Annotated in this window: 95 protein-coding genes and 1 riboswitch (1 of these 96 running past the window's edge); of the genes, 61 read left to right on the forward strand and 34 right to left on the reverse strand. The window is 71.8% G+C overall.

The window, feature by feature from the left end; genetic code table 11:
- Positions 1 to 687, forward strand: the 3' portion of a protein-coding gene (locus AB0E24_RS18315) for a 6-phosphofructokinase (protein ID WP_069869351.1). 342 nt of this gene lie to the left of the window's left edge; 687 of the gene's 1029 nt are visible here — the last part of the coding sequence; its start codon lies beyond the left edge, outside the window; its stop codon occupies positions 685 to 687.
- 171 nt (positions 688 to 858) lie between these two features.
- On the opposite strand, the gene AB0E24_RS18320 is transcribed toward AB0E24_RS18315, so the two are convergent.
- Together AB0E24_RS18320 and AB0E24_RS18325 are read right to left on the reverse strand one after the other, a co-directional pair.
- Positions 859 to 2880: an anthranilate synthase family protein gene (locus AB0E24_RS18320; RefSeq protein WP_079257299.1), complete on the reverse strand. Its 2022-nt coding sequence runs from the start codon at positions 2878 to 2880 to the stop codon at positions 859 to 861.
- 93 nt (positions 2881 to 2973) lie between these two features.
- Complete coding sequence (locus AB0E24_RS18325; RefSeq protein WP_107119202.1) at positions 2974 to 3030, reverse strand: trp operon leader peptide; 57 nt, start codon at positions 3028 to 3030, stop codon at positions 2974 to 2976.
- A 129-nt stretch (positions 3031 to 3159) separates the two neighbouring features.
- Between AB0E24_RS18325 and AB0E24_RS18330 the strand changes: the two genes are divergently transcribed.
- Complete coding sequence (locus AB0E24_RS18330) at positions 3160 to 4509, forward strand: class II 3-deoxy-7-phosphoheptulonate synthase (protein WP_069869403.1); 1350 nt, start codon at positions 3160 to 3162, stop codon at positions 4507 to 4509.
- Between the two features lie 163 nt (positions 4510 to 4672).
- Positions 4673 to 4939 (forward strand): (2Fe-2S)-binding protein, encoded by a 267-nt coding sequence (locus tag AB0E24_RS18335; protein ID WP_079257298.1) that lies wholly within the window; start codon positions 4673 to 4675, stop codon positions 4937 to 4939.
- 28 nt (positions 4940 to 4967) lie between these two features.
- Here AB0E24_RS18335 and bfr read toward each other — a convergent pair whose 3' ends face one another.
- Entirely contained in the window at positions 4968 to 5483 is a 516-nt protein-coding gene (gene bfr / locus AB0E24_RS18340; protein WP_069869354.1) for a bacterioferritin, read from the reverse strand.
- Between the two features lie 158 nt (positions 5484 to 5641).
- Between bfr and AB0E24_RS18345 the strand changes: the two genes are divergently transcribed.
- On the forward strand, positions 5642 to 6265 hold the full coding sequence (locus tag AB0E24_RS18345) for a sulfite oxidase-like oxidoreductase (RefSeq protein ID WP_079257297.1): 624 nt from the start codon (positions 5642 to 5644) through the stop codon (positions 6263 to 6265).
- 80 nt (positions 6266 to 6345) lie between these two features.
- Here AB0E24_RS18345 and AB0E24_RS18350 read toward each other — a convergent pair whose 3' ends face one another.
- Entirely contained in the window at positions 6346 to 6870 is a 525-nt protein-coding gene (locus AB0E24_RS18350) for a DUF4396 domain-containing protein (protein ID WP_102934326.1), read from the reverse strand.
- Between the two features lie 81 nt (positions 6871 to 6951).
- A complete protein-coding gene (locus AB0E24_RS18355; RefSeq protein ID WP_180990617.1) occupies positions 6952 to 7827 on the reverse strand; it encodes a deoxyribonuclease IV in 876 nt (291 codons plus the stop codon).
- An 89-nt stretch (positions 7828 to 7916) separates the two neighbouring features.
- On the opposite strand from AB0E24_RS18355, the gene AB0E24_RS18360 reads away from it, so the two are divergent.
- Positions 7917 to 8726, forward strand: a complete 810-nt coding sequence (locus tag AB0E24_RS18360; protein ID WP_283886940.1) for a maleylpyruvate isomerase family mycothiol-dependent enzyme — start codon at positions 7917 to 7919, stop codon at positions 8724 to 8726.
- A gap of 57 nt (positions 8727 to 8783) precedes the next feature.
- Here AB0E24_RS18360 and pknB read toward each other — a convergent pair whose 3' ends face one another.
- The 5 genes from pknB to thiO form a co-directional block, all read right to left on the reverse strand.
- Positions 8784 to 10718, reverse strand: coding sequence for a Stk1 family PASTA domain-containing Ser/Thr kinase (gene pknB, locus AB0E24_RS18365; RefSeq protein WP_283886942.1), 1935 nt, complete (start codon positions 10716 to 10718; stop codon positions 8784 to 8786).
- 88 nt (positions 10719 to 10806) lie between these two features.
- The gene (locus tag AB0E24_RS18370) at positions 10807 to 11265 is read right to left on the reverse strand and encodes an SRPBCC domain-containing protein (RefSeq protein WP_359378197.1); all 459 of its coding nucleotides are present in this window, start codon (positions 11263 to 11265) and stop codon (positions 10807 to 10809) included.
- Between the two features lie 152 nt (positions 11266 to 11417).
- A complete protein-coding gene (locus tag AB0E24_RS18375) occupies positions 11418 to 12161 on the reverse strand; it encodes a thiazole synthase (protein ID WP_237288250.1) in 744 nt (247 codons plus the stop codon).
- 182 nt (positions 12162 to 12343) lie between these two features.
- Complete coding sequence (thiS, locus tag AB0E24_RS18380) at positions 12344 to 12544, reverse strand: sulfur carrier protein ThiS (protein WP_069869358.1); 201 nt, start codon at positions 12542 to 12544, stop codon at positions 12344 to 12346.
- Positions 12541 to 13728, reverse strand: coding sequence for a glycine oxidase ThiO (gene thiO / locus AB0E24_RS18385; protein ID WP_283888835.1), 1188 nt, complete (start codon positions 13726 to 13728; stop codon positions 12541 to 12543). The genes thiS and thiO overlap by 4 nt, the downstream gene beginning before the upstream one ends.
- A gap of 66 nt (positions 13729 to 13794) precedes the next feature.
- Positions 13795 to 13908: riboswitch (TPP riboswitch) on the reverse strand.
- A 527-nt stretch (positions 13909 to 14435) separates the two neighbouring features.
- Between thiO and AB0E24_RS18390 the strand changes: the two genes are divergently transcribed.
- The 5 genes from AB0E24_RS18390 to AB0E24_RS18410 all read left to right on the forward strand — a co-directional run bounded on the left by AB0E24_RS18390 (position 14436) and on the right by AB0E24_RS18410 (position 19267).
- Positions 14436 to 15617, forward strand: a complete 1182-nt coding sequence (locus AB0E24_RS18390; protein WP_359378493.1) for an NAD(P)/FAD-dependent oxidoreductase — start codon at positions 14436 to 14438, stop codon at positions 15615 to 15617.
- A 113-nt stretch (positions 15618 to 15730) separates the two neighbouring features.
- Positions 15731 to 16096, forward strand: a complete 366-nt coding sequence (locus AB0E24_RS18395; RefSeq protein WP_069870214.1) for an Rv2175c family DNA-binding protein — start codon at positions 15731 to 15733, stop codon at positions 16094 to 16096.
- A 190-nt stretch (positions 16097 to 16286) separates the two neighbouring features.
- A complete protein-coding gene (gene thiE / locus AB0E24_RS18400) occupies positions 16287 to 16940 on the forward strand; it encodes a thiamine phosphate synthase (RefSeq protein ID WP_079257292.1) in 654 nt (217 codons plus the stop codon).
- Between the two features lie 319 nt (positions 16941 to 17259).
- A complete protein-coding gene (gene metF, locus AB0E24_RS18405) occupies positions 17260 to 18177 on the forward strand; it encodes a methylenetetrahydrofolate reductase [NAD(P)H] (RefSeq protein ID WP_069870210.1) in 918 nt (305 codons plus the stop codon).
- 67 nt (positions 18178 to 18244) lie between these two features.
- Positions 18245 to 19267, forward strand: a complete 1023-nt coding sequence (locus AB0E24_RS18410) for a hypothetical protein (RefSeq protein ID WP_232639861.1) — start codon at positions 18245 to 18247, stop codon at positions 19265 to 19267.
- A gap of 149 nt (positions 19268 to 19416) precedes the next feature.
- On the opposite strand, the gene AB0E24_RS18415 is transcribed toward AB0E24_RS18410, so the two are convergent.
- The 4 genes from AB0E24_RS18415 to AB0E24_RS18430 form a co-directional block, all read right to left on the reverse strand.
- Positions 19417 to 20973: a phytoene desaturase family protein gene (locus tag AB0E24_RS18415; RefSeq protein WP_359378207.1), complete on the reverse strand. Its 1557-nt coding sequence runs from the start codon at positions 20971 to 20973 to the stop codon at positions 19417 to 19419.
- 403 nt (positions 20974 to 21376) lie between these two features.
- Positions 21377 to 21997 carry a TetR/AcrR family transcriptional regulator gene (locus AB0E24_RS18420; protein ID WP_359378210.1) on the reverse strand — a complete coding sequence of 207 codons (621 nt, stop codon included), beginning with the start codon at positions 21995 to 21997 and terminating at the stop codon, positions 21377 to 21379.
- Positions 21998 to 22032: 35 nt separating this feature from the next.
- Positions 22033 to 24117, reverse strand: coding sequence for a YhgE/Pip family protein (locus AB0E24_RS18425; RefSeq protein WP_359378212.1), 2085 nt, complete (start codon positions 24115 to 24117; stop codon positions 22033 to 22035).
- On the reverse strand, positions 24089 to 24943 hold the full coding sequence (locus AB0E24_RS18430; protein ID WP_359378215.1) for an ATP-binding cassette domain-containing protein: 855 nt from the start codon (positions 24941 to 24943) through the stop codon (positions 24089 to 24091). Before AB0E24_RS18430 ends, AB0E24_RS18425 begins: the two co-directional genes overlap by 29 nt.
- A gap of 192 nt (positions 24944 to 25135) precedes the next feature.
- Here AB0E24_RS18430 and AB0E24_RS18435 point away from each other — a divergent pair, with 192 nt between their 5' ends.
- From AB0E24_RS18435 to AB0E24_RS18445, 3 genes are all read left to right on the forward strand, one after another.
- Complete coding sequence (locus AB0E24_RS18435) at positions 25136 to 25669, forward strand: SAV_6107 family HEPN domain-containing protein (protein WP_079257287.1); 534 nt, start codon at positions 25136 to 25138, stop codon at positions 25667 to 25669.
- A gap of 270 nt (positions 25670 to 25939) precedes the next feature.
- Positions 25940 to 26722 (forward strand): methyltransferase, encoded by a 783-nt coding sequence (locus tag AB0E24_RS18440; RefSeq protein ID WP_069870196.1) that lies wholly within the window; start codon positions 25940 to 25942, stop codon positions 26720 to 26722.
- A gap of 271 nt (positions 26723 to 26993) precedes the next feature.
- Positions 26994 to 27389, forward strand: coding sequence for an SCO2097 family morphological protein (locus tag AB0E24_RS18445; RefSeq protein ID WP_069870194.1), 396 nt, complete (start codon positions 26994 to 26996; stop codon positions 27387 to 27389).
- 247 nt (positions 27390 to 27636) lie between these two features.
- On the opposite strand, the gene AB0E24_RS18450 is transcribed toward AB0E24_RS18445, so the two are convergent.
- The 4 genes from AB0E24_RS18450 to AB0E24_RS18465 all read right to left on the reverse strand — a co-directional run bounded on the left by AB0E24_RS18450 (position 27637) and on the right by AB0E24_RS18465 (position 33273).
- Positions 27637 to 30069, reverse strand: coding sequence for a transglutaminase TgpA family protein (locus AB0E24_RS18450; RefSeq protein ID WP_359378219.1), 2433 nt, complete (start codon positions 30067 to 30069; stop codon positions 27637 to 27639).
- Positions 30066 to 31454, reverse strand: a complete 1389-nt coding sequence (locus AB0E24_RS18455) for a DUF58 domain-containing protein (RefSeq protein ID WP_193524963.1) — start codon at positions 31452 to 31454, stop codon at positions 30066 to 30068. Before AB0E24_RS18455 ends, AB0E24_RS18450 begins: the two co-directional genes overlap by 4 nt.
- The gene (locus tag AB0E24_RS18460) at positions 31454 to 32506 is read right to left on the reverse strand and encodes an AAA family ATPase (protein WP_069870188.1); all 1053 of its coding nucleotides are present in this window, start codon (positions 32504 to 32506) and stop codon (positions 31454 to 31456) included. The genes AB0E24_RS18455 and AB0E24_RS18460 overlap by 1 nt, the downstream gene beginning before the upstream one ends.
- A gap of 212 nt (positions 32507 to 32718) precedes the next feature.
- Positions 32719 to 33273, reverse strand: coding sequence for a beta-class carbonic anhydrase (locus AB0E24_RS18465; protein WP_069870186.1), 555 nt, complete (start codon positions 33271 to 33273; stop codon positions 32719 to 32721).
- 410 nt (positions 33274 to 33683) lie between these two features.
- Between AB0E24_RS18465 and rsmH the strand changes: the two genes are divergently transcribed.
- From rsmH to AB0E24_RS18550, 17 genes are all read left to right on the forward strand, one after another.
- Positions 33684 to 34646: a 16S rRNA (cytosine(1402)-N(4))-methyltransferase RsmH gene (gene rsmH, locus AB0E24_RS18470; RefSeq protein WP_069870184.1), complete on the forward strand. Its 963-nt coding sequence runs from the start codon at positions 33684 to 33686 to the stop codon at positions 34644 to 34646.
- On the forward strand, positions 34643 to 35266 hold the full coding sequence (ftsL, locus tag AB0E24_RS18475; protein WP_359378224.1) for a cell division protein FtsL: 624 nt from the start codon (positions 34643 to 34645) through the stop codon (positions 35264 to 35266). Before rsmH ends, ftsL begins: the two co-directional genes overlap by 4 nt.
- A gap of 8 nt (positions 35267 to 35274) precedes the next feature.
- Entirely contained in the window at positions 35275 to 35487 is a 213-nt protein-coding gene (locus AB0E24_RS18480) for a hypothetical protein (protein ID WP_359378227.1), read from the forward strand.
- Positions 35484 to 37466: a peptidoglycan D,D-transpeptidase FtsI family protein gene (locus AB0E24_RS18485; protein ID WP_359378229.1), complete on the forward strand. Its 1983-nt coding sequence runs from the start codon at positions 35484 to 35486 to the stop codon at positions 37464 to 37466. The genes AB0E24_RS18480 and AB0E24_RS18485 overlap by 4 nt, the downstream gene beginning before the upstream one ends.
- Before the next feature lie 12 nt (positions 37467 to 37478).
- Positions 37479 to 39239, forward strand: coding sequence for a UDP-N-acetylmuramoyl-L-alanyl-D-glutamate--2,6-diaminopimelate ligase (locus AB0E24_RS18490; protein ID WP_069870180.1), 1761 nt, complete (start codon positions 37479 to 37481; stop codon positions 39237 to 39239).
- A 62-nt stretch (positions 39240 to 39301) separates the two neighbouring features.
- Positions 39302 to 40741: a UDP-N-acetylmuramoyl-tripeptide--D-alanyl-D-alanine ligase gene (locus AB0E24_RS18495; RefSeq protein WP_069870178.1), complete on the forward strand. Its 1440-nt coding sequence runs from the start codon at positions 39302 to 39304 to the stop codon at positions 40739 to 40741.
- The gene (gene mraY, locus AB0E24_RS18500; protein ID WP_069870268.1) at positions 40738 to 41805 is read left to right on the forward strand and encodes a phospho-N-acetylmuramoyl-pentapeptide-transferase; all 1068 of its coding nucleotides are present in this window, start codon (positions 40738 to 40740) and stop codon (positions 41803 to 41805) included. The genes AB0E24_RS18495 and mraY overlap by 4 nt, the downstream gene beginning before the upstream one ends.
- Entirely contained in the window at positions 41802 to 43253 is a 1452-nt protein-coding gene (gene murD / locus AB0E24_RS18505; protein ID WP_359378233.1) for a UDP-N-acetylmuramoyl-L-alanine--D-glutamate ligase, read from the forward strand. Before mraY ends, murD begins: the two co-directional genes overlap by 4 nt.
- Before the next feature lie 54 nt (positions 43254 to 43307).
- Entirely contained in the window at positions 43308 to 44759 is a 1452-nt protein-coding gene (gene ftsW / locus AB0E24_RS18510; protein ID WP_208972992.1) for a putative lipid II flippase FtsW, read from the forward strand.
- A gap of 6 nt (positions 44760 to 44765) precedes the next feature.
- Entirely contained in the window at positions 44766 to 45860 is a 1095-nt protein-coding gene (gene murG, locus AB0E24_RS18515) for an undecaprenyldiphospho-muramoylpentapeptide beta-N-acetylglucosaminyltransferase (protein WP_069870176.1), read from the forward strand.
- A 13-nt stretch (positions 45861 to 45873) separates the two neighbouring features.
- Positions 45874 to 46671 carry a cell division protein FtsQ/DivIB gene (locus AB0E24_RS18520; protein WP_351386262.1) on the forward strand — a complete coding sequence of 266 codons (798 nt, stop codon included), beginning with the start codon at positions 45874 to 45876 and terminating at the stop codon, positions 46669 to 46671.
- 276 nt (positions 46672 to 46947) lie between these two features.
- Positions 46948 to 48180, forward strand: coding sequence for a cell division protein FtsZ (ftsZ, locus tag AB0E24_RS18525; RefSeq protein WP_069870172.1), 1233 nt, complete (start codon positions 46948 to 46950; stop codon positions 48178 to 48180).
- A gap of 43 nt (positions 48181 to 48223) precedes the next feature.
- The gene (gene pgeF, locus AB0E24_RS18530) at positions 48224 to 48964 is read left to right on the forward strand and encodes a peptidoglycan editing factor PgeF (RefSeq protein ID WP_359378239.1); all 741 of its coding nucleotides are present in this window, start codon (positions 48224 to 48226) and stop codon (positions 48962 to 48964) included.
- Positions 48965 to 48967: 3 nt separating this feature from the next.
- Positions 48968 to 49687 carry a YggS family pyridoxal phosphate-dependent enzyme gene (locus tag AB0E24_RS18535; RefSeq protein ID WP_079257281.1) on the forward strand — a complete coding sequence of 240 codons (720 nt, stop codon included), beginning with the start codon at positions 48968 to 48970 and terminating at the stop codon, positions 49685 to 49687.
- A 123-nt stretch (positions 49688 to 49810) separates the two neighbouring features.
- Positions 49811 to 50431 (forward strand): cell division protein SepF, encoded by a 621-nt coding sequence (locus AB0E24_RS18540; RefSeq protein WP_069870166.1) that lies wholly within the window; start codon positions 49811 to 49813, stop codon positions 50429 to 50431.
- Positions 50432 to 50513: 82 nt separating this feature from the next.
- Positions 50514 to 50810 (forward strand): YggT family protein, encoded by a 297-nt coding sequence (locus tag AB0E24_RS18545; RefSeq protein WP_014060001.1) that lies wholly within the window; start codon positions 50514 to 50516, stop codon positions 50808 to 50810.
- 49 nt (positions 50811 to 50859) lie between these two features.
- A complete protein-coding gene (locus tag AB0E24_RS18550) occupies positions 50860 to 52059 on the forward strand; it encodes a DivIVA domain-containing protein (protein WP_069870164.1) in 1200 nt (399 codons plus the stop codon).
- Between the two features lie 251 nt (positions 52060 to 52310).
- Here the strand turns inward: AB0E24_RS18550 and ileS are convergent, their stop codons facing one another.
- Complete coding sequence (gene ileS, locus AB0E24_RS18555; RefSeq protein ID WP_099013434.1) at positions 52311 to 55448, reverse strand: isoleucine--tRNA ligase; 3138 nt, start codon at positions 55446 to 55448, stop codon at positions 52311 to 52313.
- 597 nt (positions 55449 to 56045) lie between these two features.
- Here ileS and AB0E24_RS18560 point away from each other — a divergent pair.
- The 4 genes from AB0E24_RS18560 (at position 56046) to AB0E24_RS18575 (ending at position 59081) form a co-directional block, all read left to right on the forward strand.
- Positions 56046 to 56867: a TraR/DksA family transcriptional regulator gene (locus tag AB0E24_RS18560; protein WP_069870160.1), complete on the forward strand. Its 822-nt coding sequence runs from the start codon at positions 56046 to 56048 to the stop codon at positions 56865 to 56867.
- Between the two features lie 71 nt (positions 56868 to 56938).
- Positions 56939 to 57523: a signal peptidase II gene (locus AB0E24_RS18565; protein ID WP_069870157.1), complete on the forward strand. Its 585-nt coding sequence runs from the start codon at positions 56939 to 56941 to the stop codon at positions 57521 to 57523.
- A 155-nt stretch (positions 57524 to 57678) separates the two neighbouring features.
- Positions 57679 to 58620 (forward strand): RluA family pseudouridine synthase, encoded by a 942-nt coding sequence (locus AB0E24_RS18570; protein ID WP_069870155.1) that lies wholly within the window; start codon positions 57679 to 57681, stop codon positions 58618 to 58620.
- The gene (locus AB0E24_RS18575) at positions 58617 to 59081 is read left to right on the forward strand and encodes a GNAT family N-acetyltransferase (protein WP_093706715.1); all 465 of its coding nucleotides are present in this window, start codon (positions 58617 to 58619) and stop codon (positions 59079 to 59081) included. Before AB0E24_RS18570 ends, AB0E24_RS18575 begins: the two co-directional genes overlap by 4 nt.
- Positions 59082 to 59104: 23 nt before the next feature.
- On the opposite strand, the gene AB0E24_RS18580 is transcribed toward AB0E24_RS18575, so the two are convergent.
- Positions 59105 to 60241 (reverse strand): mechanosensitive ion channel family protein, encoded by a 1137-nt coding sequence (locus tag AB0E24_RS18580; protein ID WP_079153551.1) that lies wholly within the window; start codon positions 60239 to 60241, stop codon positions 59105 to 59107.
- A gap of 131 nt (positions 60242 to 60372) precedes the next feature.
- Between AB0E24_RS18580 and AB0E24_RS18585 the strand changes: the two genes are divergently transcribed.
- Positions 60373 to 60963, forward strand: a complete 591-nt coding sequence (locus AB0E24_RS18585; RefSeq protein ID WP_102934310.1) for a dienelactone hydrolase family protein — start codon at positions 60373 to 60375, stop codon at positions 60961 to 60963.
- A 37-nt stretch (positions 60964 to 61000) separates the two neighbouring features.
- Here AB0E24_RS18585 and AB0E24_RS18590 read toward each other — a convergent pair whose 3' ends face one another.
- From AB0E24_RS18590 to AB0E24_RS18605, 4 genes are all read right to left on the reverse strand, one after another.
- Positions 61001 to 62632 (reverse strand): alkaline phosphatase D family protein, encoded by a 1632-nt coding sequence (locus AB0E24_RS18590; RefSeq protein WP_232640040.1) that lies wholly within the window; start codon positions 62630 to 62632, stop codon positions 61001 to 61003.
- 251 nt (positions 62633 to 62883) lie between these two features.
- The gene (locus AB0E24_RS18595; protein ID WP_069870147.1) at positions 62884 to 63711 is read right to left on the reverse strand and encodes a thioredoxin domain-containing protein; all 828 of its coding nucleotides are present in this window, start codon (positions 63709 to 63711) and stop codon (positions 62884 to 62886) included.
- A 63-nt stretch (positions 63712 to 63774) separates the two neighbouring features.
- A complete protein-coding gene (locus AB0E24_RS18600) occupies positions 63775 to 64473 on the reverse strand; it encodes a hypothetical protein (protein ID WP_099013430.1) in 699 nt (232 codons plus the stop codon).
- Between the two features lie 109 nt (positions 64474 to 64582).
- Entirely contained in the window at positions 64583 to 65908 is a 1326-nt protein-coding gene (locus AB0E24_RS18605; RefSeq protein ID WP_069870143.1) for a DUF2252 domain-containing protein, read from the reverse strand.
- A 214-nt stretch (positions 65909 to 66122) separates the two neighbouring features.
- On the opposite strand from AB0E24_RS18605, the gene dnaE reads away from it, so the two are divergent.
- Positions 66123 to 69668, forward strand: coding sequence for a DNA polymerase III subunit alpha (dnaE, locus tag AB0E24_RS18610; protein WP_069870141.1), 3546 nt, complete (start codon positions 66123 to 66125; stop codon positions 69666 to 69668).
- Between the two features lie 159 nt (positions 69669 to 69827).
- Here the strand turns inward: dnaE and AB0E24_RS18615 are convergent, their stop codons facing one another.
- The gene (locus AB0E24_RS18615) at positions 69828 to 70007 is read right to left on the reverse strand and encodes a hypothetical protein (protein ID WP_069870139.1); all 180 of its coding nucleotides are present in this window, start codon (positions 70005 to 70007) and stop codon (positions 69828 to 69830) included.
- Between the two features lie 290 nt (positions 70008 to 70297).
- Between AB0E24_RS18615 and AB0E24_RS18620 the strand changes: the two genes are divergently transcribed.
- The 4 genes from AB0E24_RS18620 to AB0E24_RS18635 all read left to right on the forward strand — a co-directional run bounded on the left by AB0E24_RS18620 (position 70298) and on the right by AB0E24_RS18635 (position 75610).
- Entirely contained in the window at positions 70298 to 71629 is a 1332-nt protein-coding gene (locus tag AB0E24_RS18620) for an NYN domain-containing protein (protein WP_107474668.1), read from the forward strand.
- Positions 71630 to 72797: 1168 nt separating this feature from the next.
- Positions 72798 to 73838 carry an ABC transporter ATP-binding protein gene (locus tag AB0E24_RS18625; RefSeq protein WP_079257271.1) on the forward strand — a complete coding sequence of 347 codons (1041 nt, stop codon included), beginning with the start codon at positions 72798 to 72800 and terminating at the stop codon, positions 73836 to 73838.
- A 180-nt stretch (positions 73839 to 74018) separates the two neighbouring features.
- On the forward strand, positions 74019 to 74822 hold the full coding sequence (locus tag AB0E24_RS18630) for an ABC transporter permease (protein ID WP_069870135.1): 804 nt from the start codon (positions 74019 to 74021) through the stop codon (positions 74820 to 74822).
- A gap of 59 nt (positions 74823 to 74881) precedes the next feature.
- Positions 74882 to 75610, forward strand: coding sequence for a magnesium transporter (locus tag AB0E24_RS18635; RefSeq protein WP_359378253.1), 729 nt, complete (start codon positions 74882 to 74884; stop codon positions 75608 to 75610).
- Between the two features lie 281 nt (positions 75611 to 75891).
- Here the strand turns inward: AB0E24_RS18635 and ybaK are convergent, their stop codons facing one another.
- Genes ybaK through AB0E24_RS18650 form a run of 3 tightly spaced genes read right to left on the reverse strand, consistent with a single transcriptional unit; the run spans position 75892 to position 78771 of the window.
- Positions 75892 to 76389, reverse strand: a complete 498-nt coding sequence (gene ybaK, locus AB0E24_RS18640) for a Cys-tRNA(Pro) deacylase (RefSeq protein WP_359378255.1) — start codon at positions 76387 to 76389, stop codon at positions 75892 to 75894.
- A gap of 11 nt (positions 76390 to 76400) precedes the next feature.
- Positions 76401 to 77141, reverse strand: a complete 741-nt coding sequence (locus AB0E24_RS18645; protein WP_069870130.1) for an LON peptidase substrate-binding domain-containing protein — start codon at positions 77139 to 77141, stop codon at positions 76401 to 76403.
- A gap of 34 nt (positions 77142 to 77175) precedes the next feature.
- The gene (locus tag AB0E24_RS18650) at positions 77176 to 78771 is read right to left on the reverse strand and encodes an oxidoreductase (protein ID WP_069870128.1); all 1596 of its coding nucleotides are present in this window, start codon (positions 78769 to 78771) and stop codon (positions 77176 to 77178) included.
- 156 nt (positions 78772 to 78927) lie between these two features.
- On the opposite strand from AB0E24_RS18650, the gene hisD reads away from it, so the two are divergent.
- The 9 genes from hisD (at position 78928) to AB0E24_RS18695 (ending at position 85894) form a co-directional block, all read left to right on the forward strand.
- Complete coding sequence (hisD, locus tag AB0E24_RS18655) at positions 78928 to 80253, forward strand: histidinol dehydrogenase (protein ID WP_079257270.1); 1326 nt, start codon at positions 78928 to 78930, stop codon at positions 80251 to 80253.
- Positions 80250 to 81368, forward strand: coding sequence for a histidinol-phosphate transaminase (locus tag AB0E24_RS18660; protein ID WP_069870124.1), 1119 nt, complete (start codon positions 80250 to 80252; stop codon positions 81366 to 81368). The genes hisD and AB0E24_RS18660 overlap by 4 nt, the downstream gene beginning before the upstream one ends.
- Entirely contained in the window at positions 81365 to 81958 is a 594-nt protein-coding gene (hisB, locus tag AB0E24_RS18665) for an imidazoleglycerol-phosphate dehydratase HisB (RefSeq protein WP_069870123.1), read from the forward strand. Before AB0E24_RS18660 ends, hisB begins: the two co-directional genes overlap by 4 nt.
- 118 nt (positions 81959 to 82076) lie before the next feature.
- On the forward strand, positions 82077 to 82241 hold the full coding sequence (locus tag AB0E24_RS18670) for a CG2302 family histidine operon protein (RefSeq protein WP_167459905.1): 165 nt from the start codon (positions 82077 to 82079) through the stop codon (positions 82239 to 82241).
- Positions 82232 to 82876, forward strand: coding sequence for an imidazole glycerol phosphate synthase subunit HisH (hisH, locus tag AB0E24_RS18675; protein WP_069870121.1), 645 nt, complete (start codon positions 82232 to 82234; stop codon positions 82874 to 82876). The genes AB0E24_RS18670 and hisH overlap by 10 nt, the downstream gene beginning before the upstream one ends.
- Positions 82877 to 82968: 92 nt before the next feature.
- Positions 82969 to 83700, forward strand: a complete 732-nt coding sequence (gene priA, locus AB0E24_RS18680) for a bifunctional 1-(5-phosphoribosyl)-5-((5-phosphoribosylamino)methylideneamino)imidazole-4-carboxamide isomerase/phosphoribosylanthranilate isomerase PriA (RefSeq protein ID WP_283886972.1) — start codon at positions 82969 to 82971, stop codon at positions 83698 to 83700.
- On the forward strand, positions 83697 to 84107 hold the full coding sequence (locus AB0E24_RS18685) for a RidA family protein (RefSeq protein ID WP_093703829.1): 411 nt from the start codon (positions 83697 to 83699) through the stop codon (positions 84105 to 84107). The genes priA and AB0E24_RS18685 overlap by 4 nt, the downstream gene beginning before the upstream one ends.
- Positions 84104 to 84886, forward strand: coding sequence for an imidazole glycerol phosphate synthase subunit HisF (gene hisF / locus AB0E24_RS18690; RefSeq protein WP_079257268.1), 783 nt, complete (start codon positions 84104 to 84106; stop codon positions 84884 to 84886). The genes AB0E24_RS18685 and hisF overlap by 4 nt, the downstream gene beginning before the upstream one ends.
- Before the next feature lie 264 nt (positions 84887 to 85150).
- Positions 85151 to 85894 carry an SDR family oxidoreductase gene (locus AB0E24_RS18695; protein WP_079257267.1) on the forward strand — a complete coding sequence of 248 codons (744 nt, stop codon included), beginning with the start codon at positions 85151 to 85153 and terminating at the stop codon, positions 85892 to 85894.
- A 98-nt stretch (positions 85895 to 85992) separates the two neighbouring features.
- Here AB0E24_RS18695 and AB0E24_RS18700 read toward each other — a convergent pair whose 3' ends face one another.
- Genes AB0E24_RS18700 through AB0E24_RS18715 form a run of 4 tightly spaced genes read right to left on the reverse strand, consistent with a single transcriptional unit; the run spans position 85993 to position 90526 of the window.
- The gene (locus tag AB0E24_RS18700) at positions 85993 to 88059 is read right to left on the reverse strand and encodes an iron ABC transporter permease (protein WP_359378265.1); all 2067 of its coding nucleotides are present in this window, start codon (positions 88057 to 88059) and stop codon (positions 85993 to 85995) included.
- A 6-nt stretch (positions 88060 to 88065) separates the two neighbouring features.
- Positions 88066 to 89046 carry an iron-siderophore ABC transporter substrate-binding protein gene (locus tag AB0E24_RS18705; RefSeq protein ID WP_232637160.1) on the reverse strand — a complete coding sequence of 327 codons (981 nt, stop codon included), beginning with the start codon at positions 89044 to 89046 and terminating at the stop codon, positions 88066 to 88068.
- Complete coding sequence (locus AB0E24_RS18710; protein ID WP_093703835.1) at positions 89043 to 89909, reverse strand: ABC transporter ATP-binding protein; 867 nt, start codon at positions 89907 to 89909, stop codon at positions 89043 to 89045. Before AB0E24_RS18710 ends, AB0E24_RS18705 begins: the two co-directional genes overlap by 4 nt.
- A 53-nt stretch (positions 89910 to 89962) precedes the next feature.
- Positions 89963 to 90526 (reverse strand): MSMEG_1061 family FMN-dependent PPOX-type flavoprotein, encoded by a 564-nt coding sequence (locus tag AB0E24_RS18715; RefSeq protein WP_351374373.1) that lies wholly within the window; start codon positions 90524 to 90526, stop codon positions 89963 to 89965.
- 145 nt (positions 90527 to 90671) lie between these two features.
- Here AB0E24_RS18715 and AB0E24_RS18720 point away from each other — a divergent pair, with 145 nt between their 5' ends.
- Positions 90672 to 91535, forward strand: a complete 864-nt coding sequence (locus AB0E24_RS18720) for a polysaccharide deacetylase family protein (RefSeq protein ID WP_351374376.1) — start codon at positions 90672 to 90674, stop codon at positions 91533 to 91535.
- Between the two features lie 178 nt (positions 91536 to 91713).
- A complete protein-coding gene (locus tag AB0E24_RS18725; RefSeq protein ID WP_359378271.1) occupies positions 91714 to 92544 on the forward strand; it encodes an endo alpha-1,4 polygalactosaminidase in 831 nt (276 codons plus the stop codon).
- Positions 92545 to 92586: 42 nt separating this feature from the next.
- On the opposite strand, the gene AB0E24_RS18730 is transcribed toward AB0E24_RS18725, so the two are convergent.
- The gene (locus AB0E24_RS18730) at positions 92587 to 93219 is read right to left on the reverse strand and encodes a TIGR03085 family metal-binding protein (RefSeq protein ID WP_069870103.1); all 633 of its coding nucleotides are present in this window, start codon (positions 93217 to 93219) and stop codon (positions 92587 to 92589) included.
- A gap of 78 nt (positions 93220 to 93297) precedes the next feature.
- A complete protein-coding gene (locus AB0E24_RS18735) occupies positions 93298 to 93933 on the reverse strand; it encodes a hypothetical protein (protein WP_359378274.1) in 636 nt (211 codons plus the stop codon).
- On the opposite strand from AB0E24_RS18735, the gene AB0E24_RS18740 reads away from it, so the two are divergent.
- The 10 genes from AB0E24_RS18740 (at position 93905) to trpA (ending at position 101530) form a co-directional block, all read left to right on the forward strand.
- Positions 93905 to 94180, forward strand: a complete 276-nt coding sequence (locus AB0E24_RS18740; RefSeq protein WP_359378276.1) for a hypothetical protein — start codon at positions 93905 to 93907, stop codon at positions 94178 to 94180. The two genes, AB0E24_RS18735 and AB0E24_RS18740, sit on opposite strands and share 29 nt — an antisense overlap.
- A 442-nt stretch (positions 94181 to 94622) precedes the next feature.
- Positions 94623 to 95000, forward strand: a complete 378-nt coding sequence (gene hisI / locus AB0E24_RS18745; protein ID WP_069870097.1) for a phosphoribosyl-AMP cyclohydrolase — start codon at positions 94623 to 94625, stop codon at positions 94998 to 95000.
- A gap of 39 nt (positions 95001 to 95039) precedes the next feature.
- Positions 95040 to 96575 carry an anthranilate synthase component I gene (locus tag AB0E24_RS18750; RefSeq protein WP_283886982.1) on the forward strand — a complete coding sequence of 512 codons (1536 nt, stop codon included), beginning with the start codon at positions 95040 to 95042 and terminating at the stop codon, positions 96573 to 96575.
- 72 nt (positions 96576 to 96647) lie between these two features.
- Positions 96648 to 97334: a TIGR02234 family membrane protein gene (locus AB0E24_RS18755; protein ID WP_069870093.1), complete on the forward strand. Its 687-nt coding sequence runs from the start codon at positions 96648 to 96650 to the stop codon at positions 97332 to 97334.
- A 129-nt stretch (positions 97335 to 97463) separates the two neighbouring features.
- Positions 97464 to 97724 (forward strand): HGxxPAAW family protein, encoded by a 261-nt coding sequence (locus AB0E24_RS18760; protein WP_069870091.1) that lies wholly within the window; start codon positions 97464 to 97466, stop codon positions 97722 to 97724.
- A gap of 120 nt (positions 97725 to 97844) precedes the next feature.
- Complete coding sequence (locus tag AB0E24_RS18765) at positions 97845 to 98255, forward strand: DUF2752 domain-containing protein (RefSeq protein WP_251771678.1); 411 nt, start codon at positions 97845 to 97847, stop codon at positions 98253 to 98255.
- 163 nt (positions 98256 to 98418) lie between these two features.
- On the forward strand, positions 98419 to 99228 hold the full coding sequence (gene trpC, locus AB0E24_RS18770; RefSeq protein WP_069870087.1) for an indole-3-glycerol phosphate synthase TrpC: 810 nt from the start codon (positions 98419 to 98421) through the stop codon (positions 99226 to 99228).
- Between the two features lie 23 nt (positions 99229 to 99251).
- On the forward strand, positions 99252 to 99404 hold the full coding sequence (gene trpM / locus AB0E24_RS46005; RefSeq protein ID WP_370685001.1) for a tryptophan biosynthesis modulator TrpM: 153 nt from the start codon (positions 99252 to 99254) through the stop codon (positions 99402 to 99404).
- Between the two features lie 60 nt (positions 99405 to 99464).
- Positions 99465 to 100712 carry a tryptophan synthase subunit beta gene (trpB, locus tag AB0E24_RS18775; RefSeq protein ID WP_079257255.1) on the forward strand — a complete coding sequence of 416 codons (1248 nt, stop codon included), beginning with the start codon at positions 99465 to 99467 and terminating at the stop codon, positions 100710 to 100712.
- Positions 100712 to 101530 carry a tryptophan synthase subunit alpha gene (gene trpA / locus AB0E24_RS18780; RefSeq protein ID WP_069870083.1) on the forward strand — a complete coding sequence of 273 codons (819 nt, stop codon included), beginning with the start codon at positions 100712 to 100714 and terminating at the stop codon, positions 101528 to 101530. Before trpB ends, trpA begins: the two co-directional genes overlap by 1 nt.
- Positions 101531 to 101801: the final 271 nt, after the last annotated feature.

Below are 101801 nucleotides of genomic sequence, written 5' to 3' on the forward strand. Positions count from 1 at the left end.
GACTACGGCATCCGCTGCGTCGGCGTCCCCAAGACCATCGACAACGACCTCTCCGCCACCGACTACACCTTCGGCTTCGACACCGCCGTCAACATCGCCACCGAGGCCATCGACCGGCTCCACACCACCGCCGAATCCCATATGCGCGTCCTCGTGGTGGAGGTGATGGGCCGTCACGCCGGATGGATCGCCCTGCACTCGGGGCTCGCCGGCGGGGCCAACGTCATCCTCATCCCCGAGCAGCGCTTCGACGTCGACCAGATCTGTGCCTGGGTCGAATCCCGCTTCAAGATCCGCTACGCCCCGATCGTCGTCGTCGCCGAGGGCGCCATGCCCAAGGACGGCGACGCGGTCCTGAAGGACGACACCCTGGACTCCTTCGGCCATGTCCGGCTCTCCGGGGTCGGCGAGTGGCTGGCCAAGCAGATCGAGAAGCGCACCGGTAAGGAGGCCCGCACCACCGTCCTCGGCCATGTCCAGCGCGGGGGCACGCCCAGCGCCTTCGACCGCTGGCTCGCCACCCGCTTCGGGCTGCACGCCATCGACGCGGTGCGGGACGAGGACTTCGGGAAGATGGTCGCGCTGCGCGGCACCGACATCGTCCGGGTTCCGCTCGCCGAGGCGACCGCACGGCTCAAGACGGTCGATCCCTCGCTCTACGCCGAGGCCGAGGTCTTCTTCGGCTGAGGCCGTCTGGGTGCAGTACGACGATGGGCCGGGTGCGTACCCCGCACCCGGCCCATCGCCACGCCGCCCGCCGGGCGGGCTCCTCGGGGCCGTTCGGGCCCACCGCGCCCCGCAGCGCGGCGCCCACCGCCGGGCCCTTGGAACCGGCCGCACTCCGGGCCGGTGCGCCCCTCAGACCAGCACGGCCGCCAACAGCTCCGCCACCAGCGCCGCACCGTCCCGTGACAGCACCGACTCCGGGTGGAACTGCACCCCGGCGAAACCCGGTCCGCGCAGCGCGTGCACATCGCCGGTCACCGGGTCCCGGCTCAGCTCCACGCGGTGCGTCGCCAGCTCCGCCTCCGCCGCCTCGTCACAGCGCGCCGTGAAGGTGTTGTAGAAGCCGACGGTCTCCTCGCGCCCGAAGAAGTCGATCCGCTCCTGTGCGCCCTGGAACGGCACGTCCTTGCGTACGATCTCCAGCCCCAGCTCGGCCGCGATCAGCTCGTTCCCCAGGCACACACCCAGCAGCCCGTGCCGGTGCCCGGCCACCAGCTCGGCGGTCAGCGCCCGCAGGAACCGCATCTTCGGGTCGGCCGTGTCGCCCGGGTCGCCGGGGCCCGGGCCGAGCACCACGGGCCCCTGATGCGCCGACGCGGCCTCCCGCACCCCCGGCTCGTCGTACCGCCGCACGGTCACGGTCAGCCCCGAGGTGCGCAGCAGATGCGCCAGCATCGCGGTGAAGGTGTCCTCGGCGTCGATCACCAGGGCGTGCCCGGACAGCCCGCCGGCCACAGGCCCATCCGCCGACCCCCGCCCTCGCCGCGGCGGCTCCTGCATCCGCAGCCAGAACGGCGCGAGGTCCGCCCGTCGCGCGTCCAGCGCCGCCCGCACCCGCGGATCGTCCGCGAGCCGCGGCCGCGGGCCCTCCGCCCCGGACCGTACGGGCGCGGGCCGCACGCCCAGCGCGGTCAGCACCCCGGCCGCCTTCGCATGGGTCTCGGCCACTTCGCCGCGCGGGTCCGAGTGGCGCACGAGCGTCGCGCCGACCGCCACCTTCAGCGATCCCCGGGCGTCGATGTCGGCGGTCCGGATCAGGATCGGCGAGTCCAGGGTCTGCGCACCGCCGCCGTCCCGTCCGATCAGCGCGAGCGCCCCGGCGTAGTAGCCGCGGCCGGCCCCGTCCGGTCCGACGGGCTCGTAGCGCTCGATCACCCGGCAGGCGTTCTGCACCGGCGAACCGGTGACCGTCGCGGCGAACATCGTCTCGCGGAGCACCTCCCGGACATCGAGCGAGGAGCGGCCGCGCAACTCGTACTCGGTGTGCGCGAGATGCGCCATCTCCTTCAGCCGGGGCCCGATCACCGTCCCGCCCATGTCGCCGACGGTGCACATCATCTTCAGCTCCTCGTCCACGACCATGGACAGCTCCTCCACCTCCTTGCGGTCGTGCAGGAACGCCAGCAGCCCCTCCGCGCTCGGCCCGCCCTCGGGGTAGCGGTACGTCCCGCTGATCGGGTTCATCACGACCGTGCCCGCCCCTCGCCCGCCACCGCCCTCCAACGAGGTCGCTTCGCGCTCGCCCCTCCCTCCCGTCATCCGCACATGCACCTCCGGGCTGGCGCCCACCAGCGTCCGCCCGTCCGCCAGCCGCACCACATATGTCCAGTAGGCGCCGCGCTCACCGGCCAGCAGCCGCCGGAAGAGCGCGAGCGCGTCGCTTCTGCCGAACCCCGGGATCTCGCCCCGGAACGTCCGCCGGATGACGAAGTTGGCGCCCTCGCCGGTGCCGATCTCGTCCTCGATGACCCGGCTCACGATGTCGGCGTACGCGTCGTCGGGCACGTCGAACGCCCCGCCCTCGACCCGCACCGGATGCGCGGGCAGCGCCGCCAGCGCCTCGGCGAGCGGCAGCTCGTGGGTCTCGCGCGGGCGCAGCACGGCCAGCGGCGTGCCGTCGTCGCGCACCTCGAACCCCCGCTCGCGGATCTGCCGGAACGGCACCAGCGCGAGGGCGTCCGCGACCGGCGCGCCGTCCTCCGGCGCCCCGGTGGGCAGCGGGATGTCGGCCAGCCGCGCCACCTCGCCGACCGGGCCCAGCAGCACCTCGACGGTGTCGGGCGCCCGGCCGGGGGTGCGGCGGTGCAACAGGGCGAAGGGTGGCGCGTCGTCGGAGAGCAGCCGTGCGACGACGGCCTCGGCGTTGTTCTGCATGGCGGGTGGTTCCTTCCGGAATGAGGAACGACCCGCGGAAACGCCGAAGGCCGCCCCTCGGGCGGCCTTCGCGAGATCTTGGGAGTGCGCGATTCAGCGGGCCGCCGGATGAGCGGTCCACCACCAGGTCATGGTCAGTCGCGCGAACATGCGGTGGACTCTACCTCAGCGGTGAGGCATGAGGTGGAGCCCGGAGTTCTCGAAGGTGAGAGGAAGGCCGGTGTCTCATCTTCTGGGCGGCGGACTGGACGGCGGTGAAGACCCCGTAACCTTGTGCGGGTGACCGTGAACGCTGAAACCCACGCTGGTGGCAACACCTGGCAGTCTCTTCCCGCGGCGCAGCAGCCCGACTGGCCGGACCGAGCGGCTCTGCGCGATGTGATCGCTGAGCTCGAGTCCTATCCGCCGCTCGTCTTCGCCGGCGAGTGCGACGCGCTGCGGCACCGCCTGGGGGCCGTGGCGCGGGGCGAGGCGTTTCTGCTCCAGGGCGGTGACTGCGCCGAGGCGTTCGACGGCGTGGGCGCCGACCAGATCCGGAACAAGCTGAAGACCCTCCTTCAGATGGGCGCCGTGCTGACCTACGCCGGGTCCGTCCCGGTGGTGAAGGTGGGCCGGATCGCCGGGCAGTACAGCAAGCCGCGCTCCAAGCCGACCGAGACCCGCGACGGGGTGACCCTGCCCACCTACCGTGGCGACTCCGTCAATGGATTCGAGTTCACCCCCGAGGCGCGGATCCCCGATCCGCAGCGGCTGAAGCGGATGTACCAGGCGTCGGCCTCGACGCTGAACCTGGTGCGTGCCTTCACCACCGGTGGCTACGCGGACCTGCGCCAGGTGCACGCCTGGAACCAGGACTTCGTGAAGTCCTCGCCATCGGGGCAGCGCTACGAGGTGCTGGCGCGCGAGATCGACCGGGCGCTGGCCTTCATGAACGCCTGCGGGGTGGACCCGGAGGAGTTCAAGACCGTCGAGTTCTTCTCCTCGCACGAGGCGCTGATCCTGGACTACGAGACGGCGCTGACCCGCACCGACTCGCGCACCGGTGAGCTGTACGACGTCTCCGGGCACATGGTCTGGATCGGCGAGCGCACCCGGCAGCTGGACGGGGCGCATATCGAGTTCGCCTCCAAGGTCCGTAACCCGGTGGGCGTGAAGCTGGGCCCGACGACCACGCCGGAAGAGGCGCTGTCGCTGATCGAGCGGATCGACCCGGACCGCGAGCCGGGCCGGCTGACCTTCATCACCCGGATGGGCGCGGACAAGGTCCGCGACAACCTGCCCGACCTGGTGGAGAAGGTGACCGCCTCCGGTGCGCAGGTCGTCTGGGTCTGCGACCCGATGCACGGCAACACCTTCGAGGCGGCGTCCGGGCACAAGACCCGCCGCTTCGACGATGTGCTGGACGAGGTCAAGGGCTTCTTCGAGGTCCACAAGGAGCTCGGCACCCATCCGGGCGGTATCCATGTGGAGCTGACCGGCGACGATGTCACCGAGTGCGTGGGCGGCGGCGACGAGATCTTCGTCGACGATCTGCACCAGCGCTACGAGACGGCGTGCGACCCGCGGCTCAACCGCAGCCAGTCGCTGGACCTGGCGTTCCTGGTGGCGGAGATGTACCGGGACCAGTAGGCATCGTCCGGGGTCGGTGAAGATCACAAAGACGCAGGTGGGGCGCGGATCACATGGATCCGCGCCCGCTGTGCGTTGTGGGGGCCCGATGCGGCAGGTAAGGTAAGGGTTACCTCACTGATCAACGCCGTCGCCATCCGCCATCGTCACCGCTGGAGAGCCCGTGTACGTCTGCTCATGCTTCGGCATCACCGAGCGGCAGGTGCGTGAGCACGCGGAGACGGGCGCGTGCACCCCGCGCCAGATCGCCGGTGCCTGCAAGGCGGGCACGGACTGCGGATCGTGTGTACGGAAGATCCAGGCATTGCTGGGCCGCGGTGCCTGCCCCCGGCGCGAGGCGCTGGACCCGGTGGTCCTGACGACGGCCGCGACAACGGCGGCTGCCGCTGCCGCTGCCGCCCCGGCACAGGCGGCGGCCGAAGCGGCCTGACCGGCGGATCGGTGCCGCCGCCGCGGGCTCAGTGGCCCTTTCCGCTCCCGGAGTAGTTGTCGCCGTTGTCGCTGGGCTGCTCGATCTGCTGGGCGATGTAGAGCGGCTCGCCCAGCTTCTCGACCAGTTCGAGCTGGGTGTCGAGATAGTCGATGTGGAGCTCCTCGTCGGCGAGGATGTACTCGAAGACATTCGCCGAGGTGATGTCCCCCTTGGACCGCATCAGCTCGATGCCCCGCCGGAGGCGGTCGATCGCCTCGATCTCCACCTGCCGGTCGGCCTGGAACATCTCGGTCACCGTCTGACCCACCCGCACATGGAAGAGCCGCTGGTAATTAGGCAGCCCATCCAGGAGAAGGATCCGGTCGGTGAGCATCTCCGCATGCTTCATCTCATCGAAAGACTCCGACCGGGTGTATTTGGCAAGCCGAGTCCAGCCAAAGTGATCCTGCATCTTTGAGTGCAGAAAGTACTGATTGATCGCGGTCAGCTCGCCGGTCAGCTGCTCGTTGAGGAACTCGAGGACCTCGGGGTCACCCTGCATCGGAGGGGCTCCTTCCAATCCGATCGGGAACGGCAGGTTCCGCGCATCGTCGCATCGCGCCTGTTGGGGCGTCCAGTAAGTGCACGCTTAGTACGAGTTGTGCCTGTCCCTGATGCCCTGGTCACGACCACCCCCGGTGGTCTGAGACCATGGAGCCCATGGGTCAGTCGGAAAGCCGCGAGGGGGAGCTCGCGAAGCTGCCTCCGGGGCAGCGACTCCAGCGCGGTTGGCCGGTTACGCACTATGGGCCGGTCCCGAAGTTCAAGCCGGACCGATGGGAGTTCCGGGTCTTCGGCGCCACGGCGGATGGCGATAAACGCTGCTGGACGCATGAGGAGTTCTCGGCCCTGCCCTACTCGACCGTTGTCGCCGATCTGCACTGCGTCACCAAATTCAGCATGCTCGACGCCGAATGGGGCGGGGTTTCCGCGCTGGCGATCGTGGAGCTCGCACCGCCGGCGCCCGATGTCACCCATGTGATGGTGTGGGCGGAATACGGCTTCAGCTCGAATCTCCGGCTGACCGACTTCATGACGGAGACCGCGATGTTCGCCACCCACAAGGACGGCGAGCCGCTCACCGCCGAGCACGGCTTTCCGGTGCGGCTGGTGGTGCCCCATCTCTACGCCTGGAAGGGCCCGAAATGGGTGCGCGGGGTGGAGTACATGACCGCCGACCGCCGCGGCTTCTGGGAGGAGCGCGGCTACCACAACATCGGCGACCCCTGGGCCGAGCAGCGCTACTCCTACCAGGAGGAGCCGGGCGACGGCCCGGAGCTCTAGACGGCCGCCAGGGGCTCCGGACCGGGCCGGGGTGCTCACGGCGCCGCCGTACGGCGGTCAGTGGTACTGCCGTACGGCGGTCAGTGGTACTGGTGGACCACCGCATGCCCCTTGCCCCGCCCGATCATCCACCTGTTGACCGGTGTGGTGATGAGGAAGGCCACCACGAACGACAGGGCCAGGCTGAGCCAGAAGAGCGCGTCGGACAGCGTCGCGTCCATCGCGCCGGGGAAGGCGACGATCGTCGCGTTGTCGGCCAGCTCCATGATCGCGATCGATACGGTGTCGGCCGCCAGGGCCACCCGTAGCGCGCCGCGCATGTCCAGCCCCGCCCGCAGTACGCCCCGCATCGTCAGGGAGTAGCCGAAGACGAAGGCGAGCACGATCGCCAGGATCATGGTCGGGACGTTGTGCCAGGCCAGGGCCGTGCCGATGGCCATGCCCGCGATTTCGCCGATGGCGCAGCCGGTGAGGCAGTGCAGTGTGGCCTGGGCGGCCATCGGCCAGCTGGTCGAGGATCCGTGGCGCTCATGGGCACCATGGGACTGATGCCCGTGGTGGCCATGAGGTCCGCTCTGTGTGTGCTCATGCTGTCGCATATCCATACCCCCAGCGGTGGTCGCGTGCCGTCGACCGGCTCAACGCTATACCCCCTGGGGGTATTCCTCCATGTGTTGGACGCGTTCTCAGGCCGCCCCGGCGCGCAGGTCCTTCAGCCGGGCCACATCCGCCGCATGCCCCTCCGTACCGCCCGGGGTCTCGATCACCAGCGGCACCCCGTCCGTCGCGGAGTGGGTGAACAGCTCGCGGAACGGCTCCGCCCCGATGTGCCCGGCGCCGATGTTCGCGTGCCGGTCCTTGTGGGCGCCGACCACGTCCTTGGAGTCATTGGCGTGGATCAGCCTGAGCCGCCCCTCGCCCATGACGGCCACCAGCTCGTCCAGGGTCTGCTTCATACCGCCCGGCGCGGCGAGGTCATGGCCCGCCGCGAACACATGACAGGTGTCCAGGCAGACACCGAGCCGGGGGTGCCGGTCGAGCGCCTCGGCGTACGGGCCCAGGTCCTCCACCAGCGCGCACAGCGACGTGCCCTGCCCGGCGGTCGGCTCCAGCAGCAGCCAGGGGTCGTCGTCCCGGGTCAGCTCGTCAAGCAGCGGCAGCATCCGCTCCCGCATCTGCGCGATCGCGGTGGCCCGCGCGCGTCCCCCGGTCGCCGAACCGGTGTGGACGACCACGCCGAGCGCGCCGATCTCCCGGCCGCGCCGGAGCGAATGGCGCAGGGAGTCGACCGAGCGGTCGGCCGTGGCCTCGGTGTGCGAGCCGAAGTTGATCAAGTAGGGGGCGTGGACGTACACCGGTATGGACCGCTCGGCGCAGCCGGCGCGGAACGCCTCGTCCTGGGCGGGCGTGCCGGTCGGGGTGGCCCAGCCGCGCGGATTGGCGACGAAGACCTGGACGGTCTCGGCGCCGATGTCGGCGGCGTGCGCCAGACCGACGGTGGCGAGGCCACCGGCCACACGGATATGGCCCCCGATGGGGTTGCGGATGCGATGCGTACTCACGCCATCAAGGGTCCCAGGTGAGCCGGGCCCGAGTTGCCGGGGCTCCGGCCCGGCCCCGGCTGTCGGTGGGCGCCTTTACTGTGACGTACATGACTCTGCTGAGCTTTGACCGTCGCTGCTCCGAGATCGTCGCGCAGACCCGGCTGCTGCGGGGCTCGATCGAGGGCGCGGATCTGACCCGCCCGGTGCCCAGCTGCCCCGGCTGGAGCGTCGGGCAGCTGCTGCGGCATCTCGGCGGGACCCATCGGTGGGCCGAGGAGATCGTGCGGACCCGGGCCCCGGAAGCACTGCCCGACCAGCACTTCCGCGATCTCTCGCGCTATGTGGACGAGGACCCCGCCGAGCTGGCCCCCTGGCTGGTCGAGGGCGCCGAGCTGCTGGCGGGGACGCTGCGCGCGGCGGGGCCCGACGCGGAGCTGTGGACCCCGGTGCCGGACTTCGGGCAGATCGCGGGCGGGCGCGCGGACTTCTACGCCCGCCGCTTCACCCATGAGACGGCGATCCACCGGGCCGACGCGACCCTGGCTCTCGGCGCGGAGTACACCCTCGACCAGGAGGTCGCCCTGGACGCGTTCGACGAGTGGCTGGCGCTCGGCTCGCTGCCGATGCACTTCGAGATCCACCCCTGGATGCGCGAGCTGCTAGGCCCCGGCCGCACCCTGCACTTCCACGCGACCGACACCGCGCCGGAGATGGCGGCGGAGTGGGTGGTCGACCTCACCGGCGACGCGATCACCTGGCGGCGGGCGCATGAGAAGGCCACGGTCGCGGTGCGCGGGCCGCTGACCGATCTGCTGCTGATCATCTACAAGCGGCGCCCGGCCCGGAGCGCGGGCGTCGAGATCCTGGGCGATGAGAAGCTGCTGGACTTCTGGCTGGAGCGGGTCAGCTTCGGATGAGCCGCCGGACGGACGGCGGGCGCCATCCGTCCGGCACCAGCCGTCCGGCGGGGTCCCTCAGAACACGCCGCCCTTGACCTTGATGGTGATCGTGCTCCCCTTGGGCGCCTCGTCGCCGCCCTGCACCGACTGGTCCTGCACCGCGTCCCCGGGGAAGAGCAGCGCCTTCTCGACGTTCACCTTGAAACCGGCCTCCTCCAGCTTGGCCTTGGCCTCGTCGACCTTCATGCCCGTGACATCCGGCACCTCGACCATCTGCACGCCCTTGGAGACGGTCAGCGTGACCGTGTCGCCCTCGGCCCCCTTGCCGTCCCCCGAGGGTGACTGCTCGGCGATCGAGCCCTCGTCCTCCTCCGAGAACACCTGCCGGTCGGCGATCTTCACCTTGAAGCCCTGGTCCTCCAGCGTGGACCGGGCCTCGTCGACCGAATCGCCCACCACGTCCGGGATGTCGACCGGCCGGCCCTTGCTGACCACGATCGACACCGGCGTCTCGGGGCGGCGTACCGAGTCGGGGGCCGGGCTGGTGGAGAGGACCGAGCCCTGGGCCGTCTCACTGCTGAAGCTGCGGGTGATCCGGCCGACCGTCAGCCCCTGGTCCGCGATCTTCCGCTTGGCCTCGGCGAGCGGCATGCCCACCACATTGGGCACCTCGGCCCGCGGCCGCCCCTGGGAGATCCGGATGGTCACGGTGCCGGTGTCGCGGACCCGTTCGCCCGGCCCCGGCTTGGTGCCGATGACCTTGCCCTTGGGGACGACATCGCTGAACTCGTTGACGACCTTCACACCGAGACCGGCGCCGTGCAGCTTCTTCTCGGCCTCCGCCTGGGTCTTCCGCAGCACCGGCGGCACCTCGGTGAACTGGCCGACGCTGATGTACCAGATCCCGGCGCCGAGGCCGAGCGCCAGCAGCACCGCGGCGACGATCGTCACGATCCCGCGGCGCGGCAGCCGGCCCCGGCCGCCCCCGCGGTGCCCGTCCTGCCGGGGCGGTTCCGGGGGCAGCTCCAGCCGGCTGGTGTGGTTGAACCCCTCCTGGCCGTCGAGGGCCGCCGCCGGGCGCGGAATCACCGACGTACGGTTCTCGGAACCGGCCAGCGGGTCCTCCTCCCTGGCCTGCGGGGGCGCCGCGTCCAGCTGCTCGTCGGTCAGCGCCGCCCGCGCCGCGCGGGCCGCGCCCAGCAGCGCGACGGCGTCGGCGGGGCGGGCCTCCAGGCGGCGCGCGGTGGCCGAGGCCACCAGCGCGTCCAGCTCCGGGGCGACCTCGGGCGCGAGGGCGGAGGGCGGCGGAACGTCCTCGTTCAGATGCTGGTAGAGCACCTGCGCAGGGGTGGTGCCGCCGTGCGGCTTGGCGCCGGTCAGCATCTCGTACAGCACCACGCCGCAGGCGTAGACATCGGCGCGGGGGTCGGCCGTGCCGTGCTCGATCTGTTCGGGCGCGAGATACGACACGGTGCCGAGAAGGGTGCCGGTGGAGGCGCTGGTATTGGTGTCCACCGCCCGGACCAGCCCGAAGTCTGCCACCTTGACCCGGCCGTCGTCCCCGATCAGCACATTCTCGGGCTTCATGTCCCGGTGGACGAAACCGGCGCGGTGGGCCGCCCCGAGCGCGGCCAGCACCGGCTCCAGGATGTCCAGCGCGGCGCGTGGATGCAGGGCCCCGCGCCCCCGGAGCACATCGCGCAGGGTGCAGCCCGCCACGTACTCCATGGCCAGATAGACATGGCCGCCGTCCGTTCCCTGGTCATAGACGGCGACCACATTGGCGTGCGCGAGTCTCGCAACGGACTTCGCTTCCCGGATGAATCGGTCGACGAAGGCGGTGTCGGAGGCGAGGCTCGGATGCATCACCTTCAGCGCGATCACACGGTCGAGCCGGGTGTCGACGGCCCGGTAGACCGTCGCCATCCCGCCCACGGCGATCCGCGCCTCGACGCGGTAGCGGCCGTCGAGCTCCTGCCCGACGAGGGGGTCCTGGAGGGTCGTATCCACGGGGGAAGTCTACGAGGCGCCGATCCGGGCCAGGACCGGCCGCCCCAGGTGGGGTGGGTACTTGCAGCGGAACGGTGACAACGGCGGGTCAGTTGTGCGACGCGGCGGCGATCGCGGCCAGCTCCTCGAGCGCCGAGGTCCAGGACAGCGTGGCGTATTCCGCGTGCTTGGCCTTGGCGTCGTCGGGGACGGCCAGGGCACGGATGCCGCTCTCCGCGAACCGCAGCCGGGTGCCCCGCCCCTCGGGGGAGAGCGTGAACTCCACCAGGGTCGCCTCGCCGGGGTCCGAGGGGGCGTGATCGGGTTCCAGGGCCAGCCGGAAGCGGAACAGGGTGTCCGGAACCGCTCGCTCGACCTGACCGTGGAACTCTCCGTGTTCATCCCAGCGGAACCGGAGCCTCCCGCCCGGATGCGGATCGATCTCGCAGCCGCCGGGCGCGTACCAGGCGCGGATGTGCTCGGGCGTCGTCAGCACCCGCCACACCCGGTCGATCGGCGCCGGTACGAACACCTCGCGCTCGATCCGGTCATCCACGGTCACGGTCACGGCGACCACCTCCGCGCTGTCGCGCTGCTCCCTGCCATCCACGGTAGAGGCCCGCGGCGGCCCCCGGCAGGGAGCAGGAGGTCTCTCCGGCTGAGGCCGGGCAGGGGGGGCAGGGGGGCAGAGGGCCTTTCCCGGACGAGTGCAAGGACCCCTTAGCCGAACGCAGGGCGCTCGGGGTCCAGGGCCGCCAGGCCCTCGGCCGGGCTCGACGCCTCGGCGAAGTGGCGGCGCGGGATCCGGCCCGCCCGATGGGCCAGCCGGCCCGCCTCCACCGCGTACCGCATCGCCCCCGCCATCAGCTCCGGCTCCTGGGCCCGGGTGACGGCCGAGGCGAGCATCACCGCCGCGCACCCCAGCTCCATGGCCAGCGCGGCGTCCGACGCCGTGCCCGCGCCCGCGTCCAGGATCACCGGCACGGTGGCGCGCTCGACGATCAGCTGGAAGTTGTGCGGATTGCGGATGCCGAGCCCGGAGCCGATCGGGGAGCCGAGCGGCATGATCGCGGCGCAGCCGACGTCCTCCAGCTTCCGGGCCAGGATCGGATCGTCATTGGTGTACGGCAGAACCGTGAACCCGTCGTCGACCAGGATCTCGGCCGCGTCCAGCAGCTCGATCGGATCGGGGAGCAGGGTGCGCTCGTCGGCGACCACCTCCAGCTTGATCCAGTCCGTGCCCAGGGCCTCCCGGGCGAGCCGGGCGGTGAGCACGGCCTCACCCGCGGTGAAACACCCGGCGGTATTGGGCAGCGGGCGGATGCCGTGGCGGCCGAGCACGGAGAGCACCGACCCCTGCACGGTGGGGTCGAGCCGCCGCATCGCGACGGTCGTCAGCTCGGTGCCGGAGGCCAGCAGCGAGCGCTCCAGGATCTCCAGGCTGGGCGCGCCGCCCGTGCCCATGATCAGACGGGAGCCGAAGTCGGTCCCGGCGATGGTGAACGGGTCGGGCGCGGTGAGGGACGCGAGGCGCGGGGTGGCGGGGGCGCTGGTGACGGCCGGGGCGCTGGTGACGGTCGTGGCGTCTGCGCTGGTCGTGGCGTCTGCGCTGGTCGTGCTGGTCGTGGTGGGAGCCATGGGTGGGATCAGCCTCCTTGGACCGCGGTGAGGACCTCGACGCGATCACCGTCGCCGAGCGGGGTCGCGGACCACTGGGTGCGCGGGACGACCGTCTCGTTGACGGCGGCGGCGACGCCCGAGGGCGCCTGGGTGAGGGTCGCGACAAGCCGGTCGAGGGTGGTGCCGTCGGGGATCTCGCGGGGTTCGCCGTTGACGGAGACGGTCATGTCTGCTGCTCCTGTGCTGGGGAGGGCGCGGCGGCGGGGACGGCGGAGACGGTCGGGGCCGCTCCGGTGCCCGAGGGGGCCGTAAAGCGCCGCGGGGTGAACGGCCGGGCCTCCGGCGGGAGTTCTCCGCTGGTCAGCGCCTCGGCCATGACATCGCCTGTGATCGGGGTGAGCAGGACGCCGTTGCGGAAGTGGCCGGTGGCCAGCAGCAGACCCGGCAGCGCGGTCGGGCCGAGCATCGGGGCGTTGTCGGGGGAGCCGGGGCGCAGCCCGGCACACGTCTCCACCAGCGGCAGTTCGGTGATGCCGGGAACCACCTCATGGGCGTCGCGGAGCAGTTCGTACACCCCACCCGCGGTGACGGTGGTGTCCCAGCCCAGCTCCTCGCTGGTCGCGCCGATGACCAACTCGCCGTTCTCGCGCGGCACCAGGTAGACCGGCCCGCCGCGCACCACGGCCCGTACGGTCCGGGACAGGAACGGCGCGTACCGCTCGGGCACCGACAGCCGCATCACCTGTCCCTTGACGGGCCGTACGGGCGGCAGGACGTCATCGGGGACGCCCGCGAGCCGTCCGCTGAGGCTGCCGGCGGCCAGCACGGTCCGCTCGGCGGCCAGCCGTACGCCCCCGGTCAGCTCGACCCCGGTGGCGCGGTCGCCGTCCACCAGCAGCCGCTCCACACGGGCGCGGTGGAAGGCGACCCCGGCCCGCTCACACGCCGTGAGCAGCGCCGCCGTCAGCCGCCGCGGGTCCACCTGGTGGTCGCCCGCGACCCGCAACCCGCCGTGCACACCCGGCGCCAGCATCGGCTCCAGACGGCGGCATTCACGCCCCGTCAGCCACTCGGACTCCAGCCCGAGCCCCTGCTGGAACGTGTGGAGCTCACGCAGATGGGCGCGGTCGTCGGCGTCGAACGCCACGGCGAGCGTGCCGCACGCGCGGTAGCCCACGTCCTGGCCGCTCGCCTCCTCCAACTCGGCCACGAAGTCCGGATAGCGGCGCGCCGAGGCCATGTTGAGACCGAGCAGGGTCTGCTCGCCGTAGTGGAGCTCGGTGACGGCCGCCAGCATCCCGGCCGCGACCCAGGCGGCCCCACCGCCGGGCTCCGGATCGGCGAGCGCGATCCGCACCCCCCGCTGAGCCGCCCGCCAGGCGGTGACCAGCCCGACAATGCCGCCCCCGATGACGAGGGCGTCGTAGCGCCCGTTGTGGCCTGATGTGTGTGGCTCGTCGTCGTGATCTGGTGCGTGCGTGGACACGCTGCCCCTCCCTTCGCCGGCATGACCCGGATCAGGTTCGTACGGTCGGAGGCCGTTCCAGCCTCCCTCTCAGCCCGGTACGTCCGGGCTCCCGCGAGTGCTCTGTCCCGCCACCCTAGTACGAGGCCCGAATCGTCCGAAAGAGCAGCCGACCCCAACCCCTAGCCTCGCCCCCCTCCGCCGTCTGAGGAACGGGGTCGGGGCGGAGCCCCGTGTTCCAGCTCCTTCGGCGTTTGGGGGCGGGGCCGGGGGCGGAGCCTTGTGTTCCAGCTCCTTCGGCGTTTGGGGGGCGCGGCCGGGGGCGGAGCCTTGTGTTCCAGCCTCTCCGGCGCTTGAGGAGCGGGGCCGGGGGCGGAGCCCCAGCGGGGTGACGGGGCGGAGCCCCGTCTTTCGGGAAGGGGCGGGGTGGGGGACTCACCGCCGAAGGCGCCCACGCCCCGCACCCAGCCCCAGGGCGGAACCCCACCCACCCCCCACCACCACCCGCCGCTCCCCTTCTGTGCCCGAGATCTCGCCCCGCCCTCTCCGGCCCACCCCACCAGCCGCAATACAGTGATCGTGTGAGCGATGAGACGACGACGAAGCCGTCTTCGAACGGCGGCGAACAGCGGGTGGTGATCGTCGGAGCGGGAATGGCGGGGGTGCAGACCGCCGTCGCGCTGCGCGAACAGGGCTGGACCGACGAGATCGTCCTGCTGGGCGCGGAGGTCCACCAGCCCTACGACCGGCCGCCGCTGTCCAAGGCCGTACTGCTCGGCAAGGCCGAGGGATCGACGCTCGACGTGGACTTCGCCGGGCTCGGCATCGGGCTGCGGCTCGGCGTCGAGGTCACCGGCCTGCGCACGGACAAGCGCCTCGTGGAGACCGCGACCGGGCAGCTCCCGTACGACGTCCTGGTGCTCGCCACCGGCGCCGAGCCGATCCCGCTGCCGGGCAGCGAGGGCGTGCCCGGCGTCCATCTGCTGCGCACCCTGGACGATGCCACGCGGCTGCGCCCGGTGCTCGCCCGGCAGCGCGAGATCGCGGTCGTCGGGGCGGGCTGGATCGGCGCGGAGTTCGCCACGGCGGCGCGCGAGGCGGGCTGCGCCGTGACCGTGGTCGAGGCCGCGGACCGGCCGCTGGCGGGCGCCCTCCCGGCCGAGGTCGCGGCCCCCATGGCGGCCTGGTACGAGGACTACGGCGCCCGGCTGGTGACCGGAGCCCGGGTCGCCTCCGTGGACGAGGCCGGGCTGGTGCTCGGCGACGGCACCCGGCTGCGGGCGGGCGCGGTGGTCGTGGGGATCGGGGCCCGGCCGGCCACGGACTGGCTGGCGGGCTCGGGCGTGGAACTGTCCGGGGACCGCTCCGTCGCCGCCGACGAGCGGCTGCGCGCCTCGGCGCCGGACGTCTACGCGGTCGGCGACTGCGCCTCCTTCCCGTCCGCCCGCTACGGATCGCGGCTGCTGGTGCACCACTGGGACAACGCGCTCCAGGGCCCGCGCACCGTCGCCGCCAATGTGGTGGGGAGCCGGACGGCCGCCCACTTCCCCGGTGTCGTCTACGACCCGGTGCCGTACTTCTGGTCCGAGCAGTTCGGGCGGTTTGTGCAGTACGCCGGACACCACGCGGGCGCCGACGAACTGGTCTGGCGCGGCGATCCGGCGGGTGCCGCCTGGTCGGTGTGCTGGCTGCGCGAGGGCGCCCTGGTCGCCCTGCTGGCCGTCGGCCGTCCGCGCGATCTGGCCCAGGGGCGCAAGCTGATCGAGCGCGGCGCCCGGCTGGACCGGACGCGGGCGGAGGACCCGTCGGTGCCGCTGAAGTCGGCCGTCCTCTGACCGGCCGGGCGGCCGCCGGTCGGCCGCCGGACGGGGCGTCCGGGGCGGGGCGGGCGGCCCGCGCGCCGGGCGCCCGGCTACCCACTGTCAGTCCCAGATGGCAGGCTTGTTCCGTGACCGAGATTGACGCAAAGATCGATGCTCTCGTCCCCGCCTGGCTCACCCTCCCCGATGTCGCCGAGCGGCTAGGGGTCGAGGTGACACGCGTTCGGCAGCTGGTCAAGGAGGGCCAGCTGATCGCGGTGCGCCGTGGCGAGAACAGGGTGCTTCAGGTGCCCGAGGAGTTCATCGGTGAAGGAAGGGTCGTCAAGGGCCTCGTGGGCACCTTGACGCTTTTGAAGGACGACGGCTTCAGTGACGAAGAGATGCTGGAGTGGCTCTTCACCCCCGATCCGAGCCTGCCCGGCACCCCGGCACAGGCACTCAGCGAGAATCGCGGTACGGAAGTGAAGCGGCGCGCCCAGGCGCTCGCCGTCTGACGCCCGCTGTCCGACACCGCCGGCGCCCAGCCTTCCGCGGCGTTCCGTACGGGGCTCGTACAGCACTCGTACGGGGCTGGGACAGGGCTGGTCGTTTTCGCGTACTCGTAATTCGCTGTCGCATCCGGCGTACGGGCCGGGCTCCACTCACGGCCCGTACGCCGCCCGACCCTCCCGGGGGAGCCGATCCATGTCCACCACCGCCACCGCTCATGAGCAGCTGGCCGACGCCCGCCTCTACCTGTGCACCGACGCCCGGAAGCGCCAGGGCGACCTGCCGGAATTCCTGGACGCCGTTCTGGGGGCGGGGGTGGACATCGTCCAGCTCCGGGACAAGGAGATGGAGGCGGCCGAGGAGCTGGAGCACCTCCGGGTCTTCGCGGACGCCTGCCGTCGGCACGGCAAGCTGCTCGCCGTCAACGACCGGGCCGATGTCGCACACGCCATCGGTTCGGATGTGCTCCATCTGGGCCAGGGCGATCTGCCGGTGCCCGCGGCGCGCGCGATCCTCGGCGAGGACGTGCTGATCGGGCGCTCCACGCATGCGGAGGCGGAGGTGGACGCGGCGGCCGTGCAGCCCGGTGTGGACTATTTCTGCACCGGCCCCTGCTGGCCCACCCCCACCAAGCCCGGCCGCCCCGCCCCGGGGCTGCCCCTGGTGCGCTACGCGGCAGCGCTGGGCACGGATCGGCCCTGGTTCGCCATCGGCGGAATCGACGCCTCCAACCTGGATCAGGTCCTGGAGGCGGGCGCCCGCCGCATCGTCGTGGTCCGGGCCATCACGGCCGCCGACGACCCGGCGGCGGCGACGGCGGACCTGGCCAAGCGGGTGCGCGCGGTCTGACCGGGGTTCAGCCGCCCACCGGGTTCCGGCCTGGCGTCTGGCCTGGCGCCCGGCCGACACGGTTCCGGCCTGGCACGTCTCCGGCCCGACACGGATCCGGCCCGACACGGGCCGGACCTGACCTGACCATGCCCCACCCGGCTCTTCACCCGTCTTTCACCCGGTTTTCATCCCGCTCGGCTCGTCCGCCGGTCAGGACCGCGCGGTTCTGTCCGCGCTGGCGCACAGTTCTGTCCGCACTCCGGACAGAAAGCTGGCAAAACCCCCATATCTCCGAGGTCGGGTGGGCGTAACCGGGCCAGGTCGATAGCCTGCTCATATGGCCCTAGGCACCGCTTCCACCAGGACCGATCGCGCCCGGACCGTGCGTGATCTTCTCGCGTCGGGCGAGCAGTCGTATTCCTTCGAATTCTTCGCCCCCAAGACGGCGAAGGGCGAGCAAACGCTGTGGAACGCCATCCGCAGGCTGGAAGCCGTCTCGCCCACCTTCGTCTCCGTGACCTACGGGGCCGGTGGCTCCTCCCGCGAGGGCACCGTGCGCGTCACCGAGCGCATCGCCACGGACACCACGCTCACCCCCGTAGCCCATCTGACCGCCGTCAACCACTCCAGGGCAGAGCTGCGCAACATCATCGGCCAGTACGCCGGTGCCGGGATCCGGAACATGCTCGCCCTGCGCGGTGACCCGCCGGGCGATCCCATGGGGGAGTGGATCAGCCACCCCGACGGTCTCGACTACGCCGCCGAGCTGGTCCGGCTGATCAAGGAGTCCGGGGACTTCTGCGTCGGCGTGGCCGCGTTCCCCGAGATGCACCCCCGCTCGACGGACTGGGACACCGACATCGGTCACTTCATTAACAAGTGCCGCGCGGGCGCCGACTTCGCCATCACGCAGATGTTCTTCTACCCCGAGGACTATCTGCGGCTGCGCGACCGGGTCGCCGCCGCGGGCTGTACGACACCGATCATCCCTGAAATCATGCCCGTCACGAACGTCAAGCAGATCGAGCGGTTCGCTCAGCTCAGCAATGCCGCGTTCCCGCCCGAACTGGCCGAGCGAATCCTGGCGGTGAAGGACGACCCGGCGGCTGTACGCTCGATCGGGATCGACTACGCCACAGAGTTGTGCGCGCGGTTGATGGCCGAGGAGATCCCCGGGCTGCACTTCATTACCCTGAACCACTCCCCGGCGACGCTGGAAATCTACGAGAATCTGGGACTGCACCAGCGGTCCTGAAATCTGGGACCGCGTCAGCGGTCCTGATGACGGCAGCCGACGGGCGGCCGCATTGAGAGGGGCGGGCATGGGCTGGACGGTCCTCTACATCGCTTTCGGCGTCGTCGCGCTATGGCTGCTCGGCGAGGTCCTCTTGCAGTACAAGGCGCGGCTGCGCTGGCGGCTGCTGGCCTTCGTCGGCTTCCTGGGTGTGGTCGGCGGTGTGCTGATCCCGTCGGTTCCGGTGATCGGGGTGGGTGCGATCGCCTTCGCCATAGGCCAGACGTATGTGACGCTCTCCTTCCGGCGCGGTTTCGCCGCGGGCTGGGCGCTGAGCGGCGGGCTGCCGGGGCTGCTCGGCCGCGAGGAGAGGGGCGCCCGGCCGGACGGCGTGGACAAGGAGCCCATCCTCGAGGTGTCCGACCTGGAGGCGGTCCCGGCGGCCCAGCCGGAGCCGCCCACCTACCAGCCCCAGCCGGAGCCGCCCACCTACCAGCCGCAGCCGATGCCGGACGAGACCGGTGAGTACGGCGTCTACGAGGAGCCGTCCCCCTTCACCCCGGCCTCGGGCGAGTACAGCGACGCGGCGGCCGCCGGCTACAGCGCGTACGAGACGTACGGCGGCTACGGCTCGCAGCAGGACCACAGCCAGGGGCAGGGCCAGAACTACGGCCAGGACGTCTACGCGGACCAGATGGGCCAGGCCGGGCAGTACGGCTACGGGAACGAGGCGTACGCGGCCTACGGCCAGGACCCGTACGGCGGCGCCCAGCCCCAGCCCCAGCCCCAGGCCCAGCCCTATGACCAGCAGGTTTACGGTCAGCAGCAGTACGAGCAGCAGCAGTACGCCGACCAGTACTCGGCCTATGGCCAGCAGGACCCGTATGGCGGGGGCGCGGCTTATGGCGGCGACCACTGGGCGGCCGACGCCTCCTACCCCTCACCGGACCAGGGGTACGACGTGATGCAGTCCGGCGGGCCCTGGGTGCCGCAGCAGCGCGAAGGCGACGCGGCGCCCGCGGCGGACCAGCAGGCGTATCCGTACCAGCAGCAGCACCAGGGGCAAGGGCAGGGCTACCCCCAGGGCTTCGACGAGCAGTACCGCTACTGAGCCGGGAGGCGGGGTGAGCCCCGCCGCCGGATGAGCCCCGCTCCCGGAGAGCGGGGCTCACGCGTTTCCCAGGAGCCACCGGAGCCGATCCGCTCGGAGCCGCTCTGCCGCGAGTTGGAGCCGCCCTGCCGGGAGCCGCAGGGGCCGCCCTATTGGGAGCCGCGCCAGTCCTCCCCCTCGACGATCAGCCCGGCCACCAGCGCGCCCGACATCCCGGCATGGGCGAGCCCACCGCCCGGATGGGCCCAGCCGCCCGCCAGATACAGGCCCGGGAGCCGGGTGACGTTGGCGGGCCGCAGAAACGCGCCGTCCGCTCCGGCGAGCGCCGGGCCCGGCACGCCGCCGCCCCGGGCGCCCGTCTCCGCGCCGGTGTCGGCGGGGGTGCGCACCTCATGCCACAGCAGCCGGTCCCGCAGCCCCGGTATCGCGGCCTCGGCGGCCGTGATCAGCCGCTCGGCGTCCTGCTCCGCCGCCGTGCCGTCCGTCCAGTCCACCGGGCCGTGCGGGGCGACGACGGCGGTGAGGGTGACGGCCTCATGGTCCTCGTCCGGGCGCACCGCGGGGTCGGCCGGGCGCAGCACGGTCACCGTGGGGCGTGGGCAGGGCTCGCGGAGCCCGGGGCCGTCGCCGAAGACGGCGGTCAACTCCGCCTCCCGGTCCGGGGCGTGGACCACGGTGCGGTGTGCGGCGTCCTCGGGACGGGCGCCGCTCAGCGCCAGGAAGACGGTCAGCCGCCCCGGTGTGCCGCCGCCCGGGTCGGGCTCCGGCCGCACATCGCCCTCCCGCCAGGGTTCCTGCCCGCCGAGCAGCGGCGGCAGCAGCGCGGGGTCGATACCGGAGACCACCACGTCGGCCTCCGCGACGGTGCCGTCGGCCAGCTCCACGCCCGCCGCGCGGCCGTCCTTCTCCACGATGCCGGTGACCTCGGCCTCGAAATGGAACTCGACCTTTCGCCGGCGGCAGCGCTCATGGAGGGCATCGGCGAGCGCGCGCATCCCCCCGCCCACATACCAGGTGCCGAACGTCTGCTCGATATAGGGCAGCACGGTGGCCGCGGCGGGGGCGGCGCGCGGGTCGAGGCCGTGCGCCAGCGCATGGCTCTCCAGGAGGGCCGCGGCGCGCGGATCCTTCAGCTCCCGGCGGGCCACTTCGGCGAGCGTGCGCGGGCCGTCGGCGCGGCCCCGGCCGAACAGGCCACCGAGCCGGCCGCGCCGCACAGGGGCCGCCGGATAGGGGTCGCGGCCCAGGACCCGCCAGTCGGCGCGCAGCGGCTCCTCCAGGAGCGGTCTGCGGGTGGCGTCCCACACCTCGCGCGCACGGTTGACCAGATCGCTCCAGCGCTCGCCCGCGCCCGCGCCGAAGGCGCCGTCCAGCGCCTGGAGCACCCCGGCCCGTGAGGCATTGGGCAGCCGGACGTCCGTGCCGTCGGCGAAGAGGTGCCGACTCGCCGGGTCCACCTGGACGAGCTCGACGCTCTGCTCCAGGGTCTGCTTGCCGGTCTTGACGAACAGATCCCGGTAGACGGCGGGCAGGTGGAGCAGCCCTGGCCCCGTGTCGAAGCGGAATCCGTCCCGCGCGAAGCGGCCGACCCCGCCGCCATGGGTCCGCCCGCGCTCGTACACCACCACTCGGTGGCCCGCCACGGCCAGCCGGGCGGCCGCCGCCATGGCGCCCATCCCGGAGCCGATCACCACGATCCGTGCCATGACCGTGACTTTATCCGCCCCCACCGACAGCCGGGTCACCCCGCCTGGGGACGAGTGCGCAGACCTGAGTACGCGTACTCAGCCGGGGAGATGAGTAGCCGCGCGGATGGGCCGCCACCTGCGCGGACGGAAGAGTGGAGCACACGGAAGGGCCACGCGCCGGACCGCCGGCACGGGGCGGCGGAACGGCGCGGGCCCGGACGAAAGGTGGGAGTCACCGGGAGTCTCCGGACCAGGAGCCTCCAACGGGGGAAGTACGGGGGAGTTACGGGGGGAGGCGCTGCTCCGGTCAGGTTGAAGTCCATCTGACCGGAACAGCGCCTTCTGTTTTCACCCGACGGCTGTTCCGCCCGCTCCCCAGGCCGTCCGGAGGGCCCTGGAAGGGCCACGGGGCGACGGCCGGCTACCCGGAGGCCACGGTTCCGCCGACGCGGCCCTGGAGCAGCCGTGACAGCGCCGCGTGCACATCCTCCAGCGACCGCTCCGGCTGATACGACTGCCAGTCCAGCGCGGCCACCAGCACCATCCCGAACAGCGCGGACGCCGTCAGCGGGATGTCGATGTCCCCGCTGAACTCATGGGCGGCCACCCCGGCCCGCAGCTCGGACTCGATGACCGCTATGGCCCGCTGCCGGACCATCATCAAGGTGGACTGCCAGGCGCGGTTGGTGCGCCACAGCTCGGCCACGTACAGCTGGGTCAGCGACGGATAGCGGGAGATGAAGTCCAGTCCGGCCCGGACCATGGCGTCCAGCGCGTCCACATGGCTGCCGCCGCGCTCGGCGTTCTCGTCGGCGGCGCTCTGGAGCGATGCGGTCAGCAGCTCGATGCCGTGCCGGAGCAACTCCTCGAAGAGCACGGTCTTACTGGCGAAGTTGTAGTAGACCGTGCCCTTGGCCACCCCGGCCCGCTCGGCGATCTCGTCCACCGTGGTGGAGGAGAAGCCCTGTTCGGCGATGAGGGTGACCGCTGCCTCGAAGAGCTTCTGCCGGGTGGCCTGGCGGCGTGTGCTGCTGCTGTCCATGGCGCCGATTGTGCCCGTTGTCGATGTTGCTCCGCTCACAGACTCAGCTCCGGATGCAGCCGGTTCAGCGACCATACCTGCCGGCGCCGCGCCGACCACGCGGTGAGCGCCAGGGCGGCCGCGGTGTATCCGAGGAGCACCCCACAGGCCGGCCACACCGGGCCAAGGCCGCCTCCGGTGATGAGCCGGCGCAACCCGTCCACCACGTAACTCATCGGCAGGAAGGGGTGGATGGCGTTGAAGAAGCCGGGGCTGGTCTGCACCGGATAGGTGCCGCCCGCCGAGGTCAGCTGGAGCATCAGCAGGGCCAGCACCAGGATCCGGCCGGCCGGTCCGAAGCGGGCGTTCAGCCATTGCACGATCGCCGCGAAACAGGCCGTCACCAGCATCAGGAAGCCGAGGGTGCCCGCGGCCCGCACCATCTGGAGGCCGATCGCCCAGTGCAACACCGCCATCAGGGCCAGTGTCTGGAGCACACCGATCGCGGCGACCGGCAGCCAGCCCGCGAACGCGATCCGCCAGGACGAGGCGCCCACCGCGAGCGCGCGCCCGTTGAGCGGCTGGATCAGCATGTAGGCCACCATGGCGCCGACCCACAGGGAGAGCGGGATGAAGTACGGGGCGAAACCTGTGCCGTAGTTGGGCGCCTTGTGCACCGCCTGGTTGACCAGCCGTACCGGATCCGACATCACCTCCGTACGGTCGTCACGGTCCTGTTCGCCGTAGTCGGGGATCTTGGCGGCGCCGTCGTGCAGACCGCCGGAGAGCTTGCCGGAGCCGTCGACGAGCCGGTACATCCCGCCGCCCAGGGTGTCCGCGCCGCCGCGCGCCTTGCCGACGCCGCTGTCGAGGTCGGAGGCGCCGGTCTTGGCGGTGTTCAGCCCGGTGTGCAGGGTTCCGGCGCCCTCGGCGACCTTCTGCGCCCCGGAGTTGAGGGCGTTGACCTTCCGTACGGCGGTGTCGAGGTCGGTGTCGAGGTGCGGGGCGTTGTGGGCGAGCCAGACCGCCTGGTCGTGCAGATCGTCCAAATGGCCGCCGAGGGCATCGAGTTCGATGGTGTGGTCCTTCACCAGCTGGTTGACGTCCTCGGCTACATCGGCGGCGGTACCGGCCGCCGCCACCGACTTCTTCAGCGCGGGGCAGTCCGGGCCGGCGGGCACCGCCCCCTCACAGCGGGCCCGGTGGTCGGCGGCGAGGTCGTCGGACGCCTTACGGGCCTTGGCGGCCGCCGTGGCGGTCGTCTCGGGCAGGGTGTCGAGGTTGTCGGACGCCTTCCGGGAGGCGTCGGCGACCAGTTGGGAGACGTCCCCGATCTCCTTGCCGTGCTCCTTGAGGAACGGGCGGACCTTGGCCGCCACGTCGTTGACCTTGTCGGACAGGGACTGGGTGCCGTCGGCGACCCCGCCCGCGCCGGTCTTGAGCGTCCCGGAGCCCTTGTAGAGCGTGCCGAGCCCGGACTTGAGATCGCGGCTGCCCTCCTTGGCCTTGGCCAGGCCCTCGGCGAGGTCGTCCGCGCCCTTCTTGGCCTTGCCGATGCCCTTACCGAGCTTGTCGGCGCTCTTGGCGGCCTTGGCCGTCTCGCCGTGGATATCGGCGAAGGAGATGAAGATGTTGTCGTAGAAGCCGCGGGACGCCTTGGCGGAGGCCGCGGCGCGCACCTCGGAGAAGACCGAGCGGGAGATCTGGCCGACGATGTAGTTGTTGGCGTCGTTGGTGCGCACCTTGAGGGCGCCGGTCTCCGGGGACTTGCCGGAACTGGAAGCGATCTGCCGGCTGAAGTCCGAGGGCACGGTCAGCGAGAGGTAGTACGTGCCGTTCGCGACGCCCTTACGGGCCTCGGCGGCGCTCGTGGGATGCCAGTCGAAGGTCTTGCTGTCGAGCAGCTCGCCGGTGATGTCGTCCCCCGCGGCGAGGCGCTCGCCCCGCACGGTGGCGCCGGTGTCCGAGTTGACGAGGGCGACCGGGATCTTGTCCAACTTGCCGTACGGATCCCAGAAGGACCACAGATACAGCGCGCCGTAGAGCAGCGGCAGCAGAAGCAGCGCGGCGAGCGCGGCCCGCGGCAGCCTTCCCCTCCCGAACCGCTTCAGCTCAAGCGCGGCGAGTTTCGGCGAGCGCATCCGCCGCCCCCTCCTCGTTCTCGTCGTGTCGGTTGTCGTCGGCGGTGGGTGTGCCGACGGTGTCCGCGTCGGTCTTCCGGGGCTGCTGCGTCTTCTCGTCGCCGTCATCGGCGGCGCTCGTCCGGCCGGTACGGACGACGACCGCACCGGCCGGGGCCTGGCTGCACACCGCGAGGACCGTGGTGCCGCCCTCCGCGATCTCCCGGAGCAGCGCCCAGACCCGCTCGCGCTCGGCGTCCGAGAGCTTCATGTCGGCGTCGTCGATGCCCAGCAGCCGCGGCCGGGCGACGAGGGCGAGCGCGATCGACAGCCGCAGTGCCTCCATACGCTCCAGGTCCCGTACGGCCGTACGCGGCCCCTTGGGCAGCGTGTCGGGGTCCAGCCCGGCGGCCGTGAGGGCCGCGTCGATCACGGCCCGGGACGCGGCGGCCCGTTCACGGCGCGGGCGCAGCAGCCCGCGCGGGGAGTCGGTGAACCGGCGCCGCAGCAGGGCCCGCTCACGCAGATGCTCGGCGACCGTGAGCACCGGGTCGAGCTCGGCGACGCCCGGCACATGCGCGAGCGCGCTGATCCGGCGGATACGCGCCATCTGTTGGGGAACCCGGAAGTCCCCGACGCGGCCGTGCCCCTCGGTGGGGCGCATCCGGCCGGTGAGCGTGAGCAGCAGGGCGGTGCGGCCCGAGCCGGACGGACCCTCGATCGCGATCAGCGACCCGGGGTCGGCGGCGATACCGGCACCGCGGAACGCCCAGCCGTGCGGCCCCTTGACGCCGAGTCCCCCGGCCGTCACCGCCGCCCCGGACTCCGCCTCTGGGGTGCCCCCCACACAGATCACTTCCTTGGGTTTTTGAACTGACTGGTCAGTGCAAAAACAGTATGCGGCATGGTGAAGCGGGGCTTGGTGTCGGGGTCGTTCGCGCTGGTCAGAGCCGATTGTCAGTGGTGTGCCCCAGGATGGGCCCATACGGCGGTCGCTCTACCACATGACCGGCCGCCACGCGACGACAGGAGGTTCGTCATGGCCAGTACCGCCGCAGCGCGCCGGCACCGTGCCGCCGCCCCTGCCCCCTCGTTGACCGGTCCCGCCAGCGATGTCCACCCCGTGCTGCGCCGCGCGTCCGCCCCGCCCGCCGCCGTCGGCCTGCTCACTCAGGCACATCAGGGCCTGGAAGAGGCCGCCACACTCGAGACCCCCAACGAGCGCTTCGCGACCGCGCATCTGGCCGCCCTGCGCACGGCCGCCGCGGTGCTCGCCGTGCACGGCCGCCCCGAGCCCACCGCGCGCCGCCGCGCCCGGATCCGCAGCGCCTGGGAGGTGCTGCCGGAGGTCGCTCCCGAACTGGCCGAGTGGAGCGCGCTGTTCGCCTCCGGCGCCGAGCGCCGGGCCCGCGCCGAGGCGGGGATAGAGGGCGCGGCGACCCGGCGGGACGCGGACGATCTGCTGCGTGCCACCTCGATGTTCCTGCGGCTGGTGGAGCGCATGCTGATGTTGCAGCCCGCCCTGCCGCACCAGAGCCCACCGGGGGACGAGCCGGGCCCGGCGGGAGCCTGAGCCGGGCCTGGGGGAGCCTGAGCCGGGCCCGGCGGGAGTCTGTAGGGGGGCCCTCCGGCCGTCCCGGTATCCGCTTGGAGGGCGGCGGCCCCGGCCGCCCCAGCGCGGGTGGGTATCCGGTCGGGGACGGCCCGTGTCCGCTCCGGGCGGCCCTTCGGCCGCCTCGGAGCACCCGGCCCCATGGAGGCAATAGGCTGGGAGCGCCGACGTCAGTAAGCCGTCGTCACCGCCTCCGGGCGGTGGCGGCACCGCGCCGAGGAGCCACCCGCCGTGTCAGACCCGCAGCGCCCCCGTGCGTCCCTCCGTACCGCCGTGGTCTGGGAGGTCCTGAAAGACGCCCTGGAACGGCGGGCCAAGGCCGCGGGCCGGGAGGCGGTCGGGGGCGAGGCCGTGCACGGCGCGCTGGACGTCCTGGACACCGGTGGCGGCAGTGGCAACTTCGCCGTCCCCGTGGCCCGCCTCGGCCACCACGTCACCGTGGTCGACCCGAGCCCGAACGCGCTGTTCGCGCTGGAGCGGCGGGCCGCCGAGGCCGGGGTCGCCGACCGGGTGCGCGGAGTCCAGGGCGATGCCCACGGGCTGTTCGACGTGGCCGAGCGGGGCGGTTACGACGTGGTGCTCTGCCATGGCGTCCTGGAGTACGTGGACGACCCCGCCGAGGGCCTGCGGAACGCGGCGGCGGCCCTGCGCCCCGCCGGAACCCTCAGCGTGCTCGCCGCGGGCCTGGGCGGCGCCGTGCTCGCCCGTGCCCTGGCCGGTCACTTCACCGAGGCCCGGCAAGCGCTTACCGATCCCGAGGGCCGCTGGGGCTCCGGAGACCCCATGCCGCGCCGCTTCACCGCCGACCAGCTGTCCGAGCTGGTGACCGCGGCCGGTCTGGAGATCGCCGCGGTGCACGGGGTGCGGGTTTTCGCGGATCTGGTCCCCGGCGTGCTCGTGGACACCGAGCCCGGCGCGCTGGACGCCCTGTTGCAGCTGGAGGAGGCCGCCGCCGAACTGCCCGCCTTCCGTTCGGTCGCCACTCAGCTGCACGTTCTCGCCGAGCGGGACTGAACGCTCCTTCCGCCCCACCGGACGACGGGCGGTGCAGGTGGAGTCGGCCACAGGAGACCCGCTTGGACGTCCGGCGCCGTATGATCGGGGTACACCGTCCGGCATGGCCAATCGGCGGGAGGGGAATGGACGTCTCAGCGTCAACTTTCGCCACGCCCGAAGGGGTGGGCGAATTGGCGTTGAGGGGCGGGTTTCACGGGGGCGATTCCCTGCCTATCCTGAAAGGGTCGCACCCCGGTCGCCCCCCGCGACCGACGAGTAGGAGGACTCCGTGCCGCTCTCGGAGCACGAGCAGCGCATGCTCGAGCAAATGGAGCGAGCGTTGTACGCCGAAGATCCCAAGTTCGCGACAGCGCTTGAGGGAAGCGGCCTGCGCACGTACACCCGGCGACGGGTCTACCAGGCGGTCGCGGGTTTTCTGGTGGGTATCGCACTCCTCATGGTCGGAGTGATCGTCCCCCAGATCTGGATCAGCGTGGTGGGCTTCCTGATCATGCTGGGATGCGCGGTGCTCGCGGTGACCGGTTGGCGTAAGGCTCCCAAACCCGGCGAGGCGCAGCAAGGAGGCGGCGGGGCGGCTCCCCGCCGTCAGGGCCGTCAGCGCCGTTCGATGATGACGCGTATCGAGGAGCGGTGGCAGCGGCGCCGCGATGAGCAGGGCCATTGAGAATTCAGGGATGAACGATTGAGGGGCGGTCGCCGACTGGCGACCGCCCCTCAACTGTGCTGTGCCTTTCCGCTGTGCTGTGCTTTTCCCCGCCGGTGCCCTTCAGCCGTGGAGTAGCCGTGTGCTGTGGCTGTGGCTGTGGCTGTGGCTGTGGGCGTGGCGTGGGCGTGCTGTGGCCTCGCGGCCCTGGACCCGCGGCCTGAGCCTCGCGGCCCTGGAGCCGCCAGGGCTCAGGGCCGCCGGGGGATCAGCTCTCCTGCTCGCCGCGCGGGGTCCGCAGCTGGGCGGCCCAGCGGGCCCAGCGGGGCGCTCCCCACCGCTCGACCAGCGCGGACCAGCGCTGTCCGGCCGCCCATGCCACCTGAGCCGCGGACCGCGGGGCCAGCAGCGCCCGCAGCCGCTCCCGCCGCCCCGCCTTGGCCCGGAGACCGGCCACCACCAGCCGGACGTCGTCGGCGACGCCCGCGACCGGGCGCGGATGCGGTGCGTACAGCACCTGCTCGACCGCCGTGGCCACCCGCTGCGCCGCCTGGGCCGGTTCGTCGTCGAGCCCGGCGATCCGCACCATGCGGGCCACCGCCCTGCGCGAGGTCAGCGAGTCGTCCGGCATGACGCCGAAGTCCCAGGCCGAGTCGGTGAGTTCACGCCATACGGCGAGGATCCGGTCGGTGGCGTCCTGCTCCGTGCGCCCGGCCGAACCGTCCAGTCTGCGGGTGCGTATCCGCCGCCGCCACAGCATCGGCAGCAGGGGCACCACGAGCAGCAGCACCGCCAGCGAGCTCCAGCTGGTGACCTTGGTCGCCGACCAGCCCCCGCCCGAGGCACCGTTGTCCGGCTGCTGGGCCGCGGCGCCTCCACACGTGCCCAGCTTCTTCATCTCCGGAGAGCAGCTGTCGGACGCGGTCGGCGCGGCCGACGGCTCGGAGGTCTCGCTGGGCTCGGTCGTCGGCTCGTCTGTCGGAGTGCCGGAGGGCGTCTGCTCCATGGTGTAGTCGGGCTGGGTGCCACGGCTCGGGGTGGGCTCGAAACGCGTCCAGCCCACACCCTCGAAGTACAGCTCGGGCCAGGCGTGCGCGTCCTTCAGGCCCACCGAGACCGTGCCGTCCGCCTGGGCGGTGCCAGGGGTGAACCCGACCGCCACCCGCGCCGGAATGCCCAGCGTCCGGGCCATCGCCGCCATCGAGAAGGAGAAGTGGACGCAGAAGCCCTCCCGCTGCTTCAGGAACCGGACGATGGCGGCCGAGCCGCTGCCGGACTGCACCTGGGTGTCGTAACGGAACCCTCCGCTCACCGCGAACCAGTCCTGGAGCTTGACCGCCTTCTCGTACGCGTTGGACGCGCCGGCGGTCACCCCCCGCGCCGTACGGGCCACCACGGACGGCAGCGAGTCCGGCACCTTGGTGTATTCGCTCCGCAGCCGCGAGGGGGCCGCCGGTGCGTCCGCCAACTGCTCGGCCGTCGGCTCCACCAGCAGGCTGGTGACCCGGTAGCGGGCGCCCCGGGTGGTCTGGCCGCGGTCGCCGACCAGCGTGCGGCCCTCCGGCTCGTAGCGCCAGCGCCCGTCGATCTCGACCTTGGACGCGGGGTAGGGGAGGGGCAGCCAGTTCTGCGCGTACCAGTCGGCGGCCGAGATCGAGGTGTCGATCGAGGAGACCTGGACCGAGGGGCCGAGCCCGGACGGCGAGGGAAGCTGGTCCGGCACATCGGTCACATGCCGCTCGGACGACTTCCACGAGGTGCCGTCGAACCGGTCGAGCGCCACGATCCGCAGATAGAGGTCCTGGGTGGTCTGCGAGGAGGTGCGATAGCGCAGCACCTCCTTGTTCTCCGGCTGGTTCAGGCTGTCCTGGAGCGACACCAGCGGATTGACCGCCGAGATGGTGCCACCGCCGCTGCCCGCCCCGCCGGCGCCGCCCTGCCGGTCCAGCAGCCCGCCGTCCAGGGACGGCAGCACCGCGGGCACCGCGAGCGCGATGCCGAGCGCCAGCACGCCGATCCTGCGGCCGGTGCGGACCGGGGCGAGCGCCGGGCTGCCGCCGGCCCCGGCCAGGCCCGAGGGCGGCATACCCGACGGATGCGGGGCGCCGCCGCTGAAGACCCGGCCCCACTGGGACAGCCGGTCCCGGCCCTCGGCCAGGAGCAGCAGCAGATAGCCGGCCGCCGCCAGCAGGAACCACAGCCAGTCGCTTCCGTCGTCGGACAGACCGGCCGCGACCGAGTACAGCGCAAGCAGGGGCAGTCCGGCGGGGGCCGCGCTGCGGTATGTCACCGCGAGCGCGTCGACCACCAGGCCGATCGCCATCACCCCGCCCACCAGCATCAGCCGGATGCCGTCGGTGAGCGGTGCGGGGATCGCGTACTGCCCCACGTCGTCGGCGCCGTCGCGCAGCAGCAGGGCGAACTCGTGGAGGGCCTGCGGGCTGGGCAGCACCCCGCCCAGCGCCTGGTCGTGCGCGAAGACCAGGGTGAGCAGCAGCAGCGTCACCACGGCCTGCGCGACCACCGTCAGCGGGCGGGCCAGCGGCACCCGGCGGACCGCCACGCCCGTAGCGCTCTGGATCGCCAGCAACAGGACGGTCTGCAACAGCCAGCTCGCCGGATCCACCAGTGGCAGCAGCGCACACGCCGCCGCCACCGTGGCCAGCGCCGCGCATATCGCGAGCCGAACGCTCCCACTCATGTCCAGCTCCCTGTCATACCGCCGACCGCGGGACCTCCCGCGTCCGCCCGGGTGGCGCCCTGTGCGTCGGCCTCCCGCCACAGCTGGGCCAGCGAGGCCCCCGGGCCGACCGGCAGCGCCGTCCACCCCGCCTCGCGCAGCCGCCGCAGCCGCTCCTCCAGCTCCTGTGCGCCGCCGAACTCCGCCCCGCGCGACCATGCCGCGCCGTCCAGCACGAACGCCACCGCGGCCGTGGTGCGGTGCCGCATCCGGGCGGCCGTCGCCGCCTGCTCCTCGTCCAGATCGCCCAGGAAGGCCACCAGCAGCCCCTCACCGCCGCCGCGCAGCACCTCGAAGGCGGGCGAGAGCCCTCCGCCGTCGGAGTGGTCCACCACGGCGAGGGTGTCCAGCATCAGCCCGGCCGTCTCCGCCGAGTCATGGGTGGAACCGGCGAAACCGCCTCCGCCGTCCGGGCCCGGCACCGAGCTCCCGGTGTCGGTCAGCAGCCGGACCGCATAGCCCCGCTCCAGCAGATGGACCGCGGCCGAGGCCGCCCCGGAGACCGCCCATTCGAAGGCGGAGTCCGGTCCGGAGCCGTAGTGGGCCGTGCGCCGGGTGTCCAGCAGCACCGTGCAGTGGGCCCGCTGCGGCTGCTCCTCGCGGCGGACCATGAGCTCTCCGTAGCGCGCGGTGGACCGCCAGTGCACCCGGCGCAGATCGTCGCCGACGCGATAGCCGCGCGGGATGACATCGTCCTCACCGGCCAGCGCCAGCGAACGGTGCCGCCCGTCCCCGTACCCCGCGGCCTCGCCGGTCAGGCGCACCGGGGGCAGCGGCTCGACCCGGGGCACCACCGTGAGCGTGTCGTAGGCACTGAAGGCGCGGGTGAGCTCGCACATCCCGAACGGATCGCTCAGCCGCAGCTGGAGCGGGCCCAGCGGATAGCGGCCGCGCAGATCGGAGCGGACCCGGTAGGACACCTCGCGCCGCCCGCCCGGCTCCACCCGGTCCAGCACGAACCGGGGGCGCGGCCCCAGCACATAGGGCACCCGGTCCTGGAGCATCAGCAGCCCGGTGGGCAGCCGCGAGACATTGTCCATCCGCAGATGCACCCGGGCCTCGGAGCCCGCCGGCACCCGCGCGGGCGCGAGCCGTCTGCTGCCCGCCACCCGGTACCGGGTGCGGTGGACCACGGCCACGCACACCAGCGGCAGCGCGGCCAGCAGCAGCCCCACCCGCAGCAGATCCGCCTGGCCCAGCACATAGCTGCACACCGCGGCGGCCATCCCGGCGGCCAGGAAGGAACGGCCGCGGGTGGTCAGACCGGCGAGGGCGGCCCGCAGTCCGCCGGAGCGCTCGTCGGCACCGGGCCCCTCGGGGCCCATGTCCGTCCCCCCTGCGGCCATCACAGCCTCCGGGCGCCCGGCTGCGGCCGGCCGTAGTCGGCCGGGGGCATGGGCGGCATGGGTGGCATCCCGCCCGTGCCACGCGGGCCTGAGGTGGGCACCGGGGTGCGCTGCATGATGTCCGTGACGACCTGCTCCGAGGTGCGCCGGTTCAGCTGGGCCTGCGCGGTGGGCAGCAGCCGGTGGGCCAGTACCGCGACGGCGAGGGACTGCACATCGTCCGGCAGCGCGAAGTCCCGCCCGGCCAGCGCGGCGGACGCCTTGGCCGCCCGCAGCAGATGCAGCGTGGCGCGGGGCGAGGCGCCCAGCCGCAGATCGGGGTGGTTGCGGGTGGCGGCCACCAGGTCCACCGCGTAACGCCGGACGGCCTCGGCGACATGCACCGAGCGCACCGCCTCGACCAGCTTGACGATCTCATGGGCGTGCGCGACGGGCTGCATGTCGTCCAGCGGGGAGACACCGCCGTGGACGTCCAGCATCTGGAGCTCGGCCTGGGGGCTGGGGTATCCGATCGAGACACGGGCCATGAAGCGGTCGCGCTGCGCCTCGGGCAGCGGATAGGTGCCCTCCATCTCGACCGGGTTCTGCGTGGCCACCACCATGAAGGGGTCGGGCAGCTCGTAGCTCTCCCCGTCGATGGTGACCTGGCGCTCCTCCATCGACTCCAGCAGCGCCGACTGGGTCTTGGGCGAGGCGCGGTTGATCTCGTCGCCGATCACGATCTGGGCGAAGATGGCGCCCGGCTTGAACTCGAACTCCTTGCGCTGCTGGTCGAAGATGCTCACGCCGGTGATGTCGGACGGCAGCAGATCCGGGGTGAACTGGATCCGCCGCACGGAGCAGTCGATGGACCGCGCGAGCGCCTTGGCCAGCATCGTCTTGCCCACGCCCGGGACGTCCTCGATCAGCAGATGCCCCTCGGCGAGCAGCACGGTCAGCGAAAGCCGCACGACCTCGGGCTTGCCCTCGATCACACTCTCCACCGACCGGCGGATCCGCTCCGCTGTGGTGGTCAGATCGCTGAGGCTCGCTCGCTCGTCATAGGTCGTCACCCGGCCCTCCTCGGCCCGTTCTCAGGGCCGTTGCCCTCGGAACGGACCGGCCCACCGCAAACGCTGGCATCTGTCCCCCGCGTGGTTGCGGGGGACGATGTCACCTATGCATTCTTGCGGTCTCCGCGGCCTCGCGTCACTCGGCTGTGGATAACCCGGGGTTATTTGTCACGCTTGTACGAGTTCGGGCGCTGAATCCCTTCAGCGGTTCCTCACCTTCGCGGCGTGACCTCCCGCAGCAGACCGGTCGTCACATCGAAGACAAAGCCGCGGACGTCGTCGGTGTGCAACAGGAACGGCGAGGTGCGCACCCGCTGCATCGACTGGCGGACATCCGCGTCGAGGTCCCTGAACGCCTCGACCGCCCACGGCGGACGCTGACCCACCTCCTCCTCCAGCTCATGCCGGAAGTCCTCGGTGAGGTTCAGCAGACCGCAGCCGGTGTGGTGGATGAGCACGACGCTGCGGGTCCCGAGCGCCCGCTGGCTGATGGTCAGGGAACGGATGATGTCGTCGGTGACCACACCGCCCGCGTTGCGGATGGTGTGGCAGTCGCCCAGCTCCAGGCCGAGTGCCTCGTGCAGGTCCAGACGGGCGTCCATGCACGCGACGACGGCGACGCGCCGCACGGGCCGCGCGTCCATCCCGGGGTCGGCGAACTGCTCGGCGTATTTGCGGTTGGCCGCTACAAGGCGGTCGGTGACCGTGTCTCCCGTGCGGGCGTCGCGGTCGGTGGACGGGTTCGGCTGCGGCGCTGATATCGACATGATGACGACGCTACCTTTCACCAGCGGATTTGGTCTTCTCTTTAGGTAGGGCAAACGAGGGCAACGGGGTGGGCCGAAGGGGTGATGTGAGACAGCCCACAACCCCCCGCACCTCGTGGTGTGGGGCCCGAGGGAGGCGATGCCACCCCCGGGGCGGGACGCGCTGGCCGGTTGGTTGACCGAAGGGACGAGTGGACTAAAGTGGCGCGAAGTGGGAGGCGAGACGCTCCCCTCGGATCCCGGAATTTCGCGTGAGCGCGGTGCGTACGTACCCCTCGGCCTCCTCCCGCTCCGGTCGCCTGACGTCACTTCCCCGGCGCCAGTAGACCTCTTCCCCTTCAGAGCGGGCGGGGACCCAGGAGGTGCGTATCATCCTCGCCCGATCCTCAGAAGGGCGCACGAGCAGCGCAATGAGCAGCAACGCTCTCCATGTTCCCGTCATGCTCCAGCGCTGCCTGGACATGCTGGCACCCGCTCTCGCCCAACCCGGCGCGGTCGTGGTCGACTGCACCCTGGGCCTCGGCGGCCACAGTGAGGCGCTGCTGCGAGACTTCCCCGAGGCCCGGCTCATCGCCCTCGACCGCGACCCGTCCGCGCTGCGGCTCGCCGGTGAGCGGCTCGCCCCGTACGGCGATCGGGCCACGCTGGTCCACGCGGTCTACGACGAGCTGCCCGAGGTCCTCGACCGGCTCGGCGTCCCGCGCGTCCAGGGGATCCTCTTCGACCTCGGCGTGTCGTCCATGCAGCTGGACGAGGCCGAGCGCGGTTTCGCCTACGCCCAGGACGCCCCGCTGGACATGCGGATGGACCAGACCACCGGAGTCAGCGCGGCCGAGGTGCTCAACACCTACCCGCCGGGCGAGCTGGTGCGCATCCTGCGGGCGTACGGCGAGGAGAAGTTCGCCAAGAAGATCGTGGACGCGGTGGTGCGCGAGCGCGCCAGGGAGCCCTTCACCAACAGCGCCCGGCTCGTCGAGCTGATCCGTGATGCGCTGCCGCAGGCCGCCAAGCGCACCGGTGGCAATCCGGCCAAGCGCACCTTCCAGGCGCTGCGGATCGAGGTCAACGGCGAGCTCGCGGTTCTGGAGCGGGCCATTCCGGCGGCCGTGAGGACGCTCGCGGTCGGCGGGCGGATCGCCGTGCTGTCGTATCACTCGCTGGAGGACCGCCTGGTCAAGCAGGTGTTCGCGGCCGGTGCCGGCGATACGGCGCCCCCCGGGCTGCCGGTTATCCCCGAGCGGTACCAGCCCCGGCTGAAGCTGCTCACCCGTGGCGCCGAGCTGCCCACCGAGGAGGAGATCGCCGAGAACCGCCGGGCCACCCCGGCCCGCTTCCGGGGTGCGGAGCGCATCCGGGAGGAGGTCGGCCCATGAGCGTGCGGGGGACGCGGCCGAAAGGACGGCCGGTGCCGGGGGCCACCCCGGCCAGGCGCACACCCTTCGTGCTGCTCGTCGTGGTCCTGCTCGGCTCCGGCCTGATCGCTCTGCTGCTGTTGAACTCCTCCCTCAACCAAGGGTCGTTCGAGCTCAGCAAGCTCGAGAAGCAGACCAACGAGCTCACCGACGAGCGCCAGGCGCTCCAGCAGGACGTCGACAAGCTCTCCGCCCCCGCCGAACTGGAGCGGCGCGCCCGGCAGCTGGGGATGGTGCCCGGCGGAAACCCGGTCTTCCTCAATCCGGACGGTTCGGTCAGCGGGGTGCCCGCCCCCGTCACGGGGCAGCCCTCGGTGCTCGGCGCCCCCGGCGCGGTGCTGCCGTCCGCGCCCGACCCCGCGCCGTCCGAGGCGGCGTCCACCCGGTACGGGTCCTCGCCCACCCCGTCCGTCCTCGCACCGCCGGCGCCGCCGACCGCCACCCCGTCCGGGGCGGGCGCGGGCACGGCGTCCGTCACGCCCTCCGTGACCCCGTGGGCGCCGCCCACCGGCGTCTCGGCCTCGGCTTCCCACTCTGCCTCCGTCTCCGCCTCCGCGGAGGCCACCCCGGACCCTCAGTAGGTGACACGGTGACGCGATCCCCAGCCCGCGCCCAGCCCGGCCCGCCCGCGCGGACGACCGCCCGCGCGCCGTGGAGGGCCGCCGAGCCGTGGACGGCCACCGCCGAGCCGTGGACGGCCGCAGCCGGACCGGCGACGGCCACCCGGCCGCGGGCGGCCACCGAGCCGGGGTTGACCACCGGACCGGGGACCGCCACCGAGCAGACGGCGGCCGTCGCGTGACCGCGCCCAGGGACCCCCGCCGCCGCGGGGTGCCCGGCCCCGCCGGGCCGCGCGGTGACCGCCGCCCGCGCCAGGCCGCGGCACGCCGCCCCGGCGAGCGCCAGGGCGGGTCGTCCGGCCGCCCGGCCCGGCGCCCGCGCCCCGGTGGCCCCCCGGTGCTGCGGCTGGGCAGCCCGCGCCCCCGGCTGCGACTGATCAGCCTCGGCCTCACCCTCGTCATGCTGATCTTCGTCGTAAGGCTGCTCCAGGTGCAGGCCGTCGACGCCAGCGCCTACTCGGCCAAGGCCAACGTCAACCGCTACATCCCGGTGAAGCTGTCCGCCGAGCGCGGCTCCATCACCGACCGCAACGGCGTCGACCTGGCCACCACGGTGGACGCGTACGACATCACCGCCGCCCCCGACCTCCTCGCGCCCAAGACGGCCAAGACCCGTGACGCGCCGCGCCAGGCCGCGGCCCTGCTCGCGCCGATCCTCGGCAAGGAGCCGGCGGAGCTGGAGAAGAAGCTCACCGACAACCCCGCGTCGCAGTACGTCGTGCTCGCCCGGCAGCAGTCCCCGCAGGTCTGGAACCAGATCAAGGACCTGAAGAGCGCCCTGGACGACGCGGCGGCCAAGGGCAAGGGCACCAATGTCCTGGCCGGGGTCAACCGTGAGGCGCACAGCAAGCGGGTCTATCCGAACGGGGACCTCGCCGCCGGGATACTGGGATTCGTGGACGCCGACGGCCGTGGCGCCGCCGGGCTCGAGCAGCAGCTCGACAAGAAGCTCGGGGGCAAGGACGGCAAGCGCGTCTACGCCCAGTCCGGCGGCCACCAGGTGCCCACCGGCGACGTCAAGGAGCAGCCCGCGGTCCCCGGCAGCGACTTCGAGCTGACCATCGACCGGGACATCCAGTGGGCCGCCCAGAGCGCCATCGCCGACCAGGTCCGCAAGTCCGGGGCCGACCGCGGCTATGTGATCGTCCAGGACACCCGCACCGGACAGCTCCTGGCGCTGGCCAACGCCCCCGGCTTCGACCCCAACGACATCACCACCACGAACGCCGACGCCCTGGGCAACGCCGCCGTCTCCGACGCGTACGAGCCCGGCAGCGTCAGCAAGCTGATGTCCATGGCCGCCGTCCTCCAGGAGGGCGTGGCGCGCTGGGACACCCATGTGGTGGTCCCCAACCGGCTGCCGCGCGCCGACCGGGCCTTCGCCGACGACATCGACCATCAGACCTGGTACCTCACGCTCAACGGGGTGCTCGCCAAGTCCAGCAACATCGGCACGATCCTCGCCACCGAGCAGCTGGGCAAGACCAGGGCCGAGAAGAACCAGATCCTCTACTCCTACCTGCGCAAGTTCGGGATCGGCCGGCCCACCGGGCTCGGCTTCCCCGGCGAGACCCCGGGCATCCTGGCCCGGCCGCAGGACTGGAGCGCCTCGCAGCAGTACACGATCCCGTTCGGCCAGGGGCTGTCGCTCAACGCCGTCCAGGCGGCCTCGGTGTACTCCACCATCGCCAACGGGGGCGAGCGCATCGCGCCCACCCTCGTCCGCGGCTCCAGGGGGCCCGACGGCGACTTCACGGCCGCGTCCGCCCCCGAGAAGACCCGTGTCGTCAGCAAGGAGACCGCGAAGACGCTCGCCGAGATGCTCGAGTCGGTCGTCGACGACCAGCAGGGCACCGGCACCAAGGCCAAGATCCCCGGCTATCTTGTCGCGGGCAAGACCGGCACTTCCAACCGGGTGGACCCCAAGACCGGCCGCTACCGCGGATACACCGCGTCCTTCGCGGGCTTCGCCCCGGCCGACAAACCGCGGCTGACCGTCTACTGTGCCGTTCAGAACCCGACCAAGGGCAGCTACTTCGGCGGCCAGGTCTGCGGGCCGGTCTACAAGAAGGTCATGGAGTTCGGCCTCAAGGCCCTTCAGGTCCCGCCGTCCGGGAAGCAGCCCAAACGGCTCCCCGTGAGCTACAACCCGGGCCAGTGAGCGGACCCAGCAGTGATGACGATCACGCCGGACCCCGGGAACCACGGTCCGGCGGGGCCCCTCTTCTCCGACTCATTTCGCGGGGGAGCGGGTGTCCCGGGTACGCTCACCGCCGTGCCCCAAGCTGATCAGTCCCAAACCCCTCAGAAGGACGTTTCTGTGGAATACCCGGGAGCGCCCCGTCCCCTCCAGGTCCGCCCGATCCCGCTGGCGGAGCTGGCGGATCAGCTGGGCGTCGAAACCCCCGAAGCGTCGGAGCGGGCCGCGGTCACCGGGATCACCCATGACTCGCGGGCCGTACGCCCCGGCGATGTGTACGCCGCGCTGGCCGGTGCCCGCCTCCACGGCGCGGACTTCGCCGCCCAGGCCGCCGACCTCGGCGCGGTCGCGGTGCTGACCGACCCGGCCGGTGCCGAGCGCGCCGCCGCCACCGGACTGCCGGTCCTTGCGGTGGAGAACCCGCGCGGCCGGATGGGCGCGCTGGCCGCCACGATCTACGGCGAGCCGGGCAGCGACCTGCTCCAGATCGGCATCACCGGCACCTCGGGCAAGACCACGACCGCCTACCTCATCGAAGGCGGCCTCAAGGCCGCCGCGAAGCACGACGGCGGCCTTACGGGTCTCATCGGCACCGTGGAGACGCGGATCGGCGACGAGCGCATCAAGTCCGAGCGCACCACCCCCGAGGCCACCGATCTGCAAGCCCTGTTCGCGGTCATGCGGGAGCGCGACGTCCGCTCGGTCGTCATGGAGGTCTCCAGCCACGCCCTGGTCCTCGGCCGCGTCGACGGCTGCGTCTTCGACGTCGCGGTCTTCAACAACCTCAGCCCGGAGCACATGGAGTTCCACTCCGGCATGGAGGACTACTTCCAGGCCAAGGCCCAGCTGTTCACCAAGGCCCGCAGCCGCGCCGGAGTGATCAACTACGACGACGAGTACGGCCGCCGCCTGATCGAGCAGTCCGAGGTGCCCGTCACCACCTTCTCCGCCGAGGGCCACCCCGACGCCCACTGGCGCGCCGCGGACGTCGAGGTCGGCCCGCTCGGCTCGACCTTCACCGCCGTCGGCCCGAACGGTGAGTCCGTACGGGCCGCGGCGCCCCTCCCGGGCCCCTTCAACGTGGCCAACGCGCTCGCCGCCGTCGTGGCGCTCGCCGCCGCCGGGATCGACCCGCAGACGGCCGCCGACGGCATCGCCGCCGTCCCCGGTGTACCGGGCCGGCTGGAGCGGGTCGACGTGGGCCAGCCCTACCTCGCGGTCGTCGACTACGCCCACAAGACCGACGCCGTGGAGTCGGTGCTGCGTGCCCTCCGCAAGGTGACCGACGGCAAGCTGCACGCCGTCCTCGGCTGCGGCGGGGACCGCGACCGGCTCAAGCGCGGCCCCATGGGCGCCGCGGTGGCGCGGTACAGCGACACGGCCGTCCTCACCTCCGACAACCCCCGCTCCGAGGATCCGCTCGCGATCCTCGCCGCCATGCTCGCGGGCGCCGCCGAGGTGCCCGCCCACGAACGCGGTGATGTGCTGGTCGAGGAGGACCGGGCCAACGCCATCGCGGCCGCCGTCGCCCGCGCCGAGCCGGGCGATACCGTCATCGTGGCGGGCAAGGGGCACGAACTGGGCCAGGACATCGCCGGCGTGGTCCGTGCCTTCGACGACCGCCAGGTACTCCGCGAAGCCATCGAGCTCAGTGAGCGAGCCCACGGGCGCGATGCCACGCGCCCCGGGGCGAGCCCACAGCACCGGGACAAACACCAAGACGACCAGGGATGACAGACCGCCATGCGCGCACCAGCCCCCTCCAGGCAGCTCTCCCGTACGGCCGGAGGTGATCAGTGATCGCACTGTCCCTCACCGAGATCGCCGGCCTAGTCGGTGGACAGCCGCACGACATACCGGACCCGGACCTGAAGGTCACGGGCCCCGTCGTGATCGACTCCCGTGAGGTGCGACCGGGCAGCCTCTTCGCCGCGCTCCCCGGGGAGCGCGTGGACGGCCACGACTTCGCACGAGGCGCGGTCGAGGCGGGCGCCACGGCCGTCCTGGCCGCCCGCCCCGTCGGCACGCCGGACGCCCCCGTACCGGCGATCGTCGTGCCCGATGTGATCGCCGCCATGGGAGTGCTCGCGCGCGCCGTCGTGGAGCGCCTGGGCGCCACCGTGGTGGCGCTCACCGGCTCCGCGGGCAAGACCAGCACCAAGGACCTCATCGCCCAGCTGCTCCAGCGCCGCGGGCCCACCGTATGGACGCCGGGCTCGCTCAACAACGAGATCGGCCTGCCGCTCACCGCGATGAGCGCCGACGAGGCCACCCAGCACCTGGTGCTGGAGATGGGCGCCCGCGGCAAGGGCCACATCCGGTATCTGACGGACCTCACCCCGCCGCGTATCGGACTCGTGCTCAATGTCGGCACCGCCCATATCGGCGAGTTCGGCGGCCGCGAGCAGATCGCCGAGGCCAAGGGTGAGCTCGTGGAGGCCCTGCCCACGGCCGAGGAGGGAGGGGTGGCGGTGCTCAACGCCGACGACCCCTTCGTGCGCGCCATGGCGTCGCGTACCAAGGCCCGTACCGTCCTGTTCGGCGAGGCCGAGGACGCCGATGTGCGTGCCGGGAATGTCCGGCTCGCCGACGGCGGCCGCCCCGCCTTCACGCTTCACACCCCTACCGGGTGCAGCGAAGTGACCATGCGCCTGTACGGTGAGCACCACGTGTCGAACGCGCTCGCCGCGGCCGCCGTCGCCCATGAGTTGGGCATGTCCGTCGACGAGATCGCCGTGGCGCTCTCCGAGGCGGGTCAGCTCTCCCGCTGGCGGATGGAGGTCACCGAGCGCTCGGACGGCGTGACGGTCGTCAACGACGCCTACAACGCGAACCCCGAGTCCATGCGAGCCGCGCTGCGCGCGCTGGTCGCCATGGGCGCTGTCACACCGGGGCGTCGTACGTGGGCGGTGCTCGGCCCGATGGCCGAGCTGGGCGAGGAGTCACTGGCCGAGCACGACGCGGTCGGGCGGCTGGCCGTCCGGCTCAACGTCAGCAAGCTCGTGGCGGTCGGCGGCCAGGAGGCCGCCTGGCTGGACATGGGCGCCAAGAACGAGGGTTCGTGGGGTGAGGAGTCGGTGCACGTGTCCGACGTGCGGGCAGCGGTCGATCTGCTGCGCAGCGAGCTGCGACCGGGGGACGTCGTGTTGGTGAAGGCATCCAGGTCGGTCGGCCTGGAGCGGCTTGCGCAGGCATTGCTCGACGGTGAGGGTGAGGTCGCCGGCCCATGGGCATGAGGCAGATCCTCTTCTCCGGAGCCATCGGGCTCTTTCTGACCCTGATCGGCACACCGCTGCTGATCAAGCTGCTGGCCCGCAAGGGCTATGGGCAGTACATCCGGGACGATGGTCCGCGGACGCACGGCAGCAAGAAGGGCACGCCCACGATGGGCGGTATCTCCTTCATCCTGGCCACGCTGATCGCCTACGCCCTGACGAAGGTGATCACGGGCAGCCAGCCGACCTTCTCGGGCGTGCTGGTGCTCTTCCTGTTCGCAGGTATGGGCCTGGTGGGCTTCCTCGACGACTACATCAAGATCGTCAAGCAGCGCAGCCTGGGTCTGCGGGCCAAGGCCAAGATGGCCGGACAGCTGATCGTCGGCATCGCCTTCGCGATCCTGGCACTGAACTTCGCCGACGCGCGCCAGCAGACCCCCGCCTCCGACCGGCTCTCCTTCGTCCAGGACTTCGGCTGGTCCTTCGGCCCGGTGATCTTCGCCATCTGGGCGCTGTTCATGATCCTGGCGATGTCCAACGGTGTGAACCTCACCGACGGTCTCGACGGTCTGGCCACCGGCGCCTCCGTGATGGTCTTCGGCGCCTACACCTTCATCGGCGTCTGGCAGTACCAGGAGTCCTGCGCCAACGCGGAGACCCTCACCAACCCGGCGTCCTGTTTCGAGGTCAGGGATCCGCTCGATCTGGCCGTCGTCGCCTCCGCCCTGATGGGCGCCTGCTTCGGCTTCCTGTGGTGGAACACCTCACCCGCCAAGATCTTCATGGGTGACACCGGTTCCCTCGCGCTCGGCGGCGCGCTCGCGGGCCTTGCCATCTGCTCCCGCACGGAGCTGCTGCTGGCCCTCCTCGGCGGTCTGTTCGTCCTGATCACCATGTCCGTGGTCATCCAGGTCGGCTCCTTCCGGACCACCGGGCGCCGCGTCTTCCGAATGGCGCCACTCCAGCACCACTTCGAACTCAAGGGGTGGAGCGAAGTCCTTGTGGTGGTCCGGTTCTGGATCATCCAGGGCATGTGCGTGATCGTCGGCCTCGGCATCTTCTACGCGGGGTGGCGAGCTTCGTGACATCGGACGCCGCCGCCCTCGACGTGTCCGACCTCGCCGGACGGCAGGTCACCGTCGCCGGCCTCGGCGTCTCCGGGGTCCCCGCAGCGCGTGCGCTGCGGGGCCTCGGGGCCTCGGTGACCGTGGTCAACGGCAGCGACGGCGAACCACAGCGCGCCCAGGCGGCCGAGCTGGAGCCGCTGGGCATCACGGTCCGCCTCGGCGACGGAGAGGCCCTCCCCGAGGGCACCGAGCTGATCGTGACCACCCCCGGCTGGAAGCCCACCAGCCCGCTCTTCCTGGCCGCCGCCGAGGCGGGCGTGCCCATCTGGGGCGATGTGGAGCTGGCGTGGCGGCTGCGCGGCGCGGACGCCCCGCCCTGGCTCGCGGTCACCGGCACCAACGGCAAGACGACGACCGTAAGGATGCTCGCGGCCATCCTGGAGGCGGCCGGGCTGCGCACCGCCGCCGTCGGCAACATCGGCGTCTCGCTCCTGGACATCGTGCTGGGCGACGAGCCCTACGACGTGCTGGCCGTCGAGCTCTCCAGCTATCAGCTGCACTGGGCGCCCTCGCTGCGCGCCCACTCCGGGGCGGTGCTCAACCTCGCCCCCGACCACCTCGACTGGCACGGCTCCATGGCGGCCTACGCGGCCGACAAGGGCCGTATCTACGAGGGCAACCAGGTGGCCTGCGTCTACAACGCGGCCGACCCCGCCACCGAGGACCTGGTGCGCGCGGCCGATGTCGAGGAGGGCTGCCGGGCGATCGGCTTCACCCTCGGCACCCCCGGCCCCTCCCAGCTCGGCGTCGTGGAGGACATCCTCGTCGACCGGGCCTTCGTGGCGAACCGGGAGAAGCAGGCGCAGGAGCTGGCCGAGGTCTCCGATGTGAACCCGCCGGCCCCGCACAACATCGCCAACGCCCTCGCGGCGGCGGCCCTGGCCCGAGCCTTCGGCGTCCCGCCCCGGGCCGTACGGGACGGCCTGCGCGCCTTCCGGCCCGATCCGCACCGGGTGGAGCATGTGGCGGACGTCGGTGGCGTGGCCTACGTGGACGACTCCAAGGCGACCAACACCCATGCCGCGGAAGCGTCGTTGGGTGCCTATGAGCACATCGTGTGGATCGCGGGCGGCCTCGCCAAGGGGGCCACTTTCGACGAGCTCGTCCTTACGGCGGCCAAGCGGCTGCGCGGCGTCGTGCTGATCGGCGCCGACCGCGCCCTGATCGGCGAAGCGCTCGCGCGACACGCAACAGATGTCCCGGTCGTGGACCTCGACCGGACCGACACTGGGGCGATGGCGGCGGCTGTGCGCGAAGCGGCGCGGCTCGCCCGGCCGGGCGATACCGTCCTGATGGCCCCGGCCTGTGCCTCGATGGACATGTTCACCAACTACAACAAGCGGGGCGACGCCTTCGCCGCGGCGGTTCATGACCTGGCCTCCGGCCGGGTCCCGGACGACCAGTAGCCCGCCGGTCCCCCGCGAGGACCGCCCGCGCGGGGAAACCGGAGGGGATACGACATGACGCCCGACCAGCCCGCCGCCCCGCGCTCCCGGCCGGCCCGCCCCGGCACCGGCCGGTCCGCGCCGCGCCCGGGTGGCGCGCCGCGGGTGCGGGAGGCCGCACGGGCCAAGGGCCGGGCGGCGTCCCCGGCCCGTCCGCGCGGCACAGCGGGCGCCTCCCGGCTTCCGCGCCGCCCGTCGGGGTGGAATGTCCTGGACGCGCTGCGCGGGCTCCAGCAGCGCGTCAGGCGGGCCTGGGACCGGCCGCTGACCGCGTACTACCTGCTCCTCGGCGGCTCGCTGCTGATCCTGGTGCTCGGCCTGGTCATGGTCTACTCCGCCTCCCAGATCAAGGCGCTCCAGTCCGGGCTCTCACCGTCGTACTTCTTCCGCAAACAGCTCTTCGCCGCCGTGCTCGGCGGCGCGCTGATGCTGCTCGCCGTGCGGATGCCCATCAAACTGCACCGCGCCTTCGCCTATCCGCTGCTCGCGGTCTCGGTCTTCCTGATGTGCCTGGTGCAGGTCCCGGGCATGGGCATCGCGGTCAACGGCAACCAGAACTGGATCTCCTTCGGCGGCCCCTTCCTGCTCCAGCCCAGCGAGTTCGGCAAGCTGGCGCTCGTCCTGTGGGGCGCCGACCTTCTCGCCCGAAAACAGGACAAGCGGCTGCTGGCCCAGTGGAAGCATCTGCTGGTCCCGCTGGTGCCCGCGACCGGCATGCTGCTCGGCCTGATCATGCTGGGCGGGGACATGGGCACCGCGATCATCCTCACGGCGATCCTTTTCGGTCTGCTGTGGCTGGCCGGCGCCCCCACCCGGCTCTTCGTGGGCGTTCTGGCCCTCGCCGGGGTGATCGGCATGCTGCTGATCAAGACCAGCGCCAACCGGATGTCCCGGCTCGCCTGTATCGGCGCCACCGAGCCCGGTGCGCACGATCAGTGCTGGCAGGCGGTGCACGGGATCTACGCCCTCGCCAACGGCGGATGGTTCGGCTCGGGACTCGGGGCAAGTATGGAGAAATGGGGCGAACTACCTGAACCGCATACCGACTTCATCTTCGCCATTACCGGGGAGGAACTCGGTCTGGCGGGGACGCTGTCGGTTCTCGTTCTCTTCGCGGCTCTAGGCTATGCGGGTATCCGCGTGGCCGGACGCACGGAGGACCCCTTCGTGAGGTACGCCGCGGGAGGCGTGACCACCTGGATCACGGCCCAGGCCGTGGTCAATATCGGCGCGGTGCTCGGTCTGCTGCCGATCGCCGGGGTTCCGCTCCCGCTGTTCTCCTACGGAGGGTCCGCTCTGCTGCCGACCATGTTCGCCGTCGGCCTGCTGATCGCCTTCGCACGGGCTGAGCCCGCCGCGCGGGCGGCACTGGCCATGCGGCAGCCTGCTTTGCGGAAGAAGCTGGCTCGGGTGAGACGGAAGACGATGAGACGGCCCGTCAAGAGGCGGCCGTCCGGAGAGCGGTGAATTTCGGTGCATGTCGTACTCGCCGGTGGGGGGACCGCCGGCCACATCGAGCCCGCGCTCGCCCTCGCGGACGCCCTGCGCAGGCAGGACCCGACCGTGGGGATCACGGCGCTCGGCACGGAGCGTGGACTCGAGACCCGGCTCGTACCGGAGCGCGGCTATGAGCTCGGGCTCATCCCAGCCGTACCGCTGCCGCGCAAGCCCACCCCCGAACTGATCACCGTCCCCGGGCGGCTGCGCGGCACCATCAAGGCCGCGGAGCAGATCCTGGAGCGCACCAAGGCCGACTGCGTGGTCGGCTTCGGCGGCTATGTGGCGCTGCCCGGGTACCTGGCCGCCAAGCGGCTCGGAGTGCCGATCGTCGTCCACGAGGCCAACGCCCGCCCCGGCCTCGCCAACAAGATCGGCTCGCGCTACGCCCACTTCGTGGCGGTCTCCACCCCGGACAGCAAGCTCCGCAACGCCCGCTACGTCGGCATCCCGCTGCGCCGCTCCATCGCCACCCTGGACCGGGCGGCGGTCCGCCCCGAGGCCCGCGCGGCATTCGGGCTCGACCAGAACCTGCCGACGCTGCTGGTCTCCGGCGGTTCGCAGGGCGCGCGCCGGCTCAACGAGGTGGTCCAGACGGTGGCGCCGTTCCTCCAGCGCGCCGGGATCCAGGTGCTGCACGCGGTCGGCCCGAAAAACGAACTGCCGCATGTGGACCACATGCCCGGAATGCCGCCCTACATCCCGGTACCGTATGTGGACCGGATGGACCTCGCGTATGCCGCGGCCGACATGATGCTCTGCCGCGCGGGCGCGATGACCGTCGCCGAACTGTCCGCCGTCGGGCTCCCGGCCGCCTACGTCCCCCTGCCGATCGGCAACGGCGAACAGCGGCTCAACGCCCAGCCGCTGGTGAAGGCGGGCGGCGGGCTGCTGGTCGACGACGCCGAGCTGAGCCCCGAGTGGGTGCAGGGCAATGTGCTGCCGGTGCTCGGCGATCCGCACCGGCTGTACGAGATGTCCCGGCGCGCTTCGGAATTCGGCCGCAGGGACGCCGACGAGCTGCTGGTCGGCATGGTGTACGAGGCGATCAGCGCACGCCGCCAGGCGTGAGGAGGCAGGGAGCGTGGCCGGACCGTCGACCGCCGAGCGCGGCGCACGAAGCAGACCGCGGTCCGGCCCGCCCCCACGCATTCTCCGGGCGCGGCGCCGGTTCCGGCTGCCCGGCCGCCGTCCCCTGCTGGTGACCGCGGTGGCGGTGACCCTGCTCGGTGCCGGTGCCGTCTGGCTGCTCTACGGCTCGAGCTGGCTGCGCGCCGAGCGGGTGCGGGTCGCCGGCACCGCCGTTCTCACCGCCGAGGAGGTGCGGGACGCCGCCGATGTTCCGCTGAACACCCCGTTGGTGGCGGTGGACACGGGAGCGATCGAACACCGCTTGCGTGAGCGGGTCCCCCGGATTGCGAAAGTGGACGTATCCCGCTCATGGCCGAACACCATCAGTCTGGTGGTGACGGAACGCAGGCCGGAAGCCATTGTCGAAGAGGACGGGAAGTTCCACGAAGTGGACGCCACGGGAGTGAGGTTCTCCACCCTGAGCAAGCGCCCGAAGGGGGTTCCGCTGCTGGAAATGGAGGCCGACCGGTCGCCGAGTTCGCGCCATTTCGGCCCGGCCGGACTGCGCCGCGAGGCGGTCCGGGTGGTCGCCCAACTCCCCGAGAAGGTACGCCAGGACACCCGTTCCCTGCGGGTCCGCTCGTACGATTCGATCACCCTGGAGCTGACCGGAGGCCGTACCATCGCCTGGGGGAGCGGAGAGCGTGGCGAAGCGAAGGCGAAGACGCTCACCGCCCTGATGAAAGCGCGGCCGGACGCGGATCACTTCGACGTCAGTGCGCCGAGTGCCCCCGCGGTGTCTCGCAGTTGACCTGATAGGGGCAGGCCAGCACCCTGGTTGGCTAGCCCACTGGGTGATCACATAGGGTGAAAAGAAAAGCGGGAGGTTCGGCGTGTTCATTGAACGCGCGACACTTGTCGACTTAGTGTCCTGTTCCGAAGAGTCCGGGAAACAGAGGCACTGGTAACCCTAAACTTCAGCGTTAGGGTTGGGGTCGGCAATCGGAACCGTCCCATTCGGCATCAGTCGGCGCACCGCGGCAACAGCGGGGTGGCGACACGTAACTCGAGGCGAGAGGCCTTCGACGTGGCAGCACCGCAGAACTACCTCGCAGTCATCAAGGTCGTCGGCATCGGCGGCGGTGGCGTGAATGCCATCAACCGGATGATCGAGGTCGGGCTCAAGGGCGTCGAGTTCATCGCGATCAACACCGATGCGCAGGCCCTGCTGATGAGTGACGCGGACGTCAAACTGGACGTCGGCCGGGAGCTCACCCGTGGCCTGGGAGCCGGCGCCAACCCCGATGTGGGCCGTAAGGCCGCCGAAGACCACCGCGAGGAGATCGAGGAGGTCCTCAAGGGGGCCGACATGGTCTTCGTGACGGCGGGTGAGGGCGGCGGCACGGGCACCGGCGGTGCCCCGGTGGTCGCGAACATCGCCCGCTCGCTGGGCGCTCTGACGATCGGTGTGGTCACCCGGCCGTTCACTTTCGAGGGCCGCCGCCGTGCCAATCAGGCGGAGGACGGCATCGCGGGTCTGCGGGACGAGGTCGACACCCTCATCGTGATCCCGAACGACCGGCTGCTGTCCATTTCGGACCGCCAGGTGAGCGTTCTCGACGCCTTCAAGTCCGCCGACCAGGTGCTGCTGTCGGGTGTTCAGGGCATCACCGACCTGATCACCACCCCGGGTCTGATCAACCTCGACTTCGCGGACGTCAAGTCCGTGATGTCCGAGGCCGGATCGGCGCTCATGGGCATCGGCTCGGCCCGCGGTGACGACCGGGCGGTGGCCGCGGCCGAGATGGCGATCTCCTCGCCGCTGCTGGAGGCGTCCATCGATGGCGCCCGGGGCGTGCTGCTCTCCATCTCCGGCGGTTCCGACCTCGGGCTGTTCGAGATCAACGAGGCCGCCCAGCTGGTGAGCGAGGCCGCCCACCCCGAGGCCAACATCATCTTCGGCGCGGTGATCGACGACGCGCTCGGCGACGAGGTCCGGGTCACCGTGATCGCGGCGGGTTTCGACGGCGGTCAGCCGCCGTCGAAGAACCGCGACAAGGTGCTCGGCTCCTACGGCGGCCGCGAGGAGGGGGCGGGCAGTTCCTCCGGCCGCTCGTCCGGCCAGGAGAGCGGCCGCCCGTCCTTCGGCGGGCTCGGCAGCGTCACTTCGCGTGACGAGGAGCCCGCCCCGGCGGACCCGGCCCCGGTCGCCGAGGTGCCCCCGCCCCCGGTGCCCACCCCGCACCCCCAGGTCCCGCCGGCCCGCCCCTACACGGACAGCCAGGCCGAGGAGCTGGACGTCCCGGACTTCCTGAAGTGAGCCGTCCGGTATGGCTCGACGGCGACTTTGAAGTGAACCAGACGTGATAGCGCAACAGCACGACGCGAGCGGCGCGCACTTCGCCTTCACCGACCGGTGGGGCGGGGTGAGCGCCGCTCCGTATGAAGAGCTCAATCTCGGCGGGGCGGTCGGCGACGACCCCCAGGCCGTACGGACCAACCGCGAGTTGGCCGCCAAGGCGATGGGCCTGGACCCGGCGGCGGTCGTCTGGATGAACCAGGTGCACGGCCGGGATGTCGCGGTGGTCGAAGGACCGTGGTCGGACGGTGAGATTCCGGCGGTGGACGCGGTGGTGACACGGAGTCGGGGCCTCGCCCTCGCCGTCCTCACCGCCGACTGCACCCCGGTGCTGCTGGCCGATCCGGTGGCCGGAATTGTCGGCGCCGCCCACGCGGGCCGGCCCGGGCTGGTCGCCGGAGTGGTCCCGGCGGTGATGAAGACGATGACCGAACAGGGCGCCGAGCCTGCCCGGATCGTTGCCCGTATCGGCCCCGCGGTCTGCGGCCGCTGCTACGAGGTTCCCGCGGATATGCGCGCCGATGTCGCGCAGGCGGTGCCCGAGGCGTGGGCCGAGACCAGTTGGGGTACCCCGGCGGTGGATGTGATGGCCGGAGTTCGGGCCCAACTGGTGCGCGCCGGTGTGCGGATGGATGAGCGGGATGGACAATCTCACATCTGCACCCTGGAGTCGGTGGACCACTTCTCGTACCGGCGCGAGCGCACCACGGGGCGGCTCGCGAGCTATGTCTGGTTGGGCGGCTGAGCTGTGACGGATCGCAAGGCGGAACTGGCCGCGAATCTGACCCTGGTGGAGGAACGTATCTCTGCCGCCTGCGCCGGGGCCGGTCGCAAGCGTGAAGAGGTGACCCTGATCGTGGTCACCAAGACCTATCCGGCGAGCGATGTCCGTTTGCTCGCGGAACTCGGCGTACGGCATGTCGCCGAGAACCGCGACCAGGAGGCCGCCCCCAAAGCCGCGGAATGCGCGGATCTGCCGTTGATCTGGCACTTTGTCGGGCAATTGCAGACCAATAAGGTACGTTCCGTGTCCAGTTATGCCGATGTGGTGCAATCTGTCGATCGTAAGCGATTGGTCGACGCGCTCTCCCGGGCGGCTGTGGGGGCCGGGCGGGAGCTGGGCGTCCTGATTCAGGTCGCGCTCGACGCGGACTCCGGTGAGCGGGGGGCGCGCGGAGGGGTGGGACCGGACGGAGTGGAACGGCTCGCCGAGTCCGTGACCGAGGCCGAAGGGCTCCGGCTCGATGGCCTGATGACCGTCGCCCCGCTGGCAGGTCCCTACGAGGGGCGGCCGCGGGCGGCGTTCGACCGGCTGATGGAAATCTCATCCCGCCTGCGCGTGGCCCATCCGGCTGCCAACATGGTTTCGGCGGGGATGAGCTCGGACCTGGAGGAAGCGGTGGCGGCGGGAGCGACACATGTGCGCGTCGGCACTGCGGTACTCGGAGTCCGACCCAGGCTCCGGTAACGTCGCGAAGAAGTCGGACCACAGCAGAAAATATGGTCATTCCCGTCAAAAGGCGGGCGGGCCACGTGGATCCATGGCATCCGGTGGCGGAGCCGATCCACCACAGAGCGGAGGACGCAGAGAATGGCCGGCGCGATGCGCAAGATGGCGGTCTACCTCGGCCTCGTGGAGGACGATGGGTACGACGGCCGGGGATTCGACCCCGACGACGAGTTCGAGCCCGAGCCGGAGCCCGACCGGGAGCGGGACCGTCGGCGGCATCAGGTAGTGGAGCCCGAACCGCGGCCGGAAAGGGGCGAATCTGTGCGAGTCGTCCACCCTCCCGCACAACGTGAACCCGCTCCGCTTGCGGTGGAAACCGGGCGACCCGCGCGAATTGCCCCCGTGGCGTCCATCACACCTGAACGTCAGAACTTGGAGAAGAACGCGCCAGTGATCATGCCCAAGGTTGTGTCCGAGCGGGAGCCGTACCGCATCACCACACTGCACCCCCGGACCTACAACGAGGCCCGTACTATCGGGGAACACTTCCGTGAGGGCACTCCCGTGATCATGAATCTGACGGAGATGGACGACACGGATGCGAAGAGACTTGTCGACTTTGCCGCCGGTCTTGTGTTCGGTCTCCATGGGAGCATTGAGCGGGTGACGCAGAAGGTGTTCCTGTTGTCTCCTGCTAACGTCGATGTCACGGCGGAGGACAAGGCCCGTATCGCAGAGGGCGGGTTCTTCAACCAGAGCTGAGACGCAAAAACGGCAAACCGGCAACACCGAGTCATCCGAGGCCGAAAGGCCGGGTACGAACCAGGGGAGAGGGACGCGCGGGATGGGCATCGCACTACAGGTGATCTACATCGCGCTCTATTGCTACCTGATCGTGCTGATCTTCCGGCTTGTGATGGACTACGTCTTCCAGTTCGCGCGCTCGTGGCAACCCGGTAGGGCGATGGTGGTCATCCTCGAGGCCACCTACACTGTGACCGATCCGCCACTCAAGCTGCTGCGGCGGTTCATTCCGCCGCTGCGTCTCGGGGGTGTGGCGCTCGACCTGTCCTTCTTCGTGCTGATGATCATCGTCTGGATCCTGATCACCGTCGTGAGCAATTTTGCGAGCAGGGTGTGAACGATACGGTCTTGCCGATTGCCGACGACTACGTTGAGGTGAAGTAGAGATGCCGTTGACCCCCGAGGACGTGCGGAACAAGCAGTTCACGACCGTCCGCCTCCGAGAAGGCTATGACGAGGACGAGGTCGATGCCTTCCTCGACGAGGTCGAAGCCGAACTGACTCGGCTGCTACGGGAGAACGAGGACCTGCGGGCCAAGCTGGCCGCCGCGACGCGCGCCGCCGCCCAGAGCCAGCAACAAGGCATGCGCAAGCCTCCCGAACAGCAGGAGCGGCCAGGCGCACCTGTGCCCGCCGCCATATCGGGACCGCCGCAGCCGGTGCCACCCGGCCAGCAGCAGATGGGTGGCCCGCCCCAACTCCCGGGCGGGGCCCCGCAGCTGCCGGCAGGTCCGATGGGGCAGAACGGCCCCGGCCCGATGCAGCAGGGCGGACCCGGCCCGATGGGCCAGAACGGTCCGATGGGCCAGAACGGTCCCATGGGTCAGAACGGTCCCATGGGCCCCGGCGGCCCCATGGGTGGTCCGATGGGCGGCCCCGGTGGCCCCGGCCCGATGGGCGGCCCCGGTGGGCCCGGCGGTCCTGGCGGCCCCGGTGGCCCGCAGCTGCCGCAGCCTGGGCAGGGCCCGGGTGGCGACAGCGCCGCGCGCGTGCTCTCGCTCGCGCAGCAGACCGCCGACCAGGCGATCGCGGAGGCCCGTTCCGAGGCCAACAAGATCGTCGGCGAGGCCCGTAGCCGCGCCGAGGGCCTGGAGCGGGACGCCCGCGCCAAGGCCGACGCGCTGGAGCGGGACGCGCAGGAGAAGCACCGTGTCGCGATGGGCTCCCTGGAGTCCGCTCGCGCCACGCTCGAGCGCAAGGTCGAGGATCTGCGCGGCTTCGAGCGCGAGTACCGCACACGGCTGAAGTCGTACCTGGAGAGCCAGCTGCGCCAGCTGGAGAACCAGGCCGACGACTCGCTCGCCCCGCCGCGCACCCCGGCGACGGCCTCGCTGCCGCCGTCCCCCTCGATGAGCGGCTCCATGGCCTCGGCCGGCGCCGGCACGATGGGCGGCCACACCATGGGCGGCAACCAGTCCATGGGCGGCCACAACCCGAACGGCGGAGCGCCGTCCTACGGTGGGCAGCAGCCGATGTCTCCCGCGATGACCCAGCCGATGGCACCGGTGCGGCCGCAGAGTCCGCAGCCGATGCAGCAGGCGCCGAGCCCGATGCGGGGCTTCCTCATCGACGAGGACGACAACTGACGCGGGCCGCGTAGCGCGGAGCGTTCGGCAATCACAAGGGCCGGGCCCCAGGAACACGTTCCTGGGGCCCGGCCCTTTGCCATGCGTACGGTCTGCCGGGGAGCTTTCCCCTGCCCGCCCCTCCCCACGACCGGGGCTCCGCCCCGGACCCCGGTCCTCAAGCTCCCCCAGCTACCGCTGGGAGGTGCCCCCTGACGGGCTGATTTCAGCCCGTCAGGCAACCGAGAACCAGGGCCCCGGTTGGCGGAGGGCTATGCCTTGCGGAGGCGGAAGGTCAGGCCCAGGGGGGTGTCCTCGAAGGGGGTGCCGTAGGTGGCGTCGGCCTCGCCCGCGGCGAAGTCGATCGCGAGGACCTCGTCCGCGACCAGCTCGGCATGGTCGATGAGGGCCTGGCGGAGCTCCTCGTCGGCCGACTGCCAGCGCAGCGCGATCCGGTCGGCCACATCCAGCCCGCTGTTCTTACGGGCCTCCTGGATCAGCCGGATCGCGTCGCGGGCGAGACCCGCGCGGCGCAGCTCCGGGGTGATCTCCAGGTCGAGGGCGACCGTGGCGCCCGCGTCGGAGGCGACCGACCAGCCCTCGCGCGGGGTCTCGGTGATGATGACCTCGTCGGGAGAGAGGGCGACCGATTCGCCGTCCACGGTGACCGACGCCGTGCCCTCGCGCAGCGCGACCGACAGCGCGGCCGCGTCGGCCTCCGCGATCGCCTTGGCGACCGGCTGGGTGCCCTTGCCGAAGCGCTTGCCCAGGGCGCGGAAGTTGGCCTTCGCGGTGGTGTCGACCAGCGAGCCGCCGACCTCGCTCAGCGACGCCAGCGAGGAGACGTTCAGCTCCTCCTCGATCTGGGCGCGCAGTTCGGCGCCGAGGGCTTCGAAGCCGGAGGCGGCGACCAGCGCGCGCGACAGCGGCTGGCGCGTCTTCACACCGGATTCCGCGCGGGTCGCGCGTCCCAGCTCCACCAGGCGCCGCACGAGCGCCATCTGGGCCGAGAGGGCCGGGTCGATCATCGACCGGTCCGGCTCCGGCCAGCTGGTCAGGTGCACCGAGGCGGGGGCCTCCGGGGTCACCGGGACGACCAGGTCCTGCCAGACCCGCTCGGTGATGAAGGGCACCAGGGGCGCCATCAGCCGGGTGACCGTCTCGATGACATCGTGCAGGGTGCGCATCGCGGCGGTGTCGCCCTGCCAGAACCGGCGGCGGGAGCGGCGCACGTACCAGTTGGACAGATCGTCGACGAAGGCCGACAGCAGCTTTCCGGCGCGCTGGGTGTCGTACGCCTCCAGGGACTCGGTGACCTGCTCGGTGAGCGTGCCCAGCTCGCCCAGCAGCCAGCGGTCCAGCAGCGGCCGCTCGGCCGGGGCCGGGTCGGCCGCGGAGGGCGCCCAGCCCGAGGTGCGGGCGTACAGCGCCTGGAAGGCGACCGTGTTCCAGTAGGTGAGCAGCGTCTTGCGGACGACTTCCTGGATGGTGCCGTGGCCCACTCGGCGGGCGGCCCAGGGCGAGCCGCCCGCGGCCATGAACCAGCGCACCGCGTCCGCGCCGTGCTGATCCATCAGCGGGATCGGCTGAAGGATGTTGCCCAGGTGCTTGGACATCTTCCGGCCGTCCTCGGCCAGGATATGACCGAGGCAGACCACGTTCTCGTACGAGGACTTGTCGAAGACGAGCGTGCCGACCGCCATCAGCGTGTAGAACCAGCCGCGGGTCTGGTCGATGGCCTCGGAGATGAACTGCGCCGGGTAGCGCCGCTCGAAGAGCTCCTTGTTCCGGTACGGGTAGCCGTACTGCGCGAACGGCATCGAGCCCGAGTCGTACCAGGCGTCGATGACCTCGGGCACCCGCTCGGCCGTCAGCGAGCAGCCGTCGGCGGGGCAGCCGAAGGTGACCGAGTCGATGTAGGGCCGGTGCGGGTCCAGACCGCTCTGGTCGGTGCCGGTCAGCTCGGAGAGCTCGGCGAGGGAGCCGACGCAGGTCAGATGAGACTCGGCGCAGCGCCAGATGGGCAGCGGGGTGCCCCAGTAGCGGTTGCGCGACAGCGCCCAGTCGATGTTGTTATTGAGCCAGTCGCCATAGCGACCGGTCTTGACCGACTCGGGATACCAGTTGGTCTTCTCGTTCTCCCGCAGCAGCGCGTCCTTGATCGCGGTGGTGCGGATGTACCAGGACGGCTGGGCGTAGTAGAGCAGCGCGGTGTGGCAGCGCCAGCAGTGCGGGTAGCTGTGTTCGTACGGCACATGCCGGAACAGCAGCCCGCGCTCCTTGAGGTCCGCCGTCAGCGCCTCGTCGGCCTTCTTGAAGAACTGCCCGCCGACCAGGTCGAGGCCCTCCTCGAAGGTGCCGTCCGGGCGCACCGGGTTGACCACCGGCAGACCGTAGGCACGGCAGGTCAGCAGGTCGTCCTCGCCGAAGGCGGGGGACTGGTGGACCAGACCGGTGCCGTCCTCGGTCGTCACATACTCGGCGTTGACGACGAAGTGGGCGTCGGGGATCTCCACCAGCTCGAAGGGGCGCCGATAGCTCCAGCGCTCCATCTCGGCGCCGGTGAAGGACTCCCCGGTGGTGGTCCAGCCCTCGCCGAGCGCCTTCTCGACCAGCGGTTCGGCGACGACCAGCTTCTCCTCGCCGTTGGTGGCGACCACATAGCGCACTCCCGGATGCGCGGCCACGGCGGTGTTGGAGACCAGGGTCCACGGTGTGGTCGTCCACACCAGCAGCGCCGCCTCGCCCGCCAGCGGGCCCGAGGTCAGCGGGAAGCGGACGAAGACCGAGGGGTCGACGACCGTCTCATAGCCCTGGGCCAGCTCGTGGTCGGACAGCCCGGTGCCGCAGCGCGGGCACCAGGGGGCCACGCGGTGGTCCTGGACCAGCAGCCCTTTGTTGAAGATCTCCTTCAGGGACCACCACACCGACTCGACGTACTCGGGGTTCATGGTCCAGTACGCGCCGTCGAGGTCGGTCCAGTACCCCATCCGCGTGGTGAGCTCGGCGAAGGCGTCGGTGTGCCGGGTGACGGACTCCCGGCACTTGGCGTTGAACTCGGCGATGCCGTACGCCTCGATGTCCTTCTTGCCGTTGAAGCCCAGCTCCTTCTCGACCGCCAGCTCGACCGGCAGGCCATGGCAGTCCCAGCCCGCCTTACGGTCGACGTGGTAGCCGCGCATGGTGCGGAAGCGCGGGAAGACGTCCTTGAAGACGCGGGCCTCGATGTGGTGGGCGCCCGGCATGCCGTTCGCGGTCGGGGGGCCCTCGTAGAAGACCCACTCGGGCCGTCCCTCGGACTGTTCGAGGCTACGGGCGAAGATCTTGTTCTCCCGCCAGAAGTCGAGCACGGCGTGCTCGAGGGCGGGCAGGTCGACCTGGGCGGGCACCTGGCGGTACTGCGGCGTCATCGGGGCTCTTCTTCCTCCGGCGGACACGTGCTCTTCCGTTTCCGTCGGAGGGACGAGAGACGTGTGCTCCCGCGGTACCACCCTCCTTGGCCGGCAGCGGGTCGGCTCCCGGCCCCCTCATTGGGATCGCGATGCCGGTTCTACTGACCCCGGGGGGCGTTCTTCCGGCGGCTCCGGGGTGATCCTTCACATCGCGCCTGCCCCCGGGCTCACACCGTCCCCGGGTCGCTCTGGGCCGCCTACGACGCTACTCGTCCCCATCCATGCCTTTCGCTGCGCCCCAGTGTACGGGGCGGGGGAGACCGGGGCCGACCGATCAGGGCGCTGGGCCGATCGGGGGACCGGCGGCCGCGGGGACCGACCCGAATGGCGATACGCCGGGCGTCGTTGTCAGGGCCGTCACGCTGGGTCACCTCCGGGTACCGGAACCCGGACGGATTACCGGGCGCGGAGTGGGGCACAACGGTGGAGACCGGGTTGTCGTACGGGCAAGCCGGGCGAATCGGGCGGCGTGCCCCGTTGCCGCCCGTCCGAAGTCGATTTATCGTTCCGGAACGATTCGCGCGCAAGATCACAATATGTGAAGGGGCCGCGGCCATGGTGGCGAGAAAGACCACCGTGCAGAAGAGCACGGCGAAAGCGACGAAGGCCGCGCCCGGCAAGAAGAGCGCCTCGGGCAAGAAGGCCGTCGACAAGACCGCGGCGCCCACCCGGGCGACCGCGCAAGGCGCCGCCAAGGCGGCGAAGAAGAGCGCACCGAGGAAGAAGTCGGAGACGCCCGCCGGGAAGACCGCATCCGCCGAAGCGGTCGCGCCGACCGAGGAGGGCGCGGCCGGGGAGACCGTGGCCGGGAAGGCCATGGACAACAAGGCCGCATCCGCCGACAAGGCGGTGCCCGCGAAGAAGACGGGAGCCAGGAAAGTGGTTGCGAAGAAGACCCCGGGTGGTGCGTCGACCGACAAGAAGGCCACGACGACCGCGCCCCCCGTACCCAAGGCCCGTGTGTCCGGCGGGCCCGTCGACCCCAGCGAGCTCGCGGTCCGTCCGGGCGAGGACCCCTGGTCGGCCGAGGAGGTGGACGAGGCGCGCGCCGGGCTGCTGACCGAGGCCGGCCGGCTGCGCACCGAGATCCTCGCCTCCGAGGAGGCGATCACCGGGCTGATGCGCGACTCCGGTGACGGCGCCGGCGACGACCAGGCCGACACCGGCACCAAGAACATCACCCGCGAGCATGAGATGGCCCTGGCCGGAAACGCCCGCGAGATGCTGCTCCAGACCGAGCGCGCCCTGGAGCGGCTGGACACCGGGACGTACGGGCTGTGCGAGAACTGCGGCAATCCGATCGGCAAGGCCCGGATGCAGGCGTTCCCCAGAGCCACGCTGTGCGTCGAGTGCAAGCAGCGCCAGGAGCGGCGCTGACGCCCGTACGCCTGTGCCGTACCCTCGACCCTCACAGGGGGAGACTGGCCCGGACGAGTTGAGGGACTCACGTGACAGAGGCGGAGCAGGCCATCGGTACGCCGGACGCGGGGAAGGCAGAGGAGGGTGCCGGGACCAGCGCCGCCGGAGCCGATGAGACCGCGGGCAGGGGGCGGCGGCGGGTCGGGGTGCTCGTCGCGGTCGCGGCGCTGGCCTATCTGATCGACCTGGTCAGCAAGCTGGCCGTGGTCGCGAAGCTGGAGCACCACGCTCCGGTCGAGGTGATCGGCACCTGGCTACAGTTCGAGGTGATCCGCAACCGGGGGGCGGCCTTCGGCTTCGGCGAGGCCATGACCATCGTCTTCACGGTGATCGCGGTCGGGGTCATCGTGGTGATCGCCCGGCTGGCCCGCAAGCTCTACAGCCTGCCCTGGGCCATCGCGCTCGGGCTGCTGCTCGGCGGCGCCTTCGGCAATCTCACCGACCGGATCTTCCGGGCGCCGGGGGAGCTCCAGGGGGCGGTCGTGGACTTCATCGCGCCCTCCCACTTCGCGGTCTTCAACCTCGCCGATTCGGCGATCGTCTGCGGTGGCTTCCTGATCGTGATCCTGTCCTTCCGCGGTCTGGACCCGGACGGCACCGTCCACAAGGACTGACACACGGTCCACAAGGACCGACGCACGGTCCGCGACGACTGACATCGCCCCGGCCCGGGAGCGGGGACCGATATCCGCCCGGCCCGGGAGAGGGCCGGACGGCCGGTATCCGACGGACGTACGAACCGGTGCTCCCGGTCCGGCATACTCGTCGGGTGAGTACGATTCCCGAGATCCGCACCTTGCCCGTACCGGACGGTCTGGAGGGCGAGCGCGTCGATGCCGCGATCGCCCGCATGTTCGGTTTCTCCCGGACCAAGGCGGCCGAGCTGGCCGCCGCCGGAAAGGTGCAGCTCGACGGCAGTGTGGCCGGGAAGTCCGACCGGGTCTCCGGGGGTGCCTGGCTCGAGGTCGAGATGCCGCAGGCCGCGCCGCCGGTACGGATCGTCGCCGAGCCCGTCGAGGGCATGGAGATCGTGTACGACGACGAGGACATCGTGGTCGTCGCCAAGCCGGTCGGTGTCGCCGCCCACCCCAGCCCCGGCTGGACCGGTCCCACCGTGATCGGCGGGCTCGCCGCCGCCGGTTTCCGCGTCTCCACCTCGGGCGCCGCCGAGCGCCAGGGGATCGTGCACCGGCTGGACGTCGGCACCTCCGGGCTCATGGTCGTGGCCAAGTCCGAGCTCGCGTACTCCGTGCTCAAGCAGCAGTTCCGCGAGCGCACCGTGGACAAGCGCTACCACGCGCTGGTCCAGGGCCATCCGGACCCGCTGAGCGGCACCATCGACGCCCCGATCGGGCGCCATCCGCAGCACGACTACAAGTGGGCGGTGACGGCGGAGGGCAAGCCGAGCGTCACCCACTACGACCTCATCGAGGCGTTCCGGGCCGCGAGTCTGCTGGACATCAAGCTGGAGACCGGCCGTACCCACCAGATCCGGGTGCATATGGCGGCCCACCGCCACCCCTGCGTCGGCGACCTCACCTACGGCGCGGACCCGACGCTCGCCAAGCGGCTGAAGCTGACCCGGCAGTGGCTGCACGCCGTGCGGCTCGGCTTCGAGCACCCCGCGCACGGCGAGTGGGTCGAGTTCGAGAGCGCCTACCCGGACGATCTGCGGGGGGCGCTGGACATCGTGAAGGCGGAGAGCGCGTGATCGAGGTCGTCACCGACGGGGACCTGTCCGGCTGCTTCGCGGTCCGCCGGGAGGTCTTCGTGGTGGAGCAGCGGATCCCCGTGGAGGAGGAGATGGACGCGTACGACGAGCACGCCGTCCACCTCCTGGCCACCGACGGCGCGGGCCGCCCGGTGGGCACCGTCCGCTTCCTGCACGGCGCCGCCGCGGACAAGAAGTACGGCCACGCCGGTGTGGACGGCGCCACCACCGCCGTGCTCGGCCGCCTCGCGGTGACCAGGGCGGCGCGCGGCACCGGGCTGGGCGCCGATCTGGTCCGGGCCGTCGAGGCGGAGGCGCACCGGCGCGGTCTGGCCCAGGTCTATCTGGAGGCCCAGACCCATGCGCTCGGCTTCTACGAGCGGCTGGGCTACGAGGCGTACGGCCCCGAGTTCGAAGAGGGCAGCGGTATCCCGCACCGGGCGATGCGCCGGGCGGTCTAGCTTTCCAGCGGCCCGCGGAGCCCTCACCGGGCGGGCGGGACGTCCTTGTGCAGCCCGCCCTCGAAGCGCGCGAAGTGATCGTGGCGGTCATGGCGGCGGTCGTGGTCCGGCGCCGCCTGCGGGGGCTGGGCGGCCGGGGCGGTGGCGATGCGCGGCAGGGCGTACGGATGGGTGTCCCGCAGCCACGCGATCATCTTCTCGCGCACCTCACAGCGCGCGGCCCACGCGTCGTCCGGGTCCCGTGCCGTGATGAGCGCCCGTACCACGATGGTGCTCGGGGTGGTGTCCGTCACCACCAGGTTCCAGTTCCGGCCGTCCCAGGCCGGGGACTTCTGGACGATCTCGCGCAGCTGCTCCCGCATCTCCTCGATCGGCGTGGTGTGGTCGAGGTGGAAGAGGACGGTGGCCACCTTCTGGGTGCCGCCCCGCGACCAGTTCTCGAACGGCTTGCTGGTGAAGTACGACACCGGCATGGTGATCCGGCGCTCGTCCCAGGTCCGTACGGACAGGAAGGTCAGCGTGATCTCCTCGACCGTGCCCCACTCGCCGTCCACGACCACCGTGTCGCCGATCCGCACCATGTCGCCGAAGGCGATCTGAAGCCCCGCGAAGAGATTCCCCAGCGTGGACTGGGCGGCGACACCGGCGACCACACCGAGGATCCCGGCCGAGGCCAGCATCGAGGTGCCGACCGTACGCATCGTCGGGAAGGTCAGCAGCATGGCGGAGGCCGCCACCACGCCGACGACCGCGGCCACCACCCGCTGGATCAGCGTCACCTGGGTGCGCACCCGGCGCACCCGCGCGGGGTCGTGCGCGCTGGAGGCGTAGCGGAAGTAGGAGGACTCCACGACGGCCGAGGAGACCCGCACCATGAGCCAGGCCGTGGCCGCGATCAGCACCAGCGCGAGCAACTGGCCGATCGCCGACCCGTGCTGCTGGACGACCCGGGCCTCCGTCTTGTCGTACGAACCGCTCAGCAGCGCCGTGCACACGGTCACCTGGAGAGGGAGTCGGCAGCGGCGCAGCTGGCCCCATAGGGGGGTCTCGGGATGCCGGGCATCGATCCTCCGCAGCAGCCAGTCGACGGCCCAGCCTATGAACAGCGTGATGGCCAGTGAGCCGCCGATGACGATGAGCGGACGCAGCACGTCCTCCATGGACACCTACCTCATCCTTTCCTGGGGAGATTTCCGGGTGTCCTGCCCCGCCTTCCCCGGATCAGGCATCCTCAGACCGCTACTGGCACGATGGGAGGGGGCGATCCACGGAAAGTGAAACGGGAAGGAAAGTGACGGCGGTGGCCGGTACCTCGACGATTGTGCTGTTCCACTCCGCGTACGGGCTGCGGCCCGCCGTGCACGAGGCGGCCGACCGGCTGCGCGCGGCCGGGCATGAGGTGGTCGTACCGGACCTCTACGAGGGGCAGACCGCCGAGACCGTCGAGGACGGCATGGTGATCAAAGAGCGGATCGGCCGCGACGAGCTGCTGAAACGGGCCGTCACCGCCGCCGCGCCCTATTCGGACCGCGGGCTGGTCTACGCCGGTTTCTCGCTCGGCGGCTCCCTGGCGCAGAACCTGGCGCTGGCCGACGACAAGGCGCGCGGACTGCTTCTGCTGCACGGCACCTCGGACATCGTCGACGACGCCACGGCCGACGACCTGCCGGTGCAGCTGCATGTGGCCGACCCCGACCCGTTCGAACCGCACGACTGGCTCAACGCCTGGTATCTGCGGATGCGGCGGGCCGGTGCCGATGTGGAGGTCTTCCGCTACACCGGGGCCGGGCACATCTTCACCGACCCCGAGCTGCCGGACTACGACAAGGAGGCCGCCGAGGCCACCTGGCGGGTGGCGCTCGGCTTCCTGGCCGACCTCTGAGCCCGTGAACCGCCGCTGAGCCCGTGAACCGCCGCCGTCAGCGCACCGGCGCGTCGGCGCGCTCGACCCGCTGGCTGCCCGCCCGGGTGCGGTACGACCGCGCCCAGGCGGCCGTGGCGCGCGGATCGGTGCGGTCGGAGACGGTGTAGTAGTCCATCTGGGCCCGCTGGGGGGTGACATCGAGCACGCCGTAGCCGTGCGAGTCCATGTCCACCCACTTCACATGGCGGTTGGCGGCCCTGATCGCGGCGACCGCCGCCAGGGACACCGTCTGCGGTGGCACATGGAGCAGATCGTCGAGGTTGTCGGAGGTCACCGAGGTGACCACGAACTCGGTGGCGGCCGACGGCGAGAGCGGATAGGTGCCGGCCCTCACCGGTACGTCGTTGGCCCAGGCCATATGGATGTCACCGGTGAGGAAGACCGTGTTGCCGATTCCGCGGTCGGTGAGGTGCGCGAGCAGCTCGCGCCGGTCGTCCGTATAGCCGTCCCACTGGTCGGTGTTGATGGCCAGACCGCCCTTGGGCAGCCCCAGCAGCTCGGCCAGCGGGGCCAGCAGCTCGGCGGGGAGGGCCCCGAAGGCGACCGGTGAGATCATCACCGAGTTGCCCACCAGCCGCCAGGTGGTGTCCGAGGCGGTCAGGCCGGACTTCAGCCAGTCGAGCTGGGCGCGCCCGGTCATGGTGCGCTCCGGGTCGTCCACGTCCCCGCTGCCGGTGGCCGCCTGCTGGGAGCGGAACGAGCGCAGATCGAGCAGATGGAGATCGGCGAGGGTGCCGTAGCGCAGCCGACGGTAGGTGGTGCCCTGGGTGGAGGGGCGCACCGGCATCCACTCGAAGTACGCCTGCTTGGCGGCGGCCACCCGCTGGGCCCAGGCCCCCTCGGTGCCGGGCGTGTGGTTCTCCGCCCCGCCGGACCAGGCGTCGTTGGCGAACTCGTGGTCGTCCCAGATCGCGATCAGGGGGAGCGCGGCGTGCAGCGCCTGGGCGTCGGGGTCGGTCTTGTAGTTCCCGTGCCGGACGCGGTAGTCGGCGAGCGTGACGATCTCGTGGGTGGGGGCGTGCGGGCGGAGGGCGTCCTTGGTCTGCGGGTATTCGCCGCTCTTGTACTCGTAGATGTAGTCGCCGAGGTGGAGCACCGCGTCCAGGTCGGCGCGGGCGGCCAGATGGCGGTACGGGGAGAACCAGCCCGCCTCCCAGTTGGCGCAGGAGACCACGCCGAAGCGCACCCCCTCGGCCGCGGCGTCGTGCGCCGGGGCGGTGCGGGTGCGGCCTGTGGGGGAGCGGACGCCGCCGTCCACCGCGAAGCGGTAGAAGTAGCCGGTGGCGGGCCGCAGCCCGCGCACATCGGCCTTGACGGTGTGGTCGGTGCCGGCGGCGGCCTTGACGGTGCCGCGGGCGACGACCGAGCGGAAGTCCCGGTCCTCGGCGACCTCCCAGGTCACCTCGATGGCCGGGCCGAGCCCCGAGCCGGGCACGGCGTCAGGGGCGGGCGTGATGCGGGTCCACAGCAGGATCCCGTCGGGCAGCGGGTCGCCGGAGGCGACGCCGTGCAGAAAGGCGGGACCGGCGTCGGCGTGGGCCGCGGGACCGGGGACGAGGGGCAGCAGGGCGGCGGCGGCCGCCGCGGCCGTGACGGCGCTTCTTCGCGATATGTGGAGGTCGGTCACGGCCGAGGAGATTACTGACAAGTAGCGGGCCCGGACAGGGGGCTCGGGGGATGTTCGCCCGCCCGTCGCACGAGGTCACCACGGCTGTGGCCGGGAGGTCATCGTGGCTGTGGCCGGGCGGTCGCCGCCACCCTGGCCGGGCGGTCGCCGTCGCCGTGACAGGGCGGTCACCGTCGCCATGGCCGGGCCGGAACGCGGTCGGCGGGCGCGCCCTGGGGCACGCCCGCCGACCGGCCGGGAAGGGCCGGACGCTACTTCTTCAGCCCCTGCTTGACCAGCGGGGTGAACTGGTCCGGAGTCATCGGCGGGTTGCCGCCCACCTCCAGCTTCTTCCCGTTGAGCTTGAAGGACGGGGTGCCGGTGACGTCCTTGGTGTCGTTGAACGTCTTGGACATGGCCAGCGCCCACCGGTCGTAGGTGCCGTTCTTCACGGCCTTCTCGAAGGCCGTGTTGCCCTTCAGCTCCTTGACCTGCTGGGCGATGTCGATCAGCTTCTGGTTGTCGGCGAAGGAGTCCTTGGTCTCCTCCGGGTGGTTCTTCGGCGCGTACAGCGCCTCCTTGTAGTCCAGGAACGCCTGCGGGCTGACGTTGAGCGCCGCGCCGAGCGCGCTCAGCGCGTTCTTCGAGCCGGCGCCGGGCATCTGCTTGTTGTCGTCGAGGAAGGTGCCCATGGTGAACTGCGCCTTGTAGGTGCCGTCCTTGATGTCCTTGAGCACGGTCGGGCCGGTGTACTGCTCGAACTGGGCACAGACCGGGCAGCGCATGTCCTCGTAGACATGCAGGGTGTTCTTGGCCTTCTTGTCGCCGATGACCACCGTCGTGCCCTGCGGGCCGGTGGCGTTGGCGGGCTTGGTGAACGTCTTCTTCTCGGCCGCCGCCCGCCACTTCTGGTTGGCGTTGTCCGAGTTCATGTTGGTGACGGCGTAGCCTATGCCGCCGGCTATCGCGAGGACCGCGACGACCGCGCCGCCGACGAACAGCTGGCGCCGCACCCGGTCCTTCTTGGCCTGGCGCTCACGCTCGGCGCGCAGCCGCTCGCGGGCGGCCTGCTTGTTCTGGTGGTTGTTGCGGTTGCTCATGATGGATCGGTCTCCGTGGGGGTGCGTCGTCGGATATGCGTACGGGGATGTGGATCGCTGTGCTCAGGCAGCGGCCGAGCAGGGCGGTCCACGACGCACCACGGAGTGCACGAGAAGAGGGAGGGCCGGCGCCGGGCGCACCGGCCGTGCGGGCCGCGTGGCCGGGTGGCGGGGCCGCAGGGCCGCCGTGTGGGCCGCTACGGCCAGCAGCAGCGGCCGGAAGGCGAAGGCGGCCAGGGAGCCCAGCAGACGGCTCAGGGCGGCCTCGCCGCGCCGCAGCCAGGCCGCGGCGATCAGACCCACCGCGACATGCGCGGCGAGCAGCAGCCAGGGGGTGGCGGAGCTCACGGCGGCCGCCAGCGGGGTGCCGACGCCGTTCTGGGAGACCCCGGGCAGCGGACTGCCGAGATCGCCGCCGCCGCACAGCACGGTGACGCCCATGGAGCGCAGGGAGCCCGCCACCGGGCCGCCGGACTGTCCGTAACACGCCTGCTGGCCGGTGGTGAAGATCGTGTCGGCGGCCAGCTCCAGGGGGATCAGCAGCGTCGCGATGGACCAGAAGCCCCGCTCCCGGCCCGCGAGGGCGTAGGCGACGGCGAAGACGGCCACCGAGAGCGCGGCGACGGTGCCCAGCGGCAGCGGGGTCCGCGACAGCAGGACATGCGAAGCCGAGGACAGTGTGACGCACAGCGCCGTGAAGAGCGCCGCGCGCACTGCCCTCAGCTGCGGTCCGGTGCCGTCCATGACTTCGAATTCTGCCATGAACGTCTGTAGGGACCATGTGAGGAACCGGCCCCCGAGGCCGGCCGACCGCCCTCGAGCCGCTTTGCGGCGGGCCCCGGGGCGGCGGCCGACCCGGCCGGGGGGACGGTCAGAGGCCCGGGATTCGGCCGTTGCGGAAGAGGTCCACGAAGATCTGGTGGTCGGCCCGGGCGCGGGCACCGTAGGAGTGCGCGAAGTCCACCAGGAGCTCGGCGAAGGCGTCCTCGTCGGCGGCGATCACCGCGTCGATGGCGCGCTCGGTGGAGAACGGCACCAGCGAGTGGCCGCTCTGGTCGTCGGCGGCCGCGTGCATGGTGGCCGTGGCCCGCCCCAGGTCGGCCACGACCGCCGCGATCTCGACCGGGTCGTCGATGTCGGACCAGTCGAGGTCCACCGCGTACGGCGACACCTCGGCGACCAGCTGCCCCGCGCCGTCCAGCTCGGTCCAGCCCAGCCACGGGTCGGCGTGGGCCTGGAGCGCGCGCTGGGAGATCACCGTGCGGTGGCCCTCGTGGCGGAAGTACGACCGCACCTGCTCATCGGTGATGTGCCGGGAGACCGCCGGGGTCTGCCCCTGCTTCATGTAGATCACCACATCGTTCTCCAGGGCGTCGCTGTTGCCCTCCAGAAGGATGTTGTACGAGGGGAGCCCGGCGCTGCCGATGCCGATGCCCCGGCGGCCCACGACGTCCTTGACGCGATAGGAGTCCGGGCGCGAGAGACTGGACTCGGGGAGCGTCTCCAGATAGCCGTCGAAGGCGGCCAGAACCTTGTAGCGGGTGGCGGCGTCCAGCTCGATGGATCCGCCGCCGGCCGTGAAGCGGCGCTCGAAGTCGCGGATCTCGGTCATCGAGTCGAGCAGCCCGAAGCGGGTCAGCGAGCGGGCGTCGCGCAGCGCGTCCAGCAGCGGACCCTCCGCGGTCTCCAGGGTGAAGGGCGGCACCTCGTCGTTCTTGGCGCCGGTGGCCAGGGCGTGGATGCGCTCGCGGTAGGCGCCGGCGTACGTCCGCACCAGCTCGGTGATCTTCTCGTCGCTGAGCGCCTTGGTGTAGCCGATGAGCGCCACGGAGGCGGCGAAGCGCTTCAGGTCCCACGTGAAGGGGCCGACGTACGCCTCGTCGAAGTCGTTGACATTGAAGATCAGACGGCCGTTGGCGTCCATGTAGGTGCCGAAGTTCTCGGCGTGGAGGTCACCGTGGATCCACACCCGGCTGGTGCGGTCGTCCAGGTACGGCCCGCCGGAGCGCTCCCGCTCCACATCCGAATAGAACAGGCAGGCGGTGCCGCGGTAGAACGCGAACGCCGAGGCGGCCATCTTCCGGAACTTGACGCGGAAGGCGGCCGGGTCGGCGGCGAGCAGCTCGCCGAAGGCGGTGTCGAATACGGCGAGGATGTGCTCCCCGCGCTGTTCCGCCTGGGTCTGCTGGGTCGACATCGCGGAACGCCTCCTGGGGCATGAGGGAACTGATCGGTGTGGCAGGTACGACAGGGTATGTTCCGTCTCGCCGGGTGCGCGGGAGGACCGGATGACCCGTCGGGATCAACGCCTGAGGCTACTCGCGAGTGCCCGGTTCTTGTCAGTGCGGAGGGGTAACCTTCGGAGCTGTCTCGCCCTGCCGTCATCGATTGTTCGCCGGAGGTCTTCCACCGTGACCAAGCCGCCCTTCACGCACCTGCATGTCCACACCCAGTACTCGCTGCTGGACGGTGCGGCGCGGCTCAAGGACATGTTCAACGCCTGCAATGAGATGGGCATGACCCATATCGCCATGACCGACCATGGCAACCTCCACGGGGCGTACGACTTCTACCAGCAGGCGACGGGCGCCGGGATCACCCCGATCATCGGGATCGAGGCGTATGTGGCGCCCGAGTCGCGGCGCTACAAGCGGCGTGTCCAGTGGGGTCAGCCGCACCAGAAGCGCGATGACGTCTCCGGTTCCGGTGGTTACACCCACAAGACCATCTGGGCGTCGAACAAGACCGGTCTGCACAACCTCTTCCGGCTCTCCTCGGACGCCTATATGGAGGGCTATTTCGTCAAGTGGCCGCGGATGGACAAGGAGACCATCGCCCAGTGGTCCGAGGGCCTGATCGCCTCCACCGGCTGCCCCTCGGGCGAGTTGCAGACCCGGCTGCGGCTGGGCCAGTTCGACGAGGCCCTCAAGGCCGCCTCCGAGTACCAGGACATCTTCGGCAAGGACCGGTACTTCCTGGAGCTGATGGACCATGGCATCGAGATCGAGCGCCGGGTCCGGGACGGGCTGCTGGAGATCGGCAAGAAGCTGGACATCCCGCCGCTGGTGACCAACGACTCGCACTACACCTACGCCCGCGAGTCCGAGGCGCATGACGCGCTGCTGTGCGTCCAGACCGGCAAGAACCTCTCCGATCCGGACCGCTTCCGCTTCGACGGCACCGGCTATTACCTGAAGTCCACCGACGAGATGTACGCCATCGACTCCTCGGACGCCTGGCAGGAGGGCTGCCGCAACACGCTCCTGGTCGCCGAGCAGATCGACAACAACGGGTGGTTCGAGAAGCGCGACCTGATGCCGCGGTTCGACGTCCCCGAGGGGTACACCGAGGTCACCTGGTTCCAGGAGGAGGTCAAGAAGGGGATGGCCCGCCGCTTCCCCGGCGGCGTCCCCGAGGACCGTCAGAGCCTGGCCGAGTACGAGATGGACGTCATCATCCAGATGGGGTTCCCGGGGTACTTCCTCGTGGTCGCCGACTTCATCATGTGGGCCAAGAACAACGGCATCGCGGTCGGCCCCGGCCGGGGCTCCGCGGCCGGTTCGATCGTCTCGTACGCCATGGGCATCACCGACCTCGACCCGGTCGAGCACGGGCTGATCTTCGAGCGGTTCCTCAACCCCGAGCGCGTGTCCATGCCGGATGTCGACATCGACTTCGACGAGCGTAGGCGCGGCGAGGTCATCCGGTACGTCACCGAGAAATACGGCCACGACAAGGTCGCCCAGATCGGCACCTACGGCACCATCAAGGCCAAGAACGCCATCAAGGACTCGGCCCGGGTGCTCGGCTATCCGTACGCGATGGGCGACCGCATCACCAAGGCCATGCCCGCCGACGTCCTCGGCAAGGGCATCCCGCTCTCCGGTATCACCGATGAGAAGCACCCCCGCTACAGCGAGGCGGGCGAGGTGCGCGGGATGTATGAGAACGAGCCGGATGTGAAGAAGGTCATCGACACCGCGCGCGGTATCGAGGGCCTGGTGCGCCAGATGGGTGTGCACGCCGCGGGTGTGATCATGTCGAGCGAGACGGTGACCGACCATGTGCCCGTCTTCTCGCCGAAGAACGACGGCCAGGTCGTGACCCAGTGGGACTACCCCACCTGTGAGTCGCTCGGCCTGCTGAAGATGGACTTCCTGGGCCTGCGCAACCTCACCATCATGGATGACGCCGTCAAGATGGTGCGCGCCAACAAGGGCATCGATCTGAAGATGCTCGATCTGTCCCTGGACGACCCCAAGACCTTCGAACTGCTCTGCCGCGGTGACACCCTCGGCGTCTTCCAGTTCGACGGCGGCCCCATGCGCTCCCTGCTGCGCATGATGAAGCCCGACAACTTCGAGGACATTTCCGCCGTCTCGGCCCTCTACCGGCCGGGCCCGATGGGCATGAACTCGCATATCAACTACGCGCTGCGGAAGAACGGGCAGCAGGAGATCACCCCGATCCACCCCGAGCTGGAGGAGCCGCTCAAGGAGGTCCTCGGCATCACCTACGGCCTCATCGTGTACCAGGAGCAGGTGCAGAAGGCCGCCCAGGTGCTCGCCGGCTATTCGCTGGGCCAGGCCGACCTGCTGCGCCGCGCCATGGGCAAGAAGAAGCCCGAGGTGCTGGAGAAGGAGTTCGTCAACTTCCAGAAGGGCGCCCGCGAGAAGGGGTACTCCGACGAGGCCATCCAGGCGGTGTGGGACGTCCTGGTCCCGTTCGCCGGATACGCGTTCAACAAGGCGCACTCCTCCGCGTACGGCCTGGTCACCTACTGGACCGCGTACCTCAAGGCCAACTACCCCGCCGAGTACATGGCGGCGCTGCTCACCTCGGTCCGCGACGACAAGGACAAGTCGGCGGTCTATCTGAACGAATGCCGCCGTATGGGCATCAAGGTGCTGCCGCCGAACGTCAATGAGTCCGAGGCCAACTTCACCGCCCAGGGCGACGATGTGATCCTCTTCGGTCTCACGGCGGTCCGGAACGTCGGTCAGAACGTGGTGGAGGCGATCATCCGGGGCCGTAAGGCCAAGGGGAAGTACGGCTCGTTCCCGGACTACCTGGACAAGGTCGAGGCGGTCGTCTGCAACAAGCGCACCACCGAATCGCTGATCAAGGCGGGCGCCTTCGACGAGATGGGCCACACCCGTAAGGGGCTCACGGCGCACTACGAGGCGCTGATCGACAATGTGGTCGCGGTCAAGCGCAAGGAGGCCGAGGGGCAGTTCGACCTCTTCGGCGGCATGGGCGGTGACGGCGGTGACGGCGACGGGCCGGGCTTCGGCCTCGACGTCGAGTTCTCGGACGTCGAATGGGAGAAGACCTATCTGCTGGCCCAGGAGCGGGAGATGCTGGGCCTGTATGTCTCCGACCATCCGCTGTTCGGCATCGAACATGTGCTGAACGAGAAGGCGGATGCCGCGATCTCCGCGCTCACCGGGGGTGAACACGCGGACGGCGCGATCGTCACCATCGGCGGCATCATCTCCGGCCTCCAGCGCAAGATGACCAAACAGGGCAACGCCTGGGCCATCGCCACCGTGGAGGACCTGGCCGGCTCCATCGAGTGCATGTTCTTCCCGGCCACCTATCAGCTGGTCTCCACCCAGCTGATCGAGGACGTGGTCGTCTTCGTCAAGGGCCGGCTGGACAAGCGCGAGGACGTGCCCCGGCTGGTCGCCATGGAGCTGATGGTCCCCGATCTGTCCGAGGCGGGTGCCGACGCGCCCGTGACGATCACCATTCCCACGGTCAAGGTCACCCCGCCGCTGGTCGAGAAGCTCAGTGAGGTGCTCACCCACCACCGTGGCTCCACCGAGGTGCGGATCAAGCTCCAGGGGGCGCGGAAGACCACCGTGCTCCGGCTCGACCGGCACCGCGTCACCGCCGATCCGGCGCTCTTCGGTGATCTCAAGGTGCTGTTGGGGGCGTCCTGCCTGGCCGGGTGAGGTCCTGGCCGGCCGGGGATCGCCCGGCCCCGCCGACCCGGCCTTGACGAGAACGCACAAGGGGCGCGCCCACATCGGGCGCGCCCCTGGGGCCACTTCACACGGTCCGCCACTCACGCGGCCTGCCGCCGCGGTGGCCCGGCGCCGGTGCGCGGCGCGTCAGTTGTGGCCGAAGCTCTTCTGCCGCTTGCGGCTCGTCGAGGGGCTGTCCTCCGACCGCATCGGCTGCGACTGCGAGTCCATCGAGGACTGCTGGTCGGCGGGGCGGCCGTCCATGCCGCGCTCCTGACGCCGCTCGTCCTGCTGCTGCTTGCGATCGCGGTTCTTGTTCTTACCCATGGTGGTGTTCCTCCAGTTGGGATCAGCCCCCCGGCGAAGGGCCCTCCGGGGAGAAGCCCCTCCGGAAGAACAGTGACATGTCATAGTGACCCGTGCATTTCGGGCAATTACGGTGAGTGAGAAGGAGGGTATTGGCGGGTAAGCCGTATCCGCCACGCCGGTGATCCAGTTCGGACTGATAACCCCCGCGCGGTCGGGCAGACTCGAAGGAAAGCCGAAGAACCACATCCGGGGTACGGCTGTGTGCGGGGGGCGACCGAGGACTGGACCGTCAGGAAAGAGGGTGGAACGTGGACCGCTGCGTCGTCCTGGTGGACGCCGGGTATCTGCTGGGCGCCGCCGCGAGCCTGCTGGCCGGGGAGCCTGCCCGGTCGCGTATCTCCGTCGACCACGCGACCCTCATCCAGGGTTTGCGGGAGCGGGCCGAGGCCGAGACCGAGCGCCCGCTGCTGCGCATCTACTGGTTCGACGGTGCCCCCGACCGCGTACCCCAGCCCGAGCACCGGCGGCTGCGTGTGATGCCGCGGGTGACCGTGCGACTCGGTGCGCTCACCCGCAGTGACGGCCGCTGGGCCCAGAAGGGCGTGGACGCCGCCATGCACGCCGAGCTCACCGAGCTCGCACGCAACCGCGCCTGCTCCGACATCGTTCTCGTCACCGGCGACGGCGATCTGCTGCCCGGGCTGATGTCGGCCAAGGAGCACGGCGTCGCCGTCCACCTCTGGGCCGTCCAGGCCGCCGACGGCGACTACAACCAGTCCGAGGACCTCGTCGCCGAGGCCGATGAGCGGCGCGTCCTCGACCGCGCCTGGATCACCCGGGCGGTGCGCGCCAAGGAGCTTCCCGGGCCCTGTGCGCCCGTCTCCGAGCCGCGCCCGGAGATCGCGGCCATTCTCTCCGCCCCGCTGCCGGAGACGGCCGCCGCTGCCGCCGCTGCCGCGGCACCCGGCGCCGCGGAGGCGGCCCCCGGCCGCAACGGCGCCTCCCGGCCCGGCGCCGAGGTGACCGGCCCGGCCGCCGCCCCCGGCCGTCCCGCCGCCCCGGACCCCCGGGCGGGCACGGATGCCGTGGCGGGCGGCGCCGGTAAGGGCGTGCCGACCCCCAAGGACCTCGCCGACCTGGGCCGCGGCCCGGCCGGGCCAGGCGGAGGCCCGGCCGGGCCCGGCGGCCAGGCGGAGCGGCAGCAGGGCGCCGGTGCCACCCTGCGGTGGTCCTCCGACAAGGGCTGGATCGACCGGGGCCCCGGCGCCGGGGTGGGGGAGCCGCCGGAGACCGCCAACCTCCCCATGCTGGCCCAGCTCACCAGCGCCGAGCAGCGCTGGGCCGACCGCGAGGAGGACATCACCGCCGTCAGCGGCGATCCGTTCGAGGTCGGCCAGGTCTTCGCGCGCCGCTGGACCGACCGGCTCGCCGATCCGGCCCACCTCCAGCAGCTCTCCACGGAATACCCCCGTATCCCGCACCGCATCGACGGTGAACTGCTCCGGTACGCGGCGCGCTTCGGGCTGCTGGCCCACAAGGACGACCAGATCGACGAGCACGACCGCTATGCGATCCGGGCGGGCTTCTGGCGCGAGATCGACCTGCGGTCGGCGGCGGAGCACGCCCAGCCGGGCGGATAGCGGGAGCCCGACGAGCCTCGCCGCCTGCGGCGCCCTGCTCCCCTCCCCGCCCCTCCCCGAACCCGGGACTCCGCCCCGGCCCCCGAACCCGGGACTCTGCCCCGGCCCCCGAACCTGGGGCTCCGCCCCAGACCCCGAACCCGGGGCTCCGCCCCAGACCCCCGAACCGGGGTTCTGTCCCGGGCCCCGGACTTGGGGCTTTGTCCCGGCCCCCGGACCTGGGGCTTTGTCCCGGGCCCCGGACCTGGGGCTCTGCCCCGGCCCCCGAACCCGGGGCTCCGCCGCAGACCCCCCGAACCGGGGTTCTGTCCCGGGCCCCGGACCTGGGGTTTCGCCCCGGATCCCGGAACCGGGGCTTTGTCCCAGATCCCGGAGCCCGGGGCTTCGCCTCAGATCCCCGAACCCGGGGTTCTGCCCCAGATCCCGGAACCGAGGTTCTGCCCCAGGCCCCCGAACCCGGAGCTCTGCCCCAGGCCCCGGAACCGGCGCTCTGCCCTAGATCCCGGAACCGGGGCTCTCCCCCAGACCCGGGGCTTCGCCTCAGGTCCCGGGAGCGGCGCTGTCGTCTCTGCCTCCCGTCCGGGGCTCTCGCCCCTTCCCGTGGCCCTTTCCCGCGGTGTCGGTATGCGGCTCCGCCGTATGGCGGGGTTCTGTCCCGGGCCCCGGACCTGGGGCTTCGCCCCGGATCCCGGAAGCCGGGGTTCTGTCTCGCGCCCCGGACCTGGGGCTTCGCCCCGGGCCCCGGAACCCGGGGCTTTGTCCCAGATCCCCGGATCCGGGGATCTGCCCCAGGCCCTGGAACCGGCGCTCTGGCCCAGACACCCGAACCCGGGGCTCTCCCCCCCAGACCCCAGAACCGGGGCTTCGCCCCAGACTCCGGAAGCGGCGCTGTTGTCTCTGCCTTCGGTCCGGGGCTCTCGCCCCTTCCCGCGGTGTCGGTATGCGGCTTCGCCGCGTGGCGGGGATCGGCCTCGGGGTCCGGGGCTCGGGGTCCAGGGGCGGAGCCCATGGTTACGGGAAGGGGCGGGGAGGGGGAAGCATCGGTATGCGGCTCCGGCGCGTGGCCCGGCGGACGCCGCGAAAGTCGTAGTCCGGCCCTGCCCGGCGAACCGTGCCCGGAGGGACCCGAGGACGGGAGCGGGTGTTTGGGCGCGTACCCTCATAGCTCGTGAGGACGGGCGCGAAACAGGCGACGAGTGGCGATGTGGTGTGCACCGTGCGCGGCCTGGTCAAGACCTATCCCGCGGCGCGCGGCCGGCGCGGCGCGCCCGCCACGCCCGCCGTCCGGGCCAGCGACGGCATCGACCTCGATGTGGTGCGCGGTGAGGTCTTCGGGCTGCTCGGGCCCAACGGCGCGGGCAAATCCACCCTCGTACGGCAGCTCACCGGCCTGCTCCGGCCCGACGAGGGCAGGGTGCGGGTGCTGGGCCACGACCTCGTACGCCACCCCGAGCGCGCCGCCCGTCTGCTGGGCTATCTCGGCCAGGACTCGACCGCGCTGGACGAACTGACCGTCTCCCTCGCCGCCGAGACCACTGCGCGGCTGCGCGGACTGGAGACCCGTGCCGCCCGCGCCGCGCGGGACGCGGTGATCGAGGAGCTGGGGCTCGGGGAGGTCGCCGGGCGCCCGCTGAAGAAGCTCTCCGGCGGCCAGCGGCGGCTGGCCTGCGTCGCCGCCGCGCTGGTCGGGGAGCGGCCGCTGCTGGTGCTCGACGAGCCCACCAGCGGGATGGACCCCGTGGCCCGGCGCGCCGTGTGGGCCGCCGTGGACCGGCGGCGGGCCGAGCGCGGGGTGACGGTGGTGCTGGTCACCCACAATGTGATCGAGGCGGAGACGGTCCTGGACCGGGTCGCGGTGCTGGACCGCGGCCGGGTCATCGCCTGCGACACGCCCGCCGGGCTCAAGGCGCTGGTTGCCGACGAGGTGCGGCTGGAGCTGGTGTGGCGCACCGAGCCGCCGCTGGACGTGCCCGAGGTCGCCGCCCTGCGGAAGGTCGCCGAGGCGTGCCGGGCCGCCGGCGGCGGCTCCGGGCGGCGCTGGACGCTCCGGCTCCCGCCGGACGACGCGCGCGCCGCCATCGCCACCGTGACCGGTGGCCCCGCCTTCGCCGCGCTGGACGATTTCACCCTTGCCACGCCGAGCCTGGAGGATGTGTACCTGGCCCTGGGCGGCCGTGCGGAGGGAGCGGATGGGCTGGTGAAGGCGTGAGGGCCGGGGCGAGCCCGGTGAACACGTCGGTGACCGTGACCGTATTCGAGCCGTAGAGGCGAAGAGGAGCAGCAGAACGTGAGTGTCATGCCCGCCGTGTCCGGTGTGTCCGGGACCACTGGTGTGCCTGGTGTGTCCGGTGCGTCTGCTGGGCTGCCCGGTGCGTCCGGTGTCTCCGGTATGCCGGGGGCGTCCGGTGACGCCGACGCCGGTGAGGCCGGTGACATGCCCGCGCCGCTGGCGGCGCGGGCGCGGCTCTTCCCCGCGCTCGTCGCGGTCTACCGCGCCCAGCTGTCGCGGGCCCGGGTGGCCCGGATCCCGCTGCTCTTCGTGGCGACCTTCCAGTCCATCGGGATCATGATCCTGATGCGCGGGGTGGTGGACGGCGGGAGCGAGGCGCGGTCGGTGGTGGCCGGGTCGAGCGTGCTGGTCGTCGCCTTCGTGGCGCTCAACCTGCTCGCCCAGTACTTCGGCCAGCTGCGGGCCAGCGGCGGGCTCGACCACTACGCGACCCTGCCGGTGCCGCCCTCGGCCGTGGTGCTCGGGGCGGCCGCCGCGTATGCCTCCTTCACCGTGCCCGGGACCGCCGTCACCGCGGTGATGGGCAGTCTGCTCTTCCAGCTGCCCATGGCGAACCTGTGGATCCTGCTCGCCGTGATCCCCCTCTCCGGCGCCGCCCTCGCCGGACTCGGCGCCGCGCTGGGGCTGCTCGCCCCGCGTCAGGAACTCGCCACGCTGTGCGGGCAGTTGGGGATGTCGGCGGCGCTCCTGTTGGGGGTGTTGCCCGCGGCCCGGATGCCGCAGGTAGTGTCGTACGCGCGCGATCTGCTGCCGTCGACGTACGGTGTGGAGGCCCTGGCGCGGTCCTTCGACGGGCAGCCCGACTGGTGGGCGGTCTGTGCCGACCTCGGGGTGTGCGCGGGGGTGGCCGTGGTATCCCTCGCCGCCGCGACCTGGGCCTATCGGCGGGCGGCGGTGCGGTGACGCGCCGCAGCGAACGTCCCGCCGACCGAAGTACGCCATCCGCCTGGCACGATGACGGGGTGACCGCACCGTTGACGCCGCATGATCAGCATTCGCCGCACGACGAACCCGGCGAGGGCCGGCCGCCGTCCCACGGGCAGCCTTCCGGGGACTCCGGCGCGCCGTACCCCTCGGGGTACCCCGAGCACCCCGGGCACGCTTCCGGGCATCCGGAGCACCCCGGGCACGCTGAGCACTCCGAGCACTCAGAGCCGGGGCCCGAGTTGCGCGCGGAACTGGTGCGGGCGTCGCTGGTCGCCATCGCGGTGGCGGTCTCCGGGGTGCTGCTCGGGCTGCTGTGGCTGTGGCTGGCGCCGAAGGTCCCCCTGGTCTCGGACGGTTCCGCCGTCTATCTGAAGAACTCGGAAGGGGAGGACGCGGTCGGCGCGGACGGTGTGTTCACGCTGCTCGGGCTCGCCTTCGGGGCCGTCTCGGCGATCATCGTCTTTCTGCTCTTCCGCCACGGCGGTATCGCGCTGGTCGTCGGGCTGGCGATCGGCGGGGTGCTCGCCTCGGTGATCGCCTGGCGGCTGGGCGTATGGCTGGGGCCCACCTCGGACGTGGTGGCCCATGCCAAGGCCGCCGGTAAGGGCGTCACCTTCGACGGGCCGCTCAAGCTGGGCGCGAAGGGCGCGCTGCTGGCGTGGTCGGTGGCGGCGATGGTGATCCACCTGGTGCTGACCGGGCTGTTCGGCCCCCGGGACCCGGAGCCCGCCCTGACGCCCGCGCCGCAGCCGGAAGCGCGCTGAGCGCTCCGGCGGGAAGCGCACGGAGCTGCCGTCGGTCGTCCGCGGCGCCGTCGTGGCCGCCCGTGCCCCCGCGGCACGCCCCCGCGCCCCTTCAGGGCGCCACCGAACCGCGCGGGTCGGCTTCCGTACTTCCATCGATCCGCTCAGGCCCGGACCGGGCCTGAGCGCCCTCGACCATCCCCGACCGGCACACGGTGCGGGTCGGGGAGCTCCATGAGCGCCTACAAGCGCCACGAGTGCCTACAAGGCGAGCACCCGGAAGCGCACTGCGCGCACGGGCCCTAGGAGCGGGCGATGGGCGCCAGCACCGCGTCGGTCAGCGACGCCAGGTCCTTGGGCGCCAGCTCGACCTCCAGCCCGCGCCGGCCCGCCGAGACACAGATCGTCTCGTGGCCGGTGGCCGACGCGTCCAGGGCCGTGGGGAGGCGTTTGCGCTGACCGAGCGGGGAGATCCCGCCCCGCACATAGCCCGTGGTGCGCTCGGCCACCGCGGGGTCCGCCATGGTGGCGCGCTTGCCGCCCACCGCCGAGGCGAGCGCCTTGAGGTCGAGGGTGGCCGAGACGGGCACGATGGCGACCGTAAGGCGGTCATCGACGCTCGCGACCAGGGTCTTGAAGACCCGGCCCGGTTCGACCCCCAGCGCCTGGGCGGCCTCCTCACCGTAGGAGGGCGCCGCCGGGTCGTGCTCGTAGGAGTGCAGGGTGAACTCGGTGCCCGCGGCGGTGAGGGCGGTGGTGGCGGGGGTGCCCGCCGAGGTCTTCTTGGGCTTCTTGGGCATGTTCGTCCGCGTCAGTTGGGGCTGGTGGGACCGCGGGTCAGATCGACGGCCGGGAGGGACGGGAGCTTACCGATGACCGCGCTCTCGGCGCGAAGGAGTTTCAGCTCGTCGGCCAGCCGGCTCGCGGTGTCCGGCGCCTGGAGCAGCCGCTGCTTCGCGGGCGTGTCGAGCACGGCCGCGGCCGCCACCAGATAGGAGAGGACGGACGGCTCGCCCGGCAGGTCCTGCTCGGTGGCCAGGGTCCGCTCACGGGCGCCCGCGAGCCGCTTCTGGTACATCCGGAAGGCCCGTACCACCCCCGAGGCCAGCGCCCCGGCACCGTCGCCCTGCTCCTCCTCCAGCTCCTTGACCTCGGCCGTCAGATACGGGCCCGAGGAGTCCACGGAGACCAGCTCGAAGCGGGTGGTGCCGGTGGCCAGCACCTCGAAGGTGCCGTTCTCCTGCTCCCGGATGGTGGCCGCGTCCGCCACACACCCCACCGAGTAGAAGGATTTGGCCGGGTCCGCGCCGAACCCGGCCGTGGGGCCGGGGTCGGGCCGCGAGGCGGTGTCCGGGAGGCCGATCGCGCTCGGGGCGACTTCATGGCCGTCCCGGATCGCGATCACCCCGAACCGGCGTGGCGCGTCCTCGGGGAGCGCGGACAGATCGCGCATCAGGGAGCGATACCGCTGCTCGAAGACGTTCAGGGGCATGACGAGCCCCGGGAACAGCACCGTGTTCAGCGGGAAGAGCGGAAGGCGCGCGGAGGTCACGGGGCGTAAGCCTAATGGCCCCGCGCGTCCCCTTTCACTGGCGCCGCAGCAGTCGGGACGCGCCGGCGGCGACCGCGGTGGCCAGGACCCAGCCCAGCAGGATCATCACGATGGACGCCCATTGGACGGCGCCTTCGGGTTTCCAGTAGCCGTCCATGCCCAGATCGATGACCGGAATCAGCAGATCGAGCGTGTACAGCGAGGCGTTCCAGTTCGGCGATTCCCCCGGTTTCAGCGCCTCCGGCCGGTTGTGGGCGAAGAACACCGAGCCGACCGCCCACAGCACCGCCATCCACACCGCGGCCCGGCCCGGACGGTAGCCGTAGGCCACCGTCCAGTCCTGGAGATAGCCCCACACCTTCCCGGCGAGCGGCAGCGTCTCCCGGCGGCGGCGCTGCTTGGCGAGCTGCACCTCGCGCGCGTCGGCGTCCTCGCCGCTGGCCCGCATCGTGTTGGCCAGCATCTCGTACGGCTCGGGCGCGTACTCGGGGGTCGCCGCGGCCACCCACTCCAGCCGCCGGGCCAGCGGGAAGTGGCCGCGCGGGATCAGGCACTCATAGCTGAACCCGGCCATGGTGAGCCCGCCGGGCCCCGGCCAGCTCACCGACTTGTCGACAAGGTTGACCACCCGGGCGCCGGAGAGGATCACCCGCCCGCGCTGCGGCCGCTCCCCGAGGAAGCGCAGCTCGGGCGTCTGGACCCGGCGCAGCGACAGCTCCTGGTCGTTCTCCATGATGAAGCGGGCCTGGTCGAAGTCGATGGCGTCGCCGATCCGCCCGTCGTCCAGCCGGACCCCGCCCTCGCATTCGAAGCGCTGGATGCGGGTGCCGCGGGTGGGGGTGGAGGCGGTGCCGTACGGCGGGGTGGAGCCGCTGGAGTATGTGCTCACCCCGCCCGCGGTGAGGTAGAGGCTGCGCTCCACGGTCAGCTGCGGCGCGTTGAGCGCGCGACGGCCGTAAGGGTTGCGCAGCCGGCTGCCGCGCAGGCTGAGCGACACCCCGATCTGCGCCCCGCGCAGACTCAGCTCGCCATAGGACTCGATCATGTCGGCCTGGAAGTCCTGGGCGACGGTCAGCCCGTCGGCACTGATCGACATGCCCCGGCGGTCGCGGCGCACGATGAGCTGGTTGAGCAGTAAATCGGTGCCGATATGGGCGTCGGTGAGCCGGATCCCGTGTTCGACCACACAGCGCGGCAGATGCAGATCGCCCTCGGTGCGCAGCCGGGCCGCCTCCAGCCGGGGGAGGGCGCAGCCCACCAGGCGCAGGGTGGTGAACTGTGCCTCGGGGACCAGCACCTCCCGCTCGAAGCGGCAGTTCTTGAGCTCCACATAGGGCTCGATGTTTCCGCCGGCCAGATCGAGCGTGCCGGTGATGTGCACCCCGTTGAGCTTGAGCGCGGAGACCCGGCCCGGCTGCGCGGGCGGCCCGTCCAGCAGCAGGAGGGCCACGACACGCGCCCGGACACTGCGCTCCGGGCCCCATGCGTACGGGCCGGAGGGGTCGTTCCGCTGGGGGTGCGAGGTGCGCAGATCGTGGGTGCTGCCATTGCGGAACGCCTGCCACATGCCCCATTCGGCGGTGGTCAGATCGAGACCCGGGGGTGGATCGCCATCGTGCGGCTCGGTCACAGCCGTGTCCCCTCCTGATTCTCCGTGTCCCCGTACGGAGCACATTCCCGCTGAGTAACCGGTTGAACGCCAACGGTCAGGGTCAACTTAGGGGGTGCGTATCACTGACTGATACGGGGGGAGGGGCGTCGTGGCGGGTCTGAGACAATTGATCGCGTGATCTCCCGTATCGATCTGCGCGGTGCCGCCTTCCCGGAGGGCGGGATCGACCGCGACCTGCTGCCCCGTGCCGAGCTCGACGTCGAGGCCGCCCTGGAGAAGGTGCGGCCCATCTGCGACGACGTCCGCCATCGCGGTACCGCTGCGCTGATCGACTACGCCCATCGGTTCGACGGCGTGACCATAGAGCGGGTGCGGGTCCCCGCGGCGGCGCTGGAGAGCGCCCTCGCCGGGATCGACCCCGCCGTGCGGGCCGCCCTGGAGGAGTCCATCCGGCGGGCCCGGCTGGTCCACCGCGACCAGCGGCGCACCGACCACACCACCCAGGTGGTGCCCGGTGGCACGGTCACCGAGCGCTGGGTGCCGGTCGAGCGCGTCGGGCTGTACGTACCGGGCGGCCGCTCGGTCTACCCCTCCTCCGTGGTGATGAACGTGGTGCCCGCGCAGGAGGCCGGGGTCGGCTCGATGGCCGTCGCCTCCCCGCCACAGGCGGAGTTCGGCGGGCTGCCGCACCCCACGATCCTCGCGGCGTGCGCGCTGCTGGACGTGGACGAGGTCTACGCGGCGGGCGGCGCCCAGGCCGTCGCCATGTTCGCCTACGGCACCGAGGAGTGCCGTCCGGTCGCCATGGTGACCGGGCCGGGCAATATCTGGGTCGCCGCGGCCAAGCGGCTGCTCAAGGGCCGGATCGGCATCGACGCCGAGGCCGGCCCGACCGAGATCGCCATCCTCGCCGACGCCACCGCCGACCCGGTGCATGTCGCCGCGGACCTGATCAGCCAGGCCGAGCACGATCCGCTGGCCGCGTCCGTGCTGGTCACCGACTCCGAGGAGCTGGCCGCCGCGGTCGAGAAGGAGCTCGAGGTCCAGGTCGGGGCCACCAAGCACATCGAGGACCGGATCCGTCCGGCGCTGTCCGGGCGGCAGTCCGGCATCGTGCTGGTCGACGGTCTGGAGCAGGGCCTGGCCGTCGTGGACGCGTACGCGGCCGAGCATCTGGAGGTCCAGACCGAGGACGCGGCGGCCGTCGCGGCCCGGGTGCGCAACGCCGGGGCGGTTTTCGTCGGGGCCTTCGCCCCGGTGTCGCTCGGCGACTACGCCGCGGGCTCCAACCATGTGCTGCCCACGGGCGGCTGCGCCTGCCACTCCTCCGGGCTGTCGGTGCAGTCCTTCCTGCGCGGTATCCATGTGGTGGACTACAGCCGGGAGGCGCTGGCCGAGATCGCCGGTCATGTGGTGACGCTGGCCGAGGCGGAGGATCTGCCCGCCCACGGCGCCGCGGTGAAGGCAAGGTTCGACTGGAAGGTGCCACCGAGCAAGTGACCGGCATTGACGATCTCCCGATCCGGGACGAGCTCCGTGGCAAGTCCCCGTACGGCGCTCCCCAACTCGATGTGCCCGTACGGCTGAACACCAACGAGAACCCCTATCCGCTGCCCGAGCCACTGGTCGCCCGGATCGCCGAGCGGGTCGCCGAGGCGGCCCGCGATCTCAACCGCTACCCGGACCGGGACGCGGTCGAGCTCCGCACCGAGCTGGCCCGCTATCTCAGCCGTACGGCCGGTCTCGAGGTCGGCGTCGCCCAGGTCTGGGCGGCCAACGGGTCCAACGAGGTGCTCCAGCAGCTGCTCCAGACCTTCGGCGGGCCGGGGCGCACCGCGATCGGCTTCGAGCCCTCGTACTCGATGCACGCGCTGATCTCGCGCGGCACCGGCACCGGCTGGATTTCCGGTCCCCGGAACGCCGATTTCACCATCGATGTCGAGGCCGCCTGTAAGGCCATCGCCGAGCACCGCCCCGATGTCGTCTTCATCACCTCGCCCAACAATCCGACCGGGACGGCCGTGGCCGCCGAGACGGTGCTGGCGCTCCATGACGCGGCGCAGGCCGCCCGATCGGACGCCGCCGGGGCGCTCGTCGTCGTGGACGAGGCGTACGGGGAGTTCAGCCACCGTCCGTCGCTGCTGCCGCTGATCGAGGGGCGGCCGCGTCTTGTGCTCTCGCGGACCATGTCCAAGGCGTTCGGCGCGGCCGGGCTGCGGCTCGGCTATCTCGCCGCCGACCCGGCGGTCGTCGACGCCGTCCAGCTGGTCCGGCTGCCGTACCACCTGTCCGCCGTCACCCAGGCCACCGCGCTGGCCGCCCTGGAGCACACCGATACGCTGCTGGGGTACGTCGAGGCGCTGAAGACCGAGCGCGACCGGCTGGTGAGCGAGTTGCGCACCATCGGCTGCGAGGTGACCGACTCCGACGCCAACTTCGTCCAGTTCGGCCGCTTCGAGGACGCCCACGTGGCGTGGCAGGGCCTGCTGGACCGGGGTGTCCTGGTCCGTGACAACGGCGTACCGGGGTGGCTGCGGGTCACCGCGGGGACCCCCGCCGAGAACGACGCGTTCCTCGACGCGGTACGCGAGCTGATGAAGGAGAAGAGCGCATGACCCGCGTGGGACGCGTGGAGCGCAGCACCAAGGAGACCTCGGTCGTCGTCGAGATCGACCTCGACGGCACCGGCCAGGTCGATGTGGCGACAGGTGTGGGCTTCTACGACCACATGCTCGACCAGCTCGGCCGTCACGGCCTCTTCGACCTCACGGTCAAGACCGAGGGCGACCTGCACATCGACACCCACCACACCATCGAGGACACCGCCCTCGCGCTCGGCGCCGCCTTCAAGCAGGCGCTCGGCGACAAGGTGGGCATCTACCGCTTCGGCAACTGCACGGTGCCGCTGGACGAGTCGCTGGCCCAGGTGACGGTCGACCTCTCCGGCCGCCCGTACCTGGTGCACAGCGAGCCCGAGAACATCGCGCCGATGATCGGCACCTACGACACCACGATGACCCGGCACATCCTGGAGTCCTTCGTGGCCCAGGCGCAGATCGCCCTGCACGTCCACGTGCCCTATGGGCGCAACGCCCACCACATCGTGGAGTGCCAGTTCAAGGCCCTGGCGCGGGCCCTGCGCTACGCCAGCGAGCGCGACCCCCGGGCCGCCGGGATCCTCCCGTCCACGAAGGGGGCCCTGTGACTGTGAGCGTCGGACGCACGGCCGCCGGGCCGCGGATCGCACGCGCGGCCGCCGGGCCGCGGACGTCATTCGACCCGCGGGTTCGCCGCGTGGGCGGAGAAGCGAACGGGGTGGCTTCATGAACGGACTGTCGACCGTTTTCATCCTCCTGGGGCTGTTTCTGCTCGGCGGGGTCATCTCCTTCGTCAAGCAGGGCATGTCCAAGAGCATCGTCACGCTGCTCGGGATCGGTGCCACGATGGCGCTGCTCGCCGGGGTCCTGCGGCTCGAGGTATGGAATTGAGCACCAAGAGCGTCGTTGTCTTCGACTACGGATTCGGCAATGTCCGGTCCGCCGAGCGGGCCCTCGCCCATGTCGGCGCGCGGGTCGAGATCACCCGTGACTACGACAAGGCCATGACCGCCGACGGCCTCCTCGTCCCCGGCGTCGGCGCCTTCGCCGCCTGCATGAAGGGGCTGCGCGCGGCGCGCGGCGACTGGATCGTGGGGCGCAGGCTGTCCGGCGGCCGCCCGGTCCTGGGCATCTGCGTCGGTATGCAGATCCTCTTCGGGCGCGGTATCGAGCACGGTGTCGAGGCCGAGGGCCTGGACGAATGGCCGGGCACGGTCGGGCCGCTGCGCGCCCCCGTCGTCCCCCACATGGGCTGGAACACGGTCAAGGCGCCCGGGGACTCACAGCTCTTCGCGGGGCAGGACGAGGACGAGCGGTACTACTTCGTCCACTCCTACGCGGTCCACACCTGGGAGCTCGAGGTCACCAACCCGCATATCCCCGCCCCCAAGGTCACCTGGGCCACCCATGGCGAGCCGTTCGTCGCCGCCGTCGAGAACGGGCCGCTGTGGGCCACCCAGTTCCACCCCGAGAAGTCGGGTGAGGCCGGGGCGCGGCTGCTCCGCAACTGGCTCGACACGCTCTGACCGGCCCGCACCGGCCCGCACCGGCCGACGACGGCCCGCACCGGCCCCCGCTGCCCCCATCGCCCTCACGCTCTCAACCGAAGGTTGTCCGCATGCGCACGCACCGCCTCGAACTCCTCCCCGCCGTCGATGTCCGCGACGGCCAGGCCGTCCGCCTCGTCCACGGCGAGTCCGGCTCGGAGACGTCGTACGGCGACCCGATGGAGGCCGCCCTGGCCTGGCAGCGGGCGGGCGCCGAATGGCTGCACCTGGTGGACCTCGACGCCGCCTTCGGCACCGGGGACAACCGTGCGCAGATCGCCGAGGTGGCCCGCGCCATGGACCTCAAGGTCGAGCTGTCCGGCGGTATCCGCGACGACGCCTCGCTGGCCGCCGCCCTGGCCACCGGCTGCACCCGGGTGAACCTCGGCACGGCCGCCCTGGAGTCCCCCGAGTGGGTCGCCAAGGTCATCGCCGAGCACGGCGACCTCATCGCGGTGGGCCTCGATGTGCGCGGCACCACGCTGCGCGGCCGCGGCTGGACCCGCGACGGCGGCGATCTGTACGAGACGCTGACCCGTCTCGACTCCGAGGGCTGCGCCCGCTACGTCGTCACCGACATCGCCAAGGACGGCACCCTCCAGGGCCCCAACCTGGAGCTGCTGCGCAATGTCTGCGTCGCGACCGACCGGCCCGTCGTCGCCTCCGGCGGCGTTTCCTCGCTTGACGACCTGCGTGCCCTTGCGACCCTGGTACCGGAAGGTGTCGAGGGCGCCATCGTGGGCAAGGCGCTCTACGCCAAGGCGTTCACCTTGGAAGAGGCGTTGGAGGCGGTATCCGTATGACCTCACCCGAGAGCACGCGGCGGGTCCGGACCGGAAGTCCCTGGGAGGAGACCATCGGGTTCGCCCGGGCCGTCGAGGCCGGTGACCTGGTACTCGTCGCCGGGACGATGCCACTGGCGGAGCGCGGCGTACTGGAGGGCGAGGGCGATCCGTACGAGCAGACGCTCGCCGCCTTCCGCCATGCGCTGGGCGCGCTGAAGGAGTTCGACCTGGGCATCGAATCGGTGGTCCGCACGCGTATGTACCTCACCCACGCCCGCGACGTGGACGAGGTGGGCCGCGCCCATAAGCAGCTCTTCGACGCCGTGCGCCCCGCCGCGACCCTCGTCGTGGTGTCCGGCTTCGTCGACTCGCGCGTCCTGGTGGAAGTAGAACTGGAAGCATTCCGAGGAGCACGGCAGTCATGACCCTGGCGGTCCGAGTCATCCCCTGCCTGGACGTGGACAACGGCCGGGTCGTCAAGGGCGTCAACTTCCAGAATCTGCGCGACGCGGGCGACCCCGTCGAGATGGCCAAGGTCTACGGCGAGGAGGGCGCGGACGAGCTGACCTTCCTCGACATCACCGCCTCCTCCGGTGACCGCGAGACCACCTACGACGTGGTCCGCCGCACCGCCGAGCAGGTCTTCATCCCGCTGACGGTCGGCGGCGGCGTCCGCACCCCTGAGGACGTCGACAAGCTGCTGCGCGCCGGGGCGGACAAGGTCGGCGTCAACACCGCCGCCATCGCCCGCCCCGAGCTCATCCGCGAGATCTCCGAGCGCTTCGGCAGCCAGGTGCTCGTCCTCTCGGTCGACGCCCGCCGCTGCGTGCCCGCTCCCGGCGGGGGGCCGGTCACGCCGTCCGGCTACGAGGTCACCACCCACGGCGGCCGCCGCGGCACCGGTATCGACGCCGTTGAATGGGCCCACCGCGCGGCGGAGCTGGGCGCGGGGGAGATCCTGCTGAACTCCATGGACGCGGACGGCACCAAGGACGGCTACGACACGGCCATGATCGAGGCCGTCCGCAAGCACGTCACCATCCCGGTCATCGCCAGCGGCGGCGCCGGCAGGCTGGCCGACTTCCCGCCCGCGATCGCCGCGGGGGCCGACGCGGTGCTCGCGGCCTCCGTCTTCCACTTCGGCGATCTACGGATCGGCCAGGTCAAGGACGCTCTGCGGGAGGCGGGGCACCCGGTGCGCTGAGCCGGACGCGCCGAAGCGGGGGATCACCGACCGGTGGTCCCCCGCTTCTCATGGCCTCGTAGGAGCGCACTGCCCATGGGCGGTGTGCTCCCTTTCGTCTTCCAGCGGTGGCGGAGCTGGTTCCCGCACCTGACGCTGATGGCGGGCGCGCGCTGACGGGGAGTGCCGCACCCAGGAGCGGCGCGTCCTGGTAAGGGGGCGCTGACCTGCGCAGACTCGGTGGGGCCAGGGCAGAACGGCATCAGGATCGAAAGGGATACCGCCATGAACGCCAACACCGGGACAGGCAAGGTCGTGCTCATCACCGGGGCCAGCAGTGGGATCGGGGCGGCCACCGCGCGTCGGCTCGCCGCCGATGGGCACCGGGTCTATCTGGGGGCGCGGCGGACCGAGCGGCTGGGGGAGCTGGCCGGGGAGATCACCGCCGACGGCGGCAGCGCGGCGTACCAGCGGCTGGACGTCACCACGGCCGACGATATGCGGGCCTTCGTATCGGCCGCCCGGACGCGGTTCGGGCGGGTGGATGTGATGGTCAACAACGCCGGGGTGATGCCCCTCTCGCCGCTGGAGGCGCTGAAGGTCGACGAGTGGGACCGGATGCTCGATGTGAATGTGCGCGGTCTGCTGTACGGCATCGCGGCGGCGCTGCCGGTGATGAAGGAGCAGGGCGGCGGGCATGTCGTGAACATCGCCTCGGTCGGCGCGTACGAGGTCTCGCCCACCGCCGCGGTGTACTGCGCCACCAAGTTCGCCGTACGCGCCATCTCGGAGGGGCTGCGCCAGGAGTCGGCCGGTGATATCCGGGTCAGCCTGGTCTCCCCGGGGGTGACCGAGTCCGAACTCGCCGAGTCCATCTCCGATCCGAGCGCCCGGGAGGCGATGAAGACCTACCGCTCGGTGGCCATCCCCGCCTCCGCGATCGCCGATGCCATCGCGTACGCCATCGGTCAGCCCGCCGAGGTCGACGTCAACGAGATCGTGGTGCGCCCGGCCGCGAGCGCCCAGTAGGAAGCGCCGAGCCAGTAGGAAAGCCGCGTGTCCGCACCGCGATCGGCGGTGGTACGCGGTCGGCGACCCGTCATGGGCCGACCGGTCCCGCGCACCGGCTACCGCCGGCTCCGTACCAGCAGCCGCAGGAAGTACGGCGTACCGATGACCGCCGTCATCAGGCCGGCACCGAGCTGGGCGGGCGCGATCACCGTACGGCCGAGCAGATCGGCCGCGCAGACGAGCGCGCCGCCGAGGAGGACGGCGACCGGCACCACCCGTATGTGGCGCCGGCCCACCAGGGCGCGGGCCGCGTGCGGCGCCACGAGGCCCACGAAGCCGATGGTGCCGGCCGAGGCGACGGCGGTCGCGCTGAGCAGGACGCTCATCGCCAGGAAACCGAGCCTGGCCCGGGACGGCCGCAGGCCGAGCAGGCGCGGTGTGTCGCCGTCCAGGGAGACGAGGTCCAGTTCGGTGCGCGCGGCGACGGCGGTGGCGAGGCCCAGGGCCAGCATGAGCGCGACGGGCAGGACGTCCGGCATGGTCCGCCCGTACGTCGAACCGGACAGCCAGGTCAGCGCCTTCGTGGCGTTGAACGGATCGGTGAGCACGATGAGCAGGCTGGTCAGCGCCGTCGTCCCGGCGGCCACCCCGACGCCGACGAGGACCAGCCGGTTCTGCTGGTAGCCGCCCCGGGCGGTGAGCCCGAAGACGACCACGGAGGCCACCGCGGCCCCCGCGAACGCCGCGCCCGCGACGCTCCAGGAACCGGCGACGGGCGCCGTGGTCACGAGCAGTACGGCGCCCAGCGCGGCTCCGCCGGAGACGCCCAGGGTGCCCGGTTCCGCGAGCGGGTTGCGGGTCACGGCCTGCACCAGCGTGCCGGCCAGGGCGAGCGCCGCGCCCGCGCACAGGGCCGCGAGCACTCGGGGCACCCGGGCGTCCAGGACGAAGGAGACGGATCGGCCGACCCGCCCCTGCGCCCAGTTCACGACATCGCCGAGCAGGAGCTTGCTGTCGCCCAGCAGAACGCCGCCCACCGTGACGCCGAGGGTTACGGCGACGGCGAGGGCCACCGTGACCAGGAACGCCGTCCGGCCGGGCACCCGCAGCCGGTCGGGCGCCTCGGCTCCGGCCGTGTCCCGCAGCCGCAGGGCCATCACCACCAGGAACCCGGCGCCGACCAGGCTGGTGACGACGCCGGTGGGCACGGCCACCGCCGTGCCCGCGGGGACGAGGGCCCGCAGCAGCACATCGGAACCGAGCACCAGACCGGCGCCGACCAGCCCGGCCACGGGCAGGGCCGTCCGGGTGCGGACGAGGCCCCTGAACCGGCGGGCGAGCGGGCGCACCAGGGCCGGGGCGCACAGACCGACGAAGCCGATGGGCCCGGCGAGCGTGACGGCCGCGGCGGACAGCAGCGCCGCCAGCACCACCACCGTGACGCGGGTGGTGCGGACGGGGACGCCCAGTCCGTGTGCGGCGTCGTCGCCGAGGGCGAGCGCGTCGATCCGGCGGGCGGTCAGCAGCAGCCCGGCGAGTCCGGCCAGCGCGACGGGCAGCATCTGGACGACGCCGTCGAAGCCGTTCTGGCCGATGCTGCCCTGGTTCCACTGGTACAGCCCCTCGGTCTGTTCGGGGAACAGCAGGAGCAGACCCTGCGTCACGGAGTTCAGGCCCAGCGCCAGCGCGGTGCCGGCGAGGACCAGACGTACCGTGCCCGTGCCGAGGCCGGACAGGGCGAGCACGACGGCCGCCGCCAGCAGCCCGCCCGCGAAGGCGACTCCGGAGGAGGCGAGCATCGGCAGCGAGACGCCGGTGGCCCCGGCCGCTCCGAGCGCCAGGTACGAACCGGCGTTCACCGCGAGGGTGTCGGGCGAGGCCAGCACATTGCGGCTGACGGCCTGGAGCACGGCGCCGGCCACGCCGAGGACGGCGCCGACCAGGACGCCGGCGGTCATCCGCGGCAGCCGGGAGGCGAGCACGACGGACGCGTCGTCCGGATCGGCCCGTCCGGTCAGCGCCTTGACCACCTCGGCCGGTCCTACGGCGGCGGTGCCCTGGGTGATGTCGGCCACGGCGAGGGCCGCGACCAGCAGGACGAGCAGGGCCGTCACCGCGGCCGCGCCCGATCGGGAGGCGGCCGCCTGCGGACGGGTGGCGGGGGTGTTCGCGGTGACGGCCATGGGCCGCTACTTCGTCAGCGCGTCGACGACGGCGTCGATGTACGCCTCCATCGAGCCGGGGCCGCCGAACATCCAGATGCCGTCAGGCAGCCGGTGCACCTCGCCCGCCTTCACGAACGGCAGGGACTTCCATACGGAGTTCTTCGCCAGCCCACCGGTGAAGGGCGTGCTGCTCTTGTCGCCGTCGCTGCCTATGTAGCCGAACCGGACGTCCTCCGGCAGGTCGGTGAGCCCCTCGACATCGGTGGAGCCGAGGCCGTAGCTCGCGTCGCCCTTGACCTTCCAGGCGTTCTTCAGGCCGATCCTCCCGTTGACGGCGCCGATGAGCGAGCCGCTGGTGTAGGGGCGCAGGGAGACCTGGTTGGAGGTGACATAGCCGTCGGCGAAGGCGATCTCCGTACCGTCGAGACCGGCGTCGGCGAGGGCCTTCTTGCCCTCGGCCGCCTTGGCCTCGAAGTCCTGACGGGCCGTCTTCGCGCGGTCGGTGGTGCCGGTGGCCTTGGCGATGAGGTCGAGGTTCCCCAGCATCCGCCCGATCTGGTCGGAGGCGTCGGCGGACTTCACCGCCAGCACCGGGGCGACCTTGCGCAACTGCTTGACGGCGGCCGGTGCCAGGTCGGTGGTCGCCAGGATGAGATCGGGCGAGAGGGAGGCGATGGTGTCCATGCTCGGCTCACCGCGGGTGCCGATGTCCTTGGGGCGGTTCTTCAGCGGGACGGCGGTGTCCCAGGTCTTGTAGCCCTTGACGTCGGCGACGCCTACGGGGTCGACGCCGAGCGTGAGGAGGGTCTCGGTGACGTTCCACTCGGTGGTGACGACCTTGGTGGCCGGGCCGTCCAGCCGGACCTTCGCGCCGGTGGCGTCGGTGAGGCCGATGGCTTCGGAGGTCTTCTCGGAGTTGTCGGCGGCGGGCTCGGTGGTGCCGCACGCGGCGAGGGCGAGTGCCGTGGCGGTCACGGTGGCCGCGGTGAGCGGGAGACGTCTCATGAGGTGGTGCCGAGCCTTTCGCTTCGGGGCGTTCGCATGTGGTGGCGGCCGATCGGGCGGGTGCGCGGCCGGCCGGTCAGGGGGTCGGTGTCGACGTCGAACCGGATGCCGTAGACGGCGGTCAGGCGGTCCGGCGTCAGGACCTCCTCGGGCCGGCCGTCGGCCACGATCCGGCCCGATTCGAGCAGCGTGATCCGGTCGGCGACGGCCGCCGCCTGGTCGAGGTCGTGCAGGACCACGCCGACGGCGATCCCGTGGTCGTCCGCCAGGTCGCGGATGAGGTCGAGGAGTTCGATCTGGTAGCGCGGGTCGAGATGGGTCGTCGGCTCGTCCAGCAGCAGCACCCCGGTCTCCTGGGCGAGGCATCCGGCCAGCCAGACCCGTTGCGACTGCCCGCCGGACAGCCGGTCGGCGCCGCGCTCGGCGAGGTCCGTGACACCGGTCAGCGCGAGCGCCCGGTCGACCGCGTCCGACGCGTCCGGGTCCGGGCGCCCGAAGCGGCCCCGGTAGGGGTAGCGGCCGAACTCGACGACGTCCCGCACGGTCAGTCCGCTGGGGGTGGGGCGGCTCTGGGTCAGCAGGGCCACCTGCCGCGCGAACTCACGGGAGGTCAGGGCGAGACCGTCGGTGTCGGCGTCGATCCTGAGCTCCGCGTGGCGGGGCCGCTGCAACCGGGCGATCGTCCGCAGCAGCGTCGACTTCCCGCTGCCGTTGGGGCCGACCAGGGCGGTCACCTCGCCGGGCCGGAGCCGGAGCGCGGCGTCGTGTACGACGTCCACGCCGTCGTACGACACGGTCACACCCGTGGCCGACAGCTCATGACCGCGCAGCCGTGTGCGGGCCGTTTCCTCACCAGATCTCACGTTGCGAAGGTTAGCCTAACCTAAGTAGGGATCGATGAGGGGGTGCCGGTGTCTCAGTCGGTCCGCCAGGACGCCGGGTCCCACACCCCGGAACGGCGCAGCGCCTGCGGGCAGTGCAGATAGATCTCGTCGATCTCCAGGACCAGGGCCAGGGCGGGGCGCCGGTCGTCCCGCGTCATGGCGTCGAAGAACGGGGCGTCGGTGAGGATGCGGGCCCGGCCGTTGATCCGCAGGACCTCCTTGCCGCCGGGGATCAGATACAGCAGACCGGCGTGCGGATTGTCGAGGATGTTGTGGAAGCTGTCGCCGCGCCGGTTCCCCGGCCGGTCGGGCAGGGCGAGCGTGCCGGAGTCGATGATGTGTGTGAAACCGGCCGCGTCCCCGCGCGGGGAGACATCGCAGTTGCCGTCCGCGTCGGAGGTGGCCAGCAGGCAGAAGGGCGAGCGGGACAGGATGTCCCGGTCCTTGTCGGTGAGCCGGTCATGGACCTTCTCGATCACGACGGGCCAGGGCTCGCCCAGCAGTTCGCGCAGCTCCGTGCGCGACCCCAGCTCGACCCAGCCCTCCTCGGCCGCGGCGTCCGGCCCCTTCTCTGCGGTGTCGATCGTATGCGGCACGTCGGGCCCCCAGGGTGCGTGTGCGGCGGGCGGCCGCCCGCCGCACGCCATTGGAAGTTAGGTTTGGCTTACCTTACGTGCCGGATATGGCCGGGCCGTCGAAAAACCCGTTCGCCGATCGCTGACGGCGGCTCACACTGAGGGCATGGACGGAGCCGTGTCGAGTCAGCTGCTGGGGTTCCCGCCCGATGCTCGGGTGCTCATCGTCAACTGCGACGACCTCGGGATGCATGAGTCGGTCAACACCGCCGTCATCGACGCGATCGAGCGGGGGATCGGGAGTTCGTGCAGCCTGATGGTGCCGTGCCCGGGTGCGCCCCGGGCGATGCGGATGCTGCGCGACCGGCCGGACATCCCGTTCGGTATCCACCTCACGCTCGTCCGCGACGCGGAGCACCTACGGTGGGGACCGCTGAGCGCGAAGGGCACGGTGGCATCGCTGCTGGACGAGCGGGGTGAGCTGTTCACCGCCGGCCGGCGGGCGGAGCTGCTCGCGCGGGCGCGGCCGGACGAGGTCGAGCGGGAGTTCCGCGCGCAGATCGAGGCCGTGGCCGACGCGGGGCTGACGCCCACTCATCTGGACTGGCACTGTCTGGCCGACGGCGGCGGCCAGGACATCTTCGAGCTGACCGTGGCACTGGCGGCGGAGTACGGACTGGCGGTGCGGGTCTGGCTCGACGGCGGCCGCCGGGCGGCGCGCGGGCGGGGGCTGCCGGTCGTCGACCATGACTTCCTGGACAGCTTCGCCCTCGACATCGACGGCAGGGCGGCCCGCTACGCCGAGCTGCTGCGCGCCCTGCCGCCCGGCCTCAGCGAGTGGGCGGTCCATCCCGGGCTGGGCGATGAGCGCTCGCGGGCCGCCGAGCCCGGCGGCGGCTGGCGGGTGCGCCACGGCGACCACGCGTTCCTGACCTCGCCGGACGCCCGCCAACTGCTGCGGGACGAGGGGATCGTGGTCATCGACTACCGGCCGCTCCAGCGGCTGTGGTCCGCGGGATCCCCGACTTGACGCCATCGCGGGGGCCCGCTTTGATCGCAGCAGCCGCACGGGTGTACCGCCCCCGTGCCGCCCAAGAGGTACGCCCAGCCGGTAAGGGACCCGGTTCCGGTCCCGAGCCCGGACTCAGTCGCCAGGACGGCGGATGCCATCCGAGGCGGGGCCGTTACCCGCGAGTGTTGGAGCTTCCATGCCCACCAGCCATGCCGCCCGCCTTCGCCGCCGCTGGGTCCTCGCGTCGGTGGTGACGGCCGCCGCCGCGGCGGCCGCCGTCGTGGCCGTGTCCATGACCTCGGGAGCCAGCGCGTCCGGAGTGGCTGTGCCGCCCGTCCACGGCGGCTTCGACTACCAGATCGGCGGCGAGTACACCCCGCCCAAGGGCGTCGACATCGTCAGCCGCGACCGCGCGGACTCCCCGGCGGACGGGCTGTACAACATCTGCTATGTCAACGCCTTCCAGGTCCAGCCGGGCGAACGCGACCAGTGGCCGGACGACCTGCTGCTGCGCGACCGCGACGGCGACCTCGTCATCGACACCAAGTGGAAGGAACCGCTGCTCGACATCAGCACCGCGGGGAAGCGGGAACGCGTCGCGGAGAAGGTCGACGGCTGGATCGACGGCTGCGCCGACAAGGGCTTCGACGCCGTCGAGCCGGACAACTACGACAGCTACGAACGCTCCGAGAAGCTGCTGACCACCGCCCACGCCAAGGAGTTCATGGCGCTGCTGTCGGAGCACGCGCACGCCCAGGGGCTGGCCATCGGCCAGAAGAACACCGCGGAGCTCCTCTCCGGCCGGAAGGCGGCCGGGCTGGACTTCGCGGTGGTCGAGGAGTGCGGCGAGTACGACGAGTGCGGTGACTTCGCCGAGGCTTACGACGACCATGTGGTGGTGGTCGAGTACGGCGAGGAGGGCTTCGCCAAGGCGTGCGCGGGCTGGGGCGACCGGCTCAGTATCGTCCTGCGGGACGAGGACGTCTCGCCCGACGACGGCGCGGACTACGTGCGCGAGACCTGCTAGGGGGCTCCCCCGGATACGTACCCGCGCGCGGGGGCGCCCGGCTCAGATGCCGAGCTTGGCCTCCCGCGCCGCGGCCACGGCCTCCTTGTCGCCCTCCAGCTCGACCCGGGCGGACTCCTGGCGGCCGGTGAGGAAGAGCGCCAGCTCGCCCGGTTCACCGGTGACCGTGACGACCGGGACGCCGCGGCGGGCCACCGCCGTCCGGCCGTCCGGACGCCGCAGCACCAGGCCGACGGGGGAGCGGCGGCCGAAGACCCGGGCGCCGCGCTCGATACGGGACCACAGCGCGTCGGCGAAGACCGGGTCCAGCTCGCGCGGCGTCCAGTCCGGCTGGGCCCGGCGCACATCCTCGGCGTGGACGTAGAACTCGAAGCTGTTGGCCGCCTCGTCCACCTGCTTCAGCGCGAACGGCGACATCCGCGGCGGACCGGTGCGGAACAGCTGGAGCAGCTCCTCGTACGGCTTCGCCGCGAACTCCTCCTGCACCCGGGCCAGCCGCGAGGCCAGCGGCTTGACCAGCACCCCGGCGGCCGCGTCGGGGCGGCGCTCGCGGACCACCAGATGGGCCGCCAGATCGCGGGTGGTCCAGCCCTCGCACAGCGTCCGGGCGCCGGGGCCCGCGCCTTCCAAGAGGTCGGCGAGGAGCAGGCGTTCGCGCTTTGCGTGAGTGGACATGGGTCCACCCTACGACCGGGGCCCGTCCGCTGCCACGACAAGCGCCGCCGCGCGCCGCCGTGGCCGCCCCGCCCGGACCTACCCCGGCAGGGGCTCGCCCAGCTTCTTGCCGTCGCGTCCGGCGCTCAGCGTGAGCGCGCAGGAGACCTGGTCCTCGCCCTGGACGGAGTAGGTGCCCAGCGCGGGGTACAGCGCGTAGTAGTAGTACATCCGGCCGTCGTTGGGGATGCTCTTGAGCCGCTTCTTGGCGTCCGTCCCGCACAGCGCGAGCGCCTTGGACTGGATCGCGCTCTCGGAGGAGAAGTCGCCGCTCAGCGTCTCATTGGCGATCACCTCGCCGTCGTGCGGACCGTGGCAGGGCCGCTTCTCGACCTTGGTGACGCCGCTGTCCATCGCCGGATGGTCGAAGCACTGGCCGGGGTCGAGCACCACATACGGCACCTTGCCACCGGGCCCGCCGGACTCCGACGCGTCCGGGGCCGCGGAATCCGAGGCGCCGGGATCCCCGTCGGGGGCATCGCCTCCGCCGCCCAGCGGCGCGCCCTGACCGGGGTCCTCCGAGCCCGCCGGGGCGGCGGACGTCGCGTCGCCCGAGGGCGAGGAGACGGGGCTGTCCGAGGCGGAGGCCGAGGCGGACGGGCCGGCGTCGGCCGATGTCCTCTCGTCCCCGTCGTCCTTCGTCCCGATGACGATCGCGCCGACGACCACCGCCACGGCCACCACCGCCGCGATGACGATCGCCGTGGTCCTGGAACCGCCGGTGCCGGGCGGTGGGGGAGGCGGCGGCAGCGCGCCCGCGGGCATCGGCCCCGGCGGCAGCGCGCCCGGGGGTATGGACCCCGGCGGCAGCGCGCCGGGCGGCGGTCCGCCGGGCATCAGGACCGGTGGGGTGGGCGGGCCGAAACCACCGCTCGGCGGGGCGGACGGCGCCGGCCAGGACTGGGCCCCCGGCCGGTCCTGAGGCCCGGGCTCAGGCCGCGCACCCGTCCCGCCCGGCTGCGCGGGCGGGTCCGCCGGGGGCGGCGGCCCGAAGCCCTGCTGCGGCGGCTGCGCCTGCGCCTGCGGGGGCTGCGGCGGCTGATCCTGCTGGGGCTGTGAGGGCTGTGGCTGTGGTGGTTGCTGCTGCGGCTGCGGCGGTGGACCGAACTCCCCGCCGTTTCCAGGCCGATTGGGGTCATTCGACGGCGGCGGAAACGTCATGCCCGAAGCATGCCCCATTCCACCGACAACCCGACCATCGGGCCCGGCCTGCCGACGCCCGCCGGACCCGGCCAACCGGCCCGGGACACCGACCTGGATACCGGTCCGAATACCGGACCCGATACCGGCCCGACACCCGCCCGGACACCGGTCCGGCGGAGATCATTCGCGGGGACCCCCCTCCGGACGTGCAGAATGGTCGCATGACCGGCTCCGACCGCCCCTCCGCCCTCGACCCTGCCCTCGCCGCCCGCCTCAAGCGCGGCGCCGACGGCCTCCTGCCCGCCATCGCCCAGCAGTACGACACCGGTGAGGTGCTGATGCTCGGCTGGATGGACGACGAGGCGCTGCACCGCACCCTCACCACCGGCCGCTGCACCTACTGGAGCCGCAGCCGCCAGGAGTACTGGGCCAAGGGCGACACCTCCGGCCATGTCCAGCTGGTCAAGTCCGTCGCCCTCGACTGCGACGCCGACACCATCCTCGTCAAGGTCGACCAGGTCGGCGCCGCGTGCCACACCGGCGACCGCACCTGTTTCGACGCCGACGAACTGCCGCTCGGCCCACCGGCCGGCCAGTAGACCGCCGGCAGCCCGGCCACCGCCCCACCCAGCCGCCCCGTGCCCCGCGGGGCTCCCCAGACCTCGACCCAGGACGCTGTCACGATGGATCTCGAGACCTTCCGCAAGCTGGCGGCCGACCGCCGCGTCATCCCCGTCAGCCGCAAGCTGCTCGCGGACGGCGACACCCCTGTGGGCCTCTACCGCAAACTGGCCGCCGAGCGCCCCGGCACCTTCCTCCTCGAATCCGCCGAGAACGGCCGCTCCTGGTCGCGCTACTCCTTCATCGGCGTCCGCAGCGCCGCCACCCTCACCGAGCGCGAGGGCCGCACCCACTGGCTGGGCACCCCGCCGGTCGGCGTGCCCACCGAAGGCGACCCGCTCCAGGCGCTGCGCGCCACCGTCGAGACCCTGCACACCCCCCGCGACCTCGGGGGCCTGGTCCAGCTGCCGCCGTTCACCGGCGGCATGGTCGGCTACCTCGGCTACGACATCGTCCGCCGTCTGGAGAAGGTCGGCGAGCACGGGCGGGACGATCTGCGCCTGCCCGAGCTGACCATGCTGCTCACCTCGGACCTCGCGGTGCTGGACCACTGGGACGGCACCGTGCTGCTGATCGCCAACGCGATCAACCACAACGACCTCGACACGGGTGTGGACGAGGCGTACGCGGACGCCGTGGCCCGGCTCGACGCGATGGCCGCCGATCTGGTCCGCCCCGTGCCGACCGACCCCGCCGCGCTGCCCGAGTCCGAACTGCCGGAGTACACCGCGCTGTGGGGCGGTGAGGACTTCAAGGGGGCGGTGGACGACATCAAGGAGCGCATCCGCGCGGGCGAGGCGTTCCAGGTCGTCCCCTCGCAGCGGTTCGAGACACCGTGCTCGGCCACCGCCCTCGACGTCTACCGGGTGCTGCGCGCCACCAATCCGAGCCCCTATATGTACCTCTTCCGGTTCGAGGGCTTCGATGTGGTGGGCTCCAGCCCGGAGGCCCTGGTCAAGGTCGAGGACGGCCGGGCGATGCTGCACCCCATCGCCGGCACCCGCCACCGCGGGGCCACCCCGCGGGAGGACGCCGCCCTCGCCGAGGAACTGCTCGCCGACCCCAAGGAGCGGGCCGAGCACCTGATGCTGGTCGACCTCGGGCGCAACGACCTCGGGCGGGTCTGTGAGCCCGGCAGCGTGGAGGTCGTCGACTTCATGTCGGTCGAGCGCTACAGCCATGTCATGCACATCGTCTCGACCGTCACCGGCAGCCTCGCCGAGGGCCGTACGGCCTTCGACGTGCTCACCGCCTGCTTCCCCGCGGGCACCCTCTCCGGCGCCCCCAAGCCGCGCGCGCTCCAGATCATCGAGGAGCTGGAGCCGAGCCGCCGCGGGCTGTACGGCGGCTGTGTCGGCTATCTGGACTTCGCGGGCGACTCCGACACCGCGATCGCCATCCGTACCGCGCTGCTGCGCGACGGCATCGCGTATGTCCAGGCGGGCGCGGGGATCGTGGCCGACTCCGATCCGGTGGCCGAGGACGCGGAGTGCCGCAACAAGGCGGCGGCGGTGCTGCGGGCGGTGCACGCGGCGGGGCGGCTGGGGCGGTAGTTCCCGGCAGTCGCCGGTAGTTCTCATATCCCCGCGAACGAGCCCGTACCCGGGTGGGGGATAGTGGTAGGCGTGACCGCAGCAGCCGTACCCCAGCCCAGGGCCGAGCACGAGCCCTCCGCCTCCGCCGTGCGCGGCCGCCGAAGCAGCCTTGCCATCGCCCTGCTTGCCGGTGCGCTGGGCGCCGCCCTCGTCCTGCTGGCCACCAGCCGCAAGTGGGCCGAGGGCACCGCCGCCGTCGCCCAGGGCTCCCTTCCACAGAGCGCCAACGGCGACGACATCACCGGGCTGCCCGGTGCGCTGGCCGTCGTCGGCCTCGCCGCGCTGGTCGCGGTCTTCGCCGTACGCCGCCTCGGCCGTGTCGTCGTCTCGGCGCTGCTCGCACTCTGCGGCGCGGGCGTCGTCGTCAGCTCGGCGCTCGGCGCGTCCGACAAGGCGGCGCTGGAGGAGAAGGCGTCCAAGGTGAGCGGGCTGACCCACAGCCCCATCCACGACGTGGCGTACACCCCCTGGCCGTGGGTGGCCGCGGCGGGCGGGGTGCTGCTGCTGCTCGCGGGCGTGCTCGCGCTGGGCTACGGCCGGCACTGGCCCGCCATGTCCGGGCGGTACGAGCGCGCGGGCACCACGGGCCGGGCCCGCACCCGGCGCGGCGGCCCGGCCCCCGATCCGGACCGCCCCGAGGAGCTGTGGAAGGCCCTGGACCGGGGCGAGGACCCGACGGAGGCGCCGGAGCGGCAGGAGGCCGAGCGGGGCGCCTGAGCGCTCCCCTCCCACACCGCGGGGCCCCACCCCCGCGCAAGGGTGTTTCGCGCGTCGGGGACAATGGCCTGGGAGCGTTCGCCTCCCCGAGCGCCGGGACCAGGCGCGGTACAGCAACGAGGAGAATTCATGGCGGGTCACAACCACGGACACACCCCGGCCGCCTGGACCGGTGTCACCATCGCCTTCATCGGCTTCTGCGTCGCCGGCGCGTTCACCGTGGCGGCCAGCCCGCTCGGCTTCTGGGCGGGCATCGTGATCATCGCCCTCGGCGGTGTCGTCGGCATGGCGATGCGCGCGGCCGGGCTGGGCATGCCCAAGGCGCAGCCCGTGCGGCCGCAGCCCGCGGTCCAGTCCCAGACCCAGGCGCAGGCGCAGACCCAGAGCTGAGCCCCGGCGCGGCCCGGGGCCGCGCCCGCCTCCGTCGCCGCGCTCGCCACTGAGCCGTACGGAGGCCGGTGCACCGGTTCTGAGCTGCGCCTTCGTGGATGCCGGGGCAGACTCGGCGGTGTGACCGAACCACCGCCGACCGCCCCGGCCCCCCTGGTACGGCGGCTGGCCGCGCCGTTCGGCGTCCTCGCGGGCGTCCTGGCCGCCTTCGGCTATGTCGGCGCCGTCGACCCCCGGGAGCCCGGCCACTACCCCGTCTGCCCGCTGCTGCGGCTCACCGGGCTGTACTGCCCCGGCTGCGGCGGGCTGCGCGGCGCCCATGCCCTGGCGCACGGCGATCTGGCGGCCGCGCTGCGCGACAACGCCCTCGCGGTCGGCTGTTACGCGGTCTTCGTTGTCTGCTGGGTGGTGTGGTGCGTACGCGGGCGCTTCCCGGTGGCGCGGCCCTGGTACGCGGGGGCGCTGGGCGCGGCGGCCCTGGTCTTCACCATCGTCCGGAATTTCCCGTTCGGGGGACTACTGACACCATGACCGCTGTTGTGTATGTGCATGTGGTGGGCGTCCGCGTCAACCGGATGCGAGAGCTCGGCCTCCCGGCGGCTACCATCGCAGTGCCGGGTGACGCGGTGAACCCGTCCCACCCGGCAGATCCACAGCAGCTAGCTTCATCCCCGTCACGGAAGGGGGCCGCTCGGTGAGTGTGCTCGACGAGATCATCGACGGAGTCCGTGCCGACCTCGCGGAGCGGCAGGCGAGCGTCGCCCTCGACGAGCTCAAGGAGCGGGCGGCCAAGGCCCAGCCGGCGAAGGACGGCGTCGCCGCGCTCAAGGGCGAAGGCGTCAAGGTGATCTGCGAGGTGAAGCGGTCCAGCCCGTCCAAGGGCGCGCTCGCCGCGATCGCCGACCCCGCGGGGCTCGCCGCCGACTACGAGGCGGGCGGCGCGGCCGTGATCAGCGTGCTGACCGAGCAGCGGCGCTTCGGCGGCTCGCTGGCCGACCTGGAGGCCGTAAGGGCCAAGGTCGACATTCCGGTGCTCCGTAAGGACTTCATCGTCACCTCGTACCAGCTGTGGGAGGCGCGCGCGTACGGCGCCGACGTCATCCTGCTGATCGTCGCCGCGCTGGAGCAGGAGGCCCTGGTCTCGCTCGTCGAGCGGGCCGAGTCGATCGGGCTCACACCGCTGGTCGAGGTGCACGACGAGGAGGAGGTCACCCGCGCGGTCGACGCCGGGGCCCGGGTGATCGGCGTCAACGCGCGCGACCTCAAGACCCTCCAGGTGGACCGGGGCAACTTCGCTCGGATCGCACCGGAGATCCCGGACCATATCGTCAAGATCGCGGAGTCGGGGGTGCGCGGACCGCACGACCTGATCGCCTACGCGAACGACGGCGCGGACGCGGTGCTGGTCGGCGAGTCCCTGGTGACCGGTCGCGACCCCAAGGTCGCGGTGGCCGATCTGGTGGCGGCGGGCGCCCATCCGGCGCTGCGCCACGGCCGGGACTGACGACGGGGCGGGATCGGCGCACCATGGAGACGTACGCACGCCTGGCCCGGGGCTGTCGGCCCCGGGGCTGCCGCGCGCCCGCGAGGCGGGTGCGGGGGCGGCGCGTGCGCTACCACATCGGATGCGAACCGGGGCAGATCAACGGGCGTCGATGGCGACGCGCCGCGCCGCGCTGAGCGCGCACGGTTTCCCATCACATCCGTTGCGGGGCGATGCCCCGATCGAGGAGTACAGCCATGTCCTCTGAATTCTTCATCCCTGACCCGGAGGGTCAGGTGCCCACCGCCGAGGGGTACTTCGGTGCCTTCGGCGGCAAGTTCATCCCCGAGGCGCTCGTCGCCGCGGTCGACGAGGTCGCCGCCGAGTACGAGAAGGCCAAGACGGACCCCGCCTTCGCGGCCGAGCTCGAAGATCTGCTGGTCAACTACACCGGCCGGCCCAGCGCGCTGACCGAGGTGACGCGGTTCGCCGAGCACGCCGGGGGCGCCCGGATCTTCCTCAAGCGCGAGGACCTCAACCACACCGGCTCCCACAAGATCAACAACGTGCTGGGCCAGGCCCTGCTCACCAAGCGGATGGGCAAGTCCCGGGTCATCGCCGAGACCGGCGCCGGTCAGCACGGCGTGGCCACGGCCACCGCATGCGCTCTGTTCGGGCTCGAGTGCACCATCTACATGGGTGAGATCGACACCCAGCGGCAGGCGCTCAACGTGGCGCGGATGCGGATGCTGGGCGCCGAGGTCATCGCCGTGAAGTCCGGCAGCCGCACCCTGAAGGACGCCATCAACGAGGCGTTCCGGGACTGGGTGGCCAATGTGGACCGCACCCACTACCTCTTCGGCACCGTGGCCGGCCCCCACCCCTTCCCGGCGCTGGTGCGCGACTTCCACCGGGTGATCGGCGTGGAGGCGCGGCGGCAGATCCTGGAGCGGACCGGGCGGCTGCCGGACGCGGTCGCGGCCTGTGTGGGCGGCGGATCCAACGCGATCGGGCTGTTCCACGCCTTCCTGCCGGACGAGAGCGTGCGGATCGTCGGCTTCGAGCCCGCCGGGCACGGGGTGGACACCGGGGAGCACGCGGCCACGCTGAGCCAGGGCGAGCCCGGGATCCTGCACGGCTCCCGGTCGTTCGTGCTCCAGGACGAGGACGGGCAGATCACCGAGCCGTACTCGATCTCGGCCGGTCTCGACTACCCCGGCGTCGGCCCTGAGCACGCGTATCTGAAGGACACCGGCCGCGCCGAGTACCGGGCGGTCACCGATGACGAGGCGATGCGGGCGCTGCGGCTGCTGTCGGAGACCGAGGGCATCATCCCGGCGATCGAGAGCGCCCACGCGCTGGCGGGCGCCCTGGACCTCGGCCGTGAGCTGGGCGGCGACGGTCTGGTGCTGGTCAACCTCTCCGGGCGCGGCGACAAGGACATGGACACGGCGGCTCGGTACTTCGGGCTCTACGAGCGGCAGAGCGACGAGGGGGCGAAGTGATGGCCGGGAACCTGGAGCTGCTGGGATCCGTCCTGGCGAGTGCCAAGGACGAGGGGCGCGCCGCGCTCGTCGGCTATCTGCCCGCCGGTTTCCCCACCGTCGACGGCGGGGTGGACGCGATGACCGCCATGATCGAGGGCGGCTGCGACATCGTCGAGGTCGGGCTGCCGCACAGCGATCCGGTGCTCGACGGTCCGGTGATCCAGACCGCCGACGACATCGCGCTGCGCGGCGGGGTCAGGATCCGCGATGTGATCCGCACGGTGGGGGAGGTGCACGCCCGCACGGGCGCTCCGATCCTGTGCATGACGTACTGGAACCCCGTGGACCGGTACGGCGTCGAGCGGTTCGCCGCCGATCTCGCCGAGGTGGGCGGCGCGGGCTGCATCCTGCCCGATCTGCCGGTCGAGGAGTCGGAGATCTGGCGGAAGGCCGCGGAGCAGCACGGTCTGGCGACGGTGTTCGTGGTCGCGCCCAGCAGCCGTGATGAGCGGCTGGCGAAGATCACGGCCGCGGGCAGCGGTTTCGTCTACGCGGCGTCCCTGATGGGTGTCACCGGAACGAGGGAATCGGTGGGCCAGGAGGCGCGCGCGCTGGTGGAGCGCACCCGTGCGACCACCTCGCTTCCGGTGTGCGTGGGGCTCGGCGTCTCCAACGCCGCGCAGGCGACGGAGGTCGCCGCGTTCGCCGACGGCGTCATCGTGGGCTCGGCCTTCGTCAAGCGGCTGCTGGACGCCGAGGGCGACGGCGAGGCCGGTCTGGCGGGGCTGCGCGAGCTCGCGGGTGAGCTGGCGGAGGGGGTTCGCGCCGCGCGTTAGTTAGGGAGTGTCCGGGGGCGCGCGTACGCCTGCGGCGGGCTGCTCCCCTCCCCGCCCCTTCCCACAACTGGGGCTCCGCCCCAGACCCCGCTCCTCAAGCGCCGGAGGGGCTGGGTGGCGGGACTTCGCCCCGGACCCCGCTCTTCGCGCCGGAGGGGTTGGGTGGTGGGACTTCGCCCCGGACCCCGCTCTTCGCGCCGGAGGGGTTGGGTGGCGGGGCTTGGCCCCGGACCCCGCTCTTCGCGCCGGAGGGGTTGGGTGGCGGGGCTTC

This window comes from Streptomyces malaysiensis subsp. malaysiensis, from assembly GCF_040653035.1.
Taxonomy (GTDB): domain Bacteria; phylum Actinomycetota; class Actinomycetes; order Streptomycetales; family Streptomycetaceae; genus Streptomyces; species Streptomyces malaysiensis.

Excerpts from the sequence above, each read along its gene's own strand:
- AB0E24_RS18320 (WP_079257299.1), bottom strand. The coding sequence starts at position 2,880 with ATGCAGAACAACGCCGAGGCCGTCGTCGCACGGCTGCTCTCCGACGAC.
- bfr (WP_069869354.1), bottom strand. The coding sequence starts at position 5,483 with ATGCAGGGTGACCCCGAGGTCCTCGAGTTCCTCAACGAGCAGCTGACC.
- AB0E24_RS18345 (WP_079257297.1), top strand. The coding sequence starts at position 5,642 with ATGGGTCAGTCGGAAAGCCGCGAGGGGGAGCTCGCGAAGCTGCCTCCG.
- AB0E24_RS18350 (WP_102934326.1), bottom strand. The coding sequence starts at position 6,870 with ATGGATATGCGACAGCATGAGCACACACAGAGCGGACCTCATGGCCAC.
- AB0E24_RS18360 (WP_283886940.1), top strand. The coding sequence starts at position 7,917 with ATGACTCTGCTGAGCTTTGACCGTCGCTGCTCCGAGATCGTCGCGCAG.
- AB0E24_RS18375 (WP_237288250.1), bottom strand. The coding sequence starts at position 12,161 with ATGGGCACGGGCGGCGCGCCCAGCCTGGAGATCCTGGAGCGCTCGCTG.
- thiS (WP_069869358.1), bottom strand. The coding sequence starts at position 12,544 with ATGACCGTCTCCGTCAACGGCGAACCCCGCGAGATCCCCGACGGCACC.
- AB0E24_RS18390 (WP_359378493.1), top strand. The coding sequence starts at position 14,436 with ATGGCGGGGGTGCAGACCGCCGTCGCGCTGCGCGAACAGGGCTGGACC.
- thiE (WP_079257292.1), top strand. The coding sequence starts at position 16,287 with ATGTCCACCACCGCCACCGCTCATGAGCAGCTGGCCGACGCCCGCCTC.
- metF (WP_069870210.1), top strand. The coding sequence starts at position 17,260 with ATGGCCCTAGGCACCGCTTCCACCAGGACCGATCGCGCCCGGACCGTG.
- AB0E24_RS18410 (WP_232639861.1), top strand. The coding sequence starts at position 18,245 with ATGGGCTGGACGGTCCTCTACATCGCTTTCGGCGTCGTCGCGCTATGG.
- AB0E24_RS18415 (WP_359378207.1), bottom strand. The coding sequence starts at position 20,973 with ATGGCACGGATCGTGGTGATCGGCTCCGGGATGGGCGCCATGGCGGCG.
- AB0E24_RS18420 (WP_359378210.1), bottom strand. The coding sequence starts at position 21,997 with ATGGACAGCAGCAGCACACGCCGCCAGGCCACCCGGCAGAAGCTCTTC.
- AB0E24_RS18425 (WP_359378212.1), bottom strand. The coding sequence starts at position 24,117 with ATGCGCTCGCCGAAACTCGCCGCGCTTGAGCTGAAGCGGTTCGGGAGG.
- AB0E24_RS18435 (WP_079257287.1), top strand. The coding sequence starts at position 25,136 with ATGGCCAGTACCGCCGCAGCGCGCCGGCACCGTGCCGCCGCCCCTGCC.
- AB0E24_RS18450 (WP_359378219.1), bottom strand. The coding sequence starts at position 30,069 with ATGAGTGGGAGCGTTCGGCTCGCGATATGCGCGGCGCTGGCCACGGTG.
- AB0E24_RS18455 (WP_193524963.1), bottom strand. The coding sequence starts at position 31,454 with ATGGCCGCAGGGGGGACGGACATGGGCCCCGAGGGGCCCGGTGCCGAC.
- AB0E24_RS18465 (WP_069870186.1), bottom strand. The coding sequence starts at position 33,273 with ATGTCGATATCAGCGCCGCAGCCGAACCCGTCCACCGACCGCGACGCC.
- rsmH (WP_069870184.1), top strand. The coding sequence starts at position 33,684 with ATGAGCAGCAACGCTCTCCATGTTCCCGTCATGCTCCAGCGCTGCCTG.
- ftsL (WP_359378224.1), top strand. The coding sequence starts at position 34,643 with ATGAGCGTGCGGGGGACGCGGCCGAAAGGACGGCCGGTGCCGGGGGCC.
- mraY (WP_069870268.1), top strand. The coding sequence starts at position 40,738 with ATGAGGCAGATCCTCTTCTCCGGAGCCATCGGGCTCTTTCTGACCCTG.
- ftsW (WP_208972992.1), top strand. The coding sequence starts at position 43,308 with ATGACGCCCGACCAGCCCGCCGCCCCGCGCTCCCGGCCGGCCCGCCCC.
- AB0E24_RS18540 (WP_069870166.1), top strand. The coding sequence starts at position 49,811 with ATGGCCGGCGCGATGCGCAAGATGGCGGTCTACCTCGGCCTCGTGGAG.
- AB0E24_RS18545 (WP_014060001.1), top strand. The coding sequence starts at position 50,514 with ATGGGCATCGCACTACAGGTGATCTACATCGCGCTCTATTGCTACCTG.
- AB0E24_RS18550 (WP_069870164.1), top strand. The coding sequence starts at position 50,860 with ATGCCGTTGACCCCCGAGGACGTGCGGAACAAGCAGTTCACGACCGTC.
- ileS (WP_099013434.1), bottom strand. The coding sequence starts at position 55,448 with ATGACGCCGCAGTACCGCCAGGTGCCCGCCCAGGTCGACCTGCCCGCC.
- AB0E24_RS18560 (WP_069870160.1), top strand. The coding sequence starts at position 56,046 with ATGGTGGCGAGAAAGACCACCGTGCAGAAGAGCACGGCGAAAGCGACG.
- AB0E24_RS18580 (WP_079153551.1), bottom strand. The coding sequence starts at position 60,241 with ATGGAGGACGTGCTGCGTCCGCTCATCGTCATCGGCGGCTCACTGGCC.
- AB0E24_RS18595 (WP_069870147.1), bottom strand. The coding sequence starts at position 63,711 with ATGAGCAACCGCAACAACCACCAGAACAAGCAGGCCGCCCGCGAGCGG.
- AB0E24_RS18600 (WP_099013430.1), bottom strand. The coding sequence starts at position 64,473 with ATGGCAGAATTCGAAGTCATGGACGGCACCGGACCGCAGCTGAGGGCA.
- AB0E24_RS18605 (WP_069870143.1), bottom strand. The coding sequence starts at position 65,908 with ATGTCGACCCAGCAGACCCAGGCGGAACAGCGCGGGGAGCACATCCTC.
- AB0E24_RS18615 (WP_069870139.1), bottom strand. The coding sequence starts at position 70,007 with ATGGGTAAGAACAAGAACCGCGATCGCAAGCAGCAGCAGGACGAGCGG.
- AB0E24_RS18630 (WP_069870135.1), top strand. The coding sequence starts at position 74,019 with ATGCCGGGGGCGTCCGGTGACGCCGACGCCGGTGAGGCCGGTGACATG.
- ybaK (WP_359378255.1), bottom strand. The coding sequence starts at position 76,389 with ATGCCCAAGAAGCCCAAGAAGACCTCGGCGGGCACCCCCGCCACCACC.
- hisB (WP_069870123.1), top strand. The coding sequence starts at position 81,365 with ATGACCCGCGTGGGACGCGTGGAGCGCAGCACCAAGGAGACCTCGGTC.
- AB0E24_RS18670 (WP_167459905.1), top strand. The coding sequence starts at position 82,077 with ATGAACGGACTGTCGACCGTTTTCATCCTCCTGGGGCTGTTTCTGCTC.
- hisH (WP_069870121.1), top strand. The coding sequence starts at position 82,232 with ATGGAATTGAGCACCAAGAGCGTCGTTGTCTTCGACTACGGATTCGGC.
- priA (WP_283886972.1), top strand. The coding sequence starts at position 82,969 with ATGCGCACGCACCGCCTCGAACTCCTCCCCGCCGTCGATGTCCGCGAC.
- AB0E24_RS18685 (WP_093703829.1), top strand. The coding sequence starts at position 83,697 with ATGACCTCACCCGAGAGCACGCGGCGGGTCCGGACCGGAAGTCCCTGG.
- hisF (WP_079257268.1), top strand. The coding sequence starts at position 84,104 with ATGACCCTGGCGGTCCGAGTCATCCCCTGCCTGGACGTGGACAACGGC.
- AB0E24_RS18695 (WP_079257267.1), top strand. The coding sequence starts at position 85,151 with ATGAACGCCAACACCGGGACAGGCAAGGTCGTGCTCATCACCGGGGCC.
- AB0E24_RS18700 (WP_359378265.1), bottom strand. The coding sequence starts at position 88,059 with ATGGCCGTCACCGCGAACACCCCCGCCACCCGTCCGCAGGCGGCCGCC.
- AB0E24_RS18705 (WP_232637160.1), bottom strand. The coding sequence starts at position 89,046 with ATGAGACGTCTCCCGCTCACCGCGGCCACCGTGACCGCCACGGCACTC.
- AB0E24_RS18720 (WP_351374376.1), top strand. The coding sequence starts at position 90,672 with ATGGACGGAGCCGTGTCGAGTCAGCTGCTGGGGTTCCCGCCCGATGCT.
- AB0E24_RS18725 (WP_359378271.1), top strand. The coding sequence starts at position 91,714 with ATGCCCACCAGCCATGCCGCCCGCCTTCGCCGCCGCTGGGTCCTCGCG.
- AB0E24_RS18730 (WP_069870103.1), bottom strand. The coding sequence starts at position 93,219 with ATGTCCACTCACGCAAAGCGCGAACGCCTGCTCCTCGCCGACCTCTTG.
- AB0E24_RS18740 (WP_359378276.1), top strand. The coding sequence starts at position 93,905 with ATGACGATCGCGCCGACGACCACCGCCACGGCCACCACCGCCGCGATG.
- hisI (WP_069870097.1), top strand. The coding sequence starts at position 94,623 with ATGACCGGCTCCGACCGCCCCTCCGCCCTCGACCCTGCCCTCGCCGCC.
- AB0E24_RS18760 (WP_069870091.1), top strand. The coding sequence starts at position 97,464 with ATGGCGGGTCACAACCACGGACACACCCCGGCCGCCTGGACCGGTGTC.
- trpM (WP_370685001.1), top strand. The coding sequence starts at position 99,252 with ATGGAGACGTACGCACGCCTGGCCCGGGGCTGTCGGCCCCGGGGCTGC.
- trpB (WP_079257255.1), top strand. The coding sequence starts at position 99,465 with ATGTCCTCTGAATTCTTCATCCCTGACCCGGAGGGTCAGGTGCCCACC.
- trpA (WP_069870083.1), top strand. The coding sequence starts at position 100,712 with ATGGCCGGGAACCTGGAGCTGCTGGGATCCGTCCTGGCGAGTGCCAAG.